The sequence below is a fragment of the Kovacikia sp. CALU 1929 genome, assembly GCF_056784235.1.
Window position 1 is genome coordinate 1 of the sequence record NZ_JBXBCF010000067.1, and the last position, 108,113, is coordinate 108,113.

87 protein-coding genes, 1 tRNA gene and 2 pseudogenes are annotated in these 108,113 nt (G+C 50.9%); 53 read left to right on the plus strand and 37 right to left on the minus strand.

Going from position 1 to position 108,113, the window contains the following annotated elements:
- Window positions 1–219: 219 nt before the first annotated feature.
- The gene (locus AC1S52_RS14580) at window positions 220–426 is read right to left on the minus strand and encodes a hypothetical protein (protein WP_482029749.1); all 207 of its coding nucleotides are present in this window, start codon (window positions 424–426) and stop codon (window positions 220–222) included.
- Window positions 427–800: 374 nt separating this feature from the next.
- Window positions 801–1,136 (minus strand): NfeD family protein, encoded by a 336-nt coding sequence (locus AC1S52_RS14585; protein ID WP_482029750.1) that lies wholly within the window; start codon window positions 1,134–1,136, stop codon window positions 801–803.
- A gap of 583 nt (window positions 1,137–1,719) precedes the next feature.
- On the opposite strand from AC1S52_RS14585, the gene AC1S52_RS14590 reads away from it, so the two are divergent.
- The 3 genes from AC1S52_RS14590 to AC1S52_RS14600 all read left to right on the plus strand — a co-directional run bounded on the left by AC1S52_RS14590 (window position 1,720) and on the right by AC1S52_RS14600 (window position 4,969).
- Window positions 1,720–3,147 carry a helix-turn-helix domain-containing protein gene (locus AC1S52_RS14590; protein ID WP_482029751.1) on the plus strand — a complete coding sequence of 476 codons (1,428 nt, stop codon included), beginning with the start codon at window positions 1,720–1,722 and terminating at the stop codon, window positions 3,145–3,147.
- 140 nt (window positions 3,148–3,287) lie between these two features.
- Window positions 3,288–3,446, plus strand: a complete 159-nt coding sequence (locus tag AC1S52_RS14595) for a hypothetical protein (protein ID WP_482029752.1) — start codon at window positions 3,288–3,290, stop codon at window positions 3,444–3,446.
- A gap of 251 nt (window positions 3,447–3,697) precedes the next feature.
- Window positions 3,698–4,969 carry a hypothetical protein gene (locus AC1S52_RS14600; protein ID WP_482029753.1) on the plus strand — a complete coding sequence of 424 codons (1,272 nt, stop codon included), beginning with the start codon at window positions 3,698–3,700 and terminating at the stop codon, window positions 4,967–4,969.
- A 272-nt stretch (window positions 4,970–5,241) separates the two neighbouring features.
- Here the strand turns inward: AC1S52_RS14600 and bioD are convergent, their stop codons facing one another.
- From bioD to AC1S52_RS14615, 3 genes are all read right to left on the minus strand, one after another.
- Entirely contained in the window at window positions 5,242–5,922 is a 681-nt protein-coding gene (gene bioD, locus AC1S52_RS14605) for a dethiobiotin synthase (protein ID WP_482029754.1), read from the minus strand.
- Window positions 5,923–5,969: 47 nt separating this feature from the next.
- Entirely contained in the window at window positions 5,970–8,462 is a 2,493-nt protein-coding gene (locus AC1S52_RS14610) for a protein kinase domain-containing protein (protein WP_482029755.1), read from the minus strand.
- 250 nt (window positions 8,463–8,712) lie between these two features.
- Window positions 8,713–9,171: a GatB/YqeY domain-containing protein gene (locus AC1S52_RS14615; protein ID WP_482029756.1), complete on the minus strand. Its 459-nt coding sequence runs from the start codon at window positions 9,169–9,171 to the stop codon at window positions 8,713–8,715.
- A 463-nt stretch (window positions 9,172–9,634) separates the two neighbouring features.
- Between AC1S52_RS14615 and AC1S52_RS14620 the strand changes: the two genes are divergently transcribed.
- The gene (locus tag AC1S52_RS14620; RefSeq protein WP_482029757.1) at window positions 9,635–10,627 is read left to right on the plus strand and encodes a ribose-phosphate pyrophosphokinase; all 993 of its coding nucleotides are present in this window, start codon (window positions 9,635–9,637) and stop codon (window positions 10,625–10,627) included.
- Between the two features lie 124 nt (window positions 10,628–10,751).
- Here the strand turns inward: AC1S52_RS14620 and AC1S52_RS14625 are convergent, their stop codons facing one another.
- The gene (locus AC1S52_RS14625) at window positions 10,752–11,177 is read right to left on the minus strand and encodes an NUDIX hydrolase (protein WP_482029758.1); all 426 of its coding nucleotides are present in this window, start codon (window positions 11,175–11,177) and stop codon (window positions 10,752–10,754) included.
- 162 nt (window positions 11,178–11,339) lie between these two features.
- Here AC1S52_RS14625 and AC1S52_RS14630 point away from each other — a divergent pair, with 162 nt between their 5' ends.
- Together AC1S52_RS14630 and rbsK are read left to right on the plus strand one after the other, a co-directional pair.
- Complete coding sequence (locus tag AC1S52_RS14630; protein ID WP_482029759.1) at window positions 11,340–11,834, plus strand: DUF427 domain-containing protein; 495 nt, start codon at window positions 11,340–11,342, stop codon at window positions 11,832–11,834.
- A gap of 87 nt (window positions 11,835–11,921) precedes the next feature.
- The gene (gene rbsK, locus AC1S52_RS14635; protein WP_482029760.1) at window positions 11,922–12,851 is read left to right on the plus strand and encodes a ribokinase; all 930 of its coding nucleotides are present in this window, start codon (window positions 11,922–11,924) and stop codon (window positions 12,849–12,851) included.
- 278 nt (window positions 12,852–13,129) lie between these two features.
- Here the strand turns inward: rbsK and AC1S52_RS14640 are convergent, their stop codons facing one another.
- A complete protein-coding gene (locus AC1S52_RS14640; RefSeq protein WP_482029761.1) occupies window positions 13,130–14,008 on the minus strand; it encodes a formylglycine-generating enzyme family protein in 879 nt (292 codons plus the stop codon).
- Between the two features lie 127 nt (window positions 14,009–14,135).
- Here AC1S52_RS14640 and AC1S52_RS14645 point away from each other — a divergent pair, with 127 nt between their 5' ends.
- Window positions 14,136–14,858 carry a cyclase family protein gene (locus AC1S52_RS14645; protein ID WP_482029762.1) on the plus strand — a complete coding sequence of 241 codons (723 nt, stop codon included), beginning with the start codon at window positions 14,136–14,138 and terminating at the stop codon, window positions 14,856–14,858.
- Window positions 14,859–14,989: 131 nt separating this feature from the next.
- Here AC1S52_RS14645 and AC1S52_RS14650 read toward each other — a convergent pair whose 3' ends face one another.
- Window positions 14,990–15,652, minus strand: a complete 663-nt coding sequence (locus AC1S52_RS14650; protein WP_482029763.1) for an ABC transporter ATP-binding protein — start codon at window positions 15,650–15,652, stop codon at window positions 14,990–14,992.
- Window positions 15,653–16,027: 375 nt separating this feature from the next.
- Between AC1S52_RS14650 and AC1S52_RS14655 the strand changes: the two genes are divergently transcribed.
- The 6 genes from AC1S52_RS14655 (at window position 16,028) to AC1S52_RS14680 (ending at window position 23,171) form a co-directional block, all read left to right on the plus strand.
- Window positions 16,028–16,972 (plus strand): Sll0314/Alr1548 family TPR repeat-containing protein, encoded by a 945-nt coding sequence (locus AC1S52_RS14655; protein WP_482029764.1) that lies wholly within the window; start codon window positions 16,028–16,030, stop codon window positions 16,970–16,972.
- Window positions 16,973–17,161: 189 nt separating this feature from the next.
- Window positions 17,162–17,623 (plus strand): DUF3531 family protein, encoded by a 462-nt coding sequence (locus AC1S52_RS14660; protein ID WP_482029765.1) that lies wholly within the window; start codon window positions 17,162–17,164, stop codon window positions 17,621–17,623.
- A gap of 396 nt (window positions 17,624–18,019) precedes the next feature.
- The gene (locus AC1S52_RS14665; protein ID WP_482029766.1) at window positions 18,020–20,107 is read left to right on the plus strand and encodes an NAD(P)H-quinone oxidoreductase subunit 5; all 2,088 of its coding nucleotides are present in this window, start codon (window positions 18,020–18,022) and stop codon (window positions 20,105–20,107) included.
- Between the two features lie 130 nt (window positions 20,108–20,237).
- Window positions 20,238–21,833 (plus strand): NAD(P)H-quinone oxidoreductase subunit 4, encoded by a 1,596-nt coding sequence (locus AC1S52_RS14670; RefSeq protein ID WP_482029835.1) that lies wholly within the window; start codon window positions 20,238–20,240, stop codon window positions 21,831–21,833.
- Between the two features lie 91 nt (window positions 21,834–21,924).
- Complete coding sequence (locus tag AC1S52_RS14675; RefSeq protein WP_482029767.1) at window positions 21,925–22,560, plus strand: vWA domain-containing protein; 636 nt, start codon at window positions 21,925–21,927, stop codon at window positions 22,558–22,560.
- 326 nt (window positions 22,561–22,886) lie between these two features.
- Window positions 22,887–23,171 carry an HU family DNA-binding protein gene (locus tag AC1S52_RS14680; RefSeq protein ID WP_482029768.1) on the plus strand — a complete coding sequence of 95 codons (285 nt, stop codon included), beginning with the start codon at window positions 22,887–22,889 and terminating at the stop codon, window positions 23,169–23,171.
- 6 nt (window positions 23,172–23,177) lie between these two features.
- Here AC1S52_RS14680 and AC1S52_RS14685 read toward each other — a convergent pair whose 3' ends face one another.
- Together AC1S52_RS14685 and AC1S52_RS14690 are read right to left on the minus strand one after the other, a co-directional pair.
- Entirely contained in the window at window positions 23,178–24,095 is a 918-nt protein-coding gene (locus AC1S52_RS14685) for a helix-turn-helix domain-containing protein (protein ID WP_482029769.1), read from the minus strand.
- A 249-nt stretch (window positions 24,096–24,344) separates the two neighbouring features.
- A complete protein-coding gene (locus tag AC1S52_RS14690; RefSeq protein WP_482029770.1) occupies window positions 24,345–24,974 on the minus strand; it encodes a CPP1-like family protein in 630 nt (209 codons plus the stop codon).
- 325 nt (window positions 24,975–25,299) lie between these two features.
- On the opposite strand from AC1S52_RS14690, the gene AC1S52_RS14695 reads away from it, so the two are divergent.
- Together AC1S52_RS14695 and AC1S52_RS14700 are read left to right on the plus strand one after the other, a co-directional pair.
- Window positions 25,300–26,022: a response regulator transcription factor gene (locus AC1S52_RS14695; protein WP_482029771.1), complete on the plus strand. Its 723-nt coding sequence runs from the start codon at window positions 25,300–25,302 to the stop codon at window positions 26,020–26,022.
- Between the two features lie 24 nt (window positions 26,023–26,046).
- Window positions 26,047–26,766, plus strand: coding sequence for a response regulator transcription factor (locus AC1S52_RS14700; RefSeq protein ID WP_482029772.1), 720 nt, complete (start codon window positions 26,047–26,049; stop codon window positions 26,764–26,766).
- 64 nt (window positions 26,767–26,830) lie between these two features.
- Here the strand turns inward: AC1S52_RS14700 and AC1S52_RS14705 are convergent, their stop codons facing one another.
- The gene (locus tag AC1S52_RS14705) at window positions 26,831–27,070 is read right to left on the minus strand and encodes a 2Fe-2S iron-sulfur cluster-binding protein (protein ID WP_482029773.1); all 240 of its coding nucleotides are present in this window, start codon (window positions 27,068–27,070) and stop codon (window positions 26,831–26,833) included.
- A 315-nt stretch (window positions 27,071–27,385) separates the two neighbouring features.
- Between AC1S52_RS14705 and AC1S52_RS14710 the strand changes: the two genes are divergently transcribed.
- Window positions 27,386–27,544 carry a hypothetical protein gene (locus AC1S52_RS14710; protein ID WP_482029774.1) on the plus strand — a complete coding sequence of 53 codons (159 nt, stop codon included), beginning with the start codon at window positions 27,386–27,388 and terminating at the stop codon, window positions 27,542–27,544.
- A 111-nt stretch (window positions 27,545–27,655) separates the two neighbouring features.
- Window positions 27,656–28,432, plus strand: coding sequence for an alpha/beta hydrolase (locus tag AC1S52_RS14715; protein ID WP_482029775.1), 777 nt, complete (start codon window positions 27,656–27,658; stop codon window positions 28,430–28,432).
- A gap of 138 nt (window positions 28,433–28,570) precedes the next feature.
- On the opposite strand, the gene AC1S52_RS14720 is transcribed toward AC1S52_RS14715, so the two are convergent.
- The 4 genes from AC1S52_RS14720 to AC1S52_RS14735 form a co-directional block, all read right to left on the minus strand.
- Window positions 28,571–29,053, minus strand: coding sequence for a DUF4079 domain-containing protein (locus AC1S52_RS14720; RefSeq protein WP_482029776.1), 483 nt, complete (start codon window positions 29,051–29,053; stop codon window positions 28,571–28,573).
- A gap of 332 nt (window positions 29,054–29,385) precedes the next feature.
- A complete protein-coding gene (locus tag AC1S52_RS14725; protein ID WP_482029777.1) occupies window positions 29,386–29,967 on the minus strand; it encodes a hypothetical protein in 582 nt (193 codons plus the stop codon).
- 123 nt (window positions 29,968–30,090) lie between these two features.
- Window positions 30,091–30,888, minus strand: a complete 798-nt coding sequence (locus AC1S52_RS14730; protein WP_482029778.1) for a YoaK family protein — start codon at window positions 30,886–30,888, stop codon at window positions 30,091–30,093.
- Between the two features lie 179 nt (window positions 30,889–31,067).
- Window positions 31,068–31,643: a hypothetical protein gene (locus tag AC1S52_RS14735; RefSeq protein ID WP_482029779.1), complete on the minus strand. Its 576-nt coding sequence runs from the start codon at window positions 31,641–31,643 to the stop codon at window positions 31,068–31,070.
- Between the two features lie 692 nt (window positions 31,644–32,335).
- Between AC1S52_RS14735 and AC1S52_RS14740 the strand changes: the two genes are divergently transcribed.
- The 3 genes from AC1S52_RS14740 to AC1S52_RS14750 all read left to right on the plus strand — a co-directional run bounded on the left by AC1S52_RS14740 (window position 32,336) and on the right by AC1S52_RS14750 (window position 35,848).
- The gene (locus AC1S52_RS14740; protein WP_482029780.1) at window positions 32,336–33,781 is read left to right on the plus strand and encodes a uracil-xanthine permease family protein; all 1,446 of its coding nucleotides are present in this window, start codon (window positions 32,336–32,338) and stop codon (window positions 33,779–33,781) included.
- A 240-nt stretch (window positions 33,782–34,021) separates the two neighbouring features.
- On the plus strand, window positions 34,022–35,473 hold the full coding sequence (locus AC1S52_RS14745; RefSeq protein ID WP_482029781.1) for a cation:proton antiporter: 1,452 nt from the start codon (window positions 34,022–34,024) through the stop codon (window positions 35,471–35,473).
- A 204-nt stretch (window positions 35,474–35,677) separates the two neighbouring features.
- Window positions 35,678–35,848, plus strand: a complete 171-nt coding sequence (locus AC1S52_RS14750) for a hypothetical protein (RefSeq protein ID WP_482029782.1) — start codon at window positions 35,678–35,680, stop codon at window positions 35,846–35,848.
- On the opposite strand, the gene AC1S52_RS14755 is transcribed toward AC1S52_RS14750, so the two are convergent.
- Both AC1S52_RS14755 and AC1S52_RS14760 read right to left on the minus strand, forming a co-directional pair.
- Window positions 35,833–36,603: an ABC transporter permease gene (locus AC1S52_RS14755; protein WP_482029783.1), complete on the minus strand. Its 771-nt coding sequence runs from the start codon at window positions 36,601–36,603 to the stop codon at window positions 35,833–35,835. The two genes, AC1S52_RS14750 and AC1S52_RS14755, sit on opposite strands and share 16 nt — an antisense overlap.
- A 53-nt stretch (window positions 36,604–36,656) precedes the next feature.
- Window positions 36,657–37,484: an ABC transporter ATP-binding protein gene (locus AC1S52_RS14760; RefSeq protein WP_482029784.1), complete on the minus strand. Its 828-nt coding sequence runs from the start codon at window positions 37,482–37,484 to the stop codon at window positions 36,657–36,659.
- A 373-nt stretch (window positions 37,485–37,857) separates the two neighbouring features.
- On the opposite strand from AC1S52_RS14760, the gene AC1S52_RS14765 reads away from it, so the two are divergent.
- Window positions 37,858–38,949 (plus strand): ABC transporter substrate-binding protein, encoded by a 1,092-nt coding sequence (locus AC1S52_RS14765; protein ID WP_482029785.1) that lies wholly within the window; start codon window positions 37,858–37,860, stop codon window positions 38,947–38,949.
- A 117-nt stretch (window positions 38,950–39,066) separates the two neighbouring features.
- Window positions 39,067–40,857: an iron uptake porin gene (locus AC1S52_RS14770; RefSeq protein WP_482029786.1), complete on the plus strand. Its 1,791-nt coding sequence runs from the start codon at window positions 39,067–39,069 to the stop codon at window positions 40,855–40,857.
- 120 nt (window positions 40,858–40,977) lie between these two features.
- Here the strand turns inward: AC1S52_RS14770 and rfbB are convergent, their stop codons facing one another.
- From rfbB to rfbC, 3 genes are all read right to left on the minus strand, one after another.
- Entirely contained in the window at window positions 40,978–42,075 is a 1,098-nt protein-coding gene (rfbB, locus tag AC1S52_RS14775; RefSeq protein WP_482029787.1) for a dTDP-glucose 4,6-dehydratase, read from the minus strand.
- Between the two features lie 243 nt (window positions 42,076–42,318).
- Entirely contained in the window at window positions 42,319–43,392 is a 1,074-nt protein-coding gene (locus AC1S52_RS14780) for a glucose-1-phosphate thymidylyltransferase (protein WP_482029788.1), read from the minus strand.
- Between the two features lie 24 nt (window positions 43,393–43,416).
- Window positions 43,417–43,962 carry a dTDP-4-dehydrorhamnose 3,5-epimerase gene (gene rfbC / locus AC1S52_RS14785; protein ID WP_482029789.1) on the minus strand — a complete coding sequence of 182 codons (546 nt, stop codon included), beginning with the start codon at window positions 43,960–43,962 and terminating at the stop codon, window positions 43,417–43,419.
- A 458-nt stretch (window positions 43,963–44,420) separates the two neighbouring features.
- On the opposite strand from rfbC, the gene hpxO reads away from it, so the two are divergent.
- Both hpxO and uraH read left to right on the plus strand, forming a co-directional pair.
- The gene (gene hpxO / locus AC1S52_RS14790; RefSeq protein WP_482029790.1) at window positions 44,421–45,581 is read left to right on the plus strand and encodes an FAD-dependent urate hydroxylase HpxO; all 1,161 of its coding nucleotides are present in this window, start codon (window positions 44,421–44,423) and stop codon (window positions 45,579–45,581) included.
- A gap of 11 nt (window positions 45,582–45,592) precedes the next feature.
- The gene (gene uraH / locus AC1S52_RS14795; protein ID WP_482029791.1) at window positions 45,593–45,955 is read left to right on the plus strand and encodes a hydroxyisourate hydrolase; all 363 of its coding nucleotides are present in this window, start codon (window positions 45,593–45,595) and stop codon (window positions 45,953–45,955) included.
- A 98-nt stretch (window positions 45,956–46,053) separates the two neighbouring features.
- Here uraH and AC1S52_RS14800 read toward each other — a convergent pair whose 3' ends face one another.
- Complete coding sequence (locus tag AC1S52_RS14800) at window positions 46,054–46,530, minus strand: response regulator (protein ID WP_482029792.1); 477 nt, start codon at window positions 46,528–46,530, stop codon at window positions 46,054–46,056.
- Window positions 46,531–46,717: 187 nt separating this feature from the next.
- Window positions 46,718–48,970, minus strand: coding sequence for a glycosyltransferase family 2 protein (locus AC1S52_RS14805; protein WP_482029793.1), 2,253 nt, complete (start codon window positions 48,968–48,970; stop codon window positions 46,718–46,720).
- A 257-nt stretch (window positions 48,971–49,227) separates the two neighbouring features.
- Between AC1S52_RS14805 and AC1S52_RS14810 the strand changes: the two genes are divergently transcribed.
- Both AC1S52_RS14810 and AC1S52_RS14815 read left to right on the plus strand, forming a co-directional pair.
- Window positions 49,228–51,387, plus strand: coding sequence for a prolyl oligopeptidase family serine peptidase (locus AC1S52_RS14810; RefSeq protein WP_482029794.1), 2,160 nt, complete (start codon window positions 49,228–49,230; stop codon window positions 51,385–51,387).
- 561 nt (window positions 51,388–51,948) lie between these two features.
- Window positions 51,949–52,155: pseudogene (locus AC1S52_RS14815) on the plus strand (IS1/IS1595 family N-terminal zinc-binding domain-containing protein); the annotation flags it as partial.
- A 139-nt stretch (window positions 52,156–52,294) separates the two neighbouring features.
- Here the strand turns inward: AC1S52_RS14815 and AC1S52_RS14820 are convergent.
- Both AC1S52_RS14820 and AC1S52_RS14825 read right to left on the minus strand, forming a co-directional pair.
- The gene (locus tag AC1S52_RS14820) at window positions 52,295–53,857 is read right to left on the minus strand and encodes a glycoside hydrolase family 1 protein (RefSeq protein ID WP_482029795.1); all 1,563 of its coding nucleotides are present in this window, start codon (window positions 53,855–53,857) and stop codon (window positions 52,295–52,297) included.
- Between the two features lie 15 nt (window positions 53,858–53,872).
- Window positions 53,873–55,039, minus strand: coding sequence for an MGDG synthase family glycosyltransferase (locus AC1S52_RS14825; RefSeq protein ID WP_482029796.1), 1,167 nt, complete (start codon window positions 55,037–55,039; stop codon window positions 53,873–53,875).
- A gap of 481 nt (window positions 55,040–55,520) precedes the next feature.
- Here AC1S52_RS14825 and AC1S52_RS14830 point away from each other — a divergent pair, with 481 nt between their 5' ends.
- Window positions 55,521–56,891 (plus strand): hypothetical protein, encoded by a 1,371-nt coding sequence (locus AC1S52_RS14830; protein ID WP_482029797.1) that lies wholly within the window; start codon window positions 55,521–55,523, stop codon window positions 56,889–56,891.
- Between the two features lie 54 nt (window positions 56,892–56,945).
- The gene (locus AC1S52_RS14835) at window positions 56,946–57,374 is read left to right on the plus strand and encodes a hypothetical protein (protein ID WP_482029798.1); all 429 of its coding nucleotides are present in this window, start codon (window positions 56,946–56,948) and stop codon (window positions 57,372–57,374) included.
- A 96-nt stretch (window positions 57,375–57,470) separates the two neighbouring features.
- On the opposite strand, the gene AC1S52_RS14840 is transcribed toward AC1S52_RS14835, so the two are convergent.
- The 5 genes from AC1S52_RS14840 to AC1S52_RS14860 all read right to left on the minus strand — a co-directional run bounded on the left by AC1S52_RS14840 (window position 57,471) and on the right by AC1S52_RS14860 (window position 62,055).
- Window positions 57,471–58,394 (minus strand): metal ABC transporter ATP-binding protein, encoded by a 924-nt coding sequence (locus AC1S52_RS14840; protein WP_482029799.1) that lies wholly within the window; start codon window positions 58,392–58,394, stop codon window positions 57,471–57,473.
- A gap of 125 nt (window positions 58,395–58,519) precedes the next feature.
- Window positions 58,520–59,539, minus strand: a complete 1,020-nt coding sequence (locus AC1S52_RS14845; protein WP_482029800.1) for a metal ABC transporter solute-binding protein, Zn/Mn family — start codon at window positions 59,537–59,539, stop codon at window positions 58,520–58,522.
- 152 nt (window positions 59,540–59,691) lie between these two features.
- Window positions 59,692–61,086: a bifunctional UDP-N-acetylglucosamine diphosphorylase/glucosamine-1-phosphate N-acetyltransferase GlmU gene (gene glmU / locus AC1S52_RS14850; RefSeq protein ID WP_482029801.1), complete on the minus strand. Its 1,395-nt coding sequence runs from the start codon at window positions 61,084–61,086 to the stop codon at window positions 59,692–59,694.
- 368 nt (window positions 61,087–61,454) lie between these two features.
- The gene (locus tag AC1S52_RS14855; RefSeq protein ID WP_482029802.1) at window positions 61,455–61,775 is read right to left on the minus strand and encodes a J domain-containing protein; all 321 of its coding nucleotides are present in this window, start codon (window positions 61,773–61,775) and stop codon (window positions 61,455–61,457) included.
- 206 nt (window positions 61,776–61,981) lie between these two features.
- A tRNA-Arg gene (locus AC1S52_RS14860) sits at window positions 61,982–62,055 on the minus strand.
- A 34-nt stretch (window positions 62,056–62,089) separates the two neighbouring features.
- On the opposite strand from AC1S52_RS14860, the gene moaC reads away from it, so the two are divergent.
- Complete coding sequence (gene moaC / locus AC1S52_RS14865) at window positions 62,090–62,671, plus strand: cyclic pyranopterin monophosphate synthase MoaC (RefSeq protein ID WP_482029803.1); 582 nt, start codon at window positions 62,090–62,092, stop codon at window positions 62,669–62,671.
- Here the strand turns inward: moaC and AC1S52_RS14870 are convergent.
- Complete coding sequence (locus tag AC1S52_RS14870) at window positions 62,663–64,138, minus strand: glycosyltransferase family 4 protein (protein ID WP_482029804.1); 1,476 nt, start codon at window positions 64,136–64,138, stop codon at window positions 62,663–62,665. The two genes, moaC and AC1S52_RS14870, sit on opposite strands and share 9 nt — an antisense overlap.
- A gap of 48 nt (window positions 64,139–64,186) precedes the next feature.
- Window positions 64,187–65,272 (minus strand): glycosyltransferase family 4 protein, encoded by a 1,086-nt coding sequence (locus AC1S52_RS14875; protein ID WP_482029805.1) that lies wholly within the window; start codon window positions 65,270–65,272, stop codon window positions 64,187–64,189.
- 478 nt (window positions 65,273–65,750) lie between these two features.
- Between AC1S52_RS14875 and egtC the strand changes: the two genes are divergently transcribed.
- From egtC to AC1S52_RS14905, 6 genes are all read left to right on the plus strand, one after another.
- Entirely contained in the window at window positions 65,751–66,539 is a 789-nt protein-coding gene (gene egtC / locus AC1S52_RS14880) for an ergothioneine biosynthesis protein EgtC (RefSeq protein WP_482029806.1), read from the plus strand.
- Window positions 66,508–67,938 carry an SUMF1/EgtB/PvdO family nonheme iron enzyme gene (locus tag AC1S52_RS14885; RefSeq protein ID WP_482029807.1) on the plus strand — a complete coding sequence of 477 codons (1,431 nt, stop codon included), beginning with the start codon at window positions 66,508–66,510 and terminating at the stop codon, window positions 67,936–67,938. Before egtC ends, AC1S52_RS14885 begins: the two co-directional genes overlap by 32 nt.
- A 187-nt stretch (window positions 67,939–68,125) precedes the next feature.
- Window positions 68,126–68,926, plus strand: a complete 801-nt coding sequence (locus AC1S52_RS14890; RefSeq protein ID WP_482029808.1) for a Uma2 family endonuclease — start codon at window positions 68,126–68,128, stop codon at window positions 68,924–68,926.
- A 72-nt stretch (window positions 68,927–68,998) separates the two neighbouring features.
- The gene (locus tag AC1S52_RS14895) at window positions 68,999–69,907 is read left to right on the plus strand and encodes a carbohydrate ABC transporter permease (RefSeq protein WP_482029809.1); all 909 of its coding nucleotides are present in this window, start codon (window positions 68,999–69,001) and stop codon (window positions 69,905–69,907) included.
- A 272-nt stretch (window positions 69,908–70,179) separates the two neighbouring features.
- Window positions 70,180–72,120, plus strand: a complete 1,941-nt coding sequence (locus AC1S52_RS14900; RefSeq protein ID WP_482029810.1) for a serine/threonine protein kinase — start codon at window positions 70,180–70,182, stop codon at window positions 72,118–72,120.
- Window positions 72,121–72,199: 79 nt separating this feature from the next.
- Window positions 72,200–73,339, plus strand: a complete 1,140-nt coding sequence (locus AC1S52_RS14905; protein WP_482029811.1) for a serine/threonine protein kinase — start codon at window positions 72,200–72,202, stop codon at window positions 73,337–73,339.
- Between the two features lie 103 nt (window positions 73,340–73,442).
- Here AC1S52_RS14905 and AC1S52_RS14910 read toward each other — a convergent pair.
- The 4 genes and pseudogenes from AC1S52_RS14910 to AC1S52_RS14925 form a co-directional block, all read right to left on the minus strand.
- Window positions 73,443–74,842, minus strand: a pseudogene (locus tag AC1S52_RS14910) (glycoside hydrolase 100 family protein).
- 228 nt (window positions 74,843–75,070) lie between these two features.
- Window positions 75,071–75,880 (minus strand): SDR family oxidoreductase, encoded by an 810-nt coding sequence (locus AC1S52_RS14915; RefSeq protein ID WP_482029812.1) that lies wholly within the window; start codon window positions 75,878–75,880, stop codon window positions 75,071–75,073.
- Between the two features lie 148 nt (window positions 75,881–76,028).
- Window positions 76,029–76,640: a fasciclin domain-containing protein gene (locus AC1S52_RS14920; RefSeq protein WP_482029813.1), complete on the minus strand. Its 612-nt coding sequence runs from the start codon at window positions 76,638–76,640 to the stop codon at window positions 76,029–76,031.
- A gap of 355 nt (window positions 76,641–76,995) precedes the next feature.
- Entirely contained in the window at window positions 76,996–78,702 is a 1,707-nt protein-coding gene (locus tag AC1S52_RS14925; RefSeq protein ID WP_482029814.1) for a hypothetical protein, read from the minus strand.
- An 895-nt stretch (window positions 78,703–79,597) separates the two neighbouring features.
- Here AC1S52_RS14925 and AC1S52_RS14930 point away from each other — a divergent pair.
- The 17 genes from AC1S52_RS14930 to AC1S52_RS15010 all read left to right on the plus strand — a co-directional run bounded on the left by AC1S52_RS14930 (window position 79,598) and on the right by AC1S52_RS15010 (window position 105,611).
- On the plus strand, window positions 79,598–80,083 hold the full coding sequence (locus tag AC1S52_RS14930; protein WP_482029815.1) for a hypothetical protein: 486 nt from the start codon (window positions 79,598–79,600) through the stop codon (window positions 80,081–80,083).
- A gap of 76 nt (window positions 80,084–80,159) precedes the next feature.
- Window positions 80,160–81,275 (plus strand): phage tail sheath subtilisin-like domain-containing protein, encoded by a 1,116-nt coding sequence (locus AC1S52_RS14935; protein ID WP_482029816.1) that lies wholly within the window; start codon window positions 80,160–80,162, stop codon window positions 81,273–81,275.
- An 11-nt stretch (window positions 81,276–81,286) separates the two neighbouring features.
- Window positions 81,287–81,784, plus strand: coding sequence for a hypothetical protein (locus AC1S52_RS14940; protein ID WP_482029817.1), 498 nt, complete (start codon window positions 81,287–81,289; stop codon window positions 81,782–81,784).
- A gap of 3 nt (window positions 81,785–81,787) precedes the next feature.
- Window positions 81,788–82,267: a hypothetical protein gene (locus AC1S52_RS14945; protein ID WP_482029818.1), complete on the plus strand. Its 480-nt coding sequence runs from the start codon at window positions 81,788–81,790 to the stop codon at window positions 82,265–82,267.
- A 130-nt stretch (window positions 82,268–82,397) separates the two neighbouring features.
- The gene (locus tag AC1S52_RS14950; protein WP_482029819.1) at window positions 82,398–83,507 is read left to right on the plus strand and encodes a hypothetical protein; all 1,110 of its coding nucleotides are present in this window, start codon (window positions 82,398–82,400) and stop codon (window positions 83,505–83,507) included.
- A gap of 196 nt (window positions 83,508–83,703) precedes the next feature.
- Window positions 83,704–84,303 (plus strand): hypothetical protein, encoded by a 600-nt coding sequence (locus AC1S52_RS14955; RefSeq protein WP_482029820.1) that lies wholly within the window; start codon window positions 83,704–83,706, stop codon window positions 84,301–84,303.
- 2 nt (window positions 84,304–84,305) lie between these two features.
- A complete protein-coding gene (locus AC1S52_RS14960) occupies window positions 84,306–87,746 on the plus strand; it encodes a hypothetical protein (RefSeq protein ID WP_482029821.1) in 3,441 nt (1,146 codons plus the stop codon).
- A complete protein-coding gene (locus AC1S52_RS14965; RefSeq protein WP_482029822.1) occupies window positions 87,743–92,014 on the plus strand; it encodes a hypothetical protein in 4,272 nt (1,423 codons plus the stop codon). Before AC1S52_RS14960 ends, AC1S52_RS14965 begins: the two co-directional genes overlap by 4 nt.
- Before the next feature lie 17 nt (window positions 92,015–92,031).
- A complete protein-coding gene (locus AC1S52_RS14970) occupies window positions 92,032–93,858 on the plus strand; it encodes a hypothetical protein (protein ID WP_482029823.1) in 1,827 nt (608 codons plus the stop codon).
- 180 nt (window positions 93,859–94,038) lie between these two features.
- Complete coding sequence (locus tag AC1S52_RS14975; protein WP_482029824.1) at window positions 94,039–95,142, plus strand: hypothetical protein; 1,104 nt, start codon at window positions 94,039–94,041, stop codon at window positions 95,140–95,142.
- A gap of 184 nt (window positions 95,143–95,326) precedes the next feature.
- On the plus strand, window positions 95,327–95,977 hold the full coding sequence (locus AC1S52_RS14980) for a phage baseplate assembly protein V (protein WP_482029825.1): 651 nt from the start codon (window positions 95,327–95,329) through the stop codon (window positions 95,975–95,977).
- Window positions 95,978–96,055: 78 nt separating this feature from the next.
- On the plus strand, window positions 96,056–96,451 hold the full coding sequence (locus AC1S52_RS14985; RefSeq protein WP_482029826.1) for a PAAR domain-containing protein: 396 nt from the start codon (window positions 96,056–96,058) through the stop codon (window positions 96,449–96,451).
- A gap of 118 nt (window positions 96,452–96,569) precedes the next feature.
- A complete protein-coding gene (locus AC1S52_RS14990) occupies window positions 96,570–97,055 on the plus strand; it encodes a GPW/gp25 family protein (protein WP_482029827.1) in 486 nt (161 codons plus the stop codon).
- On the plus strand, window positions 97,052–98,821 hold the full coding sequence (locus AC1S52_RS14995) for a baseplate J/gp47 family protein (RefSeq protein WP_482029828.1): 1,770 nt from the start codon (window positions 97,052–97,054) through the stop codon (window positions 98,819–98,821). Before AC1S52_RS14990 ends, AC1S52_RS14995 begins: the two co-directional genes overlap by 4 nt.
- Window positions 98,822–98,989: 168 nt before the next feature.
- On the plus strand, window positions 98,990–101,764 hold the full coding sequence (locus tag AC1S52_RS15000; protein WP_482029829.1) for a two-component regulator propeller domain-containing protein: 2,775 nt from the start codon (window positions 98,990–98,992) through the stop codon (window positions 101,762–101,764).
- 191 nt (window positions 101,765–101,955) lie between these two features.
- Window positions 101,956–103,512: a hypothetical protein gene (locus tag AC1S52_RS15005; protein ID WP_482029830.1), complete on the plus strand. Its 1,557-nt coding sequence runs from the start codon at window positions 101,956–101,958 to the stop codon at window positions 103,510–103,512.
- A gap of 11 nt (window positions 103,513–103,523) precedes the next feature.
- The gene (locus AC1S52_RS15010) at window positions 103,524–105,611 is read left to right on the plus strand and encodes a hypothetical protein (RefSeq protein ID WP_482029831.1); all 2,088 of its coding nucleotides are present in this window, start codon (window positions 103,524–103,526) and stop codon (window positions 105,609–105,611) included.
- 203 nt (window positions 105,612–105,814) lie between these two features.
- Here the strand turns inward: AC1S52_RS15010 and AC1S52_RS15015 are convergent, their stop codons facing one another.
- A complete protein-coding gene (locus AC1S52_RS15015) occupies window positions 105,815–106,240 on the minus strand; it encodes a nuclear transport factor 2 family protein (protein WP_482029832.1) in 426 nt (141 codons plus the stop codon).
- A gap of 60 nt (window positions 106,241–106,300) precedes the next feature.
- On the opposite strand from AC1S52_RS15015, the gene AC1S52_RS15020 reads away from it, so the two are divergent.
- Window positions 106,301–106,885, plus strand: a complete 585-nt coding sequence (locus AC1S52_RS15020) for a TetR/AcrR family transcriptional regulator (RefSeq protein ID WP_482029833.1) — start codon at window positions 106,301–106,303, stop codon at window positions 106,883–106,885.
- Window positions 106,886–107,118: 233 nt separating this feature from the next.
- Here AC1S52_RS15020 and AC1S52_RS15025 read toward each other — a convergent pair whose 3' ends face one another.
- The gene (locus tag AC1S52_RS15025; RefSeq protein ID WP_482029834.1) at window positions 107,119–107,895 is read right to left on the minus strand and encodes a hypothetical protein; all 777 of its coding nucleotides are present in this window, start codon (window positions 107,893–107,895) and stop codon (window positions 107,119–107,121) included.
- Window positions 107,896–108,113 lie beyond the last annotated feature (218 nt).

Genomic DNA, 108,113 nt, shown 5'->3' on the forward strand with positions numbered 1-108,113 from the left:
CCAATCCTAGTTAAATGGACTCACGCTTGGTTGTTACCTTTTGGTTGCTCAATAGAAGAGGATTGAGCAATCTATTTTGTCCTGCTCAAATCTCAATCCCATCAATTTTTCATTTCCGCTTGACTTTCAAGACAATCGCTACGGTGCAAAACTTTTCGATTTTTTTAGTAGAGAGTATTCCAGAGCGCCGTAGACTCAGCTAAGAATCTTTGGAGTTAGCTATTGCCGCACAGATTCAACCACCGCAGCCGTTGCCATCAGGCAGAGAATGAATGCCAGCAGGCGAAAAATCCATTCACCAAACATCGGCATAAAAGGATTGATCAAGGGCATAGCTCCAACAATACCAGCCAGCCAGCAGGCGACCGTAAATCCAAACACCCCAAGCAAGTAATACTTAATTGCTTTTGTCACAAATTTAAACATGATGATCATCCTCTTGTTGCTAGGGGGAATAGCCCGCTTACTTCACGGCAAACAATTGGGTTAACCTATCTGAAACTGGTAGGGTCTATTATTTTTGTTTTTCGCAGTTAAGGCTGTTTAGATAGGCTTCAAAATAAGCCCGTCACCTGCCATTCACCAACAAATCCTTTACTTTTGATCATTAAAGATGCGACCTGGTTTTACCATTACCCCCAGGGGTAGTCTCACAGGATCATTGTTCTTGCATTGAGGGGTTCACTTCAGAGCCTATAGCAATTCCCATTTGTGTGTACGGTAAAGCTGCTGATTCAGTAAGGGCTTTTAAAATTAGTTTGTAACCGCACTCGCCTGGGAACCGCTATATTCTGACAGCCTTAACTACAGAACTCAGGACTAAATTCAGTAAGTTTTTGGATAGGTTTTAAACCAGGCTCAACGTAGAGGGTATTGTCGCGTCGGTCTATGACATAAACGATTTGTCCTTCCAGGAGATTAACATCCCAGCTACAGCGGGCATTCCACCACGATCCTTTGAATTTCACCTGTCCTGTTCTTCCAGGTCTAATTGACTGGGTCACAATCGCTTCACGTTTATCGTCGCTATAGTTGTCAACTGATCCCGCTTCATTGACGGGAAGTTGGGACGTATCAGCCAGTTCCTGGATCAAGATAGTCAGGACATGCTTGAGCCAGCAGCGAAGTTTTAGCATGGATGCTCTCCTGAATTAACACGGTTGTTATTGCCTACATACAGGCAGTGACTGTTGACTTATGCAACTAGCAGACTTCGGTGTTAGTTTGACACCTCTGGTTCAATCAGGGGCAGAGTCGGAGGGCGAAGTCGGTCAGCGTATCCAGACCTCTGAGTGTGAGTACTAGAGGGGATGTCCTAATACCCAGCGATCGCAGAACCAGAGTACAGTCCCAGGCGATCGCCCCAAGTCCTGTAATACTTGGTTGCTCTGTTTTGGCTGAACAGGGTTTGAGCGTTCATTAGTGACTCAAACCCTCTGCAGCGCTCAGCCAACGGTTACAGTGATTTGGCTGGTGGGGCTGCCAGCCAATGGGGGCATAGCACTGCAACCATTTTCAACATGGATGTTGATTCCTCAAATACCGATGTTCTTAGTTTCACCTGCGCCTACGTCAGGAAATTCCTGTTTTTTTCAATCCGTTGAAGCGAAAAACTCTGCTTTTCTATTTAGAGGAAAAAACGGAAAAGTTCCAGAAGTTCAGGAAAGTTCAGGAAAGTTCAGCCGTAAACTAAGGGAAAGCATCTACTGTGTTCCATCCATGCATGTTGAAGACGCCCTCCGATATATCGAGGAGTTGTTTGCCCAGCGGGGAAGACGGCTTAATGATGTGCAAAGAGCTGTGTTTCGGGGTTCCTGGTTGGGTAAGAGTTATAAGGAAATTCGTCGGGATTGTCCGGGTTGCAGTCTGGGGTACATTACCAAAGATGTGGGACCTACCCTGTGGAACCAACTCACTGAAGTGTTGGGTGAAGAGGTGACCAAGAAAAACCTGCAAGGACCCGTTGAGCGATCGCAAACCCGCCAATTGCCATCCACTGGTGATCCCAGCGCTCAGCCCCTGGTACAGCCCAGTCCAATCCAGTCCCTCCAGTCCCAGCCGATACCCTCCCCCTTGAGTTCACCCACCCCTGAGGTTGAAGAAGACAGCCCCTGGGTAGATGTCACAACCCGGCAGGACTGGGATTTTGCCCCCGATGTATCGCAGTTCTGTGGACGTAAGCGGGAACTGGAAGAATTAAAGCATTGGGTGACCCTCAACGGATGTCGCCTGATTGCACTCTATGGCGTGGGTGGAGTTGGCAAAACCGATCTGTCGGTGAAACTGGCGCAGCAGGTTAGGGATCAGTTTGATTGCGTGATTTGGAGATCGCTCCGTCGCTGGCGATCTTTGCACCGTCCGCCCTTTCTGGATGAACTGGTGGCAGACCTGAACCAGTTTCTTTCAAACCAGCAGAATACAGGGAGTGATTTGTCCCAGTTGATGCACCACCTGAGCCATCATCATTGTCTGATTGTGCTGGATGGGTTTGAGTCGATTTTACAGGGGGGTGTTCACTACAGTTCCTATAAAGCGGGTTATGAAACCTATGGTGAACTGCTGCTGCGGATTGGAGGCAGCGCCCATCAAAGTTGTTTCCTGCTGACCAGTCGCGAGAAACCCCAAGATTTTGCCCGCATGGAAGGGGAAGCCCGTCCCGTCCGTTCTTACCAGCTTGAGGGATTAGGGGAACTGGGCTGCCGACAAATTTTCTCTGCCAAGGGATCGTTTTCCGGCTCTGAGTCCGACTGGAATACCCTGATCCGCCGCTATGTTGGCAATCCCCTGGCTTTAAATGTGATTGCCACCAGGGTTTGGGAAGTGTTTGACGGCGAGGTGACTCGCTTCCTGAACGAAATTGAGCAGGAAACTCCCATTTTTGGTGAACTGTGTGAAGTCCTCAACCAACAGTTTGAGCGATTATCAGACTTGGAAAGAACCATTTTAGGTTGTCTGGCAACTTATCACGAGCCGGCTGAAGTGACCGCTATTCAATCCCTGGTCGAACCCCTGTCCCGCATGCAGCTACAGGAGGGGTTGCAGTCGCTTTTGCGGCGATCGCTGATAGAACTTGACTCTTCCCGCTACTCGTTGCATCCGCTGATGATGGAATACGTGTTGAGAAGTCAGAAATCAGGGGCAATCTAGTGGTTGCAGGCGGAGATAGAGTTAATTCTGCCAGTGTGCCCAATACTTTCCAGTTTGCATAAGTTCTTCTTCCGCCAGAGATAGATCTAAGTGAACAGACGATTTCAGTTCACCCGCTTCACCTCAAATGGAGAAAACCTATGAATCTTTTTTTTCATCGGGCAATTCTAGCCACTGCTGCCGTTATTGCCTTTTCTTACCAGATGGGGGCTGCCCAAAGTACCACAGGTGCTTCCCATCAGTCGCTCCCGACCATTCATCTTCAGGCTGGGGGGCAGCAAACGTTCGCTCAGAAGTAATGACCCTTTGAGGATCCAAAAGTTAAACTCCAGTAATGTTCAGCCCGCTTGTAAATTGGTGGTCAATTCAGCAAGTGTCCCTGATTTAGCCTTTTCATAAACCCCAGAAATCTTATAATTTTCAGCAAGCAAAATTAAGTAGCGATTTAGACTTTGCTTTTAGCTTCTACGGTTGACTGTTCTCTCATCAGTGGTCTGCGATCGCGCCCTCTCCGTCCTCTACACCCCTGTGACTCAAGGTAGGCATCTCCATGTCAGACTATTTGTATCGGCACTTCAGGTTCGACTCCGAGTCCCTCTATAACCATTTGCTAGAACTTAGAAAAGAAGAAGACCCAGCCGATCTGGTTGAACGATTTCGCTATCTTTTCGTCGATGGATTAGACTACCCCAACCCACAGATCCAGTCAGCGCTTCACCGAATTGCCGCTTCTCCCTGGGCGGAGCAAGAATTTACGCTCATTCTCAATCGCTGCTGTTACATTCTGATCAATTACTGGTGGTTGCATCCCGAACTGCGGCAGGCAACCACCGAACTTGTAAATCTGTTCAGTCCGCCCTACTCGGTGGCAAGAAATTCTCCTATTGCCCATCGTCTGCGAGACTTGCTGAGGCAGTTTACCCAGACTGAGCAGTACGCTGAATTACAAGATCGGGCACGCATCGTAGAAAAAGCTCCCGATGTGGCTAACGCACCTCAAAATGAGCCGATCCGAAACCTCATTCCCCGCTATCCCTACCTCTATCCCTATTGCATCTTGAACTGGGATAGTAGCGAAACCGGGCAGCAAGCAGTCAGACAAATCCAGGAAGCCAGGGAGCGCCAGTTTGAACAGGACTTGAATCTCTACATGACCTATCGGCTACGTCGGTCTTCCAGTGCCCAAGCGGTTGAAGTCAAAAATCCGACCCTACTTAGCCCGAATCAGGTAGAAATGGCGGTTAAAAAGTTCGTTGGCAAAGCCGAAGGGTCCCACTCCTACAGGGATCTGGCACGCCAATTTGTGGCATACAGTAAGGAAGCACCCTCCTACCGGGATGTGAAGCGCGAGATGTACGACTACCTGACGGCTTCCATTCTCCACTCCGAAAAACCCGACTACGGTAAGCATCACTTTAACCGCTGGTTAGCTGAGCAACTGCAATCCACGTTGCCTCAGAGTGACAACCTGAGACCCAACCATTCTCTGCTGGTACAAACCTGCGGGCAACTACTTGAGTGTCTGGTTGCCAGCCCTACCCGCCCCAATCACCACGTTGTCTTTGTGGATCTCAACAGCATTCTGGGGTCTACCTTTACGATTGGTCTGTTGCTCAAAATCGTGCTGCTTTGCCGGGAAATGAAGTCCAACTTAGATATGATTAAAGCCCACCTGGCGCGACGGTTTGCCGTGATGCTAAAACACTATGAAACAAAAGTGAGAGGCGAAATTGAGTGGCTGGTAGAGTGTCTGGAAAATTTGATGGTGGCGTTTAGTGTTCACTTTGGTCGGGCAGATTTTTCCTGGGTGAACTTATTTTAGGAATCAAAATTCTTGTGTCCTTTTGCTGGAAAAAATTCTGACCAACACTCGTTCCAAGCTAGAAGCTTGGAGGAGAAATATCTTCCCTTCTATACTTATTGTCGAGAGGAGGTTTTATGGAGGGAAGAAATTGACGAATGCTTCACTAAGTCCTCGATCAAGCAGTTCCCTACCTCCTTCACCCTCGACTTGGTATACACCGTAATATCGTTTGACACAGGGACTTAGGGTGAAGGCAGATCGGTATACGAACTTCTGCCACAGTCTACTAATTAAAAATTGAGGGGCAACATTCGTTCCAAGTCTAGGTTAGAAGCCACTTTAGCCAATTTTTCCAAATCTGTAGGATCGGTCAGGTAGGGAATCAATCCCAGGATTGGAATGCCCGTAAGGGATTGAATTAATTTGGGAGGTGTCCAATTAGCAATGTCTTCCTCTGAGCAGGGTTGGGCGCAATTGAGCACAATCCCTTTCAGGTGAATCCGGGACATCCGAGCCAGGGCAACGTTTGCAACTGCCTGGGCGATCGCCCCTAACCTGACGGGTACTACCAGCACCACTGGCAACCGCCAATCCCAGGCTAAATCTGCCACTGTGGTTTCATGGGTTACTGGAGAACCCAATCCTCCCAGTGCTTCTACCAGCACATAGTCGTAGCGATGGCGCAGGGCTTCAAATGTCTGCCAGGCTTTTTCCAGTTCAACCCGTTGCCCTTGCTTCTCGGCAGCAATCGGGGGGGCTAAGGGGGCTTCAAACCGAAGCGGGGTCACCTCATCCGGGTTGAGATCGAATAGACGACTGTAGAGTTCACAGTCGCCCATTCCCGATTGGATCGGTTTCATCACTCTCAGCGATCGCCCTGAACAATAGGTCTGCCAATAAGCTGCCAGGGCGGTGGTTAAAACAGTCTTTCCGGCATCGGTGTCAGTTCCGGTAATCAAAAGTGCGTTCAAAGTCGTTTCATCCCGTGATGTCTGTCCAATACCTGTTTGCCATTATCTCAAACCTCACCCCTGTTTTCTCTGCGCGAAGAGGAGGGGCGATCGGATGCCTCTCTTTCACCACCTGACCGAGGAAATTCCTGTCTTGAATCTTGGGGTTGACGGTAGCGAGGGCGATCAGCGGTCTCCCTTTCTCGCCTGGGACGAGTTGACTCCTGCCCTGAATCCTGGGTTCGTCGGTAGCGAGGACGCTCAGCGGTCTCCCGTTCTCGCCTGGGACGGGTTAACTCCTGCCCTGAATCTTGAGGCTGGCGGTAGCGAGGACGCTCAGCGGTCTCCCGTTCTCGCCTGGGACGGGTTAACTCCTGCCCTGAATCTTGAGGCTGGCGGTAGCGAGGACGATCAACGGTTTCTCGGTCTCGCCTGGGGCGGGTTGACTCCTGCCCTGAATCTTGAGGTTGGCGGTAGCGGGGACGATCAGAATTTCCCTGTTCTCGCTTGGGAAAAGAAGATTCCTGTCCAGGGTTTTGCGGTTGAGGGTAGCGGGGACGCTCAGAATTTCCCTGTTCTCGCCTCGGTTGATAGCCAGGACGAAACCGATTCCAGAAGTCACGGAAAAAGCTCGTGTTATTGCCGTCATTCCTGAGCAGATCCCGCACGCTGATATCCAATTCAAATCGGGTATTTTGGAATGCCACCACATCAATCATGTAGTCACCACTGCGAGGTAACTCCGATTCCCAAGACAGCACGTTAGAGGCACGATCAACTACTCGTCCACTGGGGTAACGAATATTCAGCGTTACTGCCCCACTCCGAACCCTGGTTCTGAAAACCTGTCCCTGCCTTGCATTCACCAGGTACCGCTTAATCACATTTGGAGTGGCGCGACTTGTAACGACGGTGCCGGTGTTTCCTGGTGCAAAACTAACTCGCTCAGTCTCAATCGGAGGAGCGGGTGGAACGGGGGGCGGATAGGGAGGATCCGGCGTAGGGCTAGGTAAAGGTTCGGGAGTTTGCTTTAAGCTGACTTCTAATCGGTAATCGCTCCGGTTCACCCCAGCGATCGGTCGGAGTTGAACGTAATAATCACTGGAGTAAGGCAGCGACCCTTGCCAGTAAGAGACTCGTTGCGATGCATCGCCCAGGGGTTGCTGGTCTGGTCCCAAAACACTCATTAAGATTCCTTCACCACTAATCAAAGCGCTTAATTGCTCACCCTGCTGCCCATTCACTATGTAGGTCATAGTTTCATTTGCCTGCAAAGTACCGTTTTGAATGACTTTTGTATCGGTTGCAATGTCGAGGCGTTGGGTGGTGGTAGCCGGTGCAGTGGGTGTGGGTGTCGGTGTTGCAGTGGGCGAGGGACTGGGACTAGGAGTAATGGTCTGAGTCGGACTGGCGGTGATGATGGGATCTGGCTGATTGGGGGTAAGGACTGCGCGCACGATCGCCCACGAACTAATTCCCGTCAAAAGCACCAACCCCAAACCCAGTGCCATGACGGCTAGGGGGTCATCCCAAATTGAACTGCGCGGTTCCTCAATCACGGGAACCGGACGACTATCCGAAACGCTTCTAGAGTCAACTGGACGCCCTACGGGCATCGTGGCTGAACGGGAAATATCTGGTGTTTGAGGGACTTGTTGATAGGTTGTAACCGGGGAGTATACGGAGGATACCTGAGGTTGGGAGATGGGGGCTGAGGACTGAAATGCCTGAAGTACCTCAGCCGCACTCTGGTAGCGATCGCCCGGTCGATAGCTCAACATCTGATTCACAATCTGAGCCAACCCCGGATTAACGGACACCCAACGCTGCCAGTACCAGGTCAAGGTTGAATCATCAAATAGTTCCTGGGGTTCTCGCCCAGTCAGCAACACAACAGCAGTCACCGCCAGCGAATAAATGTCACTGCATGGATACGCCCTGCCTGTGTGCATTTGCTCTGGAGGCGCATAACCAACCTTCCCCACGGTTGTACTGGGGTCTAACGTGTCTGGCAACACTGCCCCCGGTTCCTGAAAACGGGTTGCCAGCTCCTTCACCACACCAAAATCAATCAAAACAGGGAGGTGATCGCGTTCCCGCAGAATAATATTGTCTGGAGTAATATCCCGGTGAATGATGCCTTTACTATGGATGTGTGCCAGAACCGGCAGTAATTGCAGCAGCAGTTGTTTCACCTCTGCTTCAGAAAAGGTAAACCCCTGGGATCTACGCTGCTCAAGGATGTGGCGATAGGTCGGACCCTCCACATAGTCCTGCACCAGGAACAAGCGTTGCTCAAACTCAAACGTTGCCCGAAACTGAGGAATTTGAGGATGCTGGATCTGGTAAAGAGTCTGTCCCTCCCTGAGAAACAGTTCCTTTGATTTTTCTAGAGCATATCCCCCGCCATCGGTTGGGGTTAGCTCCTTCATGGCACAGAGTTCGTTAAACCGCCCCTGGTCTTCTGTCAGGTAGGTGCGCCCAAACCCCCCTTGCCCCAGCACGCTGAGAATACGATAACGGTTTTGCAGAATGGTTCCGGTTGGAAGAGGTGGTCGCATAGTCGGTACGAAATTCCCTGGCAATAGCCATTTTAGCCTCACAGGAAGAGGATCGCAGGGGTGGAAGGGGGCGGGGAGTTGAGAGTTGAAAGTTTGGGGTTGAAAGTTTGGGGTTGGGAGTGAGCATTGAAAGATGAAGGTTGAGAGTTTATGAACAATAGGTGAAGACCAAAGGACTTAATCTCACACCTCACACCTCACACCTCACACCTCTTTCCCCTACCACCTATCAATTCCTGACTCCTACTTCTTATCCTGCCAATTTCGCCTTCACCATGTCTTGCACTTTCTTGCCATCTACTTTGCCTTTAAGTTGCTGCATCGCTGCTCCCATGACTTTACCCATATCTTTGGGAGCGGTTGCGCCAGTCTGGGCAATGATTTCATCGATCGCCTGACTGACTTCTGCTTCTGAAAGTTGTTGAGGCAAATATTCCTCCAGAATGGCAAGTTCTTGGGCTTCCTGGTCTGCCAGATCAGTACGTCCTGCTTGCTGGTACTGGGCGATCGAGTCCCGGCGCTGTTTCGCTAATTGAACCAACACCTCCATTTCCTGGTCAGTTGTTAAGGTTTCCTGACCAGAGGGGCGTACAGCAACTTCCTTCTCCAACACTGCTTTTTTAATGCTGCGAACGGTTTCCAGACGAATCTTATTCCCAGCTTTCATTGCCGCTTTAATATCCTCTGTAACCTGGTCCTTTAAACTCATAAGCTTTTTACCCTTTGTAATGGTGTGCGATACCCTCCATCCCCCGGTGTTTGGGAGGATTGTGGCATCAATTTCATTAAGCTCAACAAGACAACGGAGATCTGGGCTACCCAGTAGCCCATCGCTTATTACTAAGCTAGCTGTAATTCCTGACACCTGACACCCGATACCTGAGACCCAACACCTAACACCCGACACCTGGCATCTGACACCCGACACTTGCCCCCACAGTGGTTGCCGAACTTACGCAAACTCACGGATAGATTTTGCTAAGACAACAGAATACTGTGGAATTACTCTGCAATCTGGGTCAATTAATTGCTAGAAAGTAGATCAAATTCAAATTTTTTTGAATGGAATTTCATATAACCTTCATTTTGTTATAAGGAATCATAAAACTTTTCAGGCGAATGATTCCAAATCTGAATGATAATATTGCGTTGAACGCGTTCGAGGGCATGCCGTGATTCGCTCTGCAACTCTTACACCTCAGCCAACTCTGCCAGCCCTGACTGACAATAATCGTCTGCGGCTGCTCTCTGGTTCAGCCAATGTTCCCCTGGCTCAGGAGGTGGCTCGTTACCTGGGAATGGATCTGGGACCGATGGTACGCAAAGGGTTTGCCGATGGCGAACTGTACATTCAGATTCAAGAGTCGATTCGAGGCTGTGATGTTTATCTGCTACAGCCGACCTGCCGTCCGGTGAATGATCACCTGATGGAATTGCTGATTATGGTTGATGCCTGTCGTCGTGCCTCTGCAAGGCAAATTACGGCAGTCATTCCCTACTATGGCTATGCCAGGGCAGACCGGAAAACCGCTGGTCGAGAGTCGATTAGTGCCAAGCTAGTGGCGAATTTAATTACCCAGGCAGGAGCCAATCGGGTGTTGGCAATGGATTTACACTCTGCCCAAATTCAAGGGTATTTTGATATTCCGCTTGACCATGTATACGGCTCTCCAATCCTGATTGACTATCTTTCCAGCAAACAACTGGCTGACCTTGTGGTGGTTTCCCCTGATGTCGGTGGAGTAGCACGGGCACGGGCGTTTGCAAAGAAGTTAGATGATGCCCCCCTGGCAATTATTGACAAACGACGGCAAGCGCACAACATAGCAGAAGTGATGAATGTGATTGGGGACGTGGCAGGCAAAACTGCGGTGTTGGTCGATGACATGATCGATACAGCGGGGACAATTTTGGAAGCAGCCAAAATCTTAAAAGAAAGTGGTGCCCGTCAGGTGTACGCCTGTGCCACCCATGCCGTGTTTTCTCCTCCGGCGATCGATCGCCTGTCGAGTGGTTTGTTTGAAGAAGTCATTGTGACTAACACAATTCCGGTTCGTGAAGAATGCCGATTTCCTCAATTGACGGTACTTTCTGTTGCCAATCTATTGGGTGAGACGATCTGGCGAATTCATGAAGATAGTTCGGTCAGCAGTATGTTTCGGTAAAGAATCGGGTGGCGGGAGCAGGAGTTGAGAGTTAAAAGTCAAGGATATTCATTTCTTTACTCTAAATTTTTTACTCTATACTGCTCCCCTTACCCCACACCCTAATTTCATAGATAGTCGAGATTTAGAGATAGTCGAGACAATGTTCAGGGACGAGCCGCAGTTCTCCTGACGCAAACTTTTGAATAGGAATCCAGTAGGCGATCGCCGTAGTTTTGCCCTCGGTCACAAGGGTTTCTTTTGCCTCATAGAACCTGAAGTCAACGAAATCACAGCGGTAAAGTTGAACCAATTCATGCCCTGGTTTTCCGTTACAGGTAAACAGATTTTCCAGACAGCCAAGGTATTGAATATTCGTTAGTTCTGCCTGAATTTCTTCCCAGAATTCTCGTTTAAGAGCATCCAAACTGGTTTCACCAAATTCAATGCCGCCACCAAGGGCACGGTAATAGGTATCCTGCTTGACTGAATCGTAGGCTTCACTGACAAACAAGCGATCGCCATCTCTGACCACACCCAACACAATGGTACGAATTCGGTCGTTTTGCATAGAGAAATCTTCCACTCAGCGACAGTCCTTTAGCTACAGGTCAGGAAAGTGGAGTTTCGGACAGAGGAAATTAGTAAAGACGAAGTAATTTATCTGCCTGTTGTCCGTTGCCTATCACCTGCTATACATTGAGGGGCAACTGTTCGATAGAGCCATTTTCTCATGCAACCAAACCCCATTCCCCCCAAACCCGGACAGGAATCTGTTTGGGACTATCCCCGCCCGCCCCGGTTAGAGGAAACTGACAAACAGATTCAAGTCATTTTTAACGGGGTGACGATCGCCGATACCCGACGGGCAAAGCGCGTACTAGAAACCAGTCATCCGCCCACTTACTACATCCCGCCCGAAGACATCAAGCATGACTATCTAATTCCCAGCCCTCGCACCACATTCTGCGAATGGAAAGGGCATGGCACCTATTACCACCTTGCTGTCGGCGATCGGCGGGTAGATAACGTTGCCTGGTACTATCCAGAACCTGCCCATACGTTTGCCACCCTTAGAAACCACGTTGCCTTCTATGCCGGGCCAATGGATGCTTGCTATGTGGATGGAGAAAAGGTAGAACCACAGCCAGGTCAGTTTTACGGCGGTTGGATCACCAGCGATATAGTGGGACCGTTTAAGGGAGAACCGGGAAGTGAGGGGTGGTAGGGGAAAGAGGAAGGATGAAAGAGGAAGGATAAAGGATGAAATTTCTTGCCTTTTGACTTTTACCTTTTGCCTTTCACAGGAGCTTGCATGGTGTCCGTCATTGTCTTTGGCAGCATCAATATGGATCTGGTAACCCGAACACCTCGACTGCCGGGGGTTGGGGAGACTCTTCTGGGTTCCCATTTTTTCACAACACCGGGGGGAAAAGGGGCTAACCAGGCGGTTGCCCTGGCAAGATTAGGGGTTCCAACTCACATGGTTGGGCGGGTTGGGGCGGATGCGTTTGGGCGAGAATTGCTGGCAGAACTGAAGGCGGCGGGAGTGCAAACGGACTCTGTGCTGGTGGATGAGAATGATCATTCCGGGGTTGCCGTCATCACAGTTGCCGATGGGGGTAAGAACCAGATTATTGGGGTGTTGGGGGCAAACGGACAGATGGGGGCAGAGGATGTGGATCGGTTAAAAGGGCTATTGCCTCAAGCAAATGCCCTCCTATTGCAGCTTGAAGTGCCGGTATCGGCTGTGCGTGCAGCAGCAAGGGCAGCTCATGAAGTAGGGGTTCAGGTAATTCTGGATCCGGCTCCCGTACAGACTACTCAGCTTGCTGATTTGTATCCACTGGTGGATATTCTGTTGCCGAATGAGGTAGAGGCAAGTCAATTGGTGGGGTTTTCAGTCAATGATCTGGAGACGGCAGCAAGAGCGGCAGATGTCCTACGGCAGCAGGGAGCAAATACGGTAATTATCAAGCTGGGGGTACAAGGAGCCTTTTGTGCTGCTGTTGGTGGGACATTCTTTGTCCCAGCGTTTGTGGTCGATGCGGTCGATACCGTTGCAGCGGGGGATGCGTTTGCCGGAGGGCTGGTGGCAGCACTGGTTGAAGGGTTATCTTTACGGCAGGCAGTTGTGTGGGGAGCGGCAGCAGGAGCACTGGCAGTAACGAAAGTAGGAGCGCAGGCAGCGATGAGCGATCGCCCCACATTTGACGCTTTTCTGGCAGAGAGAGGAGTGGAATAACCAGAAAATTTCTGTGTGCCTGAGGAAGCCGCAAAAAATGTAGGCTGCTTATAACTCTCGCCAGAGTTTTTTACAAGCTCCCCAGATTGCCCTGGCTCCCAACTTGAGATTGATTCTGATCAATTTCAAGGATTTCAACCGTGGGAGTTTTACTGGCGAGATAAAAAGACAGTGATTGCGATCGCCTCAAAGGAGGATACGACCTACCAGAGGCGGTAATGGTCAGTGGTTTAGTGGCAAGCGGTAATCATCTATTACCCCTGCCCATTACCCATTTGCTATAAGTTCAAGGCTACGCGAAAACCAATGTCGTAGAGGCTGGCATCGGATTCCATTTTGCCTCTGGCGGCGGAACGGCAAGAGCGGGGTCCACTATTCCAGGAACCGCCTCGGAGGATGCGTTGGGTGCAGTCGCCATCATTTACCCAGGCACTACCGTCTGGTGGACTATTTTCGTAAGTAGGATGCCAGCAGTCCTGGCACCACTCCCGCACGTTGCCATGTAGATCACATAGCCCAAATCGGTTGGCGACCTGGAAGCTGCCAACCTCGGTCGTTTCCCGGCGATCTCCCCCGATAGGTCCTTTGCCATAGGAGCCTTTACTGCAAATCCGACTTTCAAATTCCCAGTCAATACCAGAGTAGTTAGCGAGTTCTGTGGTGATGGTTTCGCCAAAGCAGAAAGGGGTCTGGGTCGTGGCACGGCAACTATATTCCCATTCAGCTTCGGTGGGGAGACGGTAGGTGAGTCCGGTAAAGAGAGACAGCCGATCGCAAAATTCAACGGCATCCAGCCAGGTGACCTGTTCAACCGGGCGGTTTTTGCCATCAAAACAGGAAGGCTGGAGTACAAGAGAGTGGTTGACTTTGGGCAGGGCAGCTACGGCACCCCATTGGGCTTGAGTCACGGGGTACTTCCCCATCCAAAAGGGGGCGATCGCGACTTCATGTTGGGGAGACTGGCTGGAATGCCAACCCTCCTCAGCTTTAGGCGCACCCATCCAGAATGTACCCCCTGGAATTGACACCAGTTCCAGCACAACCCCCTCTCCTAAATCTTGCAGCAAGCATTGAGCAGAATGGGGCTGCCGTTCCTGCGCCTGACCATAGATGTCTACGGTAAGGGTTTCAAAATCAAACCTAGAGAAATTAGGCATCGGTGTTTGATAGTTTAAGACCATTCAAACATTGGCAAACTCTCAAGCATTGTATGGCGGTCAACCTGTACGTTGGTCAATCTGTTATGCCAGTGAGCTTGTATGTCAGTGAACTGAGTGAATTTGTATGTCAGTGAACTATCCACACAAAACGATCCACTACCGTCGTGTCGTCGATCTGAGCCATCCAATTCATCCGCACATTCCATTGTGGACAGGGGATCCACCAGTGGAATTTGAGGCGATCGCCCAGATCCCTTCTGATGGCTACTACCTCCGTCGCTTCTCGATGGGTGAACATAGCGGTACCCACATGAATGCCCCAAACAGCTTTTTTACCAATGGGGTAGGAATTGATGCTTATGCCGCCGAAGCCCTGATTGCCCCAGCCATTCTCGTGGATGTTCAGGCACAGGCTGTTACGAACCCAGACTATTGCCTGACTATCTCTGATATTCTCGCCTGGGAACAGCAGTATGGAACAATTCCAGCCAGTCATTTAGTGCTGCTTTATACTGGCTGGCAGGCAAAATGGAGTGACCCAACTGCCTTTTTTAGCCGAGATCTGGAAGGTCAGCATCATTTTCCTGGCTTCAGTGGAGACGCAACTCATTTTTTGCTGGCAGAGCGGGCGATCGCTGGAGTTGGTATCGATACCCACGGCGCTGACCCTGGAGGGGACAGTATCTTCACCACCAACCAGCAAGTATTAGCCCAAAATGGCATTGTTTTAGAAAACCTGACCAACCTCAATCAGTTGCCAGCTACAGGAACCACGCTGGTAATAGGTATTCTTCGCTTAAAAAACGGCTCTGGCTCTCCAGCTTCAGTCGTGGCACTTGTTCCTTAAGATCCCCAAACATGAGCGGTTTTTAGATGAGTAAACCACAGTTAAGGGTGGATGGGTGAATGGGAAGATGAGTGATGGGTGTGCCTGTGGCTCATATAAGGGAAACGATTGTAGGTTTCCTAAACAAGAGATCATGCTTTTTCACTCTGGGCTTTTAGGGTTTCTATATTGGCAGGTACCAGATCCCCGTGGCTAAGTGTCCAGCACTGGTCAGCAATTTCAACCAGTTCATTCGCATCATGGGAGACAATTAGCAAACTCCAGTGGGTCTTTAATTTTGCTAGTAAATTCACCAACTGCCGCCGCATCGACCAGTCCAGACCAGCGGTTGGTTCATCCAGCAATAACAAGTGGGGTTGCCGGATGAGCTGTACAGCAAATGCTAACCGCCGCTGCTGTCCCCCACTAAGGGAGTTGGGAGAAGTACTCAAGGGCATTTGGGAAAGACCGACTTCACTCAGAGCCTCCTGGATGCGATCGCTACTGATATCAGGGTGCCCCAGCCGTAACTCCTCCAGAATCGTGCCGCCGCAAAAGTGCCGCTCCGGAAACTGAAACACCAGCCCACTCAACTGTTGAAGATAGAGAGTGTTCAATTCCTGCTCCCGCCAGTAGATATCCCCAGAAGTTTTCTCTGCCAGTCCCGCTAAAATTTCCAGCAGCGTCGTCTTGCCTGAACCGCTGGGACCAATCACCAGCCCCATCTGTTTCGGTGCAATCTCCAGATTCACCGCTTTCAAAATTGGTTTCTGGCTGGCGGCGGGATGGTAGGTCAGGTTGCGGATGTAAAGCATGGAAAGGATGAAGGCTAAAGAATGTAAGGTTGAAAGACGAAGGCTGTAAAGCTTTGCCGTTCCCGCAGGGTAGGCAAAGGCTAAAAGCTAAAGGATCAGCCTGGAACATGACATGGGAAATACCGTCTACTGATTTGTCCTCTAAACCTCCATTGGCTTTGTGAGACCAAGCTGCCTACTCCATATGGGTGGGCAGTTTTTCTAACTCAGTGCTTCTACTACACCCTACACCCTACACCCCGTCTTAATGGGATGCACTTCGCTTAAATGAGGATTGCTACAGACATGCTCAGGGGATGCCAAACTAAATTGGTGCGGCTTAGTATTAGGTAGTTGGACTTAATTGACCAGGACAGATTGACCAGGACATAAACTATGACGAATTGGTTCACCATGTCTCAGCGGGTTAATTCAAATACTCCTCTCAAAGCGGTCTTCAGTGTTGCCAGTGCAACTTTAGTGTCGCTCAGCCTTTGGGCAAACCCTTCCCTGGCTAAAGACCCGTTTCGTAGCAGTGACGCTCGACCGATTGGAGAACCCACCGAAAAAGCTTTTCGGGCTTTCTTTGAGCAGGGCAATTATCCCGCCGCCGAAAAACACTTGGAGCAGGCAGATGCCAGTGAACCCATGACCCCTGCCATGAAAGCGTCTCTGGCTTACATTGACTGGCAGGGAGAGAAAGATCCCCCCCAAAAAGCTGCCTTGCTGGAAGAGTTTCGCTCCTACACCGACCAGACCCGCACGACTGCCCAGGCAGCCTTGGGAAAAGACCCACTGCGGGGCAACCTTTACCTGGCGGTGAGCCACTTTCTCAGTGCTGGTTACGCCGTGCTTAAAGATGGAACCGTTAAGGGAATGCCTCAGGGATTGGGTGAAGTCCAGCAGGCATTCAGATACCTGGATGCCGCCGAAAAGCAATCTCCGAGCGACCCAGAACTCAACCTGGTTAAAGGTTACATTGAACTGCTGATCGCAATGAACCTGCCTTTCTCAAGCCCTTCCCAGGCGATCGACCGTCTTAAGCAATATGCCAAACCAGCTTACCTGGCAGATCGTGGCATTGCACTTGCCTACCGTGACCTCAACCAACCCACTCAGGCATTGGAGGCAGTTGATCGCGCTATTCAAGCCACACCCGACAATCCAGAGCTTTACTACCTGAAGGCTCAAATCCTGGTGAAGCAGGGTAATAATCAGGGCAGTATTCCCCTATTCGAACGGGCATTAAAAGATCAGGAGCAGTTACCGCCAGCCCTGGTCAGGCAAATTACCCGCGAACTCGATCGCACCCGCAGGCGTATCGCCAATGTTGGCAAGTGATTGCCATGCTGTAGAACCTCAGCTTTTCTTTACAATCTAATGCGATAGACCCGATTAAACTAAAAATCTCTGCGCCCATAATGATCCCCGGTTTCTCTGAAAGAAGCCGGGGATCTGGGTGTGCTATTTCCAATTTGTCGATTACCAGATGCCCAATCGGTTTCTCTTTGATTCAGCGGAGGCTAACCAATGCAGGTGCAATTTCGCGAGTTTGACCCCTTTAATCTCTGGATCTGGATCGAGTTCACCGTAGTCCCTTCCGAGATGGAAAAACAATATCTGGAGGAGGTGTTTAATTCTTGGTTTTTCCTGGGAAAGTTGGGTGGTTTTAATGCTGAAAACCTCCAGGTGCAAGACATCGGCATTGATATCAGCTATATGGAATATGACGAAAGTACCGCTGATAATAGCTTGGCGGCACTGATGCATAATATGGCTGACGTGGAATACGAGGGCACCTGGGCAAGGTGCTGGTTTGACCTGGGAACGAGTGATGGAATTGCTGTAGACGTATTAATTAATGCGCTGCGCCAGTTTAGCCAGGACTATGTCAACCTTGAAAAGCTGATTATTGGCGGTGAAAATGAGGATTGGCAGGTGCCCGGGCGCGATCGCCAATCCAGTTTCGCTTTAGAGAACGAATACAACTAAAGGAAGACGTTGAACGGTCAGGAGATTTATAGCCTTGGGCATAGTTCTGCGTTGCTCAAGCTTGTTCGTGGTGCTTAACAGTGCTCATTCCATCAGTTTGGGCAGTCCGCCAACGTTTGAATGTTGTCAATATTCAGTTCTAAACCTGATCCAAGTTGAGAACTGGAGGTTTTTCCAAGGAAAACTACGGGTTTCTTAAGTTGGTGCGGTTTAAGTCAATGTCACCCCCAAAATGACTTGATAATTCAAGCGATCGCTTTACTGGTTCATTTCGGGAATGCTAATCCGTGAAAATTAAAATCTTGTGTTCGCGCATGACAGTTTGTCCTGAGGCGTGTGTCACAATGTAAACGGTTTTCTCAACCGTGTGAAGAACTTTAAACGTAGGCATCAGCCATGGAACCAATTTACGAATACGCCTGGCTAATTCCGGTACTGCCGCTGGCGGGTGCCATGATAGTTGGCTCGGGACTAATTTCCTTTAATAAGGCAACCAATCAACTGAGGAAACCCAGCTCAATTTTCATCGTCTCCCTCTGCGGAGCGGCGATGGTACTGTCTTTTGCCCTTTTCTGGAGCCAGTACCAGGGACACGAACCCTACATTCGCATGATTGAGTGGGCATCGGCGGGAGACTTCCACCTCAGCATGGGCTACACCGTTGATCATCTCGCGGCACTCATGCTCGTCATCGTCACCACGGTGGCATTCCTGGTGATGATCTATACCGATGGCTACATGGCTCATGATCCCAGCTATGTGCGTTTCTATGCCTATTTAAGTTTGTTTACCTCCTCCATGCTGGGGTTGGTGATTAGTCCTAACCTGGTTCAGGTTTACATCTTCTGGGAACTCGTGGGGATGTGTTCCTACCTGTTGATTGGCTTCTGGTATGACCGCAAAGCGGCGGCTGATGCCTGTCAGAAAGCCTTTGTAACCAACCGGGTCGGGGACTTTGGGTTGCTCTTGGGCATTTTAGGGCTTTACTGGGCGACCCGCAGTTTTGACTTTGAAGTGATTGGCGATCGCCTACAGCAACTGGTTGAGTCTGGTGCTTTAAGCGGCGCGCTGGCTGCCCTGCTTGCCATCCTGGTTTTCCTGGGTCCGGTAGCAAAGTCCGCTCAGGTGCCACTGCATGTGTGGCTACCCGATGCGATGGAAGGTCCGACTCCTATCTCGGCGTTGATTCACGCAGCCACCATGGTGGCTGCTGGAGTGTTTCTAATTGCCCGGATGTTTCCGGTGTTTGAGGACATTCCAACCGTGATGACCGTGATTGCCTGGACCGGAACCGCGACTGCTTTTATCGGTGCGACGATCGCCATTACCCAGAACGACATCAAAAAGGGCTTGGCATACTCCACCATGTCTCAACTGGGTTACATGGTCATGGGTATGGGAGTTGGCGGTTATGCTGCCGGGATGTTTCATCTCATGACCCACGCCTACTTCAAAGCCATGCTATTTCTTTGCTCAGGTTCCGTCATTCATGGTATGGAAGGGGTCGTGGGGCACGATCCAGCCTACGCTCAGGACATGCGAATGATGGGCGGCTTGCGAAAGTTCATGCCTATTACTGCCATCACCTTCTTGATTGGCACCCTGGCAATCAGTGGCATCCCTCCCTTTGCCGGGTTTTGGTCTAAGGATGAAATTATTGGTTTAACCTATGAGGCGAACCCAGCCATGTGGTTCATTGCCTGGCTCACCGCAGGGATTACAGCTTTCTATATGTTCCGTATGTATTTCTCGACGTTTGAAGGAACGTTTCGGGGTACCGATGATTCAGTCCGCAAGACCATCAAACTAGAGCAGCTTCAAGACATGGGGCTTTCCATGGGTCCAGGGGCGATGAACCGCCAGGAACTGACGATGGACGCAGCCCACGAACACGATACAGGGGATCACGGTTCCCATGGGCATCACCACAGCAGTACTCCCCATGAGTCGCCGCTTGCCATGACTCTGCCGCTGATGTTGCTGGCAGTCCCCTCTATCTTGATTGGTTTGGTTGGAACTCCCTTTGCAAACTACTTTGAGGGTTTCATTCACCCACCGGGAGAAGTGTTTGATCTGGCAGAAGAAGCCGCCCACTTTGATCTGACTGAGTTTCTACTGATGGGAGGTAGCTCCGTTGGGATTTCACTCATCGGAATCACCCTGGCGATCTTGATGTATCTCAGAAAGAAAATTAACCCAGCCGCGATCGCCGCCAGAATTCCCGCCCTTTACCAACTGTCAAAGAACAAATGGTATTTCGATGACATTTACTCTAATGTCTTCGTATTGGGTAGCCGCCGACTGGCACGTCAGGTACTTGAAGTGGACTACAAAGTTGTAGATGGGGTAGTCAACCTGACTGGTTTGGTGACACTGTTAACGAGCGAAGTGCTGAAGTACTTTGAGAACGGTCGCGCCCAGTTCTATGCCCTGATTGTGTTTGCTGCCGTACTCGGCTTGGTTATTGTCTCCGGCATTACTTAAGAAGTTGTTAGTGGTTCGTTGTTCGTTGTTAGAGACCGATACAATTCTTTAGCAACTGATGACTAGAAGCTAACAGCGAATTGCCCGGTCAATTCCTTTGATCACTAACCAACAACAACTAGACGCTGCAATGCTGACTGCTGATTTCCCTTGGCTAACGACGAGCATCCTGTTTCCAATCGCAGCCTCCCTGCTGATTCCTTTTCTACCAGATAAAGACGGCAAAACTGTCCGCTGGTATGCCCTGGTCATTGGACTGATTGATTTTGTCATCCTGATCTACGCTTTTTATACCGGCTACGACACTTCTAGCCCCGATCTGCAACTGGTTGAGAGCTATAACTGGATTCCCCAGCTCGACCTGAAATGGTCCGTTGGTGCAGATGGGCTTTCCATGCCGCTCATTTTGCTAACCGGATTTATCACCACGCTGGCAATTCTGGCAGCATGGCCTGTCACGCTAAAGCCGCGTTTGTTTTATTTTTTAATTCTGGCAATGTACGGCGGTCAGATTGCAGTATTTGCCGTCCAGGACATGCTTCTGTTCTTCCTGGTGTGGGAGTTAGAGCTAATTCCGGTTTATTTACTGCTGGCAATTTGGGGCGGCAAAAAGCGCATGTATGCGGCAACCAAATTCATTCTTTATACAGCCGGTAGCTCTCTGTTCATTCTGGTAGCGGCGCTGGCAATGGCGTTCTATGGAGACACCGTTACCTTCGATATGGGGGCACTAGCGCTGAAGGACTACACGGTTACATTTCAACTTTGGATGTACGCTGCCTTTCTGGTTGCCTATGCCGTAAAGCTGCCTATCATTCCCCTGCACACCTGGTTACCCGATGCCCACGGAGAAGCGACTGCTCCAGTACACATGTTGCTGGCAGGCATTCTGCTGAAGATGGGTGGCTATGCCTTGGTGCGGATGAATGCAGGCATGCTGCCCGATGCCCACGCGGTTTTTGCACCAGCCTTGGTGATTTTGGGAGTAGTTAACATCATCTATGCTGGACTAACCTCCTTTGCCCAGCGAAATTTAAAGCGCAAGATTGCCTACTCTTCTATTTCCCACATGGGGTTCGTGCTGATTGGATTTGCCTCCTTCACTGACCTCGGCTTGAGTGGAGCGCTGTTGCAAATGGTTTCCCACGGTTTGATTGGGGCAAGCCTTTTCTTCCTGGTCGGGGCAACCTATGACCGCACTCACACTCTGATGCTGGATGAGATGGGCGGCGTTGGGCAGAAGATGAAGAAAATCTTTGCCATGTGGACGGTTTGTTCAATGGCATCTCTGGCACTTCCGGGAATGAGTGGTTTTGTGGCAGAACTGATGGTATTTGTTGGTTTCGCTCAAAGCGATGCCTATAGCCCCACGTTCAAAGTAATTGTGATTGTCTTAGCCGCCGTTGGAGTTATCCTGACACCCATTTATCTGCTATCCAATCTGCGGGAAATTTTTTATGGACCCGAAAATAAAGACCTCACTTCCCATGAAGTGCTTGTGGATGCAGAACCCCGTGAGATCTTTATCATTGGTTCGTTGTTGATCCCAATTATCGGATTTGGATTTTATCCAAAGCTACTGACCCAAATTTATGATGCGAAAACAGTCGCTTTAACGGAGCGATTGCGTAACAGCCTTCCTAGCCTTGATCAACCTGCACCAGCAAAACCCGTTGCGATGCAAACCTTAAATCTAGAGTCACTAAAAGCGCCTTCAATTCAGTAAGGGGCTATCTTGTTTGCTTTATGATCCCTGGCTTCTTTGAAGAGGTCAGGGATATTCAGTATAAAATAGCTCGGAATTGAGAGGGAATTTTATGCCTGAGCCGATATTAGAAGACCGGGACTATACGGTCATTGTGGCGAAGACTGTACCCAGTGTAACCATTACACCACCCGGGTTTGGCGATCGCTGGAACGCTGCTCATGATGCGATCATTGCCCTAACCCAACGCTGTGAGGCACTGGATCCGGATGGCATTACAATTTACATCTCCTCAAAAGACTACCCTCAAGGTGCCTTCAAACCCTACCGACAGGTCAACTCTGAGCAACTGGGGCAAATCTTTAATGAAAATTACCCACCAGAGGCGCTTAACTTGCTAGAAGGCTTGCAAGCTGCCCTGGATGACTACTTTGCCCGCAAAGCTGGCAACCAGACGAAACCGAATGGCGAGATTATCGTTGTGCTGATTGATGGGGAACCGAGCGATCGCATGGCAATTGTCAAAACCATTGTCGATGCAACCCAAAAAATGGACTCTGACCACGAGTTGGGCATTGGCTTTGCTCAGGTTGGAGACGACATCATTACCAGGGGGTTTCTGGAATCCCTGGATGAAAATTTACGCCAATCCGCAGGTGCCCAGTTTGACATAGTTACGACCCGACCGCTGGAAGAAATTCAGCCCCACACCCTTACCGATTTCCTACTCGATGTGATTCGAGATTAACTCACAAGATTAATCCGGTCCGGGCTGAGGCAGAATACCTTAATCGTCACTAGTGTTCCGTCAGGAAAATTTTGATGGGTCTGCAACCCATCAAAATTTAATCCTCACTACCTTCCTGGGTATTCACTACCTGTCAAATTTAATTTGAAACTGCACTAGAACTCACGGACGGAAATTACGCTGACCTAAGCCGCACTCCGTACTAGCTGAACAAAGGGTGCCAAAACTTATGCCGCAGTCTGCCAGGTGTTTTTCATTAAGTAATTAATTTGTTGCACTTTTAAAAGCCTCAAGTATAATCACAGCAATCATTGTGAGGTTCTTAGATGAATAAAGGCGAACTCGTCGATCAAATCGCTGCCAAAGCCAACGTCACCAAGAAAGATGCTGACCTTGTGTTGACAGCCATGCTCGAAGTCATTCTGGAAACGGTCGCCAGCGGAGATAAGGTTACGCTGGTTGGGTTTGGCACCTTTGAAGCAAGAGACCGTCAGGCACGGGAAGGACGCAATCCCTCCACCGGCAAACCCATCAAAATTCCTGCAACCAGAGTGCCCGCATTTAGCGCTGGCAAATTGTTTAAGGAAAAAGTGCTGGAGTCAAAGAAATAGTCGTTTCTACTGACTAGTTTGGGTATTGGTCTGGCTAAACGTGTTTCCTTTGGGAGGGAACACCATTTCTCTCACCTGTCCAATGGAACCCAGTTTTGTTTTCTCACCTTGATTGTAAGTTACATAAACCGCTCCAGCATTACCAGAAATCAATACCAGTTCATTTTGGGCTGTCCAGCTTTGCTGAGTGCCCTGTCTCAGAGTGCCTTCAAATTCAGTCTTGCCATCAACAACTATCTCCATCCAGGAGTCACCGTCTTTCAAGTCGATCACAACCTGGATCGGTGAGTTGCTTGATGAAGCTTGTGTTTGGGGCACTTCGGGTAAAGGGGAGGGAGTTGCCTGAGCTTGTGGGGTCGATGGGGAAGAGGGTACAGCCTTGGGGGATTGATTGGCTGCGATCGCCTCTGTCTGTTTATCCTGAGAGGGGTTTCTGTTTAGAGATCGAAAAAGCCCAAACCCTCCCACTGCCAGCACAAGGATGGCAACCGAGCCAGCCAGCACATAGGGGGTATAGGACATAGGCAAACCGCTAGTACGGGTGTTGGCGGGAGTCCGAAGAGGGCTGGGTGGGTTGATCGGTGTCGGCTCCTTGGCAGGATCTTCTAAAGGAAGAGCATTGCTTTTGCGTTCCGGTGGGATGGCTGACGGCTCAGTTGTTGGCGGTTCTACCGGAAAGTTTTTTGCCAGTGCCATCCCTTCGAACCCAAGCGAATCAGCATAGCGACGAATGAACCCCTGCACAAAGACGGGTTCTGGCAGACGCTCTATCTGACCTTCATCGAGAGCTTGGAGCAACCGTAATGGAATGAACGTTTTAATGGCGATTTCCTCCAGCGAGATAGCTCGTTTTTCCCGTTCTTCACGCAGGTAATCGGCTATCTGCATCAGTTTCTCGATTTGACTGCTACTTAATCCTTTCATCTGCCTTCCTGCCGTCTTAAAGGCTCTACTTTAACTGCAACGAGAGTATTTCACTGCCGCTTTACTGGTTACTGCAATGCTATAGATTCTCGCACCGTCAGTATCATAGGGAAAGGCGTGAAGATATGTAAAGCCATTGACCTTTAGATTTGAAAAGGTCAGGGAGTTGGTAATTGAATGCGCTTGTTCTGCCCTTGACTGCGTCTGGTAATTCCTGCCATGCTCTGTGCCAGCAGTTCAAGCGTTGTATTACCTCAAGAAGCTACTAATCAGCCAAAGAACAAAAAAGGTTACGGTCAGGTTGAACGCCTCTAATTCAATCCCCAGTCCTTTCAGGGGAGCCTGGAGGACGATCATCAAACCATACCCCACTGCCAGACCCAGCACCATACCCACCAGCGAGAGCAACACGGCTCTCCCAAACTTGCGCTCTTTGCGAAATAGAAAGTAAAAACTGGAGCCAACTCCCAGGACTAGAGCCACCTGAGCCGTCTGTTGAAGGCTGTCACCAGGCACAAAGAGAACTAGTGCTGAGAGGGTTGCCAGGATCCCAGCTGGCAACAAAATATCCACACGGGAAGGGGTATCGATCAATCGTTGCAACCAACCAGAACCAGCGGGCGGCTGGATTGGTGCTGGACTGGGAGCCGCCTGAACCACTTTTTCGGGAAACCGGATTCGATCCGGCACCTTGATTTTGCCCTCCTGCCGTAGTCGCAGACGATCCATTAAGACGGCATCGTAGGCAGCCTCAATCTGCTCAAGTTGCTTGCGATCGCCTTGATGTTCTGTAAACAGACGATTTCGAGCATTTTGAATGTCTTCGAAGCTAGAAGCTTCTGTTACCCCAAGCTGTTCGTAAGGATTTTGACCATTCATTGCCGGTTACTCCACCTTATCTACCAAGCTAACTTAGTCTGCTACCTGTTCACAAGCCATTGTAGGGAAACCAAACAATTGTTGAGATAGGTTTGGGCAACCTGGGGCATACTATTGCTGATACCAGGATTTATTCTCTGTATGATGATAACTATTTGGAGTCCGATGTCACCATCGCGGAGAATGGTTTTGATCGAGCAACTCGCTGACAATTGTCTAGAATATTGGATACTTAACTGACCTGATTCTTTTGCGGTGCAATTTCTGCTGAACATTCGGTTTCCCAAGTCAACTGTTCACCGTTCCTCCTCCTAAACGCAAGGTTATGGCTATGGCTCCTGCCAAGATTCTTGTAGTTGATGACGATCCTGCTATCCGAAATTTGATCTATCGCTTCCTGACTAAGCAAAACTATCAAATGGAGTCTGCTGAAGACGGCAAGACTGCGATGGTAGTCTTTGAGCAGTTTAATCCTGACCTGGTCATCCTGGATGTCAATCTGCCTGATGCCAATGGCTATAACCTCTGTAAAGAAATGCAGGAACGTACCGGCGTTTTTGTATTAATGCTGACTAGTCGTACGGATGAGGCTGACAAAATCAAAGGCTTTTCTCAGGGAGCAGATGATTACATTACAAAGCCTTTTAGCCTGGGTGAGCTGGGGGTCCGGGTCGGAGCTATCTTGAAGCGGCAGCGTATTGTGACTACGGCTGAACAACAATGCCTGCAATTTGACAAACTGGCAATTGATCCGGTTCGGCGCGAAGTTAAACTGAATAGTGATATTGTGCCCCTGACGGCATTGGAGTTTGACCTGCTGCACTTTTTGGCAAGTCATCCAGGTCGGGTGTGGCGACGAGCCGAACTAATTCAGGAAGTATGGGATTATGAGTATGTCGGTGACCAGCGCGTGGTGGATGTTCATATCGGGCAAATTCGCAAGAAAATTGAGATTGATACCAGCCAGCCAGCCCTGATCCAGACCGTTCGAGGGGTAGGATATAAGTTTGAAGCTCCCAGTAATGTAAAGCAGGAGTCCGCTTCTTGATGCGGGTGAATGGATAGGATGGCTATGGACTCTAATAAAAAAATTCTTGTTGTTGAAGACGACCCGGCAATCCGAAATCTAATTTGCCGATTTTTGGGTACTAAACAAAGTTACCAGTTACAGGCGGCTGAGGATGGTAAGAGCGCAATGACGCTCTTTAAACAGTTTGACCCTGATCTGGTCATTCTAGACATTAACCTGCCAGATGTGAATGGTTCTCAGCTTTGCCGGGACATGCAAGATAGTACCAACGTGTGTGTTCTGATGCTGACCAGCCAGACCGATCAAACCATTCGGCTGCGATCGCTCTCCCAGGGGGCAGATGATTACATGACGAAGCCCTTTGACCTGGAGGAACTGGCCGTTCGGGTAGAAGTAATTTTGAGGCGAATTCGCGATCGCAAGTCTTTAGAACAAAAATCCCTTGTGTTTGGCAGATTGGAGATCGACCCGGTACGCTATGAAGCCAAGCTGAACGATGACTTGATAGACCTCACAGCACTGGAATTTAAGCTGCTCTATTTCCTGGCAAGCCATCCTGGTCGGGTATGGACCAGAGCTGAACTGATTCAAGGCGTTTGGGAGCACGAATTTATTGGTGACCCGCGAGTGGTGGATGTCCACATTGGGCAAATTCGTCGCAAGATTGAGACCGATACCAGCCAACCGATGCTGATTCATACGGTTCGCGGGGTTGGTTACAAGTTTGAGGCGGCACCACCACCGCAGGATGGAAGTGCTTAGGGCGAGTGAAAAATTGAGAGTGAAGAAATCCAATATTTCTAACTCAAAACTCTCAACTACCCCACTACCAGGTTGGATCGCTGTAGAGGTTGATCGTAAGGTGCGATCGCCCAGGTGGGACGGCATTGATGCAGCTACAAATCGACTCTTCCCCGTCAATCTCGACTTCGCAAGCATGACAGGAACCCATCAGGCATCCAGTAGGGATCCTAATACCGGCACGGGCAGCCACTTGTAATAAGGGTTCTCCAGGCTCGGCTTCAATGGTTACATCATCAGGCAGGAAGTGAATACAGACACTCATAATGGAATTCTAAAGAATATCTAAACGGAAAGAGCTTTTTGATACTTACCCTTTACTGTATGAATCAAGGACAAACGGGTACGTTGCACCGAAAGGGTTAGGGATAATAAGCGCGCCAGAGTATTCAGGTGCGCTTATTTTGTTTTTTCTGGAACAAAAGCAAGCATTTTTCTGCAAACCATCTCAAAAACCCTATCACCATTGAATCTCATATAGCACTCCTAAATTAGGTCCGAGAAGCAGAGGCTTTGTGAGAAGTGTTCCCCTTGGGATCCCCTTTCTCACAATCCAAATAAGAACGCTATAAGCTACCCTATGCTTCAGTTTAGCTTTAATAAAATCAAAGCCTTCCCAGAGGATATGGCTTGGGTTCTGCTACCAGGCTTATTGAAGTTAAGCGATTTGACTTCAAATCAGTCTCTATCTAAGCGCAAGAGTCGGATTTCGCCCAAAATTGAGCGATCGCCTTCCTGAATTTGTCAGTCGTAAGTGAATCTATCTTGGGATGATGATGGTCAAGCCGCTATCTCCCTGTGTTTCCTGGAATGCCCCCTCACGACAACACGCTATCAATTCGGATGCACTATGGGTCATATTCATATTCTGCGCGACTTCTACTCTCCCGGTGAACGCATCAACCGCACTGTTCGGATTTATACCCCCGATGCCTACGACCATAACCCCAACCAGCAGTTCCCAGTTCTATATATGTTTGATGGACAAAACATTTTTGCCCATCCAGAATCTGCCGTATATGATACCTGGTGTGCTAATTGGGCAATGGATAAGCTTGCCTATGAAGGCACCATTCCTCCCTGGATCATTGTTGGGATTGACCATACGAGCGATCGCTTCACTGAATACTCGCCCTGGATTGGTGGGCGCGCCGATCGCACTGCCAAATTTGTTGTTGAAAGTCTCAAACCCTACATCGACAAGACCTACCGCACTCGCCCAGAACAGCAATGGACTGGCGTGATGGGAGCTAGTATGGGCGGGTTGATCACCCTTTACATGGGTAAAGCCTATCCTCAAGTTTTTGGTCGGATTGGTAGCCTCTCTGCTACTTTGATGTGGGGCAAAGGTTTGTTTGGCAAAGGGCAGATGTTTAGTCTGTGGGACCGCAAAAGCGAACAGTGGTCAAAGATTTATATTTATGTGGGTGGATCCGAACAATACTCCTTCAATGGCGTTTGGTTAGACTATCCCCCTATCAATCGTGATTTTTACGAACATCTGAAAAAACTGGGTTACCACGGTCACGAATTGCAATTTGAACTCGCAGACGGTGAACCTCACCACGAAACTGCATGGCAACGGCAGCTTCCCGATATCATGCGCTGGTTGTTGATTGATGCCTAAAGTGTAGGCGAATAAATGGGCAAATCAATCAATAAATTCAAGCTCTGGGATTTCTCAAAAGAAGTCCCAGAGCTAAAGTTTTCATTCGACTTAACCACTCAACCACCCATTACCTAAACCATTCCTTTCAGGAGCCAATCAAGCGGTACCGAGTATTTCTCTCAGCATTTTCTGGACAATCTGTAAGCCAGTGTAGGTTTGAGCCAGAAAGCAGCCAAGCACCAAACTGGTAAACGTAATGTGTAACAGCCTTGCCCATTCCTTACCTTGCTGCATTAAGGGTGCAAAAGCAGCAGCAAAAGCAGCAAAGCAAAGGGTGCTTAACCCAACAACGAGATGGGAACTGAAAAAGAGCTTGTGGTAAAGCACATAGGTCGCGGCGATGCCACCCACCGAACCAATAACCCAAATGGCTAACAGAATTGAACCAACCTGAAAGTGCTTCTGGTTGTACTTTCCCTTGATCAGTTGCTTTCGGGTTTCGGCATCGGTGTTCCGCGTTCTTCTGGCTAAAACTCCAAGATAAAGAGCATAAAGCGCTCCAGCCAATGCTCCTAGCATCAGGATCGGGTGAGTGAACGCAATAAGTGACTCTACAATTGGTGAAAACTCAGTATTCATAGGCGTTGAGGATACAAACGAATAGGTAAAGAAAGGGGTTAGGGAGAGTGGTCAGTGACGCGCTAATAGACTGGGGCGTAAGGTTGGCAACCCCTGTAAAAATCAGGTTTTAGGTGTCAGGTGTTAGGGGTTAGGAATGGTAGACAGATTGACGCAAGCTCTCGTAAGCCCTCGGCAGGCTACACTAACGGTTTGCTCAGAATGACACTGTGTTTGGATGTTATTTACAGCCGTTTCCGGTTGTCTAAGCCACACACTCACCCATTCACCCATTTACTCATCCACACGCAATTGTGGTTTACTCATCTGAAAATCGCTGTAATTCTCATTCCTTACTCTGCGGTTGGTTGAAACTTGGTTTGCATCATTTTCATCTTCGCTGTGATTTTTGCAACAATATCTGCCGGTGAGGGCATAAACTCATTTTTGCTGGCACCTGCTGCAAACTCTCCAGCTTTTTCCTGCCCTGCCTTCATTCCGGCACTGATCTTTTCACCAATCTCCTCTGGGGTTGGCATAAACATTTCTTTCTTCTTCATAAAGAGCTGTTTTTTTTGATCTGGAGTTAAGGAAGCAAAAGCATCTTTCTTAGGCAGAGATTTCAGCAGAGTTCCCAATTGAGATTTCTGATCCGGCGTGAGCGTGAGTGACTTAAATGCTTTACGGAAACTGGTTCCATCTGCGATCGCAGATTTGAACTGGTCACGCTGCTCAGCGGTCAAAATACTTTCTAATTGAGGCAGTACCTCAGCCTCTAGTTTCTTAATAAAATCCACTGTGCCTTCGACTGCTTCTGCAATCGGTAAACCCGGAAATGAAACCATGCCCAAAGGTTGCGCCTGGACTGGATTTGCAGAAAACCAGTTTAGCAGAACCATCAAACAGGCAAAAGCCGAAACAAACAAGCGTTTCATGGGAATATTCTCCTAGTTGTGAATGCGCTTCTAATGAGTTGAGCTTTGGAAACCAAATTAGTGATTGGTTCTCATCGTCAAAATCGTTCAATAATTGGCTGGCGGTCACTCAATTACGAACGACTAACAACCCATTGAAGACTTCCGATTGTGCTGAACGTAAGCTGCGATCGCCAGTCCTGAAACAATCACCAAGGGAAACATCAGGCTCCACCAGGTTTCTGAAACCAGAATAAAGTAGGCTGCCCCAAACCCGCCCAAAGCAAAACCTGCAATCACTGGAAAAAAGCGGCTTAGGCGCTCAAGGGCTTCTTCAGCTTCAGCCACTGGATCTGGCATCGTCTCTGATGGTTGGGCGAGTTTCGCACTCACATACTGCACCAGATCAATCGTAAGTTGTGTGGTATTTCCGGTCATGACTGTAGTGGGAATATAGCTCTTGAATACTCCCTTTGACTCCTTCATCAAAGCATTCTGAATTGCCATTGCGACAACGCCCGCCATGCCGATTGGCAATATGTACTCCTCCTGCACATCCAGAAACAAAGCTGGTGACAGGGTGATCCCAATCACCAGAAAGACCCCCAGCGCGATCGCTTCAGCCGTTAGAAGCACAGCAAAAACAGACCACTTTTTGCCACGGGCATAACGTGCCAGTAGAGAGGTGAGGGCAACTGCCACCATAAAAGTAGGAAGCATCAACAGACGAGTAATGGTGGTTTCTGTATCAGAACTGACAAACGAGGAACCGGCTAAAGCAATGTTGCCAGTGACATGAGCTGTAAATATGCCAAATAGAATGATGAACGCAGAGGTATCAACAAACCCTGCTACCCAGCTCAACAAGAAGCCTGCGGGTCCGTCGCTAGTTAGGAAAGCACTTAAGCTAAATGGTGCATCTGTACGGGTACTGACCGCCATTGCCGCTCCTTATTTAGAAGAATTTAAAGGCTGCAATATGTTGCATTGATGCGATAGGGTAGCAAATGCAACCCATCGGGGTAGTAACAAATGTCACCAGCTTCTTTCGCGCTTTAGGCAAGCGATCGCAGGATGGTGGCTAAAGCTCCATAGCGAAGCATTTCTCTCTCTGGTCTGGCTCAATCGGCTTCCTCTGATTCCGCCGTCGCTTCCGCTTTAGCTTCTTCCTTTGCTTTCTTTGCTTCAGCTTTTGCCTCAGACTTGGCGGCTTCTATCTCCTCCGCTTCTGCTTTGGCTTTGGCTTTGGCTTCTTCCTTTGTTTTCTTTGCTTCAGCCTTTGCCTGTGCCTTTGCTTCCTCTTCCGCCTTTTCTTCCGCCTCTTCCTTCGCTTTCGCTTCTGCCTTGGCTTTCTTCGCCTCAGCTTTCGCGGCTTCTTTTAACTTCTTAGCTTCCGCTTTGGCGGCTTCCTTCGCTGCTTTGGCTTCCGCTTTGGCTGCCTTCGCTGCTGCTTTTGCTTCGGCATCTGCATCTACCAGGATGCTCTCCACAGCATCAGTGGCTGCGCTAATATCTGCAATCACAGCAGTCGGTCGGGTGTTTCCAGCAGGGATATTGACCAGGGTAGACATCCCCAAAGAAGGCAACTGAGTTGCTTTATCTGCCTGGGCAACACCGGGAAAACCAACCAAAACACCTAGAACCAAGGCAACTGAAAGAGTTAGCCATTTGGCTTGTTGAATAAGAAATTTGAGCATTATTAGGTAACCCCCTCTTTTTTTGTTAGGTACTCAGTAGACTGGCTATGCAGCCGTCTTAGAAACATCTTGGAACTAAGGTGACTGTTATCCCAGTTCCAAAATTCAAAATATTGCAAACCATTTACGCGCCCGTGACATACCAGTTATCTGCCAACAAGCTTTACTGATTAAACAGGCGAAAACTGATGAAATTGGTATTTCCAGCTACCAATTGAGTACGGTTATCCGCAGTTATGTCTTCAGCTCAGCAATTCCATAGGGTAGAGATCAAGTTGCTCTCTCGATAAAAATGCATACAATTCAGTAAGTTATCGTATACAAGATTTCTTGTATTGGCAAGGAATTTGTTTTTATTTTGTGATTTTGGCGATCGCCCCCTCCTGCACAGGATCAGGATGATGCGCCATTGGGTCTGATCTCTAATGTTGTCTTGGGGTAAAGGTGTGAATAGATGCCAGGGTTGTAAATTTCATACTCTGGTTGTGCAGCCAGGGAAGAGCGTTGCTTTTACAGAGGACGATTTGTTCTTTACGTTACAACACAGAAATTTCTTAGACCTATCCTAACTAAATGGATCGCCAGAGATTGAATGCATACAGATCGTCTGTCTGTTATCGGTTGATAGCAAATGCGGGGCTGGCAAAGTAGAAAACACCGTAGGTCAAAACAGAGTAGGTTGGGAGAGTAACATGACGCAGATAAATAATGAGATAGCGCTGGAAGAGCTAGAGGAGGCTAGTGAACCTCAGTTTAAATCAGAACTTATATATGGCTTAAATGACAAACCCCCAGTAGCTGAATCTTTTTTTGTAGCGTTTCAGCATGTGCTGGCTGCTTTTGTAGGCATCATCACTCCACCGCTAATCATAGCCAGCAGTTTGGGGCTAGATCCGGCTAATACAAGTTACATCATTAGCATGTCACTTTTTGCGTCCGGTCTTTGCACATTCATCCAATGCAAAAAGATTGGTCCCGTTGGGTCGGGTTTGTTGAGCCTTCAAGGGACTAGTTTTGCATTTCTGGGTCCTATCATTGGGGTTGGAACCGTTGCTATTGGAGGAGGGGCAACTCCTGAACAAGCACTGGCACTCATTTTTGGGGTCTGTTTCTTTGGTTCCTTTGTCGAAATCATCTTGAGCCGTTTTCTGCATTTGATGAGCAAGATCATTACTCCAGTTGTATCTGGCACAGTGGTAATGATCATTGGTCTCAGCTTGATTCGGACAGGTGTGGTTAGCATGGCGGGCGGACCCAGGGCACTGGCAGCCAATGACGGGTCATTTGGCAGTGTTCAAAACCTTGCATTGGGAGGATCGGTTCTGCTAATTGTTGTTTTGCTGACCGTTTCCAGTAATCGCTATCTGAGGATGGGCGCGATCGCGATCGGTTTGGGTATCGGTTACCTCGTTTCTATGTTCCTTGGACTTGTCAACTTTAGTGCTTTGAATAGTCTGCCGATTGTGAGGGTTCCCATTCCCTTCCGTTATGGCATGAGTTTTGATTTCACCGCCTTTCTGCCGTTCATTCTGCTCTATGTTTTAACGGCAATTGAAACAGTGGGCGACTTAACGGCTACATCGGCTGTTTCAGGAGAGCCTGTGAAGGGAGGGATTTATATTCGCCGCATTAAAGGAGGAGTATTAGGCGATGGTGTGAACTCGTTGATTGCTGCGGTGTTAAACACCTTTCCCAACACTACCTTTAGCCAGAATAACGGAGTGATTCAAATGACAGGGGTTGGTAGTCGCTACGTCGGCTTTTATGTGGCAGGCATCTTTGCCGTCCTCGGTCTAGTACCCATTGTGGGTGGCGTGTTCCAGGCAATGCCTCAACCTGTCTTGGGAGGGGCTACCACAGTCATGTTTGGCTCCATTGCAGTGGCAGGGCTAAGTATTGTGGCTTCGACCCATCTCGATCGCCGTTCCATGATTATTGTTGCCGTTTCCCTGGCAATGGGGTTGGGTGTCGTTTATGCCCCTGAAATCCTCGCCAATAAGCCGCCCATTTTCAACAGCCTGTTTGGCTCCAGCATTTCAACCGGAGGTCTAACAGCCATTCTGTTGAGCTGGCTGCTACCTCATGGCACAAGCCCTCAACCCGTCAAAATGGAAGCGGTGGAACCCGCTGAAAGTTAACTGTTGATTCAGCCGATTCAGAGATGCGGGGGGCTTTGGCTCTTCGCATCTTCAGTTATCCAGTGAGTATTGGCTGAGTTCAAGGTCGGTTACGCCTTTGTCCTCAGTCTTCAAACTATTTAATTTATTTCATTTTTCTAATTTTTAAGATCTCGTTATTTATTTAATTTTCTCCTCAGTTTTTCCATCCCTCAATCCGGAATTTCTGATTCCCAAATATCCTTTCCCTATTACCCATCCATGAATCCAGATTTCTTAATTCCCTTCCATCTCTTACCGATTCCCCTTCTGGCAACTACCGAAGCAGAGAGTAGCTCCATTGTTCTGGCTGGAGTACTACTTAGTCTGGCGGTGATTTATCTGGCAAGTAAGCTGGGAGGCGAAATTTGCTCCCGAATCAATTTACCGCCCGTGCTGGGTGAACTCATCTGCGGTGTGCTGGTGGGAATTTCTGCGTTGCACTTGCTGGTTCTCAATGACATTGGAGAAGCCGGAAGTAACTCCGTGATCATGAATCTGCTGCAAGCGACCGCCCATATGGACCCGGTAACGTTCTCCCATGTCTTTCAATCCCAGAGGGAAGTAATATCCGTCCTGGCAGAAATGGGCGTAGTCGTTCTGCTCTTTGAGATTGGCTTAGAGTCTGATTTGAAGGAACTGCTACGGGTTGGCATTCAGTCTACGGTGGTCGCGGTGATTGGGGTTGTGACTCCTCTCGTTCTAGGTACCGCTGGACTCATGCTGTTGTTTGGAATTCCGGCAGTGCCCGCTGTCTTTGCGGGAGCAGCCCTCACGGCTACTAGCATTGGCATCACGGCTAAAGTACTAGCGGAAATGCAGCGGCTCAATACCCGCGAGGGGCAAATTATTGTCGGTGCTGCTGTGATTGATGATGTGCTGGGCATCATTGTGCTGGCAGTGGTTGCTGGACTGGCGCGGGATGGACAGGTGGTTGTCCGTGATGTGGTTTATTTAATTTTCAGTGCGGCAGCGTTTTTTATTGGTGCCATTTGGGTTGGGCGTTTACTCAACCCTTTTTTCGTCCAACTGGTTAACCAGATGAAGACGCGGGGACAGGTGTTGCTGTCTGCCCTATTTTTTGCGCTGATTTTGTCCTACATCTCGGCAACGATTCATCTAGAGGCAATTTTAGGCGCATTTGCAGCAGGATTGGTATTGGCAGAAACCGAAAAGCGGGAGGAATTACAGAAACAGGTGGCTCCCGTTGCCGATGTTCTGATGCCTGTTTTCTTTGTCGTGGTGGGTGCCCGGACTGATATTAGTGTGCTGAATCCGTTCGTCCCAGAGAATTGGGAGGGGCTGATTATGGCTTCATTTCTGATTTTGATTGCGATCGCCGGTAAAGTTGTGACCGGATTTGGCGTATTTGGTCAACCAGGGATTAACCGACTGGCGATCGGCGTTGGCATGGTGCCACGGGGCGAAGTGGGGTTGGTATTTGCAGCGATCGGAGATGCTACAGGAGCGTTAAGCGAATCATTGAGTGCTGCCATCATCGTCATGGTCATTTTAACCACCTTTCTGGCTCCACCTATGCTGCGCTGGACATTTGCTATCCCAGATAGCTCTGATGAACTTACCACGGTCTCTAGCCTTAACGGCAGCACTGCCGAACCTGTTTTAGTCGAGTCAGAATTGCAACCAGAATTGGTCGAGTCTGAAACCCAATAGGTTTAGCACGGATATCTACCGATCCTTTTTACCAAAGCCCCTGGAATCTTTGAGATTTCGGGGGCTTGAGATATATATTTAACACCCAGTTTCATATGCAAACCATGACAATACTCTGGGATTCAGGGCTTCACCTTCTGAATGGATTTAGAATAGTATCGTAAGACACAGAAATAACGCGAACGTTATTGAAGGAGGTTAATGATGAAATTCTTGAATCGCCAGCTTGCAACTCAGGAGCAATTGAGAAGCCAGGGACAAGCGGAAATGCCTGATGACGTAGAGTTATCCAGTCATGGGGAGCCAGAAGGACGTATTCATCCTAACTACCGTCATTGGAACTGGTTTAAACCTGGGCATCAGCGTGCCCAATAAATTACATATTTCTCAATCACCGCGAAGAAGACGTATAGAACTGTCCCCATCACTGCCAGCACCATCAAGCCTGCAAAACCCAATGGCACATCGAAGTTTGAACTGGCACTGACAATCAGGTATCCAATTCCTCGGTTAGATGCCACCGTCTCAGAAATGACGGCTCCAACAAACGCCAATGAGATAGCAACTTTCAGTGATGCAAAAATGTAGGGCAGGGTATGGGGAAATCCTACTTTCTGAAACACTTCCACTTGGGTTGCCCCCAGCGATCGCATCACGTCTTTCATTTCTGGCTCAACCGTATCCAGACCTAAGGCAACGTTAACAGCGATCGGAAAGAATGCCAGTAGAAATGCTGTCAGGATTGCAGGTACCGTCCCGATCCCAAACCAAAGGGCAAATAATGGCACCAAGGCTACTTTAGGCACCGTGTTGAAACCGACCAGAATTGGATAAAGAACTACATAAGCAATTCGTGAATAACCAATTAAAAACCCTAGTACAACTCCCGCCACAATTGCCAGAACAAACCCTCCTAATGTCGTGAACAGGGTTTGGGCAGAGTTTTCAATCAGTGCCTGTTGTTTATCCACTGCCGCCTGTATGATGGCACTAGGTGCTGGTAAGTTGTAGGCTGGAATCTTTAAGATTTGGACCGCCAGTTCCCATAAAATAAATAGCAAAACTGTAGCAGCCAGTGGTAAAACGATGCTGGCAGTTTTTGTCCGAGCAAACTTTTCCAGATCAATCATAAATTATCCTATAAAGCTTTAAAGCGTTGCAGAGAGCGAGGCATCCCCCTCTTTCAATTGCGATGAATATGTCTACGCAGATCCGCAACCAGATGATTAAACTCATCAGACAGCAACATCTCAAGCGTGGTGGGACGGGGCAAATTCACCTTGAGTTTGTAAACGATCGAACTGGGGCGAGGTCCCATAACGTAGACCGTGTCAGAAAGGAAGACCGCTTCTCGCAAATCATGGGTAATGAGAATGCAAACGCATTTTACTCGCAGCCATAGTTCTTGTAGCATCATCCACATCTCTTCGCGGGTAAATGCATCCAGCGCACCAAACGGTTCATCCAACAACAGAATTTCTGGTTGATGGATCAGCGCCCGACACAGGGAAGCCCGTTGTTTCATTCCGCCTGACAATTGCCAGGGAAATTGGTTCTGAAAATCTTGTAGTCCAACCGTTGCCAGTAGTTCCTGGGCTGAACGGGTAAATTCTTCCCTGCGCCTGGGATTTCTAAATTCCCGCTTATAGGGTTGCACCACTTCCAGCGGCAGCATCACATTTTTTAATGTGTTTCGCCAGGGCATCATGACCGGATTTTGGAAGGCGATGCCAACATTTTTCATAGGTTTCGTAATTCGTTGATCTCGAAACCGGATCTCTCCAATCGGGGCAGGGGCTAACCCAGACACCATCCGTAGAATCGAGGTTTTGCCACAGCCGCTCGGTCCCACAAAGGAAACAAACTCTCCTTCTGTGATGGCAAGGGTAATCTCTTCAATAATCTGGCGAACTCCCCCTTTAACAGGATATTCCAGACCGATGCGATCGAATTCTAAAATGGCAGGTTTTTCAACTTTGGCTGACCTATCCAGCGACTGCGGTTGAACCATAACCGCTTACCTCCTTAATTACTTCAATGCGATAGCTTCGATGCGATAGTTGCAAGGCAAACTCACGTTTTCTTCAACGAAAATCATTAAATGTATCCCATAACACGATTTAAGTTCAAAAACTCACGAATGATACTAAGCAATGAAACCGAATACTGAGGCGAAAAAGCCTTAATTGTTATCGCCAGCATCCCAATTACCCAGGGAATCAAAAGTATAGGGGATTACAGTTTTCATTTTTGGCTGTTTACAGTGAGATTCTGGCACGTAGGATCCCAGATTTGATTTGTACACAATTTCTATCCACTGACATTCGCAGCAAGCTGTTACGGACTTAAGCAATATTATGATGAGTAGAATTTGGTTCATCCGTTTGACATCTTTTGCATTAGCTTCCAGCTTGCTGGTTCTGGGTGCCTGCCAATCTCAACCGACGGCAACTACGTCTTCTCCAGAAGCGACCAGTGCAGCCACAACCGCTGATAAAAAAGAAAAACGTGCCGTCAAGGTTAATCCTTCCTGGTTGTTGCAGGGAGATAATGCACCCCTAACGATCGCGATCCAGAATGGTTACTTTGCTAATGAAGGACTGGATGTCACGATTGAGCGGGGATATGGTTCTGCTGATACCATCACCAAAGTTGCTGCCGGACAGTTTGACATCGGATTTGGCGATCTCTACTCCGTAATTGAATTCAACGCCAAGAACCCCAATGATGCAGTGGTTGCCGTTGCCGTTCCTTACAACCGATCACCCTTTTCTATCGTTACGCTCAAGTCCAGCGGCATTGATCAGCCTAAGAAGTTAGAAGGCAAAAAATTAGGCGCACCCGCCGGAGACGCACCCCGCAAGTTGTGGCCCGTTTTTGCTCAAGAGGTTGGGGTACAACCCGATTCGGTGGAATGGATCACGATGGAACCTAAACTGCGCGAAACTTTTTTGGCAAAGGGTGATGTGGATGCGGTCAGCGGTTTTGTCACATCAGTGGTTCCATCGCTGGCAAAAGCAGGTAAAAGCCTGGATGATCTCAACATTTTCTACTACAGCGAAAATGGGTTAGAACTTTATGGCAACGCCATTTTGGTCAAGAAGTCCTTTTTGGAACAGAATCCAGAACTGGTGCGGGGGTTTTTGAGAGCTTATTTCAAGGGACTGCAAGAGACCTTGAAAGACCCAACCGCCGGATTAGACTCTGTTGTGAAGGCGGGTGATTCCTTAATGGATAAGGATTCGGAGCGATTCCGGTTACAGATTGCGATCGACCGACTTTACATCACACCGGAAGTGGAGTCGGTTGGCTTGGGAGGGGTTGATCCAGCCCGGTTAGAGAAAACGGTTGCCCAGGTGGCAAAAGGGTTTAACTTACCAACTCCTCCCATCGATCAAGTGTTCAATGATAGCTTCTTACCGCCGAAGGCAGAACGGGCACTTCCGCCTGCTTCGGAACGGAAACCGCTGTCTTAAGTTGAACGGTTAGCGTTGGTTTCCCAACAGTTTTGCATCAATGCTTGTGGCTTCTGCGTGGCTGTGGGAGGCGATCGCATAGTTTGTCTGTGTGTTGTGCTCAATGGTGTGAGGATGATGAATAAGAATTTTCAGTTGTCAAGTCAGCTTAAGGCTCTTCTGCTGATGACTCCCGCTTTAGCAGGTTTTCTATGCCTATCCACAGCCGGGGGCGCTAGAGGGCTTGAACTTTCTGACCCCAATGTTATTGAACCAATGTTTGGGTCAGATCCTGTGGACTTACATGCTCCAGAAAATTATGCTACTGAAGATATGCCACAAGTAACATCGGTTTCCCAATTAACCGATGTGAGACCTACTGATTGGGCATTCCAGGCATTGCAATCCCTGGTTGAGCGCTATGGCTGTATCGTCGGCTATCCCGATCGCACCTATCGTGGCAATCGCGCCCTCAGTCGGTATGAATTTGCCGCTGGGGTTAACGCCTGTCTCGATCGGATCACTGAGTTAATTAGTGCTGCCACCAGTGACCTGATAAAAAAAGAAGATCTGCTGGCACTACAAAGACTCCAGGAGGAATTTGCAGCAGAACTGGCAGTTTTGCGTGGTAAAGTCGATGCGCTGGAAGTCCGCACTGCCACCCTGGAAGCACAGCAATTCTCTACGACCACCAAACTCTCAGGTAACGTCTGGTTTAATCTAACTGGTGCCTTTCCAACGGGAGACATCCTCGCTGAACGCAGCCGCTTTGCCCCCGGTAGTGCCCTTGCTCCTCCACAGCGGGTCAATGGTGTCCCCACCCGTGTTCTGCGGGATGCGCCCCAAGTCTCACTTAGCTACTACACCTTCCTTAACTTCACCACCTCATTTACCGGAAAAGACTCGCTGGTGACCCAACTGGTGTCAGGTAATGGCAATTCGCCAGCTAACCAACTGGTGTCAGCAGGGTTCTTCAACTCTTGGGGCACCCCCTTCCTGGATCAGACAGGGGTTCCTACCGCAGGTAGCGTTTCTGTGCGGGAGTTGTTTTATGCCTTTCCCGTCGGTAACAACGTGCGGGTTGCGATTGGTCCTCGCCTCAACTTTTATCGCTACTTTGACAACAACCGCTATACCTTCTTCCTCAATGGGGCAACCAGCTTCAACTCTAATGGAAGTACATTGTCAAACGCCGTGGATCGTGGTTCTGGGGCGGTTCTGACCTGGAACATCGCCCAACCTCTAAGGCTGACGGTGGGCTATATGGCAGAGAACACAGAATTTTTGAACCCTGCCATATTTAACACGTCAAACAACCCCAATGATGGCTTGTTCAATAGTTCCAACACGATTTCTGCGGAATTGGCTTATTCACCCACCAAAAATATCAATTTGCGCCTTCACTATACCCGTTCCAGCCTTAAGCCCTATAACGGGTTTATTGGTGGTGCGGTGGGTGAGCCTCTGCCCTATGGTTATGCGGATGACGGATTTGGCGGACGGGTGAGGGATTCTGGAGCCAATACTTTCATCTTTAACTTTGATTGGACGATTACCAGTGGCTTCGGTATTTTTGGGCGCTACTCCTACGGCAACCTGGACATTAACCCGGTCAACCCTGCCCGTTCTGGTGGCGATATCCGGGTGCAGGCTTTTCAGGTCGGTTTGGGCTTCCCTGACCTCGGTAAAAAGGGGGCATTGGGTGTGATTTCATTTGTCATGCCCTATGACTATTTAGGCGGTCGCCGTTTTTTGCTGTCGGGTGGGGGTGATGGCGGCACCCAATACGATCTAGAAGTGTCCTATTTCTACCCCATTACGAACAATATTGCGATCGTGCCTGCATTCTATACGATATGGAATGCTAACAACTTTGACAGTAACCCGACGGTTTTCGTCGGAAATATTCGGACTCAATTCTCCTTCTAGTCTGGCTTTTTCTGGTTTCTGTAGCTCATTCACCCTCGTAAAAAGCCAATTCTTGACTTTTTACGAGGGTACTTTTTTGTCCTTAATCGGGGGTAAATTTCTTACCCTGCGGAAAGTGCTTTAGGCGACGTTGCTGTAAACCTGCTTGTAGTAAGCCTGATACTCAGGTGAGAGTAGGGGTTGCCACCAATCTTGATTTGACAGATACCACTGCACTGTTTTTCGCAGACCACTTTCAACCGTCTCAGCCGGAGTCCAGCCAATTTCGGTTTGCAGCTTGGTGGCATTGATGGCGTAGCGGCGATCGTGTCCAGGACGGTCTTTGACAAAGGTAATTAGTTTATGACAGGGGCGAACAGGTAGGTCAGGAGCCAGTTCTTCCATCAGGTCGCAGAGTTTGTTGACCAGGTCAATGTTCTTAACCTCGTTGTTACCGCCGATGTTATACATTTCACCAGGCTGACCCCGATGGATCACCGCGTCCAGGGCGCTACAGTGATCGCCTACGTAGAGCCAGTCTCGGACATTTTGTCCGTCCCCATAAACGGGCAGCGGCTTACCCATGAGAATATTGATGCACATCAGTGGGATCAGCTTTTCGGGGAAATGGTAAGGACCGTAGTTATTGGAGCAGTTTGTTACTAGAGTGGGTAGACCATAGGTGTGATGATATGCCCGTACTAGATGATCGCTCCCTGCTTTAGAAGCTGAGTAGGGGCTGTTGGGGGCGTAGGGAGTCGTCTCCGAAAAAGCCGGATCGTCGGTTCCCAGGCTACCGTATACCTCATCGGTAGAGACATGGTGGAAGCGGTAGTGGGTAGGTTGACTGTTTGCATTCCAATAGTGACGAAATGCCTCCAGCAAAGTAAAGGTGCCAATTACATTGGTACGGACAAAGGCATCGGGTCCCAGAATCGACCGATCTACATGGGACTCGGCGGCAAAGTGAGCCATAATATCGATCGCCTCTTCTTGCAGCAAAGCATCAATTAGAGGGCGATCGCAGATGTCTCCCTGAACAAACCGTAAGTTGGCTTTTCCTTCCAGTTCTGCCAAATTTTGGGGATTCCCCGCATAGGTCAGCGCATCCAGCACCACCACCCGATCGCCTGGATAGCGATCGCACCAGTGATGCACAAAATTAGAACCGATAAACCCTGCCCCGCCAGTAATCAAAATCTTGCGGGGTTCCCTGGTCAAACGCTGCTGTTCCGCCACTGATATACTCTCCAAACAATCACACTGGTGCTAGAAATCAACAATTTACAGCGGTTTTCAGACGAGTGCCACACAGGCGATACCTTTAGATTCATGCGAAACAATGGATTCGGTGTGGCAGGCACCCATGAAAATGGCTGTAAGTTTTAGCCGAGCCATCAGGCTTCAGTTAGGGCGCAAGCATCTGGATAAAACCTTTAACAGCCCTTAATGGACTGCTCGCCAGATGTGTTACCCCCTTGCTTACGCCAATTCAACCTGGGAATCATCGCCAATCATAAAGCGCATGGCTTTGGGGCGCTGGGGTGCCGCTTTAATCTGTGCCCGTTGTCCAACCACACTATCCACAATCCGATGGTGAATCCCGGTAACCTTTGCCCCTTGCAAAATCACGCTGTGCTCCAGGTCAACATCAATCAGCGATACCTGATTTGCAATGCTGCTGTAGGGACCGATAAAGCAATTCTCTAGATGACAGTCTTGACCAATGGTGACGGGACCGCGCACAGTGCAGTTGATCAATCGGGAACCCGTCCCCACTTTGACCCGCCCAAAAATTTGGCTTTGGGCATCAACCTCACCAGCTACATCCGATTTCAAGCAGGTATCGAGGATAATCTGATTTGCTTCTAGCAGATCGTCTTTCTTCCCTGTATCCAGCCACCAACCCTCGATCTGGCGAGCCTCTACATGCTTTTGTACGTTAATTAAATCCTGAATCGCATCGGTGATTTCCAGTTCACCCCTGGCAGACGGTTGAATTCGATCAATCGCCTCATGAATGGTATTAGCGAAGAAATAAATACCCACCAATGCCAGGTTAGACGGAGGCACCTTCGGTTTTTCCACCAGGTGCATGACTCGCCCCTGAGCATCTACCTGGGCAACCCCAAACGCCGTAGGGTTGGCTACGGGTCGCAGCAGGATCAGTGCATCCATGTGCTGATCTTTGAAGTTGTTCAAAAATGGATTCAGATCGCTCTGGATCAGGTTATCGCCCAGATACATAACAAACGGATCATTTCCCAGGAATGGGCGGGCGACCTTAACCGCGTGCGCCAATCCGGCAGGCTGTTCTTGAAGGATATAGGTGATATTTGCCCCAAACTGCTCACCATCGCCGGTCTTTGCCTTGACCTCGTCCCCGGTTTCGGGACTGATAATAATGCCAATATCCGTAATACCGGCTGCAACGATCGCCTCAATCCCGTACCACAGGATCGGCTTGTTTGCCACGGGAACCAGTTGTTTGGCTCCCGTGTAGGTGAGTGGACGCAGTCGTGTACCCTTACCACCGCTAAGAATGATTGCTTTCATGAGAATTTCCGTGAAAGGTCCAGGTTAGGAATAAACGTCGGCAGATTTGAGCGGCTTTCCTTCCCGATCTTTGTTAGACAAAATAGGTTCTGCGGTCAGGGGCCAATCAATTGCCAGGTCAGGATCGTTCCAGAGAATACACCGCTCGTGCTGCGGTGCATAATAGTCCGTCGTTTTATACAAAACTTCAGCAAAATCAGAGATCACCAAAAAACCGTGGGCAAACCCAGGGGGAACCCAAAGCATCCGTTTGTTCTCGGCACTAAGCAGGCAACTAATCCATTGCCCAAAGGTTGGTGAATCCTGACGAATGTCTACAGCTACATCAAATATGGTTCCCACAATTGCCCGCACAAGTTTCCCCTGGGGGTGTTGAATCTGGTAATGAAGCCCACGCAAGACATTTTGACAAGAGCGCGAATGATTATCCTGGACAAAATGGGCAGTAATCCCTGCTTTGTCAGTAAAGGCTTGCGCATTGTAGCTTTCAAAGAAAAAACCGCGATCGTCGCCAAAAACACGGGGTTCAACGATCAAAACATCAGGAATTTCGGTGGGCAAAATGTTCATTCCAGCACTCTCAAAACGTCTGAGTTCATGAAAAGTTCAACTATAAGTTACTCACCTATTACGGGATTTCCATACAAATTCAAATCAAACTGTAAGTTTTATAGCCCTTTACTACAAAGATCTCCAGAGCAACCCTGGTGGCTTTACTGAAACATAAATTCGTGAAGGAATGAAATCTAGACATCAATACCTGGTTTAAGCCTGTCTGGTATGCATCTTCAAGGATTCAAGGGGGGATAATTCAGTTTAAGTTCTGTGAACTTTTGATGGAGCTTGCTACCCGTTTTAGAGTACCCAACTTATAGAGAAGTTCACCTGACCTCTGGCTCCCATAAGGTCTGTAGATTGTATTTGCGTAGAAAAGGCATTGGGGGCTACGGAGAAGCATGGCGTGGGATGATAAAACAGTGAATTGAGCTTGTGGGCGACCTTGTTGAGCATTCTGGCAGGTAAGAAACGTGAATAACCTGAAGGTGATTGTCATAGGTTCTGGGATCGGGGGGCTAACCGCAGGGATTGCCCTGCGGCAGGCTGGGTATGAGGTCGAGGTGTATGACCGGGTGAAAGAGTTGCGTCCGGCAGGAGCGGGCATTTCGCTCTGGTCCAATGGGGTGAAGGTTTTGAATCGCCTCGGGTTAGGCGACCGGATGGCGAACATTGGTGGGGTGATGGAGGGGATGCAGTACCATCGCTTTACAGGGGAGCTTTTGAATGATGTTAATTTAACTCCCCTGATAGAAGAAGTTGGGCAGCGGCCCTATCCCGTTGCCCGCACAGACTTACAGCAGATGTTGCTGGAGGCTTACCCTGGGGAGGTAAAGCTGGAATGCCGGTGTGTGGCAGTTCAGGAGGATGAAACAGGAGTGACTGCCTTCTTTGAGAATGGGCACGAAGCCAGGGGTGACCTGGTGGTGGCGGCAGATGGTGTCCGTTCGGTGCTGCGTCAGTATGTGCTGGGAAAGGAGGTAGAGCCAGAGTACGCGGGCTATGTGAACTGGAATGGACTGGTGCCAGCCAGTGAGGATCTGGCTCCAAAGAACCAGTGGATCATTTATGTGGGGGAACATAAACGGGCATCAATGATGCCCGTGGGGGGCGATCGCTTCTACTTTTTCTTTGACGTGCCGATGAGCAAAGAGTTGGCACAGGAAGCGGGCGACATTCGAGCAGATTTGACAAAGTTCTTTCAAGGCTGGGCGGAACCTGTGCAATCGCTGATTCAGCGCCTTGATCCAGAAACCACAAACCGGGTGTTGATCCACAGTGTCGGTCCGTTAGATCGAATGGTGCGGGGTCGTGTCGCTTTATTGGGGGACGCTGCCCATACAACCTGTCCTGATTTAGGGCAGGGAGGCTGTCAGGCATTAGAGGATGCGCTCGTATTGACGCACTATCTGACGACTACAAACCTGGGCATAGAATATGCGCTGAAGCGTTATGAAACGGAGCGAATGGCGCGGGCAAATCCCGTTGTGGAGAAGGCGCGACGAAGAGCCGAGCAGATTCACGGAAAAGATCCAGCGGTGACTCAGCAGTGGTATGCCCAGTTAGAAAGGGAGAAACCTACCGATGTCACGGATGCGATCGCTAAGATTATCCTGGCGGGACCCATGAAATGATAGGAAAGCCGATGACAGGTAAATTAACGACCCATGTCCTTGATACTGCCCACGGATGCCCTGCTGCTGGTATGACAGTAGAACTGTGGTCAGTTGATCGGCGATCGGGACAAAAAATATTGCTGAAAACGACGATAACCAATCAGGATGGGCGCACGGATGCTCCATTATTAACAGACGGAGAATTAACGGTCGGCATTTATGAACTGGTGTTTGGGGTCAGCGCCTATTTCGCTCAAAAATCAGCTAATAGCTCTGATATACCCTTTTTGAACCGGGTTCCAATTCAGTTTGGCATTGCCGATGCCACTACCCACTACCATGTGCCGTTGTTAACTTCACCCTGGTCCTATAGCACTTACCGGGGTAGTTGATTCCTCAAGATTTGAGCCGCTACACCGAGAGGCTTGTCTTTTATCTCTAATACTTCACTTCAAAACTCTTAATTTTCGTTGATCACCTGCTACCCCATTTACCAGGTACTTCTGGCAGATACGCGATCGCCTGAAAAGCTCTTAGAAGCTCGATGCTTCACGTTGAAATGAGGACGAGCGTTGGCTTTCGGCATTCTAGTAGCAACGATTTGCTCTACTTGCTTTAAAATCTCCTGCAAACCCATCCCTTTACTGAGATAGCCATTTGCCTGGGGACAAATTGACTTGGCATCTGGCAATATATCTTCAGTAAAAAAGGCGGAGATCAAAACCGTTAGGGGTGGTTGTGCCAGCGTTTCCTTTAAGTGCTGAATTAAGTCCGGACCATCCATTTCTTTCTGGTAACGACGCGGCGGTATCGAAAAGTCCACCAAGACGATATCAAATTGTTCGGCTTCTCGCAGAAAGGAAGAAGGTTCAGTAAAAGTTGAAACGGCGTAACCGTGCTGCTCAAACAGGTGGGCAACTACAAAACACCACGCCTCATTATCGTCAACGATCGCAAGTCGATACATGGCTCACCAGGTCCTTTACAAAACAGGACGTTGTTCTCCTGATTCTGTTTTACAAGACAAGCCATGCCTAACAGACCTATCTTAGGTAACAAACTGGATACACTCTGGTGAAGTAAATCGATTTCCTACCCCTTAACACCTGACTACCGACCAACAACCAACAACTCCTCACTTTTCCTTTCTTCTCTCAGGTTAATTCTGATAGGGCACGGGGACGGATTAGGCTACGGAACAATAGCCATAGCATCCTTAATTCTCCCGGTGCAGATTGACGCTGCCATTGTCCGGGGTTACAGAACAGCAATTCGATTAATTGACGTTGCTGAACCAGATTGAGAGGATCAAACAGGAGGGTAATCATTGGTTTATCAGAGCTAGAGTCTATCTGGGCAACGGTTGCCTGGAGATCTAGTTGCTCAACTGAGAAGTGAAGCTTGACTGGGAATTTGCGGGTTTGCGCCAGGGTGGACGAGTCATTTTGGGTCCAATCTGTTTGCTCAAACAAACTATCCGGTTTAGCTAAGGTAATTTCTGCGCCTGCTTCTGAAATCCGGGTTGTCACTCCCGAAATCACTTGACGACCGATTTGTAGCTGCACCGTCCGCTGTTGTGCGAACCATTCACAGGTATCTGGTTTGCGAACATCAATAAAACAGAGAATGGCAATTGCTAACACCAGCAGGTTATAGAGGCACCAGATTAATCCAAACTTCCAGTATTGAGTCGTTTCCTGGCTCAAATATTCTGGATGCATTGCCAGGATATAAGCCTCCCAGACAAAACAACACAACGTCAATATCCACACTACGATCAGCGGACAGGCGAGTTTCCAGTGAAACACGGCTTTGGTCGTGACGGTTCCCTTCGGTGTCACCTGGAAGCTCTTAGAAAACGGGCTGAGTAAGGTTTGTACAACCGTTACAGAGAGGGGAAAACACTGAACCACAGAATAGATATCAGAAATCAGTGCCGCCCGTGAACGATGGTTGAGCCAGGAAAAGGTAGAAAACTGCATCAGGTACAGAGGCAAAAAGAAAAATGCCCAATCAGGAATGGTGGCAACCACTGGCATGATGCCCAGGAATACCGTTGCTACAGGCACCAGTAAAAAGCCTGCTCGACACAGACTATTGAGCCACTGGAGAATCCCTTCTAAATGGGCAATCCGCTGACGCAAACTGAGTCCAGCGATCGCCATTGGACTGGACTTGATGAAAAAGGCTTGTAAGGTTCCCCGTGCCCACCGTTGGCGCTGGGCAATGTGGGCAGGCATTCCTTCAGGAACTAGTCCTGCACTCAAATTCTCATCCAGATAAATGACCTGATATCCCTGGGCAGAAATACGAATTCCGGTGAAATAATCTTCCGATAGGGTGTTGGTGACAAACCCACCTACAGATTCCAGGGCACTACGGCGAACGATAAAGGAACTGCCATAACACAGGGAGCTATTTGCCCCATCCCGAATGAGCTGGTAATGGCGGGAAAAGATTTCGACTTCATGGGTCAGTTCTTTTTCTAGACCCAGATTACGGGCAGGGGGGTCGGCGTTGTAAAAGTACTGGTGAGTCTGCACCATTCCGATTTGGGGGTTCTGGAAAAAACCGACCGTGCGGGTCAGAAAATTGCGGGTCGGGACGAAATCGGCATCGAACACTAGAATCAACTCGCTCTGGGTCCTGGCGATCGCATGGTTCAGGTTGCCTGCCTTGGCGTGGCGATTGCTCGGACGAGTCAGGTAATGACAGCCGAGTTCTGCTGCCAGTTGGCGAATGTCGTCCCGTTTACCATCATCCAGCAGGTAAACCTGCTTATGGGGATAGTCCAATGCTTGACAGCCAATCACTGTCCGCCGTAAAACTACTGGCGGCTCATTAAAAGTAGGAATCAGAATACTGACTGAAGGGATATAACTGCCTGCCTCAACGGCAACAGAGTAGCGGTCCGCTTCATGACGGCGATTGCGCTCCCGCAGCATAAAGAAAAGCTGTATACCGTAACTGGCGACAATCAGCATTTCCATTGCAAACAGTCCCAGGCTGATCACCCCATCCAGTGGTGTAGACAGGTTTAGCGTCGTCAGCGATCGCCACAGCACGTAACGAGTCATCAGCACTAATAGAATCGTGATCACCACAAATCGGGACCACTGCTTGGGTTGGGGGAAGAGACGAGTAATGACTTGCACTCCTACAACCAATCCCAGGGAAAGCTTCCAGCCTGCATCCTTTGCAGGTGCATGGAACCACTCGGCGGCATCCCGTTGCCAGTGATTTAAGTGGTCAAAGAGGTGGGTCACAACGCTAACATCTGCAAACCAGGCAAGGGAAACTACCAGGCAGCAGGTTGCTATTCCCAGGAGCCAAAGAGTTACCCATTGGGACTGCTGGATCAGCTTGTATAAGTAAGGTTTAGTTCGTCTAATCTGTCTGGTAGTCACGTAGATTCACCGCAGTGGAGGATACCGAACTAAAATCTTTTAGATTATTAACAAAATGTTAAGCAGACAATTCTGCCTTTTGAGGGATTTCAGGTCAATCAACAACCGCAGGGAACATTGAATTGCAATCTTTCGTGATACGGATAATTGAGTTTCTGTGGATGAAGGTGTTTACATATCTTAAATTTTCTTTGTTGACAGGAATGGATGCTTCCAGGCGCAGACGCAGGCAGTGGAAAAACCAAATTTTTCTGGTTATGGTCACCACACTAATCGTCTTCATCTGGCACTATGGACAAAGTTGCTTGGTATCCTCCGCTATGACCGCTGCCCAGTCTTTTCTCTACCCCCAGACTCAGAAAGTCAACCATGTTGACGAGTATCACGGTGTAAAGGTTTCCGATCCTTACCGTTGGTTAGAAAATCCTGACTCAGACGAAACAAAAGCCTGGGTGGAGGCACAAAACAAGCTCACCTTTGGCTACTTAAATCAGATTCCGGGGCGCGATCGCTTGCGCCAACGCTTGACCCAACTATGGAATTTCGAGAAATTCAGTATTCCATTCAAAGAGGGAAACTCTAGGGAGGATGCTACCACCGAGCGCTACTTCTACTTCAAAAACGACGGGTTGCAAAATCAGAGCGTTCTCTATACGCTCAAGTCCCTGGATGATCAGCCACGAGTCCTACTGGATCCTAATGCCCTGTCTGAGGATGGTACGGTTGCCCTTTCAGGGCTGGCAATCAGTGATAATGGAAAGCTGATGGCCTATGGTTTGTCCACTTCCGGTTCCGACTGGCAGGAGTGGAAAGTCCGGGATGTGGAATCAGGGGAAGACCTCAGTGATCAGGTGCAGTGGGTCAAGTTTTCCGGCGCGTCCTGGACCCATGACAATCAGGGATTCTTTTACTCCCGCTACGATCAACCAGAAGGAAAGAGCAAGCTAGAGGATGTCAACTACTATCAGAAGCTATACTACCACCAGCTTGGAACGCCCCAATCCGAAGACATTTTGATTTATGAACGTCCCGACAAAAAAGACTGGGGCTTCAGTGGGGGTGTCACCGAGGATGGACGCTATCTGATTGTTTCGGTTTGGTTGGGAACCGACAGTCGTAATCTGGTGTTCTACAAAGATCTGTCGGTTCCCGATGCGCCCGTGGTTGAGTTAATTAACACTTTTGAAGCGGAGTACAGCTTTATTGACAACGAAGGTACCCGCTTCTGGTTTCGGACCAATCTGGATGCATCGAGGGGACGGGTGATTGCGATCGACGTTACGAATCCAGATCGCAACCACTGGCAGGAGATCATTCCCCAGACAGCGGAAACTTTGCAAGGCATCGGTATCCTCAACCATCAGTTTGTGGCGACCTATTTGAAAGATGCTTACGATCAGGTCAAGATTTTCGACCTGGAGGGGCAGTTCATCCGAAATGTGGAATTACCCGGAATTGGTTCGGTTGGTGGTTTTGGCGGCAAACGAGAAGACACCGAAACCTTCTATAGCTTTACCAGCTTCACGACTCCCCCCACCATTTACCGCTATGACATGGTGACAGGAGAAAGTACGGTCTTCCGCCAACCCAAGGTCGATTTCAATCCAGATGATTATGAAATTCGCCAGGTCTTCTACCACAGCAAAGATGGCACAAAGGTGCCAATGTTCATTGTCCACAAGCAGGGATTAACCCTGGATGGTAATAATCCCACTTACCTCTATGGCTATGGCGGGTTCAATGTTTCCCTGACTCCCAGTTTCTCCGTCAGTCTGCTGGTGTGGATGGAGATGGGTGGCATTTACGCAGTCCCCAACCTTCGAGGTGGGGGTGAATATGGTGAAGATTGGCACCAGGCAGGCATGAAGCTAAACAAGCAAAACGTGTTTGATGACTTTATGGCGGCTGCGGAATGGCTGATTGAGAATCAATACACCTCTCCTAAAAAGTTGGCGATCGGAGGGGGAAGTAATGGCGGCTTACTGGTCGGTGCCTGTATGTCCCAGCGGCCTGACCTGTTTGGTGCCGCCCTCCCGGCAGTCGGTGTGATGGACATGCTGCGGTTTCACCAGTTCACGATCGGTTGGGCATGGACTTCAGAATACGGCTCTCCCGATGACCCAGAGGAGTTCAAGGCACTCTATCACTATTCCCCGCTGCACAACCTCAAACCGGGCACTGCCTATCCGGCGACACTAATTACCACCGCAGACCATGACGATCGCGTCGTTCCTGCCCACAGCTTTAAATTCGCTGCCGCTCTGCAAGCCGCCCACAACGGCTCTGCCCCAGTCCTGATCCGGATTGAAACCAAAGCCGGACATGGAGCCGGTAAACCAACCACCAAGTTAATTGAGGAGTCCGCAGACCGCTGGGCATTCCTGGTCAGAGTTTTAGACGTGAATGCAGGAGAATAGTCTAGTACAACAAAACAAAAGTTTTGCAAGGGGTGAAGGAGTTCCACCCCTTCTTGGGGGCAAAGCCCCCATGTTGCAAAATTTAGTGTTTGCAACACTAGTATCCTCTGGTATGAGTTCAGCAACTGCGTTAGTAAAGAACTTGCCGATATTGTAGGATGGGCAAAGGGGCTTTCCCGTGCCCAGCGCAAAGATTTGCGGCTGTGTCAATAAGTTGGACAGCAACCGTGCCACCCACAACTGGACATGGTCCAACCATGAAAATTGCACCCAGTTTTCCTCCTGAGTCACCTCAGGTGGTTCGCCTCGTTGGGTCAGGTACCTATACTCGATACCCCATTTGCAGACAGGTTACACTCCTGGAAAAATGGCAAGGTTCGATACAAATGGACCACTAGAAATAACCGATTGGGAATGGATAGGTGTAAGACGGTTTCCACGAAAGAATCTCCTTGTAAGGGCAGGTTTTTCCAACCCAGTGGCGGCCGCAAAAGGGGATTCACTGAACCTGCCCCCTACGATCTGGTAGGCGTTGCAGAACAGGGGTATGAATTAGGGGGGATTTTCACGCAATGTCCTGAATGCGGCTCCACTCATATCCGTAAGAATGGGAAGAAAAGAGGTCAGCAAAATCACATCTGTGTTGATTGTGGTCACCAATTGATTGACCTCTATGACCCTCTGAAAGGATACCCAGATGAGTTCAAACGAGAATGCCTCAAAATGGATGTTAATGGTTCAGGTTCAGCTTCCAGTAAGCGACTCAAGCTCCAACTCCGACATCCAAAGTGCCCACAAAAGATGTCAGTCTAACTATATTTTCAGCCGCTAGAGTCCCCCTGACCATGCTCAGAGACATCATTGTCGTTAATGTAGCTGTTCGCCATGACGGGAGTGAACATTCTTTTCATTGGTTTTTATCAGGCATCGCCACCTGCTTCGACTGGGCTTCCCGAATGAGGTGGGCATAGGTTTCGGAGGGACGATCGCCCAGGTGATCTTCAATCGAGCGATCGCTGCCCTGTTCAAAGTCGATACTGAGCAAGCCAAATCGGGGTGTATAGGAACCCCATTCATAGTTATCGGTCAGGGACCAATGCATGTAACCCACTAAAGGGACATGTTCTTGCCGGAGCCGTTCTACCTGTGCCAGGTGTAAATTAAGAAATTCGCTGCGGTGAAGCTGATCGCTACGACGGGTCGCAATGCTGTTATTGGGCTTGCGGCGGAGTGCCATCCCGTTTTCAGCAATCATAATTGGGCGATCGCCCAGATCCTCTGAGTAGTATTTGCAGAAGAAGTGCAACCCTTCCGGCAAACTGCGCCAGTCCCACCATTTGCTGGTGATGCCGCCCATCAGCCAGTCCCGAATGGTTCTACTTTGAAACTCAAAGTCTGAAAAGGATGGCAGACGGAACAGGTGAGCAACGAAGGGGTCATAGTAGTCGATCGCGACATAATCAAACACCGATTCCCGGTGTGACTGATTCAGCGCTTGCAGGTAGGAGTCAAAATACTGGATGTCAAACATCCGGTAGCCCAAAAAATTGGTGATGAAGTGGGTCAACCGTCCTGCCTGGTAGGGCAGATCATGGCGAAAAGGGAGCGTCGTATGCTTTAAGGTAGCCTCCAATTGTTTGGCTTTCTCATGAATAAACTCCCGTACATTGGCGGGTTTAACGTCCCGTTCCGGTAGACTTAACAGATCCCACAGGGCTTTTTCTGACCAGTAGAGATCGCTGCAAAAGGTGTTGAGCGAAATCTGGGGAGTTACCCAGCCCTCTGCATCGTAAAGGTCATGAATGCAGTTATAGGCTTTGACGTGTGCCGTCAGCATGTGATTGTAAGCACGCAGAACTGCGCTAATGCCTCGTTCTGAATGTCCCCCTGGAAACTGCCCGCTGAGGTAGGTACTGGTGACCAACATGTTGGGTTCATTAATCGTGATGAACCAGTGAATTGGGGGAAGCTGGTAGCGATCGGTCAACCGCCGATTGATGTGAGCTACGGTGGTGCGAACATAGTTTACAAAGTAATCGACGGTATCCTCTGATAACCATGCATCCAAGCCTAACCAGGCAGGATGGGTGAAGTGGTGCAGGGTAACGACTGGCTCCAACCCATACCGACGACAGGCAGCGAGGCGATCGCCATAGGCATCTAGAGCCGCATAATCAAACGGCGGCGGAGATGCCCGATGGGTAGACTCAGTTGGCTGAATTCGTGCCCACTCCAATCCAATTCGGAAAGCATTTAGCCCCATTCCCTGGCAGAACTGGAAATCTTCTTCATAGCGATTCCAAAAGTTGGCAGCCGTCCCAGTTCGCATCACCCTGCCTTTTTGCTCACACAGTGACCAGTTATTTTGGGGTTGTTGGTGCCCATTAAAGCCACCTTCGCTCTGATAGCCGGATGTGGCTACACCCCAAAGAAACGAGTCGGTAGTCGAAGATTTCGATTTTGTTTGCATGGATCTCATGGATCTTTAATGTTGCTCTATCGGCTCACGCTGCTCCCCTTTAGAGGACCGCAACTGTTCAAGGATAATGTCAGCAATTTTTAGGGCAGCATGGGGCTGACCAATTTTGGGCGCTTTTTGGCGCATAAATGCTAACTGATCCGGTTGATTAAGCAGATGCAGTACCGTAGGGGGTACCATCCCCGCCAGACGTAGCTGAACGCCTGCACCCATGGCTGAAACCACGTCTGCATTCCATTCTTCCTGACCGGGGAAGGAGTCAAAAATGACCATTGGGGTTCCCCGCGCCAGTACCTCACTGGTAATTAAGCCCCCAGCCTTCGTAATCACCAGATCGCTAGCTACCACCAGATCATCCACATAGTCAATCATGCCCAATCGACGCAGCTTCATTCGCGCCCCATCGGTCAAGTCTTCCAGTTTATCCAGTAAACTCTCGTTCCGTCCTGCCACCACCACCACCATCCCAGGCATTGAGCTTTCTAACAGCTTCGACACAATCAAACGTACTCGTTTGGCTTGTAAGCCGCCACCAAACATTGTCACCACAGGAACATCGGTAGGTAAGTTGTGCCGCCGTCGCATCTCTGCTTGAGACTTGGGTTCACCAATTTCTAGTTTGACTGGAATGCCCGTAACATGGACCAGAGAAGGCTCAACTCCGCGCTGAATCAAAACTTCAGCCGTTAAATCACTGGGTAGAAAATATCCTTTGACTCCTGGCATTAACCACGTACTATGCGCCATAACATCCGTCACAACGACATAATGAGGCTGGGGCAGTTCGCCCGCCCGATTCATTAGTTGCAACAACCGACTGGGAATCTGTTGCACACAGATAATGGCATCGGACTGACTATCTTTAATCAACCGCTCCAGATCTTTGAGAAAGGGACGCTCAATTTTGGCAAACAGCAGGTTGTCGCTCATAGACTCTTCCAGGTCTTCGACATCGCTGCCTTCGTAAATGACCCGGTAAAGATGGGGAACTCGCTCACTCAGGCGTTCATAGATAGTAGTAATGGTCTCCCGTAACAACGGACTGGCATGATCGAAGGCATCTTCAATCTGAACTTCTACATCTGGGCGACGGGCAAATGCTTCCCGAAGTGCCTTAGCAGCACTAATATGACCTGATCCCAGCGAAGCATACAAGATTAGGATTCGTGTCATGGGCATCCTTTTGGATGGTGGAAAACCGAAGAAGAGAATCAGTCAAAGAACTTTTTTATAGAATCACTTTAAACAGGCAGACGCTATCCCTCTGTAAGAATAACCAAGCCTATACCAATTGTATGAAGCATTTGGGGGCAATGGGGATAGAAAGCGATCGCACGCCTGTAAAATCTCAGCTCTCAAACGGCTATGCGACAGCGGTTTCACTGGTATGAGGGCACCCTCACCCGGCACCCCATACCCTAATCTTTAAGGCGTTGCTGAGTCTGGGATAAAAAAGGTGCGGGATGCTTGAAACTTCGTTGCAATTCATCCCGCTTTTCAGCAACGCCCTATCTTTAAAGTCCTCCTGGGGATTTCAGTCCTATGTCCTAACGATGAGAACGGTTGCCATCAATAACCTCCCTGAGATTGAGGCATTAAATATGCTTACATAGCTAGGCTTGAGTCCATACCTCTGGGTGTTGAGAGACTCGTTATGAACAGCAAACCGCAAGCACTATCTGAATCAGAATTAAGCCCTCAAACAGGTTTAAGTACTGACCTAAGTACTGAACTAGCGTCAGGGCTTGACGCTTCCACCGAAGGCTCCGCTACCAATTCCCTGGATACTGGGTTAAAACCGGGCAACTCTGGTAAAAAGCATCTCGTTGCACTTCCAGCGTCGATGATCAAATCAACGGCTGGCGCGGTGGTCGGACTGGGAAAGAATGTGTATAACAAACTGGTTCAGACGGGTCAGGCGATCGCCAAAACCTCTGCAAAAATGGGGGGGGTGATTGGTCGAAACGCTGCTCAAACAGGCGAATCGGCACTCAAGCTGACTTCAGAGGTTGGGGATACTGCCTATAAGCAATCCCATCGTCTGGTTGCCCATGCTACGGAAGGCACCGGGCAGGCGGTCTCCTATGTGAGTGACAATCCTCTGATTCTCAGACTTACCAGAGCACTGAAGCTTAACTGGCTGGTGGAATCCAGTGATCAGGTGGATATTGTGAAGGCGACGGAGGTGGTGCGGAAGCTCCAGCAACAGTACCCGGAAGAATCGCCCAGTCAGATTGCCCATCGGCTCATGGTAGAAAAAGCAGTTTATGCAGGCGGTGTAGGGTTAGCCAGCAACTTGGTACCCGGACAGGCGATCGCGCTTTTGGCAGTGGATCTGGCAACCACAACCGCGCTGCAAACCGAAATGCTTTATCAAATTGCGGCTGCCTATGGCTTGGATTTAAAGGATCCGGCTCGCAAAGGAGAGGCGATCGCCATTTTTGGCTTAGCGCTGGGTGGCAGTCGGGCAATTAGAGCAGGACTGGTGTTTGTCAAAAACCTACCGTTGGTAGGGGCACTGGTGGGTGCCAGCGCAAACGCAACGATGCTCTATGCCCTGGGGTATGCAGCCTGTCGCTTTTACGAGGCCAAGCTAGATCCGGGTGTGGTAGAAACCTCAACTGAAACGCTCCAGGACATTCATGATCAGAGCGAACATTACCTGGATGTAGCTATTTCTCAACAGGCAATCATGGATCAAATTCTAGCGCATATGTTGCTTGCCAGCTATCCAGAAAAGTCCTGGGAAGACATTTTGCCTAATCTCCAATCCATTGGGCTGCATCCCAATTCGCTAAAGGCAATCTCAGCCCACTTGAAAGCACCCCAACCCTTAGGTGCCCTACTGGATCAAATGAATCAAGACTTCGCAATTCTGACCTTCTCACGCTGTTACGCGATCGCCCAGCTTGACGGCACCATTTCCCCAGAGGAAGCCAGGGTACTGGAAGCTATGCAACAGCGGTTTGAAATTGACCAGGACATCGTTAAAACCGGGATAGAGAACCTCCCGACCGCTGGTTAACGCTGCAATTTTCATCCACTTCTCATCCACTGACGTTACTCTACTAGGATCCCCATGCCACCCATCTTTTCAATTTTCAAAGCGATTCAACCCCGTCGAATCCTTGCCCTCGGCATCTTACAGCTATTCATGTTTGTCGGGTTGCTGCTGGTTCATCCGGCTCAGGCAAACGCAGACAATGCTTTTCAACCATTGATGCAGAGTGATACTGCGACCTATCTTGCTGAAACACCCGTTGAAACCAAACGCAAAGCTAAAGAAATTGAAAAAGCAGCCAACAGCATCCACAAAGGCTTAGACACCACTAAAAAAATCATTGGCAAAAATGAATCTCGTAATCAAGCGATCGAATTTGGACGAGACAAAGCGCGGCAAAAATTAAAGGCACTTTCAACCAAAGTAGAAGCCTCCGAAGGGCAACTAGACCGTTCTCTGTCACCGACCGAAGGGGTCGTAGTAGATCATATAGACAGCAATCAATGAGTTGTGAGTTGAGAGTTGAAAGTTGAAAGTTGGAAATTTTGAGTGGATGGTATTTCTCCCTCACTCCCTAACACCTAACACCTAACACCTACACTCTCAATGCTGATGATAATACCGCCCAAATGCCGGACCGTAGGTTGCCAGTAGATTTTGGGGGGAGAGGGCAAATTCGGGACAGCCCGAACAGATGAGCGATCGGTTCAGGCAAAGAACGTGATCACAGGTACGGCTGACCATATCCAGATCATGGGAGATTTGTAACAATGTCCAGCCTTCTGCCACCATTAACTCTTTGAGCAGGTCATAAAACTCTGCCTCGCCCTGCACATCTACTCCAGCAAAGGCTTCATCTAGCACCAGCAACCGACGCGGTACGACCAGACAGTACGCCAGCAGTACTCGCTTGATTTCGCCCCCGCTCAAAGTTCCGATCGCCTGCCGTTTCAGGTGGTAAGCATTTACCCGTCGAAGTGCCTGGGCAACGGCTTCCACTTTTTCTGGGTCAGGTTGCCAGGGGAATGAGACTGGGTATGGAGATCGGGGCGTGGGGCGTGGGGCGTGGGATAGAGTTTTTAGTTGTTGGTTGTTAGTTGTTGGTCGGTTTAAGACGTTTCTCTGCTCTACTGCTCCAACTGCTCCTCTGCTCCTCCACCTCTCTGCCCCCAGACTGCCCCTAACCCACCCTAATCCAACTAATTCACCGACTGAAATGGGAAAGTTGCGATCGAAGATGAAATTTTGGGGCATGTAGCCAATTTGTTGACGCAGGTTGCCTAGATGGGCGATCGGGTGACCTAAAATTTCAACCGTTTCCGCTGAATAGGGAAGCAAACCCAACATTGCCTGAACCAGCGTACTCTTGCCAGAACCGTTGGGACCGACGATCGCCGTTGAAGTGCCAGGGTGCAGATCAAACGAAACGTTCTGCACTGCCGCATACTGTCCCCGGTAAACCGTCAAATTTTGAACTCGAACAACCGGCGGTTCCACCGGACTTATATTGATTGAATGGGCACTCATCCTTCCTGCTCTCCTATCCATCCCCACGGCATGATTGATTCTGGGTATGAGTCAGAAGTGGTATGAGTTGAAGGTTTGTTCATTCATACGGCTACTCATTACTTCCCCATCCCTACCGAGAAGGACTACTTAAATGCGGTTTCCAAAGTTTTCAAGTTCGACTCCATTGCCGTGAAATAGTAGTTGGGGTCTAGCTGTCCAACCTCTAATGAGTCGAGTGGATATACCTTCAAGTTCAGATCTTTAGCAATCCCAGTTAGCAACTGGTTATCAACACCAGGTTCACTGAGTAACGCTTTGACGTTAAACTGCTTGACCACCGCGATCGTTTCCCGGACATCTCCGGGGGAAAGTTGATCCCCTGGAATCGCTACGACGGCTTCTTGTTTAAGCTGGTAACGTTTAGCCAGGTAAGGAAACGCATCATGAAAGGTGATAAACGTGCGGTTCTGGTAAGGTTTTAGGGTTTGCTGAAACTGGTTGTCCAAATTAGAGAGCCTTTGAATGTAGGCGGCGGCATTTGCTTTGTAAACAGGCTCGTTCGTCTGGTCTGCTGCAATCAACCCATCTCGAATGTTTTCCACCTGTTTCTTTGCCAACAAAGGATCAAGCCAGACGTGGGGGTTGCCGTCGGCATGAACATGGGCACCTTTGCCACCTTCATGGCTATGGTCATGGTCATGGTCGTCATGGCTGTGAGCCTTTTCCCCGCTGGTTGCCACAACCGGGGAGATCTCCTTCACAGGTTCAATCCCAGCACTGGCATCAATCACCTTCAGTTTTGGATTTTCGGCACTCTTGATCGTGCCCTCCAAAAAAGCTTCGATGCCCAGCCCGTTTTTGACCAGCATATCTGCCTGGGAGATCGCCTGCACATCTGCTGGGGTGGACTGATACTCATGCACCTCAGTTCCAGGCTGGATCAGGATGTCTACTTCTGCTGCATCGCCCGCCACTGCTTTAGTAAATAAATAAACCGGCAGAAAGGTCGTTAATACCCTAATTTGCTGATTTGAGGCAGAAGATTGGGCATTGGTAGATTGTTCTGGGGTGGCAGGTGTAGTCGTTGAACTGCATCCACTCGCCGCTATCAGCGGCAGCAATAGGGAAGCAATCATGAATCGTCGCAGGTTGAAGCTCACCATAGGCTATTTTCCAGCGCAAAGGAAAAGAATAGAGCAAAAGAGTGTGTACTCAATGATAACGATTATCATCCTACATTGAGAACGAATCTTATTCTAGCCCTTACGCTTCATCCTACCCTGCGGGAACGGCAGAGCCGTACAGCTTTCATCCCTTAACTTTCATCCTTTGGTATCGCTGGCAGCTTCGACTTCACCCCCCGCTCTGGTTTCACCACCTGACGGGCACGGGCGATCGCTAAGCTGTTATCCGGAAGGTCCTCAGTAATGGTTGAACCTGCGCCAATAATCACATCTTCTCCTACCGTTAGGGGAGCCACCAGAGAGTTGTTAACACCAGTTTTGCTGCGATCGCCAACATTTGTTCGATGTTTCCTCACCCCGTCATAGTTAGCGGTAATAGTGCCGCCGCCGATATTGACCTGGCTCCCCAGGGTGGCATCCCCGATGTAAGAGAGGTGTGCCACATTGGTTTTGTCTCCCAGGGTGGAATTTTTCAGTTCAACAAAATTACCGATCCGGCAACCACTCCCCACGTGTGCCTGCCGGTTCAGGTGGGCATAGGGACCTACCCGCGTGCCGTCCGCCACGGAACTGTTGGTAATCACCGAGTAAAGCACCGTTGCATTTTTGCCAATGTGCCCATTTTCAATTAGGGAACCGGGACCAATCCGGCTGCCTGCCTGAATCAGGGTCTTGCCTCGAAGATGGGTCTGGGGTTCAATCACCACATCCGGTTCCAACTGCACCGTATCGTCAATCGTGGTGCTATCGGGGTCAATTAATGTCACCCCTGCGGTCATCCAATGATCCTTAATTCGGGTTTGCAGGATGTCATAGGCGGTTGCCAGTTGCTTGCGATCGTTGATCCCTAAAATCTCCTGGTAATCCTCCACATCCACAACCATTACCGGGTCGAGAAAGTTGACCGCATCCGTCAAATAATATTCACCCTGGTTATTGTCTGCGGTAAGGCTGGGCAAGACTGCTGCCAGATCAGCCCAGCGAAAACAGTAAACTCCGGCATTGATCCGACGATTTTGCTTCTGGGCAGGCGTGCAGTCCCGGTCTTCGACGATTTGTTGCAAAACGTTTTGACCGTTGCAAAAAACCCGCCCGTAGCCCTTTGGGTTGGGTATGTGGGCAGTCAGAATCGTTGCCGGATTCTGGTGCTCCTGGTGGGTTTGAAGCAGGAGGTGGAGTGTCTCAGGACGGAGCAGGGGCACATCCCCATTCAAAATGAGCAGATCTCCTTGAAATCCCTTGAGATGGGGTAGCAGTTGTTGAACGGCATGACCCGTTCCCAGTTGTTCGGGTTGCTCAACAAACTCCAGCGTAGATCCATGCCTACTATCCAGGGAAGCAAGGGCTGCTTTCACCTGATCGCCCCGGTAGCCAACCACAACCAACTGACGCACAGGCTGAAGCGGTGAAAGGCTATGGAGTACCCACTGAATCAGCGATCGCCCCCCCATGTGATGCAAAACTTTGGGCAAGTCGGATTTCATCCGAGTCCCTTTCCCAGCCGCCAAAATTGCAACCGCTACCATTAGACCTCTCGTACTTTTATCGACCTGGTTCATGCAACCGTTGCCAGCAATGACAGGCGCTGCAAGCAGTTCTGGTTGAACCAGTTTGTTTGTATCGCAGAAATAAAGCGCCCAAACACTTGATCTCCGTTCCTATTTATAAGGCACTAGCGGTTCAACTGGTGCTTTGAATTATCCAGTTTTAGATCATCCAGGTATATCTTGCAAACCGCCAGCTCAATTCACATCCCGTTCTATGACGGTTTGCCGTGTATACATTAAGGTGATTTGTAGCAAACAAATTACCCACTGTCTTGACTTGGCTCAACGAGCTTGTAGCCTTTGACTTCGCTCAGGATACAAGCTTGTTGAAAAATCTCCTTAAGGGATCAAATCTTATTAAAAGCTGCATTACCCACGATTGAATGAGCAAATTGACCTTTGCTAATCTCGCCGGGAGAATCGTCTGCGAAACCTTTTGACGTTGGCTCACAGTCGCGCGGTTTAAGAAATTTGAAGACCTTGTCATCGTGATGGCACAGCATCTCGTAGGCTGCATTAATTTCCTTCAACTGTGCTTCTCCATCTTCATTCTCGCAATTTAGATCAGGGTGAACCAGGCGAGCAAGTCTTTGGTAAGCATCCTTAACTTCTGCTTGAGACGCTAAGGCACCATTAATTAAAGTTGAGCAGGCTTCAAAAAGAGTCATGACTGTTCACACTACTCCAGCAGAGTTAACCACGAGTTTGTTATGCCTCTGGTTTGGCTAACCCCACAGTATTGTGAACAGGTGGCTGTTTCATCTTTCGGATGGCAGAAGTTCACTGGCTAGAGGAATGGTACTGAAACAAATTTCAAACTAAAATCCTGCCAGACGTTAAACGCCTGACAGGACTGCTTAATGATAGATTTAGACGGGCTAGGAGGGATTCGAACCCCCGACACCGTGGTCCGTAGCCACGTGCTCTAGTCCACTGAGCTACAAGCCCTCACAAGATTCTTATCCTACCACACCTTGTTTCAATGTCACAAATTTCTGATTCTTTCTTCTTCCCAGACCAGTCAGAGGATGTGCCAGAGCAGTTACAGGACAGACAGGCACAGGACGCTTCCCCTCCTCTCCCCCTTCCCTCCTCTTCCCTCTCCCATCTAGACCACCAGGGGCAGGCACACATGGTGGATGTCTCTGCCAAAGCCCAAACGGTGCGTCAGGCGGTTGCCGAGGGGCAGGTACGCATGTTGCAGGAAACCTTTGAAGCGATCGCGGCGGGCAATGCGCCCAAGGGGGATGTTTTGGGTACGGCAAGGCTGGCGGGCATTATGGCAGCCAAGCAAACGGCGAACCTGATTCCGCTCTGCCATCCCCTACCGTTGCAAAAAGTGGAAGTGCAGTTGACCCCTGCCCCTGATCTACCGGGATACCGGATCAGGGCAGAGGTCAAAACCAGGGCAGAAACGGGAGTTGAAATGGAGGCATTGACGGCTGTTTCAGTGGCAGCTCTCACCCTCTATGACATGGCAAAAGCCCTGGAGAAATCGATTCAGATTGAGTACATTCGCTTAGTCAGTAAATCGGGCGGCAAGTCGGGCGACTACCTACGCTGATACCACATTTGTCCGTTGGACATAAGCTGGCGCTTCTGAACGGACTGGCTTCTGATCGCCCAGAAACAGATCATTAGAAATAGATTGGGCTAACAATCGCCGATAAAGGTCACTGAGCCGAGCGGCAACTCCCGTCCAGCTAAAGTTTTGCTGCACCCGCAGGGAAGCCTGCCGTCTCAGCTTTCTTGCCCACAATTCATCGGACAAGATCCGATCAACTGCCTGGGCAAACCCCTCCACATCCGTCGGGGGCACCAAAATCCCGGTTTCTTCTGGTAGAACTGTAAACTTCAAACCACCCACATCAGAAGCAACCACGGGTGTTCCACACGCCATTGCTTCGATCGCCACCAGTCCAAATGGCTCATAATGGCTGGGAATGGCACACACATCGGCGGCTGTGTAGTAGAGCGGCAGCAGATCATGCCCGACTCGACCCACAAATTCTGTCTGGTCGGCAATTCCCAAATCGTTGACAATTTTTTCAATTCGTTCCCGCTCCTGCCCATCAGAATGGTCAGGGTCGCTCCCACCCACAATTACCAGGCGCAGGTTGTCAGTGTGGGAATGGTGGGTAACAGGATAGATTGCGTCTGAACCCGCTACCCGGTACTCCGTCCCCTGTTTCAATTGGGCGAAGGCACGCACCAGGGTTTCAATCCCTTTGCGCGGGTCAAATCGTCCTACATAAAGGACAATCGACTCATTTAGCTTGAACCCTAGTTTTGCCCTGGCTTCTAGTTTAGGAATGACATGGAAATTTTCGATATCCGTACCACAGGGAATGACTTCGATTTGTCCCTGACAAGACACCAGTGAACGCAGATCTGCCTCTTCTTGAGGGCTGGTTGCCACAATCCGATTTGCCTGTTCCAGGATTTGCTGCTCAACTGCCAGTCGAGTATCCGCGATCGCCGGACGCAACGTCACCGCCCGATACTTGACCGCTCCCAGAGAATGATAGGTGTGAACCAGTTGAATATTGCTCTGCTGCTTCAGTTGCAACCCTGCCCATGCCGACATCCAGTAGTTCGTATGGACAAGCGGATAGTTAGTACCTTCCTTGCTCTGAAACTTCTGGAATGCTTCTACAAACTCCGGCATGTAGCTGAATAACTCGTCACGGGGAATAAATTCCTGGGGTCCGGCAACCAGGCGAATGGTACGACAATAGGACGAATGTTGCACGATCGCGGGGTCATCGACACGGGTTTTGCGGGTAAACATATCCACCTGCCAGCCCAGTTGTGCCAGCGCTTCACCGACTCGGCGGACGTAAACATTCTGCCCCCCCGCTTCCTCCTTGCCAATGTCTGCTGCCGGGTCGCCGTGATCGGAAATCAGGGCGATCGCCTGTCGGTTGGGCACAGCCTGCCGGGGCGAAACATAGGGAGATTTTACAGAATTTGCAGCCGAGCCAACCGCTTTGGTAGTACTACTGGGTTTGGTGTTATTGAAGTTTGTCATTTCTAGTTACCTCACAAAAAAGGTGGACGCTCACGCTCCACCTGTTTACTAATGACCATGACTCACTGAACCTGCAAACTTGTAAACTTGACCATTTCGACTAAACCGTTCCGCCAGAATTTGCTGATAAACCGCCTCATAGCCATCCACCATGTGCTGGACGCTGAAATTTTGGATCACATGTTCTCGACAGGCGAGCCGATCAAGTTGGGCAGCCTGGGCGATCGCACTGACGCACTCTTCAACGCTATGGCACAGAAATCCGGACTTCCCGTGGGCAATGATCTCGGATGTCGAACCCAGTTCCATTGCAATGACAGGCGTTCCAGTCGCCATCGATTCAGTCATGACCAGCCCAAAAGGTTCTCGCCAGGTAATGGGAAATAGAGTGGCAACGGCATTACCCATCAACAGACTTTTCTGCTCATGGTTTGCCTCACCCAGGTAGATAATTTGCTCACCATCAATGTGGGGCTTCACTGCCTGCTCAAAAAAGTCCCGATCCACTTCATCGACTTTGCCTGCCATCTTCAACCGCCAGCCCGCCCGTTTAGCAATTTCAATTGCCAGATGGGGACCCTTCTCAGGGGACAACCGCCCCAAAAATGCCAGGTAGGGTGGCTCGCTGGGTTGGGGATAAAAGACATATCTAGACGGCTCAATCCCGTTGTAGACCGTTGCCACGCAATTTAGCCCCAACTTAGGCTCTCGTTGAGCATTGGAAATGCTGACATAGGGCTGTTGGCAGGCATGGGCGTATAGCTTCTCGTTATCAGGAGTGAAAACCCCGTGCAGAGTATGGACAGTGGGGGGTTTCACCAAAGCGGCGTAAGGTAGAGCCGCACAGCCGACATGGGAATGGATGATGTCAAATTCTTGTGCCCGTTCATACACTCTACTGAGTTCGAGCATTTCGTAAATACTGTATTCCTTAACCTCGGGGTCTAGCCGAATCGCACGCGGGTAGACCGATTCCAGTTTGGCGAGGGTCACGGAATCGCCTGACGCAAACAGCGTCACATCATGCCCCCGGCGAACAAGCTCGTCTGTCAAAAGCCCAGCCACCAGCTCCACACCGCCATAGGCAGGAGGCGGAACCCGCTCCCATAGGGGAGCAATCTGAGCAATCCGCATGACAAACCTCCTACTAGATGATGGATAGCAAGAAAAACAATGATTTCCTAACCGGGAATGCTCACTCAGTCCCTTGCATGTCTGAAGTCGCGCATTGTATCAAATCATGAGCCACAGTCAAGAATCTAATGGAAATCTTACACTTTCGCAAATAGGGAAACTTCTCCCTTGAGAGGTAGGGCTATCCGAACTTGATGATTTTGTTTTACCGAATATATTTAAGAATTACCATATGGTTAAAAAGTTCTGATGTTTCCAGCCTCGTGGTATGAGTAGATAGGTAGTAGTAATTACTCAATCAAGCTCTACGTGAGAGCGATGAATCGGGCTGTCTGCGGTTTGAGGAATGACGGGTGTTGAGCCTGTCCCGGATGCGGAAGTTGTTCTTAAAGCCAGGTAGAGAAGCCAGGTAGAAGCCGGTAGCGATCGCAAACGGTTACAATCTCCACAACCGCTATGTTTGGAGATAACCTTCCCTATGTGCCGTTTATTGGGCTATCTTGGTCCTGCTGTTGATCTGGATCACCTGCTGACTAAACCTGAACATTCGCTGGTTGTGCAAAGTTACCAACCCCGCGAAATGACAGCCGGATTGCTCAATGCCGATGGGTTTGGGATTGGCTGGTACCATCCACAAAAACACACGGAGCCATTTACCTACAAAAATATTCTCCCGATCTGGAGTGATGTGAATTTGCCCAACCTCAGTCGCTTTGTCGAGTCGGGCTGTGTACTGGCAAATATTCGTAGTGCAACAGCAGGGCAGGCAGTCGATCTGAGCAATTGTCAGCCGTTTCAGCATCGTCTCATCTTAGGTGTTCATAATGGCTTTATTGCCAACTTCAGAGAAACGCTCTATCGCCCCATCCGCGATCGCCTGAGCGATACGGCATACCGGGCAATCAAAGGTAGTACCGACTCAGAGCATCTCTTTGCCCTGGTCATTCATGAACTGGAAGCCTCGCCAGAACTCTCTCTGACAGAAGCACTAGATCGGGTACTGACGATCCTGCAAATCCTGGCGGACGAGCAGGAAGTTAGCTTTTCTGCCAATTTGATTCTGAGTGATGGGCAACAGCTTGTAGCATCCCGATTCTCAGGGCGATCGGCAGTCCCCTCGCTCTACTGGCTGCGTGACGATCCTCTCCTACCCCAGTCTGTTCTGATTGCTTCCGAGCCTCTATTCCCCGGTAACTGGATCCCATTCCCTGAACACAGCATTCTTACCGTTAGCCATGCCCTCGATATCCAGGTTCAGTCGATTTGAAAATTCCAAGGCAGCTAAGCAACAGGAGGCAGGTGCCGCAGCCCATTCTTCCTTCATGGATGAGGGTTCTTCCGCCAGTACCAGGCTCCTACTCCGTGAATGGATGCAGCAATGTCGGCAATTGACGCTTGCTCAGTTTGAAGGCATCGACTACGAGACCTTCACCTCTCAGGCTCATGCCGATTTCAGCCCAATTGGTTGGCACTTAGGACACATCGCCTACACCGAATCGCTCTGGCTGCTGCAACACTGTGCTGGACAACCTTGCCAGTTTCCCCAGTATCGCCGTCTGTTTGCGGCGGATGGCTTGCCCAAAGCAGAACGGGTAATGCTCCCTTCTTTACCGGAAATTCAGTCATATTTAGACTGCGTCAGGGAGAGGGTCTTTGAATACTTAGATGTGGCTCCGCTTGAGGAAGAAGAAAGACTGTGGCGGTTTTTGCTACAACATGAGAGCCAACATGGGGAAACGATCGCCCTTGTTCTTGAGCTAATTAAGCACCAGCGGCAGGGGGGCAGAGGAGCAGAGGAGCAGAGGAGCAAAGGGGCAGGAGAGCAAGGGGGCAGAGGAGCAGAGAGAACTCCCCACTCTCAACTCTCAACTTTCCCCTCCTCACTCTCAACTCTTCACTCTCAACTTTCAACTCCTGACATGGTGTGTATCCCTGCGGGTGCCTTTACCTGCGGTAGCGACTCCATTGAAGCCCTAGATAATGAGCGTCCAGCCCATTCGGTTTACCTGGATACCTACTGGATCGATCTCTATCCTGTGACCTGTAAGCATTACCAGATGTTTATAGAGGCAGGAGGGTATCAAGATTCACGCTGGTGGTCAGCAGCAGGATGGAATTGGCTGCAATCTGCCCAGGTTACCCAACCCCTTTATGGGAAAGCTGATCCTGAGTGGGATCAGCATCCAGTGTGTGGGGTGAGTTGGTACGAAGCGGATGCTTATGCCCGTTTTGTGGGCAAGCGTCTACCCACTGAACTGGAATGGGAAAAAGCGGCTCGCTGGAATCCAGACACTGGAGAGAGCCAGAGTTATCCCTGGGGTGAAGCGGAGCCAAATTCTGAATTCTGTAATCACAGCCATTTAAATGGACACACCACTTCCGTCACTCACTATCCTGTGGGAAAAAGTTCCTTTGGGTGCTATGACCTTCTGGGTAATGTTTGGGAATGGACTGCTTCCTGGTTTGCTGGCTATGACGGCTTTGAACCCTACCCTTACCGGGGTTACTCCCAGGCTTACTTTGACCAGCAGCACCGGGTTTTGAGAGGCGGCAGTTGGGCAACGCTCCCCTGGGCACTGCGGTCTTCCTTCCGTAACTGGTACCACCCCCATGTAAGGGAGATCATGGCAGGCTTCAGGTGTGTGAGGGGGGGAGAAAGTTGTTAGTTGTTGGTCATTGGTCATTGGTCACTGGTCATTGGTCATTAGTACTTACAAATGACAAAGGACGAATGACAAAGGACGAACCCATTCCCCATTACCGCTTAACTTTCAACGCTCGAAGGCTCAACTTCATCCTTTAGCTTTCACCCTCGGTAAGATAGACTTAATCGTTATCCTCGCCCAAGCTATTATGACCACCGTAGTACCGTATGCCCAGGCTGGGCAGGTCTTTTATCCCAGTTCTGATGGTGAGCCTTTGGCAGAAACTTCGATTCATATCGATGCGATTATTAGCCTGGTGGTTGCTCTGCGGCAGTATTTTGCGGGGCAGTCGGTGATTGTACTGACGAACCAATTTTTCTATTACGCCCAGGGGTTTCCCAAATTGCGGGTGGCTCCTGATGGAATGGTGATTTTCAATGTCCCTCCCGGCCCACGGGACAACTACAAGACCTGGGAAGAAGGGCAAATTCCATCGGTCATTTTTGAAGTGACTTCTGAAGGCACACGGGAGCAGGATCAGGGATTTAAGAAAACCCTTTATGAACAGCTAGAAGTTCCTGAATACTGGATGTTTGATCCCAAAGGAGAATGGATTCCTGAGCAGTTGCGCGGCTATCGACTGCGGGGTGAAACTTACGAACCCATTACAGATAATCGCAGCCAACCACTGGGTCTTCGGTTGCAGGTAGAAGGGCATCTGATTAGTTTCTACCGGGAAGATACTGGGGAAAAATTACTGGTCCCCGATGAGATGGCGGAGGCATTGCACCGAGAAATTGCGGCACGACTACAGGCAGAGCAACGGGCAGAGCAAGAACGTCAACGGGCAGAGCAAGAACGTCAACGGGCAGAGCAGGAACGCCAACGGGCAGAGCAAGAACGTCAACGGGCAGAGCAAGAACGTCAACGGGCAGAACAGGCGGAAGCAGAAGTAGAACGGTTGAAAGCTCGATTACGGGATCTCGGAGTTGAGCCAAATGGGGGGTAATTAGCCCTAACGGTTAAAGACAGTTGGTATGATGAGCTAGTTTTTCTAGCCTGTAATTCCTTTACCTTCGAAATGATCCAGTGGATTCTTAAAGACCGCGATCGCCTGCTACATCGGCTCACGCCCTATCTGTTTCTGCTGCCTGCTCTGGTTCTTCTGAGTCTAACGGTTTTCTATCCTGCGATTCAGGCATTTTTCCTTAGCTTTACCCAGTTTGAGTATGATTTGACCCAACCGCCCTTATGGATTGGGTTCAAGAACTTTCAACGGTTACTGATTGATCCCGTTTTCTGGCAGACCTTTCGTAATACGTTACTGTATCTAACTGGTGTGGTGCCCATTCTAGTATCACTGCCATTAGGATTGGCAATTCTGGTGAATCAGAAATTGCGAGGCATCCAATGGTTTCGGGTGGCTTACTATATCCCGGTGGTGATTTCGATGGTAGTGGCGGGTATCGCCTGGAAATGGCTTTACGCCGAAAATGGACTGCTGAACCAACTATTGAGATTGGTTGGTATGACCCAGGCTGGAATTCCCTGGCTGACCAGCCCCCAATTAGCCATTTTTAGTGTGATGGCGGTGACGGTGTGGAAAGGGCTGGGCTATTACATGGTGATTTACCTGGCAGGGCTACAGGCAATCCCCCCCGATTTGTATGAGGCAGCGGCGATCGATGGTTCCGATGGCATTAAAAAACATTGGGATATCACCGTACCGTTGATGCGCCCCTACCTGCTGCTAGTGACAGTCATCTCTGCCATTTCTGCCACCAAGGTGTTTGAAGAGGTCTATATCATGACCCAGGGGGGACCGCGTAACAGTTCCAAAACCCTGGTCTATTACGTCTATGAGCAGGCATTTCAAAACCTGGAGATGAGTTACGCCTGCACAATTGGTCTGGTGATGTTTTTGGTTATTTTGGGGCTTTCAGTTTTGCGGTTGAGTTTGGAGCGGTTCACAGTAAAGCCAGAGGTGTAAGCTGCTCAAAAACAAGCGTTTGTAGGATATTTGTAGGATAAAAAATACTATCTATGCTAACTCGGTATAATTCCTTGCCGAATCGTTTAGAGTTAAGACAGAGATTAAACACCCTATTGCAATGCCGCTTAATTCCTTCTACCTATCTTGCGACTGAAGCCCCTGCTTCATCACAATTTTGTTTTAGAAAAGCTATAAAGCTCAAATCGGATTCCTAATACTCAAACACTCAAGGGATTCCTGTATCTCCAAATGCAATCAGGCACTTGGTCATGACAGAAGCACAGATAAGCATTGGAACCTTAATCAATAATCGGTATCAAATTCAGGACATTCTAGGGCAGGGAGGGTTCGGGCGTACCTATTTGGCGTCTGACAGCGAACGTTTCGATGAACCCTGTGTCCTGAAGGAATTTTTGCCTTCTAATACCAAACGATATGCTGTTCAAAAAGCCCGCGAGCTGTTTGAAAGAGAAGCCAGAATTCTATACAAAATTAATCATCCTCAAATTCCTAAGTTTCTAGCATGGTTTGAATTTTCTGAAAGTCTGTTCATCGTCCAGGAGTACATTAGCGGCAAGACATATTTTCGGTTGTTAAACGAACGCCTTGCCCGTCAAGAGCAGCCGTTTTCCCAGATAGAGGTTAACCAGTGGCTCCAAGATTTGTTGCCAGTTTTGGACTATCTGCATAGAAATGAAATTGTTCACCGCGACATTTCTCTCGATAATATAATGCTGCCGGATGGTCAATTACAGCCTGTGTTGATCGATTTTGGATTGGTAAAGCAGCGAGTATCCCAGATTTGGGATCTCGCGTCGAACAACTCCAGTCCCATGCATGAGGCTTCCTTCGTGGGCAAATTTGGCTATTCTCCTCCAGAACAAATTCGGATGGGGCAATGCTACCCTTGTAGCGACCTTTATTCTTTAGCAGTCAGCGCGATCGTACTGCTAACAGGTAAACAACCCAGTTCGCTGATGAACCGTTCGCTAGAGTGGCAATGGCGTTCCCATGCCGATGTTAGCGATCTGCTGGCAGGGGTTCTGGATAGAATGCTTGCTGAGAAACCGGGCGATCGCTTTCAATCAGCCCAAGAAATCCTTACCCTGTTACAGCCTGAAGCGCAAATTCTGCTTGAAAATGAGCCATCTTTACAGCTTCAGATTGAGATCGATGAAGCGAACAAAAATTTGCAAATTGCTGAGATTGAAGAAACAGACTACTTCAAAGAATTACAAGCACAGGCAGAATTTTTGAGAAACACGCTTTCGATAGACACTGACCTAGAATCTTCATCAGACTTTTCCCTACCTGCCCAAAGTTCAGAAGGCGCTGAAAGTCATTTCTTTGAGTCATTACAACCTGAAATTCAACCTCAAACATCCTCCCTCCAACTGGATATAACCTTCCTAGATCATTGTCAGCAAGCCCTTAGTCGTTATATTGGGATGATGGCAACGTGCGTTCTGGAAGACACCATTGATGACAATCCCAATATTTCCAGAGAGCAATTGATCGAAGCATTAGCGGCTGAAATCCCAAATCCCCAACAATCTGCTGAGTTTAAGAGAAGTATTTCCACGGTACTCACAGCTCAGCCGATACCGACCGTTAGTAAGATAATTGAACCTCATTCCTTTGAGTCTTTAAAGTCTGAAATTCAACTTCAAACGTTCTCTCCCCAACTAGACACCACCTTCCTGGACCACTGTCAGCAAGTCCTCAGTCGTTATATTGGGGTGATGGCAACGTGCGTTCTGGAAGACACCATTGATGACAATCCCAACATTTCCAGAGAGCAACTGATCGAAGCGCTGGCGGCTGAAATTCCCAATCCGCAACAAGCTGCCGAGTTTAAGAAGATGATGACAACAGAACCAGACGCTCCATCCAGTGCTGAAAAACCTCAAAAATCGATGTACTCAGGCAGAAAAGAAGGAGGTCAGACATCAGAATCGGCAGCAACGAAGTCAGCAATCCACCCTCAGCCAGTGACATCTTTGCAGCTTACCCAGTCCTTTACCAACCAATGTCAACAAGAGCTTACCCGCTGTATTGGTCCAATGGCGAAATATATTGTTGAGGATACCCTGGATCAAAAACCCCAACTCTCTGCCCATCAACTGATCGACACCCTTGCGGCGGAGATTCCCAATCCCCAGCAAGCTGCGGAGTTTCGCCAGCGTCTATTACTGGCACTGAACTCATAAATGACTCCTTTATCCTGTAGTAAACTGAAGGCTAAAATAGCCCTTTCCTGAATTCCTCACACCAAGAACTCGTCTAGCCGTGCTAAAAGCAGAGATCGAAATTGGAACTGTCATCAAGAACCGTTATCAGATTGAGGGGGTTCTTGGGCGAGGGGGGTTTGGGCGTACCTACCTGGCATCGAATGTTGAACGTTGCGGCGAATTGTGCGTTCTTAAGGTGTTTTTGCCTACTGGTGTTGATCAACAGGCGATGCAAAGGTCGCGTAAACTCTTTGAAAGAGAAGCCAGAGTTTTATACAAAATCAATCATCCTCAAGTTCCTAAATTTCTTGCCTGGTTTGAAGAGGCGGGAAACTTAATCATTGTTCAGGAGTATATTGACGGTAAAACCTATTTCCGTTTATTGAAAGAGCGGCAAAAGCAAGGCAAACACTTTTCTGAAACGGAAGTGATTCAGTGGCTAAAAGATTTGCTACCTGTACTCGCCCACTTGCACGAAAATAGTATTGTTCATCGTGATATTTCTCCAGATAATATCATGTTGCCTAAAGGTCAACCGAAGCCAGTGTTGATTGATTTCGGTTTGGTTAAACAGAAAGTGTCTCAGATTTGGGGCGGCAATTCTACCCGAGTTGATGAGTCAGAGCATCTTTCATTTGTTGGCAAATTTGGTTACTCTCCACCAGAACAAATCCGGGTAGGGCAGTGCTACCCCTGTAGCGATCTTTATGCTCTCGCCGTTACTGCCATTGTTCTTTTAACCGGAAGGGAACCACTAGATTTAATTGATCAACAGTCCCTTGAATGGCGATGGCAATCTTATGTTAGTAGTGATTCTAATCTCCGTCCAATTTTGAGCAAAATGTTGGCAGAGAAACCAATGAATCGTTATCAATCGGCTCAAGAAGTGTTGTTTCACTTAGAGCGATCGCTGGAAGGCGGAATCCAAAATGAAATTGAACCATTCATTGAACCGTTAGTCATTAATTCCCAACCTGGAACAGACCAGCCTTCTAAATTTGCTGCGGAATTCATTGAGCTTTGCCAGCAAGAGTTGACTCACTGTATTGGTCCAATGGCGAAATATATTCTGGAGGAGATTTTATTTAACTCCCCTGATTTGTCCTCTCAGGAATTCATTGAAGCCGTCGCCGCTGAAATTCCCAATCCTCAACAAGCGGACAAATTTCGCCAACGTTTGCTGTTGTCGTTGCAATAGAGAAAGGTGGTGCTGAATAGTAGTATGAATTGGAACGAAGTTTCAATTCATACAACTCCCAATTCATACCCAGAATCAGCAACTCCCTAGTTGATGGGGTACATCATAGTTCGCAGGTTGTAGGCTGTATGCTTTCTTCCATGCCGATCAACTTGAGATGGTCTGGATTGTCAATCAGTAGGCGGGCGACCAGTAATCCGGCAATGCTCCAGGTCTGGTACAGGCGGGCTTCCTGCCCAATCAGCCGCCCATTTTTGCCATCATAGTATTCGGGAAATTTGTCTTGCATCAGCCGCTCCTGGGCAAGAGCGATCGCCCGTTCTGCGAGGTCTGTTCTGCCCGTTTTCTGAGCCGCCGCCACAAACAGCCAGAGTAGGACTGCCCAGTTGCCGCCATTGTGTAAGACCAGGGGCGATTTTTAGGGTCACATCCAGTCACAATCCGCCATTCCTCCCCTTCCAGGGCGGGAAAGAACAGTTTGACAGGCATGTACCCCATCAAATCGTGCCACCGCTCCTCAAACAGGTTCATGATCGCCTGAGACTCCTGCGGACTGGCGAGAGAGACCATAACTGCCAGCAGATTTCCCAGGGCAAAAAAGTGAAAGTCCATCTGTCCGGGACCCAGGTTACCTGCCAGATAACCGCCCTTGTCCGGCAACCAGTCCGTTAACCAGGCAGGAATTGACTCTGGATAAATATTGAAGGTGTTGGCGATTTCAAGCCCAAACTCCTCCCCTTTGTAGCGGTAGATTTCCCGCAGTCGCTTCAGGTCAATCCAGTAATATTCCCGCACATGGTATTGCAGTGCGCCCAGACGATTCTGGATTTTGTGGAGGTATGCCTCTCCCACTGCATCGGCTAAAAGCAATTCCTGGGACACTTTCAAAGCTGTGTAGAACAATACCTGAATTTCCAGGGGATGCCCATAAACACCCATGCGACGGTCAATCATACAGCAACCATCGGGAACCAGCATGGTGGGGTACATGGCAAACCGATGGACCAGGCACATATCCAGAATCAGCCGGATGCCCTCCTGAAAATCGGGTTGATGTGCCAGGGAGAAATCACCCGTGGCTTTGCAGTATGCCCGCAGCAGCCATACCCACCAGAGACAGGAATCCACCGGAGGAACACGGGCGATCGCGTGTTCTCCAAAGTCGGCAACCGGCCGATCCTGACCTTCTTCATGGATGACTTTAAAACTGGCAGGCATCAACCCCGGTCCCGGTTGGAAGCAGTCCATTTGCCGTTCATGGCTCTGCAACTTCAGCGTCACCACCAAAAAGTTGCGGACAATATCCGTCCTTCCCTGCATGAGAAACACCAGTGCCGAAGAAACAAAATCTCGAATGAAGCACTGGTCATAGTTAAGAGCATCCACATCCGGATCCTGTGCCGCAACGGTGCCGACAGGTTTTCCCTGGTAGTAAATGATGGAACGCTCCAAGATTTCCCAGGCAGATTCGAGGGTGGGTGTTTGTAAATCAGACAATCTCATGATCAAGAAAACTCAGGGAAAAAAAGCTTCAGAAACTCTATAGGTGGCTTTTGGTAGAATTGGGAGCTTGCAGATATTCAAGCTTGCCTGCTGTTTGCACCACGACGTACCGACTTTCCCAGACTGACAGCATGAAGATCTGGATCGATGCTCAATTGCCTCCGACTATGGCAAATTGGCTGACAGATACCTTTGATTTAGAATCTGTTGCATTGCGAATGCCCAACTTTAAGCTGACCAGGGTTCACGGAAGTCGGCATAGAGGGTGAGTCCACCGTCAATGAAGAGAGTTTGTCCGGTGATATAAGCCGCTTCATCGGATGCCAGAAAGGCAACTGCGGCAGCCATTTCATCTGAGGTGCCTGCCCGACCTAGGGGAATATGGCTTTCCACGATCGCTTTTTTCTCCGGGTCCTCCGTCCAGGCATCATTAATCGGAGTCACGGTAGCTCCAGGGGCGATCGCGTTGACTCGGATGCCGCGATCAGCATACTCCAGTGCCAGGGTTTTAGTCAGATTTTCCATTCCCCCTTTGCTGACAGAGTAACTGACATACAGTGGTCGGGGAATCATTTCATGCACACTTGAAATATTAATAATCACACCGGAACGATTCTGGTTCAGGAGATGGCGAATGGTTTCCCGCGCACACAGAAACGCACCACGCAAATTAACATTAATGACTTGATCAAATTCATCCGCTGAAATTTCGTGGGAAGGTTGTTCAAACTGAATCCCAGCATTATTAATCAAAACATCCACACTACCTAACTTTTCAACCGTAGTCTGGATCATCGAGAGAATATCCGCTTCTTTGGAAACATCTCCCTGAATTAATAGCGACTTCACACCACAGGTTTCAATTTCTCCACAGGCACGTTGCATTGCCATTTCTTCGGTATCTTCTGCGCCTGATTCATCTTTGCGGTAGTTAATCGCAATATTGCAACCTTCCTGTGCCAGCCGAACTGCGATCGCCTGCCCAATCCCCGAACTGGCTCCTGTCACCAGTGCGTTTTTCCCTTTTAATCCCTTCATGATTTCTCTCCTTAAAAAAGGTAATGGGTCATTGGTCATCGGTAACGGGAGCTTTGGAGAACACAGTTACCGATGACCAATGACCAATGACTAATGACCCACCACCTACATAAACTCGACTTCTAATCACCCGGATTAGCTTGACAGTTTACAGATTCACACCGGGCGGCAGGATGATGCGATCGACAATGTGAACCACCCCATTGCTAGCTTGCAGGTTTGGCTGGGTCACCGTAGCCTCATTCACCCGCACCTGATTTGCCGCCTGATCTACCTGAACATTCACAGGTTCACCTGCCACCGTTGCGATTTGCCCTGATTCAAGTTCATTCGCTGCCAGTTGACCGGGCACTACATGGTAAGACAGAATTTGCCGCAGAGCTTCCCGGTTTTCGGGCTGCAACAGACGCTCACGGGTTTCTTGGGGAATTGCGTCAAATGCCTGATTAGAGGGGGCAAACACGGTGTAAGGTCCGTCCTGTTGCAGGGTTTCAGCTAAACCCGCTTCCTGAATTACAGAAGTCAAGGTTGAAAGGGATTGCTCGGATGCAGCCACATCTACGACGGTGCCGGTCCCCTGTTGGGCAGTGGGTACGGGTGAGCCGGTTACTGCTGGATCGGTCTGAGCCGCGGGGGTAGCGGGGGTATCTGTCGGTGTTTGGGCAGTCTCGGGACCACAGGCGGCGATCGCGGGAACAATCAGTAAACTGGCTGCCAGTGCTGCAAAGGTTTTGCTGAAAGACTTGATTCTTGGTTGCATGAAATACTCCTAATCTCTTGCTCGAAAAACCAACAATGGAGGATGTCAATGGAAAAAGGTGAATGTCATAATCTGCACAGAATCAGAGCAGAATATTGCTGTTGAATAAACCTCCATGCGGTATCAAGAGTTATGGTTAACTCCCTATCCTTCACGGTGAAATACAAATGTGACGGGAAAGTGACAGCCTGCATCCCATGTAACCTGGATGACTACAGAAACAAGCCTTTCTGGTTTCGGTTAGTCCTCAAAGCTGCACGGTTGCTGACTCCTGTGTTGTCATGCCAGGTAGACCACGGCGGTGTCAGAGAAAGGGCGATCGTGATTCTAACGAGTATGTCAAAGCCTGTACGGTTTAAAGATCGAACTCGATCTGAGGTTGGTACACCGTTAGGATTCCGGGTACGGCTGTGGTGAAGGATAGGGGAATGGTGATCTGGGGCAGTGTGGATGGTTGATGACTGAGATAGGTATTGAGTGCAACGGTCATGTCAAAGAATCTGGCATCGATCGCGGGTTGAGTTTGAGCCACCGCAGGCACTACTTCGTTACCAATGGAAACCTGGGTGGGAGGAGGTTGATCCCCTGACAAATTTGCAGCGGCAACTGATACGGAGGGCGATAAAAACTGATAGATTGCCTGCTGTTGTTCAAACGCACTGACTTCTAACCATGTATTAGTCTGGGCATTTTTTTCTACAATTCGAGCGCTCTGGCTACTCTCCTGCACCAGCCAGATGGCGGCTCCCCGGTTGACCTGTAACAACAGCCAGTAGGATTGCGGTTGGAGGGCGATCGCAGTGGCAAAGCGAACCGACAGGTAAGTGGGTTCGTTGAGGCTAGGAATCGTGAGGGTGCTGGCTGCAAGTTTGCGTGTCGAGGGCTGCCCCTGAAAATCATCCTGAATTTCAATTTGCAATTCTGTGGGCGCTGCGATCGCCATCAATCCCAGCGCTATGCCGCTGACCGTAATCACCTCAGGTGGGGTAATCACCTGAGCCATCCACTGACCAGGCAGCAGTTGAATCCCAGTTCGCTGGGGCAAGTTCAGATCCAGACGGGTTGTTGCTGCGGTCAGGGCGGCAGGGCGCTCCGGGCGAAAACTCTCAACCACCTTCAAACTGGCATGGCGAACTTTAGCAGCAGACGGTAGGGAGAGGGCAACGGACTGAGTCTGGAGGCGATCGCCCGTAAACCGTAAGACCTGCTTTTCGGGAGGCGGCGTGGGGTCATCGACGGTGGGAAACGAAGACCGAACCAAATGGTAAACCAGATCAAAGGCATTGATTGTAAATTGGCAGGGCACATCCGACTGAATCACCAGTGCTACTTCGACGGTCGCGGGCAGAGGAGGTGCCAGCCGTGACAGATAGCGCTGAAGAGTCTCAACCAGGGCAGCATCCGCCTCGACCACCAGAGGGGAGGCAACCGTTGCCTCGCGAAACTCTCCTGGCTGTTGCCAGAAAAACAGTGGTTCCAGGGGAGTTGCGATCGCCGCCATGCCAATCCGTGGACCTGTAGGAAAACTACGCACGGTCACTTCAGTCAAGTCGCCGCTCAGCAGTGGTTCGTACTGATCGGAATGGCGCTTGAGTCGGAGGGCAAACCGAGTGTCGGTGAAGTCGGTGTCCAGGGTAGCGGTGTTGCTCTGGATGGACGCGATCGCTGTGGGTTGATTCGCTAAGACCTCCCCATCCAGCCGATAAACTTCCAGAGCGTATCCCGATCTGGTCACTTTCCCAGAGGCTAATCGAATCCGGCGTAGCTGCCGGGTGCCCTGCAAGTCAACAATCACCGCATCGCCTCGCTGGGTTTGGGTCGCCGCGGGAATCGATAAACCGGGATTCAGCGCATTGAATTCCTGCCGGTGGAACGCGGCACGAAAGGAGGTCGCCGGATCCAGCACAATCTTTTCTGCCAGATCGGTAGGGGCAAAGCGAACGTAAAACACCTGGCGAAAGAATTGCAGGGGGCGTGCCCCAATCGGGGTGGCAACGGACCACGGGCGGGTTGCTGGCTGGAGCGAACCGCCTGGTTGAAGTGAGACAGATGGGATGTTCACGGTTAGGAAAGATGAATGGGGAGGGGGGATGAGTTGAGAGTTGAGAGTTTTGAGTGGAAAGTTGAGAGTTGAGAGTGGAAAGTTGAGAGTTTTGAGTTAAGAGTTTTGAGTTAGGGGAGATAAGGAGTAAGGGGTGAAGGCTGTAGAGATCTGTTCCGACGGGTAGACTAATACCAATTTCATTTGAGGATGAGCAGAATTAACCCTTGTAAGGCAAGGGGCTTAAGCCCCTTGTTCAGTGCAGCCTTATAAAGAATTGGTATAAGGGCTAAAGTTTCCTGACCCTAACCCCTAACACTTGCCCCCTTACTCTCACCATTCTGTGCGATCAATTTTAGGAAAGGGTGGAATCTTGAGATTGATTAAGAAGTTGTGACTGATCCGGATTCCCCTCGTTTTGTTGTGGAAGATTTACTGTCAAATCACCTGATCAAATGACCAAATTGGATTCCTGAGCAATATCACCCGTAAGGGTACGATCAAAACTCTCTAATGTTTGTTATCACAGGTTTAGAGCTTGAAAAGAATTAGTACACCTCACCAACTTAGAAATTAATAGTTTTTTCTGGTGAAAATCTCCAGTTCTTAACTCGGATGAGGTTTAGCTAATGATTAATCGTTTGGGGAAATAGCCACTTGCTTGTCTTAAAAGCATTGTTTTTTCACAAGTCAAGCACTAAAAACCAACCGCTAAAGATCAAATTGTTTTTCGATTTAAAAAGGGATAAGTAGTTGAATTTGATTAAGCAACAGATGCATGTTGGTAAAAATAATGCATTGATTGTTTACTCAGAATCGATTGCGTTGTAAAACCTGCCTGATCAATCGAATTGCTAACAACTCGCTCTTTAAAGTCTGCTCCATGACGGCCTCGTATTTCTGGTGAGTCAGTTTTGTGGATACATTCAACCCCCTCGAAGTTTTAACCGGATTGACCAATGCCCTGCGATCGCTCCTGCCATCCGTTACCGAACCAACCCTGCAACCCACCCTCCTGATCAGTCCGACACGGATTGTGCCAACGGGGTTGGGCGGCTTCATTGGCATCCACGACGGTCCGAAAGGGGAAATTGTAGGACGACGGTTAGAGGGAACGGTGTTTTTGACGGTCAAAGGTCAGGACACTGATGAACTCAACCAGGCAGTCACAGATGCGATCGCAGCATTGATTGGCGTAACTCGTCAAACCTTGCTTCAGCAGGGCATTCTCCAGATTTCTTTGAATGACATCAGTGTGCAATCGGGAACGACAACCGGGGGGGAAACGACCAACCCATTGGAACGCACCCTATCGTTTCATGTCCTGTATGAGTTCCTGAAACTACCCGAAGAATCAGAAGGGCTGATTCAACAAATTCCGATCAATTTGGAGGTGGGTTAGGCAATGCCTCTGCTTACTCGCTGAAGCCATTGCCCAACTCGCGCGATTCTTTTCTATTGCAAAGGAGATCCTCTCAATGGCAGAGACTTTTAGTGTTTCAGAATTCATCATTCCAGGGACATTTATTCGGGTTCAATCCGAAGGGTTAATCAGTGTCGGCGGAATTTCAACTGGCAACATTGGCATCGTGGGTACTGCCAGCCAGGGAACGGGTGAAACTGTTCTGCTGTCAGACTATGGCAGCGCCCGCACCACCTTTGGCGATTACGATGCCTATGCCGAAAACGCCTCTGGTGCCGTGACTAGTCGATTTAATCTGGGACGGGCGATCGAGTTACTGTACCTGAACGGTGCCCGCACGGTCTTTGCCCGCGCATTACCCCTCGGTGCTGGGGATGCCCAACCGGGACAGGATGCCTACATCGCAGCCTTTGAAGAACTGCTAAAGGATGACGTTAATATTCTCGTCGCTCCCCAGCTTTCGACCGATGGTGCCAAAGCGGTATTGACCAGTGTGCTGGAAACCGGGGAAAACAATGGCAGAGATGCGATGGCAGTCATTGGTTCTGATGCCACCACCGTCGCAGCGATTAAAGCTCAGGTGGCGGCGAATGACCGCATCATCATGGTTGCTCCTGGGGTTCGCGCATTTGATGCGATCTCTCAACAACCCGTATCGCTCAAAGGCACCTATGCCGCTGCTGCCGTTGCCGGATTGCTCAGCACCTTGCCCCCCCACTTTAGTCCCACAAATAAGTCACTTTCAGGCGTGACAAAACTAGCACAACGCTTCTCCTACGGACAAACCAAAGACCTGGTGCAGGGCGGCGTGCTGGTGCTGGAAGAACGGCAGGGCGTGCGGGCAGTGCGGGGTATCACCACTGAAATGGCAACCAATGGCGCATTTAAGCAAGTTACCACCCGCCGGATTGTGGACTTTGCCAAGGCAGGTATTCGGCAAGCCTGTGACCCGTTTATTGGACGCTTGAACAATCAACGGGTACGGAAAGCGATGCAAAGCGCGATCGATGGTTTCCTGACCACGATGGTACAGGATGAGGCATTGACGGGCTACAGCCTGGAAGTCACCGCCACCCGCCCCGATGAAATTGCCGGACGGGCGATCGTCAATGCCGTTCTGCAACCCACCTTCTCAATCGACTTTGTTGCCGTCACTCTGGTTCTGGAATAAGGAGAAAACCTATGGCAAATACCAGCGTATTCACTGGAGCAGATGCTTCCATCACATTGGCAGCACCGCAGGGCACTGAAGGAGAAAAGGCACAGGGCATCCTGGGTGCCTATGACCTGACCACCATTGGGCGTGCCCAAAACGTAAAAGTCAACGTTTTCTCTGCCGTCAAACCGTTCCACGAAATTGGACAGCGCTATGCCACCGAACTGCGCCCCGGCAACGTCACCATTCGTGGCACCATCGGGCGGGCATACATTAACGGAGCCATGCTCAAACTACTCCTGGGTGATGCCGCGGATAGCCGTCCGGCAAGCAGTTGGGCACAGCCGGCATTCAACATCACCCTGCTGGTGGAAAATCCCTCCTCACCGGGCGTTCGCAGTACCGTCACCCTATACGAAGCCAAGTTTGAAAATTGGGCTTATACCCTGCCAGAAGACGACTTTGTTCTGGAAGAAGTCAGCTTTCAGGCACTCTACATCACCACTGCGGATGAGCAAGGATAAGCCATGACCCTGACAGCGGAAGAACTTTTAGCGGGAAGTGACCTCACCTTTGAGATTCCGATTCCTGTCCCAGTTCTGCATCCAGGTCAACTCGATGGGGAACCCACGGCACCCCAAACCGTGCGCCTTCGTCCCCTGACCGTCCGCGATTTGCAGTTGATTTCGCGGGCAGCCAAAGAAAGCGATTCACTGATCGCCACTCTGATGGTGCAACGTGCCCTGGTAGAACCTGACCTGAGCGTGACTCAGGTTGCGGCTCTGCCAATTGGATTAATGCAATTTTTGTTGCAACAGGTGAATCAGATCAGTGGCATTTCCGCCACAGCAGAGCATCTATCAACCGCGATCGCCGATCCCCTGGCAAAAGCCGCCTTCATCCTGGCAAAAGAGTTTGGCTGGACTCCCCAACAGGTGAACGAACTCACTTTAGGGCAGGTGTTGTTGCATCTACAGATGTTGAAAGGGGTGAGGGGTGAGGGGTGAGGGGTGGGTTTTGGCTTGAAAAGGGTGATGAGGCGTAGTGACTGTCTCTCGTCACGCTGGATTATAAAACCCATATCGAGGAACCAGGAGTAGTCCCCTGGAGCCAGTCCCAAACGAAGGAAGAACAATTGTGGCATTAGATCAGCAACAACCTGCATGGCAACAGACAGTGCGCGCATTCAGGCGAGTAGCCGATGAGTTGAGCAACCCCGGAGAGGTATTGGGCGAATTGCTGGCGGCAGAGACATTGCCCGACCTGGAACCGGATTTGCCAATTCTAACCGTCGCCCCCTTTGGCAAGCTGGCGGATGGAACTCTCCATTCTTCAGCAGAGAAAGCGGTGATGGTGAAGCACCTGGCTCCTCGCCAGATAGATTTGACGACTGGCAATCCTGGTCAAGCCAAAACTCCGTCCAGTCCTGAGCCTGCCTCTTTCCCACACCAACCCAAACCTGCGATCCTGCCCAATCCAACCAACCTGAAAACAGAAGCCCCTGCCCCCGTTTTTTCCCTACAGCAACGGAAAGCACTGAATGAAAATTCTCCAGTTGCGATCGCCCCCCATCCCTCCCGCTTTCCCCACCAACCCTCCAATCTCGCTAATCACGCCGATCCGGCGAATCCAGGCGATCGCCCCCGTGAAACAGCAGACCAGAAGCCATTGAACCCATCGATTGCGCCAGCTTCAGCCCTACCCGCTGAATCAAAATCTGAGCCACCGCTGCCAGAGTCCTTACAGTTGTTGAATTCCCTCACCGATAGTCTGCTGCGATCGCAAACGACCCATACCCCAGCATCTACCCTAGTTCCAGGTGAGCAATCCATCCAGGCATCTGCCCCATTAGAACCTGTTCCCTCCAAGCCCCACCCATTCTTCCCATTCACAGGAATGGAGGGGGTTGCCAGTTCACCATCCGGCGCGATCGCCGCCGCCCCAGCCTCAACCTCCCCCCTCTCCCCGCTACCATCTCTGTCTCCCCAAGGTCTGCTATCACAGGAGCCAGAAAGCACAGGCACATCCCCACCCCACCCCACCGCCTGGACAGAATTGGTGCAGCAACCAGACCGGGTTAATTCTCCCCTATCCCTGCCTATCGAAGACAACAAAGATCTATCCCAGCGATCAGCCATCGAGTCCATCCCAACCCCCCCATCCAGAATTACCGCCAGCCAGGTCGCAGACCTGTTAAACGAGGCACTCATAGAGCAAGCCCAACGACATGGCGTGGACCTATCCTGAGCGGCTATTTGAACAGCTTTAGATACAGCCAGCCAGCTTACAGCAGTTTTCGGATGGGTAGACCCACAGGAAAGAAGGGGAGTAGGGAGTGGGGAGTAGGGAATCGTGGGGCTTAACCAAATGAAAATCGCTGTAACTTCCAGTCCCTTCTCACCCCTCACCCCTCACCCCTCACCCCTCACCTCACCTCTGCTCTATGAACGTCAAACCTGTATTGGGAGATTGGGAAATTCCTCGCATTGCCTCCATCCAGAGCCTGGAGCAGCGCAACTTTGTCGAACTGGCAGTGCCAGGGCGAGTGGGTAGCCTGTTCCAGGATATGAACACTGCCCCCACACGAGTCGCGATCGCAGGTAGCCTTTACAGCGATGAAGTTCGCAACGAATTTCTAGAAGAATTGCGCGGCAAGTTTCGCGAGGGGCAACCCGTCACCTTTGTTGCCGATATTGTCACCGCCACGGAAGTGCAGTACGTCATCATCGAAACCCTGCACTTTCAGGAAAACGGCTCCAAACCCGACCAGACCGACTACCTGCTGGTACTGCGCGAAAGTCCACCCCCACCCCCACCGCCCAATCTGCTGGGAGGGTTAGACACCGGCTTACTCGATCAGGCAGGTAGCTTTCTCGATACCGTCACCGGGGCACTGGACGTGATTGAAGGATTGGGCAACATCCCCGACTTTAGCGATCCAACCGCGCCGCTAACGGGGGCACTGGCAGGGGTCAGCAGTGCTGTCGATGGACTGGATACAGTCCTGGAACCCCTGAGAACCATTTTTGGAACCGGAGAATAGCCATGCCAGAAGGATCGCTCGTCATTAATATTGGAACCCTGGAAGAAACGTTTACAGGAGTGCAGCAACTTCTGGGCGAACCGGGCAGCGGCGGAGCGACGGGTTCTGGTCTGGCAGGGGCAAGCAGCCTGGTATCGGTTTCGCCCACGGCACAGGTCGAGACGTTTCAACACCAGTTGACCGAGCAGCTTCCTGCCATCCTGGAGTTTGATGCAGCGGGGGCAGTCAGTCAGGCAACCGGACTATTAACCCAACTGCGGACAGGGGCACAGGCTCCCCCCACCGAAGCACTGACTGGGTTTGAGCAGCAAATCAGCCAGACAAATGCCACCTTTTCGGGAAACGTGGTGCAGCAATTGCAGCAGGCGTTAGAACAGATTCGCAGCATTTCTGAGGGCATTCCCCCGGATCGCACCGCGATCGCCAGTACGCTGCTGGATCAAATTCTGCGGATTCTGGGCAGCCTTGAAGGTCCAGAAGCAGAACAGATCCGGGGCTGGATTGAGTCTGTTCAAGAAGAACATCGGGTGCTGATGCCGCTGATTGAACAGGCGCAGGACTCAGCCGACCCATCCGCGTTGGTGGTGCAGGTGGTGCAGCGATCTCTGGACAGCCTCCTGGATGCCCTTGGGTTTGACCAAATACGGCGCTTGCTGGCTTTTCTGGATGACTTTCTGGGCACGGCAGTGCCAACGGATCTGACCGAGGGCATCACCACTGGCTTCACTACTGTTACCGCTGCCTACAGCCAGACCCTGGCGCAGGTTGATGCCGACTTCCCTGAATTTCGCGATACGGCAATGGCAGCGGTTGCCACCCTGCACGATCTGAAGCAGCAGTTGCGCCCCTTGATGAGCCTGATCCGCCAGATTGCCAATGCCCGCATTTTGCAACCCAATGCCCTGGAAGACTTTTTGCGGCAACAAATGGAAGCCGCGCTTAGTGTGCAGGTGCAGGATGTACGGCGGATTGACGATCCTTTTCATGCCCTGTTTGACCGGATTGATAGCGCCATTGACGGGGTAGACCTCTCGATTGTGCGAACTGAAATCCTCAGCTTTTTTGAAACTACCCGCCAAACGATTGAACAGGTCAACATTTCAGCCATTGGGAATGGGTTGCAAACCCAACTTGGAACCGCCGAAGCCACAGTCCAGGATTTGCAGCAAAGCGTCAATGAACTGTTAGCGCAACTGCAAGCATTTTTTGACGACCTGACCCAGGAGGCACGATCGCTGGCTGGCAACCTGGGTGATTTCCAGGCAGACGGTTCCTTCCAGTTCCGGTTTGAGCAGGACTTGCGCGGGGTGTTAACCTCTGCCCAGACTGCGATTGGGGGAGATCCAGCCAATCCCGCTGCCCCCAGTCTGGCAGGTTCCCTGAACCAGTTTCAAACCTCCATGAATCAGTTTCTCGGTCAGTTGGGTGGGTTGTTAGAACCGGTGGAAGGGGCGATCGCCACCGCAAAGGATGCAGCCGTCGAGGGGATTGGGCAGTTTACCGAGTTTCTGTCTGACCTCAACATTCCAGATTTGATGGCTGAACTGCAACAGAAGATTCAGGAAATCCTCGATGCCCTGGGCACGATCGATTTCAGCGTTGTAATTGATCCGGTGCTTGGCTTGATTGAAGAGAATACCGAAAAGTTGCGCTCCATCAATCCAGAATCGCTCAACTCGCTACTAAGGGAAGCACTCAAAGTCGCGCTGGATGTGATCATTCAAATTGACTTCACCGTTGCCATCAGCAATCCCTTAAAAGATGAGTTTGAACAGGTCAAGGCAGTTCCCCGGCAGGCGATCGACCTGTTACAGCAGCAGTACGAACAGGCAATTGGTCTGCTGGATGCACTCAAACCCGACCAGCTTTTGAATGCTCTGTTCTCCGCCTTTGACACGATCGAACAGGCGGTTGGGTCCCTCAACATCGCCTCCCTATTGCAACCGCTGGATCAACTACACCAGCAATTTTTGCAGCAACCTCTGGCACAGTTGAAGCCCTCGGTTCTGGCTGCTCCCGTTGCCGCTGCCTTTCAGGAAACCACCACTGCTGTCAACACCTTGAAAGGACGGGAAATCTTGAATCCACTGATTTCCCTGCTGGATCAACTGAAAGCCAGTATTGCCAGCTTTAACATCACTGGGGCGATCGACGATCTACTGGCATCCGTAGAGCAGGTGAAACAAGATCTGCGCGACATCCGCCCTTTCCAATTTTTGCAACCGCTGGTTGCAGGGTTTGCCCAACTGGAAGGGGAACTGGATCGGTTCAAGCCCTCCGTGGTGTTCCAGCCCATTGTGGAACTGGCTGCACCCTTACTGCAATTTCTGGAAACCGTGCAGCAGCAAACCATTACTGCCCTGCATCAGATGTTTCAGGCACCGCTGCAACTGCTGGAACGCCTGCAACCGGATGCCATCAGCCGTCAGATCCAGCAACAGTTGGATGGGGTGATTCTCGCCCTTACAAACCTCAACCTGCCCGCCCGCTACAGCCAGTTGAAAGGGCAGTATTTTGACTTGCACCAACAGTTGGAGGTGCAGGGAGATGAGATGCGGTTGTCGATCGCCGTTCAGTTTATGGATCCCGATCGCCTGCTGGCAGACCTGTTTGCCACCTATGCGGATCTGCTGACGGCACTGCAACGGATGCGGCAGGCAATGCAACTGCCCAACCTGAGCCAGCTTTATACGGAACTGCGCGATCGCCTGCTGGGGCTGTTACCCCCCTACGCCCGCGAACTGCTGGACCCAGAAACCTTTAAGCGGGTGATGCGGCTGGCAGACCCCACCCGGTTTCTGGAAGAACTGGATCAGCGATTCACAGCTCTGAAAAACAAACTAATTCCCATTCGTCCCCAGGATATTGCCACCGAGCTAGACCAGAGCTACGAAGCGGTGCTGGGACTGGTGGAAGGGCTACAAATTGAAGCCAGTCTGAACCAGGTCAAGGCAATCTTCGACCGGATTCAGGCGACTGTCAGCAGCATCCGCATCGACTTTCTGGCAGGCGACATTGACCGGGCATTGAGTGATTTGCGGGCGATCGTGGCGGCACTGGACCCAACCCGGTTTGTGGCGGATCTGGATGCCATGCATCACGAACTGGAATTAGTGGTTGCCAGTACCGTACCATCCCAGGTTTTGGCAGGTTTGCAGACTGCCCTGGAACAGGTGCAACAACTGCTGATGGATGTCAATCCACGCACCATTCTGGCTCCACCCCTAAACCAGGCGTGGCAGTCCGTTCAGGAATTACTGGCGGCGATCGATTTCACAGTGATTCTATTGCCCCTGGTCGGCAAGCTGGATGAACTGGAGCAATCCTTTGAACTCAGCCTGGGGCAAACAGAGCGGGCATTTGATCAAATGTTGGGGGCCGCCAGAGGTGCCCTGAGTGGCGGCGGCAGTGCCAGCGGCAGTATAGGAGGAAGCATCGGATGACCACGGTCACGAAAACGATTTTTGTTAAGGTGTTGACCTTTGATCCAGTCGGGGGGCGGATGATTCCCATTCCCAATGCCCGCCTGCTGTGTGAAGAAAAGGGCTGGCTGTGGGACCCCAATCTCTCCGATGGTAGCCACACCACGGATAGCAATGGGTTGGCGCAGGTGGTGGTGAACTACGACGAAACCAAAGAAGACCACCTCAACCCCTACTTTACGATCACTATTCCCGCGGCTCAACGGGCGATCGCCTCGATTCCGGTGCCTTCCGGCAGTAGCCCCTACACCCTACCGGGGCAATGGGTCACGCGCCACTACGTCAACCACCGAATTCCCCGCATCAGTGCCCATGCCGATGCCACCAACCCACTGGAGATTTTTGTCGGGCTGGATTGCCAACTGCGGCTTGCCTACGCCGACTTCGACACCTCTGGTCAGCGCAATCCGGTAGCCCTACCCCAGGACACGGCACGCATCCACCTGGCAGACTATGACGAGTTTCTCTGGATTGACTGGCTCAACCCCGATGACACAATGACGGGCTTTGGGATGAACCCGACCCCAGCCCCGGGCGTTGCTGTGCCTGCCGGAGAAACCTACCCTTACTTTGATGTCTATCCCACGGCACCCAGTGCCCTGGATCAGTTGCCCGATCCGCCTGCATCGACTCCTCGCGCCTGGTTAGACCCACCGGGAATGCCGGTCGGGACCCTGGGAGGGGGCAGTTTTGAGCAGGCAGGTTCCGTTGCGGTGGATGGTAATGGCTATATGTTTCTGATCGATGGCAACGTGGTGCGGCGATTTTACCCGGATGGTACGTTGTGTGAAACGATCGCCCCTTCGACCTCCAGCTTTAACAGTCCCACGGGTCTGGTGGTGGATCAGTACCGCAATCTGTTTGTTGCCGATACAGGCAATCGGCGGCTTCTACTATTCCAGCCCGACTGGACCGATGGAGTGCTGGCAGGCACCAAGGGGCGTTATCGCCTGCGCAACATTGGCGGCAGTGCCAGTTTCAGTCCTTCCGTGGGTGGGTTGCCCCTGTTTGGTCAGCCGATGGGACTGGCGGTGGTCTCGCGGCGGGCAGTGGATGAACCTGACCTGCTGGCGGTTGCCGATGCCACCGGGAAGCAGGTGCATGTGTTTCGGATTGACCTGACAACCAGCGGTAGCAACCAGGCAAACCGGGCAACCACCGGGCTGAATGTTGCCCTCAATCTGCTCACCAGTTTTGGGACTGCCAGTGCCACTCCTCCCAACCCTGACCAGTTCAGTCAGCCGGTGGCAATCGCAGCAGACCGGGAAGGGCGGTTGTTTGTCTGCGATCGCGCCCTGCATCGGGTTTCCCGGTGGGCGTTCAACAGTGCCAGTTCTACCTATAGCCATGAGGCAACCTGGGGCGCAGCCGGTGGCAGCAGCGGCAACGGCACAGGCGAATTTGATACCCCCGTTGCCCTGGCGGTGGATAGCAAGAGTCAGTATCTCTATGTCGCAGAAACGGGGAATCAGCGGGTGCAACGCCTCGACCTCAACGGAACCCATCTGGTTCACTGGCAGCATACCTACTCCGGTGGCACTCGCTTCACCCCTGGTTCTGTTGCGGTGGATGCCCGCTGTGAGGTCTATGTCAGCGATGCCGTTAACCACCGTGTGATCCGGGGTCGGGTTTTCAACGCCAGCGGCAACCCCCTACCCGATGCCACCATTCCCATCACCGATCCTGGTGTGGTGGGTCATCCCTGGACCGCCAAAACCGACCCCAGCCACTTTGATGCTCCCCAGTCTGTTTACTATGACTCGGATGGCAGGCTGTGGATCAGTGATACCGGGAACAACCGGGTACTGGTGTATGAGCGCAATCCAGCCGGTGTGCTGACTGCCGCAACTGCTCCCGCCGCGACCGGGATGGATCAGCCTGTGGGTTTGGTACGTGACCCGGAGGGCAGGTTGTTTGTGGTCAATTCTGGCAACCACCGCATCCGCCAATACGATGCCGCTCTGGCATTTCAGACGGAGTTGGGGTCGGGTCCGGGTGCGGCGGCAAACCAGTTCAATGACCCGCGTGGAATCACGATCGCCCAGCGGGTGGAACCCATCCTGTATGTGGCTGACCGGGGTAACAATCGGATCCAGACTCTCAGGCGGGATGGCAGCTTTACGGGCAGCATCAGCACGGTAGGCAGTGTCACCCTATCCACCCCAGAGGATGTGGCGATCGACGAGCGAGGCAACGTTTACATCGCTGACACGGGCAACGGACAAATTGTTTGCCTGGACGCAACCCACGGATTTTTGCGCCAGTTCACTCTCACCGCTCCTGGTGCAACAGGCACAGTGACCCGGCAGCCCTGCGGCATCTCGGTGGACTCAGACAATAAGCTGATTGTCACCGATCGCGCCCAGCAAATGGTGTTTCGGGCAGAACCGGACGGCACCCTGATCGCCTTCTGGGACTTAAAAAACCTGTTGCGGCAGGATGTGGGTTCCAGCTCCGTTTACTACCCCGAACTGGCACGAATGCTGGTATTGGCGGCTCCCAGTCGAGCCGTGGTGGATGCCAGGGGATTGCTGGCAATCGCAGATACGGAACGCGATCGCATCCGGTTAATTCGCACCTTTACCCATCTGCCCGTGAACCTGTTTGACCTGGGCGAAGGCGAACCCGATATTTCCCTGCGGGCATATACCAAAGCTGACTGGAGTGGAGATATCCATCGCCAGCTAAAGGTTAATGTGGGCGATCTGAGCATCTTTGATGATGCCCACAACTTCATCGCTGAACCCATTTCCGACTTTGCCCGCGATCATTACGAGCGCCACCAGATCCTGAGCGCCACCAACAGCACCAATGCGGCAATCAACGTTATGCAAGTGCTGCGGTTGGCACAACGCTGGCTGCGACACCTGACCCGCACCGACGAGTCCCCCCACCGCTGGGGCGATCATGACCGAGCACGCAAGCTAGATGTGGATTTAACCAACGGACGGGGGGCACTCCATCCCTGGGACAGCGATGTGATCAAGCTGGGCAGGGATCTAGATAGTGCCGGGAACCCAACCACAGAGGGACGCACGATTGAGGCATGGGATGATTCGGTCGTGGTGCATGAGTGGGCGCACTGGGTTTTCGATCGCTCCACCCAGCCCTACCCCCCCTTCGCCCAAAAGGGCGGTAGTCATACCATTTACCAGATCATTCACCCCAATCTGGCAGCCAGTGAAGGGCTTGCCGAGTACCACGAAATGTTTTGGGGGTCTGAGTTTACTACCACCAACCGCCTGCGGGGGTTTCCGATGGCAGGCGGGCTATCCAGCAACCTGACCCGCGTTTCTACCAATCCCAGTGATCCCGCGATGGAACGGTATCTGTTTGGGGGAGCAACGACGGGCACACTGCCCACCTTTGATGCCCCTGGTAAGGGGATGGAAAACGAGGGTTACTTTGCCAATACCCTGTGGCAGGTTCACCATGCGATCGTAGAACCCGACATCCTCTTCGCGGACTCCTCCAACTTCTGGTACGCCCACAATCGCTTTGTCAGCGAAGCGGAAAGTCAACGCTTTGTCAAACTGCTACGCAAGGCATTGCGCCTGTTTCCCAACCGTCCCACCAGTGCCGAATTCAACCAGGGTACGCGCCTTTACTTGAAACAAATCCTGGCACAGGCACACCTGGAGTTTCCCGACCTGGCACCGACAATTCAGGCAATCTACGAACTCAACAATCAACTAATGCCTGCGATCGCCCTCTCGGAAGGCACCTCCAGTACCGCCCCTGGGACACCAGTTGCGTCTGAAGTGCCGATCCGCGAGGGGGAAACCAAATCTCTGATTGTCCAGGTTACGGATGGTAGCGATCGCCCCTTGGCGGGCTACAACCTCCAGTTTCAGGTGGGTAATGCTGCCCACTATGCCTTTCCGGCAGGGGCACCCCCTACCCCCCGGCATGGAGTCCGGGCACCCGCCACCCCACCACCTACCGACCTGTACCGGGCGACGAACACCAACGGCATTGCCAGAATTTCCTACACCGCTCCGGCAGGAACCGCAGGCACAGCAGAAACTCTAACCGTTACCTACCAGCCTGACTTTGACACCGATGAACGGTTAGGTCTACCGGAGAAAACTGACGACCGGGAAACCACCCTGAGAAAGGTTTATCTCTATGAACTCCGTACAGTCACCAAAACCTGGGCGGGGACTGGAAACAACCTGGGTGCCAAAGTCTCAGTTCAAGTTCGATTTAACGTGCAGCCAGCGGCATAAACAGGGGGTGAGCCAAGATGCCATACGAGCAATTTCAAGCCAGGGTGACACGGGGCACCATTTGCAAAACCCATTTTTTACCCAGGATCACGATCGCCGCCTCGGATCAAATTCCCACGGACACCAACTCGCGCCTGTTTATCAGCATTGAATGGTTCCAGGAGCGGATCAACAATCCCGGTCAACCCGATGATGCCCATCCGGTGGAACTTATCCTGCGTCAGCAACCCAACGCCACGGGTGAAATTCAGTTTGTCGGCGAGACTGACCCCCATCTCAAATCCTTTCCCGGCAACACCCAATCCCTGCTGACCATCCGGGGCATCTCCGCAACCGCCGGGACTCAGCCCGATGTGCTGCTGGATGTCAAAGTCGATGGCAGAGTTGAAAAGACCTATTCCCTCTCGGTCGGACAACCCGCCATCACCGTCGAAATCAAAGCTGAAAATGGCACTGACCCGGCACCCCAACTGATTCCCCTGGATACACCTACCCGGTTCAAAGCCGTCATAGCGGGGGGGACTGGAACTTTCCAGTGGCTCAGTTCCCTCCCCGATGTTCTGGTCATTACCCCCGCCACCGCTACCCAAGCGATCGCCGAAGTCACAGAACACCGTCCCCCAGTGGCGCAACTGGCGATTTACCTGATGGTGCTGTGCCATCCCCAAACCGGACCCGCCGTGATGGCAGTTCACAAACTGGATGTGCGAGAGAGCATCGTCTTTGTCATGGGAGATGCCGAAGCAAGCTGTGGTGGGTCAGTGGGCTGCTTCTACCGGGCAGCTTATGCCTACTTTGCCCTCAACCCCGCCACTCATGAGGCTCCCCGGCAACGTAGCCTGCGTGACATTCGAGATTACCTGGATAATCACCGACCCCGCAATGGACTACCCTGGGGCGAAATTAACCTTGTCACCCACGCCACTGAAATGGGCAGCATGAGCCTGATGCTCTTGCCCACCGATGTTGATCTTGCCCCAGCGGTGAGGGCGGCTGGACCCACCCGCCTGGAAGGGGCGATCGCAAACGGCGACTTTCCCGCCCTGCCCAATACGGTCGTAGATCGACATACACTGCTGCGAATTCGGGGCTGTGCCCTGGGTCGGCAACAGAACATGCTGCGATTTTTGAGTGTTGCCTTCGGTGGCAGCGCCGAGACAATACCCGCGGGTGCCACTCCCCAGGAGATTGTCAACCTCCGCGCCCAAGACCGCGATCGCCCTGTAGTACGGGCACCCAAACACATCCAGCACTACACCTTTCATCCCCTGGCATGGCGACCTGGCAGCGGTCGCCTCCCCAACCAGGCAGAGGAATTTCTGGATGAAATCTGGATTATCAGCTTTCATCCCGACCAGCGCCCCCGCGATCTCGCCGCCGAGTTTGAACAGCAACACGGCGATGGTAGCCAGTTTGATCCACCCCTGAACTGGCGCGATGCCCTTTCCCGCACGTCTCCCCGCAGACGAGGCGGCGAGGACATTTTGGGCGATCCTTTCAACCAGGTCCGCGATCGCACCTACACCTTCATCCTCCGCTTTGAAGATCGAAGCGATCGCCCTGTCTTGCGAACTGCCGCCGAACGGATGGCATGGCTACGAGGACAGGACACCATCCAACGGGATATGGAACTGCTAGAGACTCAAATCGACGATTTCCGGTGGAACTTCGACTTTGGCAATGTCCGTGGTTTACCCGCCATCACTGCCACCGGACACCGCACCGTCATCCGCGTCCAGCGAGTCTTAACCGAACCCGACCCCACCAACCCCGGACAGCGCCGCGTCGCCCATCCTCCCCTGACCGATTCAAGGCACTACGGCGTCGAGCAACCAGGAGGGTGATAGGTGATAGGTGTGAGGAAAGAGTTGAGAGTTGAAAATTTTGAGTTTTGAATTTTAAGTTTTGAATTTCCCTTCACCTCTCACCCCTCACTAATACCAACCACTCCTGTCCTTACTGCCTTACCCCTCACTAACAACCAACAACTAACAACCAAAAACCAACAACTAACAACTCCCCCCATGCTCTCCTCCCTCCTCCCCACCAACACCGCCCCTGCTGCCGTCCGGCGACCCACCTTTGAGGTCAGCTTTGGCGGTAGTAGCGGCAATAACTCACCCCTGGGTGGTTTAGCCGCTTCCGCCAGTAGCGCTTTGGGAGTCGATTTAGGGGGTGGTGCGGATGCCTGGAAGCGGAGTGTGGTGGCGATCGCCCTCGAAACTGGACTGGCTGCTGGCATCGATGTATTGGAAATTTATCTATCCGCTGACTCGGAGGCACCCACCGTCGCAGTCGGTGACACTAGCAGCGTCTCTCTTGGCTACGAAGATGATGCAAACGAGCCAGTCTTCACCGGGCAGGTTGAACAAATCCGTTACAGCCTGACAGGCATGACCCGGCTGACGGCAACCAACGGTGGAGCCGCCCTGGCAAAGCTGCGCCTGAACCAGAGCTACGAACAGCAGAAAGCGGGTGACATCGTGCGTGATTTGACAGGACGAGCCAACATCAATCCCGACAGTCTGGAAGATGGCATCAACTTCCCGTTCTATGCCCTCGACGATCGCCGCTCGGCATACCAACACATCGCGACCCTGGCTCAAACCAGCGGCTTCCTCGCCTACTTCACCCCGGCAAACAAACTTAAATTTGTCCCCTTTACGGGCGGGCAGCCGGTCCAGACCTTTGTCTTTGGTACCGATATTGTCTCGCTCCAGATTACTCAATCCACAACGGTTGTGGGCACTGTAACCGCGATTGGAGAGGGTGCCGCTGGGAGCCAGGGACAAAACGCCTGGAACTGGCTGGTCAAAGATTCTACCTCTGTCAAAGGCAGTGGCGGGTCAGGCAACCCCCAGCGACAGATCTCAGATCCCGCCCTTCGCAGCCAAAATGCCGCCCAACAGTCAGCCCAAAGCAGAGCCACCGCCGCCAAGCGGCAAACCCTGATGGGACGTATCCTCGTTCCCGGTGCCCCCAAAGTCGTCGTCGGCAGCGCGATCGCCATCACCGATGCTCCCCAGTCTGCCCTCAACGGCACCTTCCTCGTTCAACACCTGCGCCACCAATTCTCCAAACCTCACGGATTTACGACTTTGATTGAGTTTGTAGGGGGTGGGGAGTGAGGTGCTAGGTGCTAGGTGTGAGGTGCTAGGTGTCAGGAACCTGTAGTTCTTGGTCTCCCCTTCTGAACAAAGCCATACAGCCTTCACCCATTGCCCATCACCCATTACCTTCCCTAACTCTCAACTCTCAACTCTCAACTCTCAACTCTCAACTCTCAACTCCTCCCTCCTCCCCTCCTCCCCCATGCCCCTCACCCTCCTCGAAACTCTCCAACGCATCGTCCGAGAAGAACTGGGACGCATCCGCACCGCCGAGCTGGCGATCGTGCAGGAGTCCCATCCCCATACCAGTGATTCAGACACAGATAACTACGCCTGCACTGTGAAACTGCGTGATTCAGAAATGGTACTGAAACAGGTACCCGTTGCCACGGCTCGTCTCGGCAGTGCCAGCATTCCTGAAGTGGGAGATCTGGTGATGGTGCAGTTTATCGGCGGTGACATTAACGCCCCCGTGATCACCAGCAGCCTGTACAACGACGAAGACCGTCCACCTGTGAATGATGTCGGGCAATCCATCCTGCATCTACCGCTGGATGCTGGAGACAGCGATGCCGTGCATGTGGAGCTACATAGTGGCGATCGCCGCGAACTCCTATTCCAGCTTGGAGATGGGATTTCGGTCAACATCCGGGATGACGACCCCGTAGTTGAAGTCAACGTCGATGGGGGAAAGGCGATCGTCAAAATCGATCGCGACGGTGCCCTCACCCTCCAAAGCCAGGGCAACGTCAAGATCCAGGGCAACGAAATCACCCTGGAAGCCCAAAGCCAGCTCAACCTCAACGGCGGCACCGTCAACATCCAGGGACAACCCACCGTCAACATTAATTGATTCAAAAACAGATCTAGACCTCCGAGGTTTTGGAAACCTCGGAGGTCTGGGCACCCCTCACCCCTCACCCCACACCCCATGAGACAACCCGCCGCCAAACAAGGCGATCAGATCATCGCCACCGACACCCACATCATCATGATTCCTTCCCCCGGCGGTCCGGTACCAACCCCCCTGCCCCATCCATTTACAGGTCAGATCGACGGTTCCCTCAGCCCCGATGTCAACTTCGAGGGCAAACCAGCGGCAGTCCAGGGCAGTACCGCGACAAACACCCCCGCCCACATTCCCCAGGGTGGACCCTTTCAAAAACCACCCGCCAACCGAGCCACGATTCAACTGGGCAGCAGCAGCATTTTCATCAATGGCAAACCTGCCGCCCGAAATGGTGACACAGCCCTCACCTGCAATGACCCAGCCGACTTGCCGGTTGGCACCGTTATTGCCGTCAGCACCGTCATGCTTGGCGGTTAATTTACCCCTTCTGTAGAACATTCATAGAGCGTTTTTACAGGCGAAGCCAAACTCTTGAAACATTTCCTTCCCCTTCCACACCTTCTCACCCCTCTCCCCCTCTCCCCATTCCCCTCCCATGCCTCCCGACCCCAACCCCCAGCTACTCACCGATATGCGCCTGCAACTCCAGCACTCCGAGTTGCGCCCGGTCTATCAAATTGCTACCCAGCAGCGGCGCGTTCCCAAACAGCCCAGAATGCTTACCGATATCGGCAGTATAAGTGGTGAGAACAACCTGGCACAGGCAATTATTTTGCGACTTCTGACCCCCCAGGGCGAGTTAGCAACCCTGGCACATCCGGAGTATGGCTCCCGGCTGCATGAACTTGTTGGTAGCCAAAACACCCCCACCACCCGCAACCTGATCAAACTCTTCATTCTGGATGCCCTGCAACGGGAACCCCGGATCGAGAAAGTGACAGAGGTGACGGTCACCCCGGTTGAAGGGAGCCGCACCCAGGAAGCGGTTCGGCACCAGGTCAATGTTTTGCTACGAGTTAAGCCGATCGGCGCAACCCCAACCGTTACCATCGGACCCTTCACATTGGAGTTAGGGCAATGAGTTTTAGACGACGCACCTTCCCAGAAGTTCTGGATAATCTGCTCACAACCATCACGAAAGGGGTTGCGGCAGAATCCCATCCCTTTCCCCCCCAGGGGGCTTCTGCTTCGCTGGCTTCCCCTTTACAGCACAATTTGCAGCAGCCTCCCGTAGCGGATATTATTTCCGTCTATGGCAGTCGCAATGGGCAGCCCCATCTGTTCCGTAAGGATGTGGACTACCAGTTGGTCGATCAGCAGGTGCTGGAATGGAAGCCTGGGGCAGACCTGCCCGACCCAGACACGTTGTTGAACATCAACTACTACCCTGCTGAGGCACAACCCGTTCTGACCGACATTCAAACCGGCAGTGTCGTGCGCACCCTGGCAGAAACCACTGCCCTGGAGCTTGCCCGTGTCTATGCCCAGTTAGAAGTGGTCTACGAGTCGGGCTTTATTGATACGGCTTCTGGCAAAGCACTGGATAATGTTGTGGCATTGCTGAGAATCGATCGCATCCGGGGTGGTCGGGCGGTGGGTGAAGTGGAATTTCAGCGATCGCTGGCTACCCCTGGCACGATCGAAATTCCCGCTGGCACCCGAATTATCACCGCAGATGGCAATCTGGAGTATGAAACAACCGCCGCTGTGACGATGGGCGTTGGGCAAACGACGATTCGCGTCCCCGTGCGAGATTTAGAGCAAAACCCACGGCTGGAGGCAGATCAGCTTACAGTATTGCCCATTCCCATTGCCGGAATTGCCCGTGTCACCAATCCCGCACCCACGGCGATCGCCACCCAGGATGAAACCGACACCGAACTCCGCACCCGCACCAAAAACTTTCTCCACGGTAGTGAACGGGCAACCCTGGGTGCCATTAAGCAGGCGATCGCCCGCCAGGGATTGAACAATGCCGATGTGGAAGAAGTAGCTCCTGGACGGGTAGAAGTCACGCTCCATGCCGAAGTCTTACCGCCAGAACAGGAACAACGCCTTCTGCGGGCGATCGAAGATGCCCGTCCGGCTGGAGTTAAGGTTCTGATCACGGGCGTGCAACCCCCTCGTAAAGTGAACCTGCAAATGCAAATTAGCACCGCTGAAGGGCTGATTGAGCCAGATCTGCGGACAGCCCAACGGGCAGTGCGAGAAACCCTGACCGACTACTTCGATCGCCTGCCAGCCAAACAACCCGCCAGCCTCAATCGCCTCGTCGGACTGATACTCAGCATTCCCCAGGTGCAGGATATACGGTTCCTCAGCGCCACCCTCGATGACATCCACGAAAACGTTCTCGATTTCACAGCGGGTCAGTTGCAAATCGCCGGATTTGCCACCATTCTGGGCAACCTGCAAATTGCCAACCCCGCCCTGCCCACTCAACTCTCGGTGGTTGTCACCCATCCAGCCGCCCAAACCGCCCCCGATAAAACCGCCATTCAGTCCGCCCTGACCCAAACCCTCACCTATCTGAATACCCTCAACGCCAGCGAACTACCCCCCACTGCACCAGAGACAGACCGCGCTAAACGCATCCTGACCTACGGCAAACTGCTGCACACCATTCCCCTGCCCAACAAAACCGCCGCTTCCCTGGAGTCCTACGACACCACTACCCCTCCCCCCACCCTTCCCAGCGAAACCACCATCACCCCCTACCAGGTTCGCTTCATCCTCACCCAGGAAAGCGGCATCAGCCAGATTTTGACCCGTTCCACCGATCCCACTTACTCACTCACCCCAATAGAACGAATCTCCCTGGGATCGGTAGAAGTCGAGAGGGAGTAGGAGAGAGTTGTTTGGTTGTTAGTTGTAGCGCCTCCGGAGACCTCCGAGGTTTTCAAAACCTCGGAGGTCTAGCCCCCACTTCACCCTGTTCCCGACTCTCCACTCTCCACCCCTTACCTCCCCCAATTCTCAACTCTCAACTCTCAACTCCTCCCCCCCTCCCCTCCCATGTCTCCCCTCAATCAACTTCGCGATCGCCTCCCTTCCCTCTACCGTCCTGAAGAGGGGGATACTGGCTTACTTAGTCACTACTTGCAGGCGGTGGCGATCGCCTTGGAGCAAATGAACCTGGAAGCCAGTGATGTCCTGCAATCTCATTGGTTGGACTATGCCGACCGGGCGTTGTATAGCCCCTATGTCATGCGGAGCCGTCACCTACGTGGGCTGCCGTTTCCCGGTCCCAGTTATCTTCTGGCTCGTAGCGATTTGATCGATGCTGCCGGACTGGTCACTCAGTTGCAGAATGCCGCTGATCCGCTGTCCCAATTTTTGCGTGATCAGTTCTCACCCGAAACACTGCAACAATTGACGGCATTTAGTCCATCTAGTCCAGTGCCTGAGGCACTCAAAACGGCATTAGTGGGTGAGTTGAACCGACGGCTTCAGGGACGTAGCCTGTACACACCAGAGCGCTTTACGAGTGTGCCGCTGAGCGAGGAAACCCGCAGGCAGGCTGAACAAAGTGTGGGCACGGGTGCCACCCGGCTCAACCGCCGCTTGCTGGACGAAGCCTATCCCAATCAGATTGCCGAAAGTCTGCCCGACAGCACCAACATCCATGATCTGGCATACCTGGCAACGCTGTTACCCCTGCCCCCCTGGCAGGAGCCGCGCCCCCTGCGGGAAACGATTGAGGTCTATCGCCAGCGAATTCGTCGCACCATCGATCTATACCGCAATGGACTGGGCACTTTGGATGCTCTGAGGCGGGTGGTAGCTACCCGGTTGCCAGCCAACTTGTCTGCTCCCGTTGGGCAACAAGACCCTCCCTTCTGGCTGGAGGAATTTGCGCCTCTGGTGCAGCAGATACAACCGATTCAAATGCCCGGAACACCGACCGATCTGGTGGGTCCTCTGATGCGCTGGACGATCGCAAACGAAGGCATAACTGCCATCTCGCCAACCCTTTATATTCAAGGCGTTGAACCCCAACCCGACCTGATCGATGCCACCCAGAATCCCATCATCGAGTTATACAAGGAAGGGGATGCGGTTGCCCGCCTGGGAATCGCCTACGAGGGCACGATCGCCCCTGGTCAGACCCTGCGCCTGCAACCCGCCCATGCTTCCTGGATCGTGACGGATAGCGGACTTCAGCAATCGGATCTAAATCTGACCGATCCAACCGCGCCTGGTCCCTGGTTCCCCGTGGCAGAATCTCCCAGTGCCCGGGCAGTCGCTTGCCACCAAACGAGCGATCGCACCCTCTGGATGATCAACAACACTGAGGAAACGGGCACCCTCTGGCGTTACGATGGGCAGACCTGGACTGAAACCCTGAGCGACTTACCCGAACTGCACTGTCTTGCCGAAGTAGAACAGGTCTTGCTAATCGGCACAGAAACTGGACTTGAGGCAATGCCGCTCTATCCTGAAGATGGTTCCTTCGTTGCCAGTCCAATTTCGGCGCTCAACGGCTCCACGGTGTTTGCCATCCACCGCACCACCGATGACCAATGGTGGGTGGGAACTAACACAGGTGCCATCAAACTGGAGATCGGGGCAGACATCACCAGTGCCAGCATCCAGACCTCGGCGCTCCAGGGCACGCCCATTTACACCATCCATCAGGACAAAACTGGCACCCTCTACTTTGGAGGCGAAGGGGGTCTATTTCAGCATCAGCCAGGACGCGATCACTGGTACTGGTACTCTGGGGAGGCGAGATCGGAACAGATCCCTGACTGGAAGCGGTTGGAAAGCAGCCTGCCCCCTCCCGATCAGGTCTTTTTGCCCCCCGTGCGCCAGATTTACCGTGGCTCGGATACATCCCTCTGGCTGGGAACCGATCAGGGAATTGCCCGTTACATCGCCCGTCCGGTGAATAGCTTGACCTATGAAACCGTCCTGGAGGCATTTCCAGATCTGACAACGGGTCAAGTGTTTGCCATTCAAGAAGACGATCGCGGCATTCTCTGGTTTGCCACCGATCGCGGCTTGCTGCGTTACGACGGCAAAGACCTGTGGCAATTTCAGACAGAACCGACTGCCCACTGGGTGCGCCTGGGGCAGGCAGCAACCCTCCAGACAGATGCACCTGAACCGAGGGGAGCATGGCAGTTTCAGCGATCCTCCGCCCAGTGGCGACGGTTTGATGACCGCAGCAATGACTGGGTTACGGTTGCCATCTCTCCTCAAACCCAGGCAGAAGCCGCTGTCTATAACGTCTACTGGACCGATCAGGTCATCGCAGACCTGGGCATCTGGGATGGCGCAACCTTTACCAGCGAGACGGCGATCGCAACCACCCAGCTACGACTGCGCTATAAACCCAATGAGCAGCGCATTCTCGACGGAGGTATTGCCGCCATTCCCCGCTTGCCCGTCGGCACCTCCACCTGGCGCTATCTATCACTGGAGCCAGAGTCTCTCACCCTGCCGCCAGAACGCCCCCTGTGGACGATAGAAGGGAGGCTGGTTCCGCCCCCAGATCGGACCGCCCCACCCCCCGGACGCTACGACATCGCAACGCCTCCCCCCGCCAGCAATTTTGATGAAGCGGTCTTTGCCTTCAATCCGGCGGCTAGAGTCTGGATGAGTTGGGCACCCCGGCAGGTTTGTACCATTTTGGTACGGCTGAAGCAATCCCCTGGCAGCGATTTCACTGAACCCATCATTCTGGAGCGAGTCTGGCAGGGAATTCAGCAGGTACGTCCCGCTGGGATTTTTACCGCCCTGGCAGTTGAAGACACGCTTGTAACCCCAACTGACAGCGGTTTTTAGATACGTAGACCACAGCAAAGACGGGGAATAGGGAGTGGGGAGTAGGGAATCGTATGGCTTAACCAAATGAAAATCGCTGTAAACGGGTAGTGCAGCAGATAGAAAACTAAAACTACGCCTAAGCAAGGCTTCTACATCCAAAATCTAAAATCCAAAATAGTACAAAAGGGCAACCCTAAGAGGAAAAAATCATGGGACAACTTGTGGATCAACTAGGCAATAAAGCCGCCGGACAACTGATTAAATCCCAGGACTGGAACCAACTTGTGGCTGCCGTCGAAGCAGTCGAATCCAGGCTGGGACAACAAATCACCGACCTGGGAACGGACCTCCGCCAGGAGCTTTCCCAAATCACAACCCAACTCACCGGACTGACAACCGAGTTCAACAGCTTCCGCACAGCGGTGCAGCCCATCCTGACTCGCTACTACCACGTCACCCTCCAGACTAAACAAACCCACTTCGCTATTGGTGAACTGGCAGAAATCACAGCTCGCGTCACCGATTTGAACGGCAATATTCCGGCAGAACGTCCCTGGATTGACTTTGTCACCGCCTGGGGACAGTTGAAACCAGCCAGCGGGTTTTCGAGTCTGGGGGGCGCGGGCGATCGCACCATCTCTGTGCAAACCAACGCCCAGGGAATTGCGCGGGTGCTGCTGCGGGCAGAACACACCGAAGGATTTACCGATAACGACGAAAATGAAGTGGCGGCTGCCCTGACCACCCGGCTTCAGGTCAACAACCGCAGTATTTCCGAGATCTTTTTGCAGGCAAGCACGCCAATGGAAGCCGATGTCAAAGGGGCATTTCAGGTGTTGAGCAAAGAATACGATCGCCGCGATGCCCTCAGTGTTCGTAGCTATGTGGATACCTATTATCTGAAGAATCCTGCCCTGGTCACAGGCAAACTTGCCCCCGGACTAGGAGACCAGATTCGCACCCGTTGGCGGGACTACCGTTCCACCGTTATGGCATTTGCTAAAAGTGATAGCGACCCGATCACAGCAGACCAGAGCAGTGGCGTTTGCTCAATCCAGGTCAACTTCCGCGACTGGATCAGCCCCTGGATCGTGCTGGACTACTTCGACCGGCTCACCATTGGCAATCTGGCAGGGACGCTGGTGGGTCAACTTCAGCCCAAATTTACCCTGGACTATAAGCAATCTGCCACCCTGCTACGGAAAGAAGTAGATGACCAGGTGCGCAACCTGGGGTTGCTGGGCAAACTCCAGCGTTACCAGGGCATTAACCAGGCGTTGAGCCAGGTCACAGGCAGCCAACCCTTCCTCAATGTTTTGACAGAATCCCTCCAGAGTGCCGTCAACATCCAGCAAACGATCGAGAGCAGCCAACTGGCAACCATTGGGAACGTGGAAGAAGCGATCGCCTTCAACGTCTTTAGCGATGCTGCGATCCGCGCAGATACCAACGTGGCAGGTGTCACCAGCGACATTGCCGGACTGCAACAGCAATTGGGGCAGACTCAACAGCAGTTCAATGCTTTTAACACCCAGTTTTCTGGGTTGCAGACCAACGTTAATCAGCTTAATGGCAGTTTCTCTACTCTCCAAACCCAGACGGGCGGCTTCCGGCAGGAAATTGACACCGTTAAAGCTCAGGTTCAAAGATTCCAGGGCATCGAACCTGGCAAACTGGTCACGACCGACACCGTCAAAGGCACCGTCAACGACGCGCTGGTCAATAACAACCTGCTCAAGAATCTAAACCTCATTGGTCGCCAATAACGGAAGGCATCATGATTACCACCGAAACCCAACTTCTAGAAGAAGTCCAGACTCTGCGTGCCACCGTTGCCGCCCTCCAAGCAACCCTGGACAACCAGCATCGGGTCAGTCTCCATACCCAGGCAACCCAACCCTTGATGGGACAATCGATTCCACTCAAGGTAACGGTGGCGGATCTGACAGGTTCACCCCGAGTTGGTGTGTCGGTGACGCTGGTGGCGACCTGGGGCAACCTGCGAAGCTTCGGCAGTTTTACAGTCCAGCAGGGGAGGAGTGTTACCGTTCGTACCGATGGCGAGGGCAATGCTAGTGCCACTCTGCTGCCGCCCGCCCAGGAAGATTTGCTGCCAGAACAGCAGGATGCCCTGGAAGTTCAGTTGCGATCGCTCGATCCCAATGTCGGTTCTCCTCAACAACTGGTTCCGGCACTAGAGGAAATCGTGCGGCAGTATCGCTGGCAAATCAACACGGCTTTACAGCAGGCGATCGACATTTACTTCCAGAACTTTGGCACCAGCCTGACCGATGCCATCAATTCGGCAGACAACCTGGAACGGTGGTTCAACTATCCCACGACGGTAATTGCCTATGCCCATGCAGAGGACACAGAACTGAATGGGGCACTACAGACAACCGTTCAGGGTACTGCTGCCTTACAGTTGCAGATCAAGGACTGGTTGCGCCCCTGGTTTCAGGTTTACCAGCAAATGCTGCAATCAGAAAACAACCTGGACAATGACTTTGAAACAATCAAAGACCAAACCCGCACTACGGGCAGCCTGCTCGATACGGTCTACAGCCAGGTTCACGACTATGTCGAGAGTCAGGTGGGTCGAGTGGGACAACTGGCTGGACGGAAAGTGGTCGAACATTCGCTCAGCGATTTTTTGCGTTTAGGAATCAGCGACTTACCCGCCGAAACTCAGTTCACCATTGGTCCAGCGTTGAAGGTGGCATCCCGTGCGATCGCCACCACGGGCACCAGTGGACTCGCGAACATTGCCCAGACCCGCTTCGATTTGCGCCAGGAGGTGAACACCAAACTGGGTCAAATTGATGTTGGTAATATCAGCGGTTTAGTTGGACGAATCAGCACCCTGGAAACCAGCTTCACAGGCATCGACCAAAATGTTGGTAGCCTGACCAATCGCTTCTCTGGACTGGAAACCAGCGTCACCCAGGTTGGCAACAATATCGGCACCCTCACAGGTCGCGTCGGTTCTTTGGAAACAAATATTTCAACGGTTAATAACAACGTCGGCACCCTATCCGGACGTATCGGCTCTTTAGAAACCAATCAAACTCGCCTGGATAATAATGTTGGCACTCTATCTGGACGGATTGGTAATCTAGAAACGAATCAGACTCGCTTTGATAACAGCATTGGAATTTTCACTGGACGAGTAGGAATCCTGGAAACGAATCAGACTCGCATCGATAATAATGTGGGCACCCTATCTGGACGGATTGGTAATCTAGAAACGAATCAGACTCGCCTGGATAGCAATATGGGGACATTCACAGGTCGCATCGGTTCTTTAGAAACGAATCAAACTCGCCTGGATAACAGCATCGGAACTTTCACTGGACGAGTAGGAACCCTGGAAACAAATCAGACTCGAATTGATAAAAGCGTTGAGACTTTCACAGGTCATATTGAAACCCTGGAAACAACGGTCAGTAGCGTCAGCAAAAACGTGAGCACCATGACCGATCGCTTAGGCTCTCTGGAAACTGGTTTCACAACCGTAAACAGCAATGTTGGCAGATTGACTACCCAGGTTGGTAGCTTGGAAGCAAACCTGACCAATACCAACCGAAATATTAATACGCTGGGTGATCGCGTCGGTGGACTGGAAACCAACGTCATCCGCATCGACCGTAACGTCGGTACGGTCACGGGTCGTATCGGCTCTCTCGAAACTAACTTCACTCGGATAAACGGTAATTTAGGCACCCTGACCGGGCGACTTGGAACGCTGGAAACAAATGTCGGACAATTTGCCCGCCTCTCCGTCAACCGCCTCTCCGGTTTAGAAGACTCCGTTACTCGCGTTGGCAATAATGTCCTATCCCTGCGAACCGATTTAATGGCGTAATCCCATTAGCCAGATTTGGCTTCAAGCCTATCCAAAAAGCCTTAACGCTAATATTGGAGTCGTTGCCAACACACTGAACACAACTTGCAGCCATTACCCCTTGCGTAAGCTTCAGTCACAACCCATCCACCCATCCCCTCATCCACCCATCCCCTCATCCCCTCATCCACACGCCGTTGCGGTTGCCTCATCTAAACACCACTTTAGGTCCGCTCCCAGCGGAATTTGCGTTCTGACTCTTGAATGGGTAGATCATTAATACTGGCAAATCGCCGCATCATTAGTCCGTTTTCGGCAAATTCCCAATTTTCATTGCCATAGGCGCGATACCAGAAGCCTGCATCATCGTGCCACTCATACTCAAAGCGCACGGCAATGCGGTTATCCATAAAACACCAGAGTTCTTTCTTCAAACGATAATCGAGTTCTTTTGCCCACTTGCGTTTGAGAAACTCTTTAATCGCAGTTCGCCCACTAAAAAATTCGGCTCGATTGCGCCACTCAGAATCTTCAGTGTATGCCACGGCAACTCGCTCCGGATCACGGGTATTCCAGGCATCTTCAGCCGCCTGCACTTTGGCTTTGGCGGTTTCCAGCGTAAAGGGAGGCAGAGGAGGTTTGGTTTCCATGTATTCGACTGTACCGTCCGTTCGGTATAATGTCAATAAATGAATTTTACCTTGTTGCCCATGTCTAGACAAGCCCATGTGCCTACGCTGCTCAAACTGTTTCGTCAGTTTGGGTATGAGGGGGTAACTCTCTCAAAAATTTCCCAGGCAACTGGCTTGGGGAAAGCCAGTCTCTACCATCACTTTCCTGGTGGCAAGGCAGAGATGGCTGAGGCTGCACTGACACAGGTGAATCAGTGGTTAGAGACGAGGATTCTGCCGATCTTGATTGGTGCAGCCGCTCCGGCGAAGGATAGCAAGGTCAAGCCTATAGATGCCTTCCGGGTCATGTGTGAGGAAACGAGCCTCTTCTTTAATCACGGACAGAATTCTTGTCTGTGGGCAGGGCTGGTGATGGAACAATCGAGTGATGACCTTTTTCATCCCCAAATTCGGTGGGCATTTTCCCAGTGGATTGAGGCGATCTCCCAGGTTTTGATCACCGCAGGATTGGATGAAACCCTGGCAAAGCAACGCGGAGAAGATGCCATGATCGCTATTCAGGGGGCATTGATTCTGTCCCACGGGTTATACGATTTTGCCCCGTTTCAGCGCGTCATCCACCAATTACCTCAACAACTCTGTCACGGCATTGAAAGCCAGTAGTCTGCCAAGCCGCAGCATTCGGATAGCAATTCTAATTGACGGATGAAGAGAATGAGAGTGATCCATCAATCGCAGCAGGACCTTGGTGTCTACCAGGTAACGCACAATTAGGAGTGCTCCTCATAAATTCCCGCTCGACTAACAGCATAACCTGATAGATCTGGTGTGGTAAACCTTAGATAAAAAATGTAGCTTCCACACAATTTCTGAAATTAATGTTTCCACATTTCCTCCTACTTAAGATATGAATCTGCCCAACCATAGCGATTTGGATCTTTTTGAAAAAGGTATTCTGCAACTTCTTTACGCTGATTTTTGTCTTTTGTCATTCTGACAATTCTTTTAATTTCATCATCAATATCATTAGCAGTGGCTCCACGTTCTACTGCCATCGCAAACCACTGATCACCCTCTGAATATTCACGTCGATCATAGTGAATTGCCCCCATTAAGGTGTAAGGCTGGTAGCTCTCAGGCTGGCATTCCATCGCTTGGACTGCACAGTTTTCTGCTTCATCTAGCCGGCAGAGATCTCGAAATGCTGCACCTCTTGTCACCCAAAGGGCTGATTTCAAATCGGATTCTTGAACTTTATGCCAGTCCACATTCTCCGTAACTTTTAGTGCATTTTCAGGTTCATCTGCCTTACGCCAATTACTACTCGCACTGGGTAGCTTCCACCTGTTGCCAGTTCGTTGATATTCTTTTTCATAAAAGATCGCCTCTAACCTGTAATAGGTAGTTGCTATTTTTCCATGTCGAGAGAGACGACCTTCCTCAATAAGTTGAATTACTTGCTTGAGATCGAGTCGTTCCTCTCGCTCAAGCTTGAGCATAATTTCATAAAATGGATCGGCTGCTAATTGCCCCACAATCTGATATTTTACTTTCAGAATCTTAAAGTGGAATGCTTTAGCGATCTCTGCTGTTTCAAGCAGTTCTTCATTGACCAACCACAGAATATCATCCTCAGTTATTGTAGATTCTATGTTCTTAAGAACCAGAAACAATTTGCTGGAAGGCTCAGAATTTTTGTGTTGAGTCGCTTGATATTTGGCTTTGAGTTTCTTGAATAACTTTACATCCTTACCAGAAGTGTTGAATCCAGATATAAAACTTCATATTTCAGTGGACACTTCAATGGACAAGTGCCTCTGGGAGGAAATCATAGCTCCAGTGGACGATGGAGCAACGACGACTGAATTCTAATTGTAATAGCGAAACTTAT

What these genes read in the sequence shown, in the direction of transcription:
- AC1S52_RS14615 (WP_482029756.1), bottom strand. Translation starts at nt 9,171, where the DNA reads ATGAGTTTAAAGGACCAGGTTACAGAGGATATTAAAGCGGCAATGAAA.
- AC1S52_RS14745 (WP_482029781.1), top strand. Translation starts at nt 34,022, where the DNA reads ATGAATCCAGATTTCTTAATTCCCTTCCATCTCTTACCGATTCCCCTT.
- AC1S52_RS14900 (WP_482029810.1), top strand. Translation starts at nt 70,180, where the DNA reads ATGACAGAAGCACAGATAAGCATTGGAACCTTAATCAATAATCGGTAT.
- AC1S52_RS14970 (WP_482029823.1), top strand. Translation starts at nt 92,032, where the DNA reads ATGCCATACGAGCAATTTCAAGCCAGGGTGACACGGGGCACCATTTGC.
- AC1S52_RS14955 (WP_482029820.1), top strand. Translation starts at nt 83,704, where the DNA reads ATGAACGTCAAACCTGTATTGGGAGATTGGGAAATTCCTCGCATTGCC.
- AC1S52_RS14855 (WP_482029802.1), bottom strand. Translation starts at nt 61,775, where the DNA reads ATGACTCTTTTTGAAGCCTGCTCAACTTTAATTAATGGTGCCTTAGCG.
- AC1S52_RS14740 (WP_482029780.1), top strand. Translation starts at nt 32,336, where the DNA reads ATGACGCAGATAAATAATGAGATAGCGCTGGAAGAGCTAGAGGAGGCT.
- AC1S52_RS14935 (WP_482029816.1), top strand. Translation starts at nt 80,160, where the DNA reads ATGGCAGAGACTTTTAGTGTTTCAGAATTCATCATTCCAGGGACATTT.
- AC1S52_RS14625 (WP_482029758.1), bottom strand. Translation starts at nt 11,177, where the DNA reads ATGCAAAACGACCGAATTCGTACCATTGTGTTGGGTGTGGTCAGAGAT.
- AC1S52_RS14610 (WP_482029755.1), bottom strand. Translation starts at nt 8,462, where the DNA reads ATGCGACCACCTCTTCCAACCGGAACCATTCTGCAAAACCGTTATCGT.
- AC1S52_RS14960 (WP_482029821.1), top strand. Translation starts at nt 84,306, where the DNA reads ATGCCAGAAGGATCGCTCGTCATTAATATTGGAACCCTGGAAGAAACG.
- AC1S52_RS14720 (WP_482029776.1), bottom strand. Translation starts at nt 29,053, where the DNA reads ATGAATACTGAGTTTTCACCAATTGTAGAGTCACTTATTGCGTTCACT.
- AC1S52_RS14655 (WP_482029764.1), top strand. Translation starts at nt 16,028, where the DNA reads ATGACGAATTGGTTCACCATGTCTCAGCGGGTTAATTCAAATACTCCT.
- AC1S52_RS14830 (WP_482029797.1), top strand. Translation starts at nt 55,521, where the DNA reads ATGAACAGCAAACCGCAAGCACTATCTGAATCAGAATTAAGCCCTCAA.
- rbsK (WP_482029760.1), top strand. Translation starts at nt 11,922, where the DNA reads ATGGTGTCCGTCATTGTCTTTGGCAGCATCAATATGGATCTGGTAACC.
- rfbC (WP_482029789.1), bottom strand. Translation starts at nt 43,962, where the DNA reads ATGAACATTTTGCCCACCGAAATTCCTGATGTTTTGATCGTTGAACCC.
- AC1S52_RS14590 (WP_482029751.1), top strand. Translation starts at nt 1,720, where the DNA reads ATGCATGTTGAAGACGCCCTCCGATATATCGAGGAGTTGTTTGCCCAG.
- AC1S52_RS14675 (WP_482029767.1), top strand. Translation starts at nt 21,925, where the DNA reads ATGCCTGAGCCGATATTAGAAGACCGGGACTATACGGTCATTGTGGCG.
- AC1S52_RS14580 (WP_482029749.1), bottom strand. Translation starts at nt 426, where the DNA reads ATGTTTAAATTTGTGACAAAAGCAATTAAGTATTACTTGCTTGGGGTG.
- AC1S52_RS14730 (WP_482029778.1), bottom strand. Translation starts at nt 30,888, where the DNA reads ATGGCGGTCAGTACCCGTACAGATGCACCATTTAGCTTAAGTGCTTTC.
- egtC (WP_482029806.1), top strand. Translation starts at nt 65,751, where the DNA reads ATGTGCCGTTTATTGGGCTATCTTGGTCCTGCTGTTGATCTGGATCAC.
- AC1S52_RS15020 (WP_482029833.1), top strand. Translation starts at nt 106,301, where the DNA reads ATGTCTAGACAAGCCCATGTGCCTACGCTGCTCAAACTGTTTCGTCAG.
- AC1S52_RS14915 (WP_482029812.1), bottom strand. Translation starts at nt 75,880, where the DNA reads ATGAAGGGATTAAAAGGGAAAAACGCACTGGTGACAGGAGCCAGTTCG.
- AC1S52_RS14995 (WP_482029828.1), top strand. Translation starts at nt 97,052, where the DNA reads ATGAGTTTTAGACGACGCACCTTCCCAGAAGTTCTGGATAATCTGCTC.
- AC1S52_RS14750 (WP_482029782.1), top strand. Translation starts at nt 35,678, where the DNA reads ATGAAATTCTTGAATCGCCAGCTTGCAACTCAGGAGCAATTGAGAAGC.
- AC1S52_RS14685 (WP_482029769.1), bottom strand. Translation starts at nt 24,095, where the DNA reads ATGAAAGGATTAAGTAGCAGTCAAATCGAGAAACTGATGCAGATAGCC.
- AC1S52_RS14670 (WP_482029835.1), top strand. Translation starts at nt 20,238, where the DNA reads ATGCTGACTGCTGATTTCCCTTGGCTAACGACGAGCATCCTGTTTCCA.
- AC1S52_RS14700 (WP_482029772.1), top strand. Translation starts at nt 26,047, where the DNA reads ATGGACTCTAATAAAAAAATTCTTGTTGTTGAAGACGACCCGGCAATC.
- AC1S52_RS14820 (WP_482029795.1), bottom strand. Translation starts at nt 53,857, where the DNA reads ATGCAAACAAAATCGAAATCTTCGACTACCGACTCGTTTCTTTGGGGT.
- moaC (WP_482029803.1), top strand. Translation starts at nt 62,090, where the DNA reads ATGTCACAAATTTCTGATTCTTTCTTCTTCCCAGACCAGTCAGAGGAT.
- AC1S52_RS14965 (WP_482029822.1), top strand. Translation starts at nt 87,743, where the DNA reads ATGACCACGGTCACGAAAACGATTTTTGTTAAGGTGTTGACCTTTGAT.
- AC1S52_RS14690 (WP_482029770.1), bottom strand. Translation starts at nt 24,974, where the DNA reads ATGAATGGTCAAAATCCTTACGAACAGCTTGGGGTAACAGAAGCTTCT.
- AC1S52_RS14800 (WP_482029792.1), bottom strand. Translation starts at nt 46,530, where the DNA reads ATGTATCGACTTGCGATCGTTGACGATAATGAGGCGTGGTGTTTTGTA.
- AC1S52_RS15010 (WP_482029831.1), top strand. Translation starts at nt 103,524, where the DNA reads ATGATTACCACCGAAACCCAACTTCTAGAAGAAGTCCAGACTCTGCGT.
- AC1S52_RS14725 (WP_482029777.1), bottom strand. Translation starts at nt 29,967, where the DNA reads ATGAAACGCTTGTTTGTTTCGGCTTTTGCCTGTTTGATGGTTCTGCTA.
- AC1S52_RS14705 (WP_482029773.1), bottom strand. Translation starts at nt 27,070, where the DNA reads ATGAGTGTCTGTATTCACTTCCTGCCTGATGATGTAACCATTGAAGCC.
- AC1S52_RS14835 (WP_482029798.1), top strand. Translation starts at nt 56,946, where the DNA reads ATGCCACCCATCTTTTCAATTTTCAAAGCGATTCAACCCCGTCGAATC.
- AC1S52_RS14760 (WP_482029784.1), bottom strand. Translation starts at nt 37,484, where the DNA reads ATGGTTCAACCGCAGTCGCTGGATAGGTCAGCCAAAGTTGAAAAACCT.
- AC1S52_RS14770 (WP_482029786.1), top strand. Translation starts at nt 39,067, where the DNA reads ATGAATAAGAATTTTCAGTTGTCAAGTCAGCTTAAGGCTCTTCTGCTG.
- AC1S52_RS14710 (WP_482029774.1), top strand. Translation starts at nt 27,386, where the DNA reads ATGCTTCAGTTTAGCTTTAATAAAATCAAAGCCTTCCCAGAGGATATG.
- AC1S52_RS14715 (WP_482029775.1), top strand. Translation starts at nt 27,656, where the DNA reads ATGGGTCATATTCATATTCTGCGCGACTTCTACTCTCCCGGTGAACGC.
- uraH (WP_482029791.1), top strand. Translation starts at nt 45,593, where the DNA reads ATGACAGGTAAATTAACGACCCATGTCCTTGATACTGCCCACGGATGC.
- AC1S52_RS14885 (WP_482029807.1), top strand. Translation starts at nt 66,508, where the DNA reads ATGCCCTCGATATCCAGGTTCAGTCGATTTGAAAATTCCAAGGCAGCT.
- AC1S52_RS15000 (WP_482029829.1), top strand. Translation starts at nt 98,990, where the DNA reads ATGTCTCCCCTCAATCAACTTCGCGATCGCCTCCCTTCCCTCTACCGT.
- AC1S52_RS14895 (WP_482029809.1), top strand. Translation starts at nt 68,999, where the DNA reads ATGATCCAGTGGATTCTTAAAGACCGCGATCGCCTGCTACATCGGCTC.
- AC1S52_RS14875 (WP_482029805.1), bottom strand. Translation starts at nt 65,272, where the DNA reads ATGCGGATTGCTCAGATTGCTCCCCTATGGGAGCGGGTTCCGCCTCCT.
- AC1S52_RS14940 (WP_482029817.1), top strand. Translation starts at nt 81,287, where the DNA reads ATGGCAAATACCAGCGTATTCACTGGAGCAGATGCTTCCATCACATTG.
- AC1S52_RS14660 (WP_482029765.1), top strand. Translation starts at nt 17,162, where the DNA reads ATGCAGGTGCAATTTCGCGAGTTTGACCCCTTTAATCTCTGGATCTGG.
- AC1S52_RS14665 (WP_482029766.1), top strand. Translation starts at nt 18,020, where the DNA reads ATGGAACCAATTTACGAATACGCCTGGCTAATTCCGGTACTGCCGCTG.
- AC1S52_RS14920 (WP_482029813.1), bottom strand. Translation starts at nt 76,640, where the DNA reads ATGCAACCAAGAATCAAGTCTTTCAGCAAAACCTTTGCAGCACTGGCA.
- AC1S52_RS14845 (WP_482029800.1), bottom strand. Translation starts at nt 59,539, where the DNA reads ATGGTGAGCTTCAACCTGCGACGATTCATGATTGCTTCCCTATTGCTG.
- AC1S52_RS14985 (WP_482029826.1), top strand. Translation starts at nt 96,056, where the DNA reads ATGAGACAACCCGCCGCCAAACAAGGCGATCAGATCATCGCCACCGAC.
- AC1S52_RS14585 (WP_482029750.1), bottom strand. Translation starts at nt 1,136, where the DNA reads ATGCTAAAACTTCGCTGCTGGCTCAAGCATGTCCTGACTATCTTGATC.
- AC1S52_RS14945 (WP_482029818.1), top strand. Translation starts at nt 81,788, where the DNA reads ATGACCCTGACAGCGGAAGAACTTTTAGCGGGAAGTGACCTCACCTTT.
- AC1S52_RS14825 (WP_482029796.1), bottom strand. Translation starts at nt 55,039, where the DNA reads ATGACACGAATCCTAATCTTGTATGCTTCGCTGGGATCAGGTCATATT.
- AC1S52_RS14975 (WP_482029824.1), top strand. Translation starts at nt 94,039, where the DNA reads ATGCTCTCCTCCCTCCTCCCCACCAACACCGCCCCTGCTGCCGTCCGG.
- AC1S52_RS14890 (WP_482029808.1), top strand. Translation starts at nt 68,126, where the DNA reads ATGACCACCGTAGTACCGTATGCCCAGGCTGGGCAGGTCTTTTATCCC.
- AC1S52_RS14645 (WP_482029762.1), top strand. Translation starts at nt 14,136, where the DNA reads ATGTCAGTGAACTATCCACACAAAACGATCCACTACCGTCGTGTCGTC.
- AC1S52_RS14810 (WP_482029794.1), top strand. Translation starts at nt 49,228, where the DNA reads ATGGTCACCACACTAATCGTCTTCATCTGGCACTATGGACAAAGTTGC.
- AC1S52_RS15015 (WP_482029832.1), bottom strand. Translation starts at nt 106,240, where the DNA reads ATGGAAACCAAACCTCCTCTGCCTCCCTTTACGCTGGAAACCGCCAAA.
- AC1S52_RS14870 (WP_482029804.1), bottom strand. Translation starts at nt 64,138, where the DNA reads ATGACAAACTTCAATAACACCAAACCCAGTAGTACTACCAAAGCGGTT.
- AC1S52_RS14680 (WP_482029768.1), top strand. Translation starts at nt 22,887, where the DNA reads ATGAATAAAGGCGAACTCGTCGATCAAATCGCTGCCAAAGCCAACGTC.
- AC1S52_RS14980 (WP_482029825.1), top strand. Translation starts at nt 95,327, where the DNA reads ATGCCCCTCACCCTCCTCGAAACTCTCCAACGCATCGTCCGAGAAGAA.
- AC1S52_RS14735 (WP_482029779.1), bottom strand. Translation starts at nt 31,643, where the DNA reads ATGCTCAAATTTCTTATTCAACAAGCCAAATGGCTAACTCTTTCAGTT.
- AC1S52_RS14600 (WP_482029753.1), top strand. Translation starts at nt 3,698, where the DNA reads ATGTCAGACTATTTGTATCGGCACTTCAGGTTCGACTCCGAGTCCCTC.
- AC1S52_RS14595 (WP_482029752.1), top strand. Translation starts at nt 3,288, where the DNA reads ATGAATCTTTTTTTTCATCGGGCAATTCTAGCCACTGCTGCCGTTATT.
- AC1S52_RS14650 (WP_482029763.1), bottom strand. Translation starts at nt 15,652, where the DNA reads ATGCTTTACATCCGCAACCTGACCTACCATCCCGCCGCCAGCCAGAAA.
- AC1S52_RS14630 (WP_482029759.1), top strand. Translation starts at nt 11,340, where the DNA reads ATGCAACCAAACCCCATTCCCCCCAAACCCGGACAGGAATCTGTTTGG.
- AC1S52_RS14990 (WP_482029827.1), top strand. Translation starts at nt 96,570, where the DNA reads ATGCCTCCCGACCCCAACCCCCAGCTACTCACCGATATGCGCCTGCAA.
- AC1S52_RS14840 (WP_482029799.1), bottom strand. Translation starts at nt 58,394, where the DNA reads ATGAGTGCCCATTCAATCAATATAAGTCCGGTGGAACCGCCGGTTGTT.
- AC1S52_RS14640 (WP_482029761.1), bottom strand. Translation starts at nt 14,008, where the DNA reads ATGCCTAATTTCTCTAGGTTTGATTTTGAAACCCTTACCGTAGACATC.
- AC1S52_RS15005 (WP_482029830.1), top strand. Translation starts at nt 101,956, where the DNA reads ATGGGACAACTTGTGGATCAACTAGGCAATAAAGCCGCCGGACAACTG.
- AC1S52_RS14695 (WP_482029771.1), top strand. Translation starts at nt 25,300, where the DNA reads ATGGCTATGGCTCCTGCCAAGATTCTTGTAGTTGATGACGATCCTGCT.
- AC1S52_RS14780 (WP_482029788.1), bottom strand. Translation starts at nt 43,392, where the DNA reads ATGAAAGCAATCATTCTTAGCGGTGGTAAGGGTACACGACTGCGTCCA.
- AC1S52_RS14755 (WP_482029783.1), bottom strand. Translation starts at nt 36,603, where the DNA reads ATGATTGATCTGGAAAAGTTTGCTCGGACAAAAACTGCCAGCATCGTT.
- glmU (WP_482029801.1), bottom strand. Translation starts at nt 61,086, where the DNA reads ATGGTAGCGGTTGCAATTTTGGCGGCTGGGAAAGGGACTCGGATGAAA.